This is a genomic window from Acinetobacter guerrae, assembly GCF_009372255.1.
GTDB classification, from domain to species: Bacteria; Pseudomonadota; Gammaproteobacteria; order Pseudomonadales; family Moraxellaceae; genus Acinetobacter; species Acinetobacter guerrae.
This window is the reverse complement of the sequence record NZ_LXGN01000056.1, coordinates 115,343-230,685: the sequence shown is the minus strand read 5'-3', so window position 1 is coordinate 230,685 and position 115,343 is coordinate 115,343. Positions and strand designations below refer to the sequence as shown.

Here is a 115,343-nt window from a genome sequence, read left to right as displayed (position 1 = left end):
CTGAGCAAGATAATCAATTGCTGCTTTATTCGCCTGTTTAGACAATGCCAAAAGCATAATCAAATGTTGTCGAGCTTTATATTTATTAATGAAACCAATATGAGTCACATGTGGATAGTCACTTCCATCGCTCAATCTTTGCGTTGCAATGACTAAATCCGCATAGCGCTGTGCCATAAACTCAATTTCTTTAACCAACTCTATTGGATGAGTCTCATACTTCAAAGTGGCTTTACCTGATTTTGTGATAATCCAATTATAAATATCATCTTCCCGCAAAATACCGTTGTGATAACGCGCCATCATAAAGTAACGTAAGAAACGTAGTGGATTTTCATGTTCTCCACAGCGTAGTAAAGCCTCATTAATATTTTTCCATTTTTCCTTAATGGTACTAAACTGACTTTCGTTGGCTTGTCTAAACAATAGATTTTTAACCAAGTCCATCGCATTTAGGCTTGAACCACGTTGGTTAATGGTTTCAAAAATTTTGAGTGCACTACCAATATCTTCAGATTCAATCAATACCAAATCAATTTTACTCATGAAATAGCGTGCAAATTTGGTTAAGGCAGGTACACCTTTTTGCAGAATATTTTCAAGATAATTATAAATTTGATTATATGCTGCACGCATTTTCTGAATAGAGGCAGTGTTTTCGCCGTCATATTTCTCTTTCAAAATCAGCATATCTAGAAAATTTTTGCTTTCTTCATATTGCAATTCGAGGCGGAGTAGATGCTTTTCCGTATCTAAATCAAAGCTATATAGCAAGTTATTCACGGTACTTAAGTGGTTCTTTTGCAGTTCGGTCAAATCTTGATTTGAGAGTAAATCTCGAATTGCGCACAATGTAAGTGTAATCGTAGTCAGGCGTTGCTGACCATCAATTACATCATACTTATTTTTGTTTTTAACAATGATAATTGAACCAATAAAATAGCTTTCTTGTTGTTCAGCATTTTCATCGTATTCATTATCAATATCTGTTAAAAACTGCTCGACCTGATCATCTGCTTTCCATACGTATTCACGTTGATAGTCAGGTACGAGAAAAAAATAGTCCTTTAATTTTTCAATAGATTTTACTTGTGCATCAATTTTCATATTTACCCCCAAATATCTTTAGCCATACTTAAACTACACGAGTTTTACCTGTTAAAAGCTCTTGCATCATGCCTTGTTTGATATTTTTAAATTTATCGAGTTTCAAATTTAATTTAGCTAATTCAGCATCTAAATCAGCCAGTATATTTGCAATAGCAGATTGCTCTTCAATGTTATGAGGTACATAAAATTTAAAATTCACAAAATCTTTTTGATAGAGATGAACAATTGTTGAACCTGCCGTAATTAACTTCACAAAATCATCAAAATAACTAGAAGTTAATATATAAAAGAGAAACCTTGGCAAGCACTTTGTTAATTTTGGGCGAACTACAAAGACACCACTGTTAAGTGTAGCAGGCAACGGAAGACTTTCAATAAAACCAACTTTTCCAATAGTTCCATCTTTTGTTACTAAAACGTCATGTTCTTGTAATTGAATATTTTTATCCTGTTTATATCTCCATTCAGAAACATAACAGCAACTATTCCAATTAACTAGCCCACCATTAAAATCAGTTCCTGTAACTAAGTAATAATTACCTTCTTTCAAATATTCAGCGGTCGTTAGAGCTTGCCAGCCAATTCTAGCTTTTAATGATGTATCCGAGCCAATACTTAAAGCCATCCAATCCTCAGGAATCTGCCCTAACTCACTGTCTTTATAAGCTTTAGGCGTACCATCTTCACGCAAAGTAAATTCAGGCAACCGTGTTTTACCTGTTAAAAGCTGTTGCATGGTTGCGGTTTTAATGGCTTGTTTTTTCTCAATAAGCTTTTCAAGTTCAGAGATTAAAGCATTTACATCATTTAATACCAAAGCAATTTTAAGTTGCTCTTCAGCCTTTTTAGACATTGGGATCTGTAATTGTCTTACTTGTGAGAAATTTAATCCCTCTCTGTTTCCCCCAGCTTGATAACTATTAATTTGAGTTTGAACAATTTTAGAATTAATTATTTCAACTAAAAGATCTGAATTAGCTGTATCTGGATTACTTCTAATTATACAAACATGTTGATTAACATTGCCTCCACTTATTCGGTAATCCGCTTTAGCACACCGTCCGATTGAGGCTCCTGTTATATTTAATAGTACGTCATCATTTTTTAAATCATTACCATGAAAATTCTCATGAACTTCTTTGGATATATATACTACATCTGATAAATCTAAAATGCCCCAACCTATATTTTGACTTCTTACAAAAGGATAACCACTTTTTTTATATATCTGTGCTCCTCCTTTTGGCGTTTTACCACTACCAACTTTGATAGCAAAATCATTTATAGATAAAACTTCCCAATCATTAGGAATTACACCGACTTCAGTTTTTTTATAGCCTTCAGAAATCTTCTGATTTTCAGTAAAAGTTAAATTGCTTTGAATCATCATTACCACTCCAAACCCATTGCTTTTAAATGCTCCGCCACTCTTAAACTCAGAGCTTCAACATTTTGGGTTATTTGCGGTAATGGTTCTGCATAACGTTCATTTAACTCTTTTACACGGTTTGCCAATTGTTGAGTGACACGCTCAATCTCAGCTTCAATACTGCTATTTAAAGTAGCAAACCATTTGTCTATTACCACTAAATCTTTTACTTCATCTTCAGTTAAAGTCGGGTACTTGGTAAAAACTTTTAGATCCAATGCGTCTTGCAACTCTTTGACTTTTTTCTTTAAAGCCGTTTCTGCTTCAAACAACTTTTGAGCATTTTTCAACAGTTGCTTTTCTTCAGCATCAACCGCAAGCTTTAAACGAGCTTTAACCGTTGCCAAAGTCACTTTGTCTTTATCATTTAACGCTTCAAGCAATAAGCCTTCATCGGCTGTATGCTCTTCAATAAAGCTTTCCAACTCTTGCGTTGCTATATCTAGCTCTGCCTGCTTGGCATCTAAAGTCGCTTGTTCAGAGGCAAAATACTTCGCCACAATTAAATGTGGCGGAATCACTTCAGCTTTATATTTAATTTTCCCAATCACTAAATCGGGCACTTCTTTTAATTTATTGTCCTTTTCAACAGTCAAATTACGAATCAGCTTTGCAGCTGCCCAGCCATCTTGAGTAATGACAGAAACATCGTCCTGTAATACTTCATCCCAATATTCCATAAAGATTTGGTAAATATCATATTTAGACAACAGCCTCAAATCTGCATAACTTTGCAGTAAGTCTTCACTGACACGAAGCATGATGTCTTTTGGCTTTTGATCTTGTTCAATTGCCTTAAAGTCACTACGCTGAAACCACTGCTTAAATGGCATTAAACTTTCAACAGCAAATTTTTTAAATTCAGCATGCTCTAAAATGGTTTTCTTCACTTCATTAGCAGCGACTAAACAACGACCATAACCGTCACGGTCTTTTTCAAATAAGCTGGCACGAACATTCGGCAAAACTTCCCAATAATTTTGTAGTGCATCAATATCACGCTCTGGAATACCGCCTTTTAGATGTGCACTTAAATCATGTAGGTCTTCAGCTTCGCTCGAATCGATATAACGAGGGATATTTAAGTTATATTCATTGGCAACAATGGCATGAATATCGACTTTACGACTGTAGCCGTCTAGTTCTAACTCTTTATTAAATACATCAACAATTTTGTGAATATCTTGATGACGCAAGCGGTTCTTGTTGCCGTCTTTGATAAAGCCTTTACTTGCATCAATTATAAAGATGCTTTGACCATCAATCACTTTATCATCTTCATTAAACTGAATTGGCTTAGCCGTAGCTTTATCAATCACAATAATTGAAGCTGGAATACCTGTACCATAGAACAAGTTAGCAGGTAGGCCAATAATGCCTTTAATGTAACCCTGCTTAATGAGGTTTTCACGAATACGTGCTTCCGCATTACCACGGAATAAAACACCATGTGGCAGAATCACAGCCGCTTTACCCGTGCTTTTTAAACTTTTTAAAATGTGTAGTAAAAAGGCAAAGTCACCATTTTTCTCTGGTGGTACACCCCATACAAAGCGATCAAATTCATCACTGTTTGGTGTTAAACCGTTGGTCCAGTTTTTACTTGAAAATGGAGGGTTAGCAACAGCAAAATCGAAAGTCATAAGCTGACCAGCTTCATCTTTATATTCAGGTGAAGACAGTGTGTTTCCTTGAGTAATTTTTGCACCCTCACCAACATCACCATGTAGAATCATGTTCATACGTGCCAATGCAGACGTCGCATTATCCATCTCTTGACCATAGATGGTTAAGCCTCTTTCAGCTTCATCAGAGGCTTTTAATAACAATGAACCCGAACCACAGGTAGGATCATAAACTGTCGCATTTTTTTGTGTGTCTTTTTTAATACCTACAACTTTAGCCACTACACGAGAAACTTCGGCTGGTGTATAGAACTGTCCTTTCGACTTACCTGACTCCGTGGCAAAGTGACGCATTAAATACTCATAAGCATCACCGAGTAAGTCATCCCCATCAGCACGGTTATCTGATAAGTTTAACCCTTCAAAAATACCGATTAACTTGGTCACTCGGTCGATCATATCTTTGCCTTTGCCTAGCTTGTCTTCATCGTTGAAGTCAGCTACATCAATCACACCACGCAGATTATTGGCTTCGGCAATTTTACGAATAATGATATTGAGTTTATCACCTATTTCTTTGCTTTCTTTCAACGCACTAATTTTTTCAAAAGTTGCATCTTCAGGAATTTCAATAACAGCAAAGTCATCATTACTAAATCGATCTGAAATATACTTTAAAAACAGCATGGTAAGCACATAGTCTTTATATTGACTTGCATCCATACCTCCACGTAATTCATCACAACTTGCCCAAAGAGAAGAATATAGTTCTGTTTTTTTAATCGCCATGCCTAATCAAATATATAAAATTTAATATTGCAAAGAATCATATCTAAACCAGAGCAAAATATCTGATCATTTTTCACCCAGTAAAACAAAAAAATAAGGGAGCAACAGCTCCCCCTTACTATCGACTCTGCATCTTAGCCTCAATCCATTGATGGATTTCCCACGCTGACCAACCAATACGGCTTTCACTCAATCGAATAGGCTTAGGGAAAGATGGATCGTAGTACTTTGAAGTTTCATTGATCATTTCATAAATCTTGGCTCGACTTATGCTGGTGAATGCTATTACTTCCTTGAGATTGATGATTTGATTCATTTGAAAGGTTTGACCTGTGAACGCATTCATGATGTTTTTCTCCTATCAATGATGCGAGCGCATTTCGCTCAAATGATTGGGTAATCTGATAAAATCTTACTGAGTCCGAATTTATCCAGCCTCGTCTAACCCACCACCCTCACACTCTGCTGCAACCCATTCTGAATCTCCTGCACCTGATTTAAGTTATTTTGACGTTGCCTTTGCCGGGGCTTGATCAAATTGGGCTGATTTTGGGCTTCAGCTTTATCAGGCGTACTGCTATTTCCCACATCCGTATTCACACTGCTACCCTCCACAGCCTCCTCCGAATAAAACTCATCAATCACATCAAAGTTGTCCTCACCCTGCATATTTCCTAAATCCATATCAAAGCCTGCAAATCCTTGTGCAAAGCCAACCCGTGCTACATGGTCTAATGCCTCCTGATAAAAGCCTGCGGCCTTGGCCTGTTCATCCATCTTTTGAGCTTGGACGATGGCTTTCTGCAAACTGATATTGTCCCTTAAGGTTAAATCCACGTAGTAAATCGGGGTACGATAACTTTGTGTGGTGCTTTTGCCTCTTAAGATCAGTTGCAGTGGTAAACAGGAGAGTAAATCTCCTGATGCCGCCTGATAGTAACTGAGTCGTGCGGCCAAGGTTCGGATGCTATTAATGCCTGTGGTTCTAAAGATAAAGGTGCCAAACTCATCACTTTCATCCAGATTGACATAGAGTCGACCAAAGGCTTTGCATAAGCCACCTTGTGCCAATGCACAACGCTCGGGCGATGGACAGGGATGTTGTTCAATACCGTTGGGGGTTTGTCGCTGACAGCTTTCACCATTGCCAATACACAGTGGTCGTCCTGTCTGACGGTCAAATAAGGTGTACTCCGCGCGTAGACTCAGTTCAGGATCGTTAAAGATCATTCGTACTGGAATGCTGCGTAGTTTTGGGGTTGGGGATGGGGTATTGGAATTGCTATTGCTAGTGGCATTGGACTGTTGGTTATTGCTGGTTGAAAGTTTAGTTCTCAGTTGTTCATCCAGTGGATGTTTGATCCAACCATCCTTACTTTGAATCTGACTGGTAATAGTGAATTGATCCTCCTTTTCAGGCAGGCGTTTACCATTCTTCTCGACCACTTTACCAATACTGATTCGGCCCAGTATCGGTGGTGTAATCATTAAACCTTTAATCATGTTGGGTACTCCTGAATATATTTATTTACGGGTTTAGCCTTTTATTTGAGACGTTCCCCGTATGGCATAAATCGATGGTGAATAAATAAATTGCTGAAATCGTGGAACGCTTGATTTGTATCGAGACACGCAAAAGCTTCTCCACCTGCCCGCTCTTGATTGAGTGGGCAGTAAGGGGCGGCTTTTGCAGTTTTTTTGGGTGTAGTTGTCGGATTAAAATATGGAAGTTAGTCGCTGTGATCTAACAACGGATATTGATGATTGAGTGACTTAGGCTATTAATCCCCATGTGCATAGATATTGAAACGCCGTGTTCCCACTTTGGTTTGTGGAAACTGTTGCAGCAATTCAGGGTGTTGTTTCAGTAAGGCCTTACTATCTAAGCTGGTCGAGTCTTTGGCACGTTTCCAAGTCACCGAGCCTTCCAAGAAAATGGCACGTTCAGACTCTTTCATCAGCATCTGTAGTTGATGTTTGAGTTCATCAAATTGCTGTTGCTGTACCTCGATCTGTTGTTTGGCTTGTAGCAGTTGTTTAAACATCTGGTTGGCAGAAGGGTTTTCGGTCAGGTCTTCGGTTTGTAAAGGCACATGTTCAGGGTAAAGCAGTTGTAGGGCTTTGGCTGCTGATTCACTGGCATCGACACTGGGTGGTCGATCCTGTTCGACACATTCCCAGAAATGCCGTTCGGCATTGATCAGGTGATTGATCACGCTTTCGTTGCGAATGACTTTATAGATTTTGGTCTGGTGTCCGCAAATCAGTACACAGATATGTGCGGCTTGTTTACCTGTGACTGCCAGTTGGTGTTGTACCTGACACAGCACATATAGGGGTACACCATCACGCCACAGTTTAGCCCCATGTTCGCCGACGCTTTTACACTCCAGCACCTGTACCTCTTTATTGCCCACCACGGCATAATCCAGATTAGCCAGCATAAAGTGTTTATCTTGGTCGGGGTGTTGTAATACGGCATTGACCCGTCGAACTTTGCTATTGGTGTGCAGGCTGTAGAATTCTGCGATTAAGGGTTCCAGTTGTTTGCCCCAATATAAAGGGGCATAGCCTGAGCTTTCATCATCGATATTTTGTTGCATGCGTTCTGTTTTAATCATCCATAGTTCCAACATCGACATATAGGGATTCAGTCCACAGGCGGTAGCTGCATCACTACTGCCAATGCCTTGCTTTCTGACTTCTAGCCATTGTTGGTAATTCATCTGGGTGGTTTTGGCGAGGCGTTTGGCGGTGGAGTTGTTGCGTTTAGACTTCGCTGTTGATTTACGGCTGAGTCGGGTTTTTCGGTTTGGGTTTGTTTCAAGATCAGGCTGGTAAGTCTGTAACGGTGGATGATTGAGTGCATCCTGTATTTGTTGAATCGGATTGATCGAGTTCATCGGTTATTTTCCTTTGAAATTTAAATCGGTTGAATATGGAAATGGCTGAATTTAGGGGGAACGGATTTATTAAATTTGCGGCATAAAAAAAGCCACCTCAGGAGAGGTGGCTATAAACGGGTAAAATCAGGATGTTTTAAAAAGTGAATCAGACGCAAGCGTGAATCATAAAAGTAAAGAAAGGCTAACGAATAACAATGAAGTTGAAATTAATCTGGATAAATTAAAATCAGCTTAAACAGCGATTACGCTATTAGTCGTAACGCTTGTTCCAAGCCACGTTGTTTAATCGCAGCACCCATACCAAACCAAGCTGAATCAAGTCGGTGATCCTGACTCATGGCTCGGCGTTCGTGGTCACAATATTCCGTCACAGCGCAAAGCAAACCATAGGCGGTGTCTTTGGCTGAACTGAGTTCTGCACCCCGTCCCTGCCCATTAAACATTTGCATGACTTTCGTTAAGGCACGTCCATTCGGTTCTGATTTATTCTCAGATTTCGCTGCAACATTTTGGTAGAACTGGATAATGCTGTCTTCCTGTTCCATCACAGTCAGGTTGCTATTGTTAAATACTGCCTCGAAATAAGCTGCGGCTTGGGTCTGACTGACTTTACGTTGACTGAGTTGTTTCATCTGGTACATGTGTTCATCCCAACCCCGTACTGAAATGCCCAGTTGTTGTTTAACTTTCTCCGCATCAAAGCGAGTACTGTGTGGAACTTTCACCACGCCAGTATTGTTCGATGTAGAGTGCTGTGCTTTTAGTGCGATGGCTAAAGTGTTGTTACAGACTACACGGATTGAGGTAAATTGTGCAGTGGTGGCAAGGGTGCCATCACACGCCGTTGCCAATAGAATATAACCATTACTGACATCTTTGCCTTTGAGTGCTGAAGTTTGTCCTGTCCGTGCTAAGGCCCAGAACTTTTTACCACCTTTGAGCACCCCTGCGGTTTCCAGTTCAAAGCCTGAGTGTTCAGTTAAATCACGATAGAATTCCAAGATCGAATGTGGTTGGACTTCCTGAAAGCGCTGACTGACTACCGATAAAGGTGCATGGGTATCAGATCGATATAGGACTCGTTGTTCTTCAAACGGTAGAATAATGTTTTGGCCTTTGTCATTCTTTGCCATATAACTGACATCGGAGGATTCAATCCGCCAGTCCATGCCTGCCTGCTGTGCCCAGACTTCAATCGGTTGATTGGGTGAAAGTTGGTTACCCAATCCATGCCAAGGGGTATCGCCGACATAAGCCATTTGTTCAAGTTGATGTGCCATGGTTTTAAACCTCTGTTTTAGATGAATGCTGTTGCAATAGAAATGTGCAGCATAAAAAAAGGCCTGCTGGGGAAGCAGGCCAAACTTGTGTATGCAGATTAAACTATGAAGTTGAATCTGCAATGGATTCATCTAGATGGTATATATCTGAGATTTTTTTAATTAATTTTTAAATTGAGGAATGGAATTTTCACACGAGGAGTGTCTTTCTTTTGTTTAATAATCAAGAATCTATATTGTTTATCTGCATTTTGCAGTTTTGTTATAAATTGATCTGCATGATTAAGGTCTGTACCCTCAAACAATGCCATGACTGCTGCTAATAGTCCAAAAACACTATAGATGGCTGTAAAGACAACAAAAAGAAAAGGTGTATTCTTAGCTGTTAAGAAATTATAAAACCAAGAGGAGAATACAAGAGGAATGCATATTAAAGAAGCAAAAATAAAATATTGTGCGTTGTAAATAAAAATTTGCTTCTTCAGTGATCGGTTTTTCTTAATTTTCAACTTAAAGCTTTTTGCTGATAATTTCTCAGATGAAGGTAAATATTCAATGAATTTATGCCCATTACGATAATGCTGCAAGATCTCATCAATATTTATCAAATATTGCTCATCCAAGATAATTAAATACTCAACAAGCCTATAGTCCACGACATCCAACCGAACCACTTCTTGTGCCGCCCGATCCAATACAAGCTTCCTGTGATCATTATTCCCATAGAACTCTTTAAAAAATCTTATTGTCGAATCCAGCTTCGCAGTGTAATCCTTATTTTTTAAAGCTAGAATTTCCTCCCTCTTAAAGAAGATACCAACAATAGCAACTGAAGCCGTAATAACGCTAAAAAAATGAGAAAATTCCATAAAATTATTAACTTGTAGTGAAGTAAGTTTCTTCTAGACTATTTTATTAGAAAATTAATGTCTATCTGATAGTAAAAATTAACAGATGATAAATACAATTTATTCAATACGTAGAGTTTTATCCTATAAATTTTACAACAAATTGACTCCCCTCATTGCACAGATTATGATTCTCCTGCTGGCCTACACTGCCAGTCGGTTTTAGCAGACCGTTCATACAGCGCATCAGGCTTCATATTTTCTGAGTATGAAACATGTGCGAAACCTTCTCGTCCCCCTTTGCGGTAGAACGGGAGGGGGACGCGTTCGCGCGTGCTGGTTCTGTATGTCCAGTCTGCTAACCCCTTTTCGTTCTACCACCATTATTTAGCAGTAATTGGTAGAACTTCTTAATACATACAGGAGTAGTCGCCATGACTCATTATTTTCAAATCCATCCATTCCCTGATCTTTATCGGCTTGGCTTTAGGCAATCTTTTTAGCCTAACCCATTCTATTCAGCCGTTTTTAGTCTTTGCTCAACGCTTTGATACTTTTGTATTGAAGGAATGATCTTTGCTGTCTGCCCATTGTAGTGCAAACGCAGTGGTACAAATACGGTGAATTGAATACTAACCAAAGCAACAATAATTAAATATCAGGGGAAATCATGAATATAAAACCGTGTCTTTTCATCATCAGTATTACAACAATAGCTTTGGCTGGATGTTCAAGCCGAGCCGAACGTGAATTTGTCAATGGCTGTAAAACAGGTGGGCTTGAGAGCAGCACCTGTGAATGTATCTATGAAAAGTTGGAAAGCAAATATGGTGAGGATGGTTTAAAGGACAATCTTTACACCCTCGCCCAAACTGAGAACTTTCAACATGACATGATGCAATCCAGCTTCCAGTGTGCAGCAAGGAGGTAGCCATGCGTGCAATAGCAGGAATCATCTGCGTCATCGCAGCCATCTGTTTTCTGGGATTACCCTTCATCGGGGTCATGATTGTTTTATGGATTTTTGTGGTTTTAGCACAGTACGCATTGGGCGGAGATAAATAAAATGAATAGTAATTTAAAAGGTGTGTTAATTGGTGGCTATCTCGTGATTGGCTTCTTCTATGCGATTTACCAACATTTCTGGGGAATGGCCAGCTATAAAGGTTTTGCCTACAACATCGGTCAGGGATTGGGATGGCCTTTTTCCATGTTTCCAACTTTTGGCAAATTTGTAGGAGGCATACTCTTATTGTTGTTTTTAGTCTTCGTCGCCTTAAAACCTAAATCATAAATCTCGATGAAAAATAAAAAGCGGTAGTTTCGGTCAATGATCTCCATGCATCGATCTAATGTTTATTGACCTGAAGCTACTGCGAATATCGCATTTATTCTAATTTTCATATTGACCTCTTGAACTGATCTTTTGAGACATCTGAATCAGTACAACGGGTGTCTAATAGGATCATACTTTATGAATCATAAAATCATGTTGGCTCTGGTGATGAGCTGTTTAGCATTCCAAGGCTGCACAAAAAAAGAAGTACCTGAGAATACATCTGAAGCCGAACAAGTCAACCAAGACCAGTTAAAACTGGATACGATCAAAAAAATGTATGCCATCAATCAGAAGCACCACTTCGAAAATGAAACCCTCTACCATTTCTCGACAGATTATTTTCAATCTCTTCTTGATAAAAAACTTCAGTCAGGCATAGCAGGTTGCGGTTTTGAACATAATTTACTCATGCAAACCCACTATCCTGATTATACCTCTAATCAGTATAGTTTTAGTCTGACGCCTGAAGGACATGTCCTTGCAAATGTCCCCTCAGGTGGACATGTCATTTTTGTACTTGAATGCCAAAGTGATCACTGTGCAATCAATGATGTCATCAGTAATGATCATTCTGTTGCGGAAATAATTAAACAAGATAATTTCGATCGAATAAAACGTTTAGAAGATATGCCACCCTTCACACATCCTCGTAATCAAACTGAAACTTCTACACCACCAGAATCTGAAAATACTCTTCATATTCAAGATGGCGAGGAAATTCAAACAGCCTCAAATTCGAATTAACTCTTATCTTAAGCTAGTCATTGTTCAGGGAGAATCTTTCCCTGAACAAATTAACCCTCAATAAAACAACTGACCACAGCTCTGACATTGAAAGCAACTATTGCTACTCTGAGTTTTCGGCGCATTATCAAATAAACTATTGAATAAACCACCGACTACGACTCCTGCTATACCGCCAATTAAAGGGGATACTGGCAGGCTTTTTGATAATGCTGCACCCATGGTAGCAAACGATGCTGATGCAGTTAGATGCTGCTGTGATCCCTGCGATGTGGTCTGCTGTACTACACGGACAATATGTTCTGAATGACAGTAAGGGCAAGTGATATTCATAATATAAACCTCTGAAATATAAAAGGGCTTAACCATTCAGTCATTCACACAGTGATACTGATTCAGCTAAACCCATTGAAGAGAAGATGATTCTCATCTAGATGTTGTATATTTCAGATTGGTTTTAATTTATGCGTTTCCTTGATGTTACCGATAGCGACGATAACTGCGTTTATAACTCCCTGTGCCAAAGCTACGCATTCTCATGGGCTTAACCCGTAACTGTTGATGCGACTTTTCAGGGTTGACCAGATAACTACAAGCTTGAATGGCATTTTGCACTTCCCTGTCATTATCACGATGGATCATGCCAATTCCTAAGCTATCCATTTTTCTAAATTGGTTTTTATGTTCATGGGTATTACAGTTAAAACCATAGCCATCACCTTCGGTAATCTCTTGCCAGCGTTGAATAGTTTGATCTGCCAAGTAATAGTCTTTCTGCCGTGTTGATCCGTTATAGATCAGTAATAGGTGACAATGAAAGCCTTTTTCCTCCCCCTGCTCTAATGCCCATGCATAGCCCTCTAAATCCCGAAAGCACCTGTCGCCATCTTGAATAAAACCCAATAGCTCACGTACATTATGCTGAAATTGCCATACATTCACTTTATGCTGTTTGTCCTTCAGATAGGCCAAGTCCACGCGAATAAATAAAAGTTTGCTGTAATGGTCAATCAAATTACCTAGATAGTCCTTTAGTCTTGCACGGTTATGGCTTTCTAAACGATGAAACGCTTTAAGTTCTTTTTCCCTATCTGATCTAAAACGATCAAATCCCTGCTGTACCTGTTTAAAGCTTAAAGCCTTAAGCTGGTCGATATCAATTTTACACGCTATGTTATTTTGCAAAATCAGCTCCAGCATCGCTTCGACATAGGCAGAATATTGAAGTTCAAAATCAAAAATGGTATGTAGGTCGAATAGCAAGTCAATCAGTTCATCATGAAACTCACGCCATGCGTATCTTGAGGCGATGGTTCTTTCGACAAACTGTTCAATATTGATTAATACTCTGGAAGGATTAAGGTACTTCTGTTGTGAATTCATGCATTTCTCCTATGGTTGATCAACTCACATAAGAGAAGGCAAATCTGTTTAAAGTTACTTTTAGGCTAAACGGAAAATGAACTGGTTATCGTGGTTTGAGTTGTAATCGGTCTTTGATCAAGTCAGGGTATGTGTACTGATGTTATCTGGCGATGCACTGTAGGCACTATGGTTAGGTCAGAATCTGCCATATCGATTGGCTAAGGTACTATATGTGTTTATGATTAAATGAAATATTGATGATGAAGTATTTGAATTATTGTTATTTGATTACTTACGAGCTTACTGCTGTGGAGTGGTTAATAGCGGGATAGATTAATAATATTAATAACCCACTAAGCCTATACCAGCCCTACCAATATAAGAATAGCTGCTACATGTCAAAACCCATGATCCAGTCATGACAGGTTTTTCGGTTTTGCCCTGAATCATGGCAAATTGAAGTGAGCCAACTGTGATTGACTCACTGCTGAGTGATTTTGGGTGGAAGCGGAAGTTATGACTTTGTAGAACTTTCGGTTTTTTTAGGATCGACAGCATCTGGCTTTTTATCTGACTTTTTACGCCCACCACTCGCTCTGCTTTTAATATCATCAGCATATTCACGCTCATAACTACCAACCATATAAAAATACGGAAGTAGCTTATTATCTACATCTTTCCACCTAGAGCTCCCCCGTTCTAGTAACCAAACTTCTTCATTAGAAATAGCACTTATGATTGGAATTTGACGAATAACAATTTCATAATTTACAAAAGGTTTTATCCCGCCTTCCTGTTTTAACTCCTTCATTGACTCTGCGATGTCTATTAACCGATTCTTTACGTTATAGAAATATGAAAGGTTTACTAAATCAGATTCTGATAATTCGTTGGCATCAAAAAAAATAGTAAAGTCACATTGTAATACCTCTTCATCAAATTCCTTCCAAGCATTTACGTGTTGAAGGAAGCCGGGCAACTTTGTCGCTAGCTTGGCCTTTTTTATTAGACTTGTAAAAAACTCTGAAAACTCCTTATAGCGGAGGGAAATATTATTCTCTTGAAAAATTTCAATTTGGAATCTAAAAACAGCAATATCTTTATGAAGATGTGGCACTAGAGGAGCCTTCATACGCTTGACCCATAATGGTATCCCAGCCATTAACTTTTCTAACTCTTTGAAATCTCTAAACTGCGTACCCATACGATCGATATACCAGTTTCTTGCAATGCCTACATTAGCTTTGTCATATCTACCTTGCATCAAAGAAACATATAATTTCTTGAGTAAATCATTTAGATCACGAAGTGATTCATTCGTTATCTCCCTTCTTAGATTGAAAGCGTAACGCTGTGAAGAAAGTTGATTGTTTTCTAAAAATTCCACAAAAATTTTGACATTTCCTGTTAAATACTCATGATCAAATTTTGAAATAGTATAGCTTTTAGAAAGTAGATAAATGAACTCCTTACCAATAGATGTTGGTTTTCTATTAACATTTATTTCTTCTTCAATAAAAGCAGGCAAAGGTTTTAAGGCCAAAGTTACCATGAATCTTTCAATGCGATTTAAGAACTCAAAATTTATCTCCCAAACTAGGCCAGAAAGAGGAAATTCAGAACTAGAAGGGAAATCTCCATTGGTAGCATCTTCATACAGCTCATTATTCGTGACTTCAACTACATCTAAATAAATATTTGCATAGTCAAAACGGCTATCTAATTTTTTTAAATGATTATCATCGGATACGTAATCGAAGAGAATCTTAGGCCTTTCATTTTTAGTTTTTTTTCGTCCTTGCGGACCTTTGATGCTATAATTAGATGATCGTTCTGATCTATTTTTTAAAATTTTGGTATCAGAAAATAGTTCTGCAATGCTGTCATTGGACAATAATTTTTCCAAGATTAAATTAGCTAATTCCTCATTTTTTTGGCTTTGTTCAAAGTTAAATTGTTGATCTTCTTCCAGCCCTACAGAATTCTCATTTTCAGTTTGGCTTGGCTCACTTGAATTATTATCGCAATTATTCATAATTTCCCCAGTAATTTTCTAACATACACAGTTAAAAACACTATACTTATTCTGGGGTTTTAAGTCATTAATTCCCAATGTTTTTTAGTCTTATTCCTGGGGTTTTTTAGATTTATTCTTCTGTTTTTTTGATGTGGAATAGATTTTTAGTATAAAAATACACATAGAAACTGGACAAATTACAACGCAATTTTTCATTAAAATTCGCTGCAAAAAATTAGCTACCACAATATAAGGTTAGCTATATAGCTAATAAAAAACTGAGCAACAATTATGTCAAGCAGAGTCGGAATAGGTAAAAAAGTACGGGTAGCAAGAAAAACTTTGGGGTGCACACAACAGAACTTATCTGAATTGACAATGATTAATAAAACTACGATTTCCGAAATTGAGAATGGACGTTTTACTGGAGCTTTTTATATTTTTGAACATGTATTGTATGCTGTCGGCTTAATGATCATTTTACATTCATTATTTTTATTAATTAATAAAAAATACATTCCATTTTCTTATTGTTAAGCAGTTAATGTTTGTATCATCGACATATCTTCAACCTCATGTCGACTTTTCGCTGCTTTATCGACATGAAGGGCTTCTCATGTTTACGTTATCGACATATCATGAATGTCATGTCGATTTTTTAGTGTTTTATAAACATGAACTCATGGAAAGCAAATGAACCGTATAATAGTTTGCCTATTTTGCCACCTTCTCAAGACGTGGAGAGCAAATTGGTTTTAAAGGCCTGTATCGAAGCTCGTGCTGCACTTGCTGAATTAAAACAAGCAGGTGAACTCATCCCGAACCAAACCATTCTAATTAATATCATTCCCTTACTTGAAGCAAAAGACAGTTCGGAAATTGAAAATATTGTCACAACAACAGATAAACTTTTTCAACATGCTCAAGGCAATGAAGATCAAGCCGACCATGCAACCAAAGAAGCATTACGTTATCGGGCGGCGTTATATCACGGTGTAAATGCAATTCGGGAACGACCGTTAAGTACAGGCACAGCCATTGAGGTATGCCAGACCATTAAGGGGGTAGATTTGGGTATCCGAACAACTACAGGCACAGCACTTAAAAATAGCTATACAGGTGAAATCATCTATACCCCACCTGTAGGAGAAGATGTCATTCGGAGATTACTGGCGAATTGGGAAACATTTTTGCACTACCATGAAGATATAGATCCATTAGTAAAAATGGCGATTTCACATTATCAATTTGAAGCTATCCATCCATTTATTGATGGTAATGGTCGTACAGGACGTATTTTGAATATTCTTTACTTGATGGACTGTAAGCTGCTCACCCTACCTATTTTGTACCTAAGCCGTTTTATTATCATGAATAAGGCAAAATACTACGCACTGCTTTTGTCCGTGACCACACAAGAAAACTGGCAAGAATGGATCTTATTCATGTTGCAAGCAGTCAAGAATACCAGTGAATGGACAATCGCCAAGATTAAGAGTATTCGAAAATTACAAGAACATGCCATTGAATACATTAAAACCCACGCTGAAAAAGTTTACTCAAGGGAATTGGTTGATGTAATTTTTGAACAACCCTACTGCCGTATTGCCAATCTGGTAGAAAAAGGCATAGCCAAAAGGCAGGCTGCATCCACCTATCTAAAGACACTAGTTAAGTTAGGAGTCCTGCAAGAAATCTCTGTAGGCAAAGAAAAGTTATTTTTACATCATAAGTTATTGCATCTTGTAACCAGTGATGAAAACCAATTTACCCCTTATAGCAATCCATAGATTTAGTTCAAGTTAAGCTATCTGCATTTTTTACCATAGTGCATATTCATGCCTAAATATAAATGATTTTATTTATAGTAAATTAATAAATTCTATTTTATTAGCCATATAGCAAACATTAGATGTTTATAATCAATATTAGCTATATAGCTAATGTTTCATTAATGGGAAAGACCATGGCAAGTAAAACAGAGATAGGTAAAAAAGTACGGGCAGCAAGAAAAACTTTGGGGTACACACAACAGAACTTATCTGAATTGACAATGATTAATAAAACTACGATTTCCGAAATTGAGAATGGACGTTTTACTGGAGCTTTTTATATTTTTGAGCATGTATTGGATGCTGTCGGCTTACAATTTGAAGTTACTGAAAAGAAACATATTCTACCCAACTTGGATGAGACCTAAAGCATGTTCTCTGAGGATGATGAATAAATACTTTTAATTTTACCCGCATACGGAATGTATTCCTATTTGACTACAAAATCTAGGAATACAGTCCCAGTTTTCAGAGATACTTATGGGAAGAAGAGATTTATACAGGGTATTATTCCCTAAACAACGTAAGGCATTGACAACTTTTGGAGAGGATTTATTACTTGCTGCGAAACGCCGTGGACTGACCAAACAATTGATCTGTGATCGTACAGGTTTTGATAATAAAACCGTGAGTAAAGTTTTTACTGGTGATCCTAGTGTGGCTATTGGTACATACATTAAAGTAATGGCGGTGCTTGGTATGGAAGAAAACTTCGCCAAATTGGCAGCTCATGATGAAGTAGGGATTAAATTACAAAATATTAAACTGTTAGGCAGTTCAAAGTGATCTTATACTAGCGTCTATCAACTCATATTTAAGATACTTAGGTGAAAATAGAAACTCATGTATAATTAAGAACAGCAAAGGTGAGCCTCGATGTAAATTTTTCCCTTTGCGATTCAGTTTCCCTACCTCCATACAGTTGGGGGTAAAACTGGGGGTAAAATTAAAAAACATCATAATAAATTATATTTATTTTCAGTATATTAAATTAAAAAGTTGATTCCCTCTCTCCCGCCAAGATGACTACTAACAACATTCCATGTTGTCCTAAAAAGCTTGAATTTAAATGATTCAGGCTTTTTTTGTGTCTAATTAAATCTGACCATATCTCTTGCAAGCTAGATATAGTTGGGGGTATAAAATTAAAATTTCTTGGTGTAATTCACAAATAATCGATCTTCATCAAAGTCGTTGCCATGCTTCACATTATAATCAATACGAATGTACTGTAAGGCTAAACCTTTTAAGTACGGCTGTTGAAAAGCATAATTTAGAATTAAATTTGCTTCACTTTCCTTATTTTGTTCGCCTTTAGACGTTTTAAAATGATCGCCATACACATATTTTATCGTTGCATTCAAGCCTGGAACATAATCTTTAAAATCATAACCATATATAAAGTGATAAGATTTTTCATCTTGTTTAAAAAAACCTGTGGCATTCCAGTTAATAAAATATGTTTCTGGTAAAAAACCATCAGGTAAAGGATAGGCCGACTGCCCCATAATTTGTTGATAGCCTAAACCAAAACTATGGTTTTTTACTTTAACCGTTTCGAGTAAGCCCAGATTTTGAGCATCAATATCGAAAGTATTGCCATCATTTTTTGCATTGAAATATTTAAATTTGGAGCTTAATGCAAAGTCTGATTGCTTCCAACTATGCTCTAAACCAAGATAATGTTTGTTATATAGATCTTCTAAATTACCAAAGTAATATTCGGCTTTAAATGCTGGGGTGAATTGGTAGCGCAGATCAATATAGTTCAAACCATCTGATTCTTTGGTCAACCCATTTGAGGTGAAAGAGAATTTTTTAAAATCTTCTTCATTACGCGGTGAAACTTTTTCTACTCGACCAATTTCAGCATAAAGCTGATCGGTGAGTTGGGACTTTAAATTCGTTCCCCAATAAGATGCCAATAACTGTCGACTTGCATCAACAGCGGTTACAGGTAAATCTAACCAAAGCTCGCCAATACTCAATAGCGTTTTGTCATAGCCTAGCTTTAGAGTTGCACCATATTTTAAAAAGTCCGAAGCTTGCGATTGGCTTTGCTGATCAAACGGCAATACTGTATCTGCCACATGTTTATCAGAGCTTAAACGTACTGCATACTGTACTGATGCGTCTGCGCCAATTGTGATTGGTAAATCTGCAATTTCTAGAGGTGTATCATGCATCTTTGATTTATAGAATAAAGATGCAGCCTGAGACCAACTTCCTGTATCCTTTAGCAATTCATTGTCATAGTCACGATTTATATAGGCATTTTTCAGAGTAAATTTCCATTCATCTGTCATGGGTTGATTAATTTCTGCAGCTTGAAGCACACAGCTACAAGCGCCCAAGATTAAAAAGACAGAAATCGGAAAGCATTGAGATTTAAAAGCAAACATAACACATCTTCCATTTGCAAAGTTCTGTGCCATCCATTGGCACAGAGATAGATTTTTATAAAATTGAAAAGGGTTTTAACTAAAGGTCGTGAGGACTTGTGATCGTGATTTTTTCAGGTGGTTAATCAATAGCAATGAAACTGCCGCACAGAGTGCAGGAATAGCTAAAATACTTAGAATTTGAAAGCTAGATAGATTGAGTGACATTAACCATCCCCCCATGACAGAACCTACAATTGATCCTGAACGACCGACAGCATTGGCCCAACTCACCCCTGTTGCACGACAATGTGTTGGATAAAAGCTTGATGCAAAGGCATTGGCACCAACTTGAGACCCACTAATACCTGCACCCACTCCAAACATTGCAAACATTAATAAAATGGTATTGGTATGCTGGATACCAAACCCTAAGCACACCAGAAAAATCGCCCCAAATACATAAGCTGTACTCAAAATCTTTGTAGGATCCATTTTGTCCATGAGTAGACCTAAAATAATGGCTCCAATGGTTCCACCAATTTGAAAAATTGAGGTCAACCATGATGCATTTGATAAATTAAAACCTTCATTGGTCAACAGGGTTGGCATCCAGCTCGAAATCATATAAATAATCAGTAAGCTCATAAAAAAGGTAAACCAGATTAAAAATGTTCCTAAAGCGAAGCCTTTGCTAAACAAATCTTTTAAACTTGATTTTTCTACCTCATTGATTGTTGGAACCAATGTTGGAATAGTGGTTAAATGAGGTGCAATTCGACGGATAATGTCCTCAATTTTCTGAATACTTTTCTTTTTAAGCACTAAAAATCGAATTGATTCAGGCAATAAAAAATATAAGAAAGGGACTGTTGCTAAGGGCATTACACCGCCTATCAACAAAATTCCATGCCAGCCAATATGTGGCAGTAACTGAGCAGAAATAATCCCGCCTAAAGCAGAACCGACGGTAAAACCACAAAACATGAGTGTTACGAGATTAGAACGTCTAGATGTCGGCGCATATTCAGAGGTTAATGTGATTGCATTGGGTAAGGCTCCACCCAAACCTAAGCCTGTAAGAAACCGCCATACAATTAATGTATGCAAATCAGGTGAAAAAGAAGCAAAAATACTGGTTAAACCAAATACGATCACTGAACCAATTAAGATAGGTTTACGACCGAGTTTGTCGGACAATGGTCCAAAAATTAATGCGCCTGCAATCAGCCCAAATAAACCTGCACCAAATAAAGGAGCGAGGTCGGTTGCCTGCAACGCCCATTCAGCCTTAAGTGCTGGGGCAATAAAACCGACGGCGGCGGTATCAAAACCATCAATCGCAACAATTAAAAAACAGAGCCACATGATGCGTTTTTGTAGCGCTGATAGTGGTATTTCATCAATAAAACTTTGTACGTCTAATGCGTTTTGAGACATGATCGCTCCTTGCACCAATTAATTGGCGTATATGCATTCCTTAGCAATGATGCTCAGCTATATTTATTGTTTAGGCTGAGCACCTTCAAATAAATCAGATCAAATTAATTTATTTCACATTGACCGTGATTCCAGTCAGACTCGCGATTTTCGCTCGCATAACATCTCCTTTGACTACAGCGCCCACCCCTTCTGGTGTTCCTGTAAAAATCAGATCGCCTGCTTTTAGCTCAAATAAACTGGATAAATTGGCAATGGTTTCTGCCACAGACCAAATGAGATGACTTACATCACTATGCTGTTTGGTTTCACCATTTACAGTTAAATGAATATCGGCTTGATTGATTTCACCCGTTTGTGCAATTGGATGAATTGGACCAATTGGAGCAGAAAAGTCAAAAGCCTTACCGATTTCCCACGGACGACCTTTTTCACGCATTCCCATTTGTAAATCACGGCGAGTCATATCTAAACCTACGGCATAGCCATAGATATAATTGACAGCATCTTCGACTGAAACATTTTTAGCATCTTTACCAATTGCTACAACCAGCTCAATTTCATAATGAAAGTTTGACGTTTCAGTCGGATAAGGAATGTCGACAGCATCCTGATTGACAGGAACAATCGATTCCAAATCATTTGGTTTGCAAAAGAAAAAAGGAGGTTCACGATCAGGATCAAAACCCATTTCACGTGCATGTGCTGCATAGTTACGCCCTACGCAATACACACGGCGTACAGGAAATTTATGTTCTGAACCATGAATAAATAGACCTGCTGTGGTCATCGGCTGAAAAATAAATGACATCGTAATATTCCTTTTATAATTAAGTTGCGAATCAGCGTGCATCTGCCTGTTGTTCAGGCGCAGCCTTTTGAAACGCAGATAGCGTCATGCAATGTTGATAAATTTCGTTAATTTGAGGATAAGCCGATAAATCGACATTAAAACGTTGGGCTGAAACCACTTGTGGAATCAAATACGCATCTGCAATGGTGGGCTGATTGCCATAACAGAATTTGTCGCGCTGTTTATCTGCTACCAAAATCTGCTCTAATGCGCTAAATCCATCTTGAATCCATCTGCTACACCATGCATTGATCTGTGCATCATCAAACTGTAAATTTTGACGTAGGTATTCCAACACACGTTTATTGTTTAGAGGATGGATATCACACCCCACCATCGCGGCTATGGCACGAACCTTTTCGCGCCCTATTGCATCTGCGGGCAATAAAGCAGGTTCAGGATACTGCTCTTCTAACCATTCAATGATGGCGGGACTTTGTAGCAGAGTATCAGAGCCTGCTTCTAGTACAGGCACAAAACCTTGCGGATTCAATGTCTTAAAAGATGCTTGATGATGTTCATTTTTGGCCAGTGATACATAGACTGCATCGTAGACCAATCCTTTTAAATTCAATACGATGCGGGTACGGTGTGAAGTACCACTTCGGAAGAAACTGTGCAATTTCATGCGGCATGCCCTTGATTGTTTTTTACCGCATCCAGACAGTTTTTGACATTCCAGCCATATAACCATTCCATTGCATCGTAAAAGCGCTCAGTAGGACGATCACGCCACAAATCATTACGCACCAATCGCTTCACACCTGCGGCATGATAAATTTTGCCCATTTCACGCGAGGACAAAACAATACGTGCCGTACGGGCTACACGTGCCTTTTGATAAATTTCAAATGCTTTCAAAATATCATTATTGTTGATACGTAATGCTTCGCCTAAAGTCACCGCATCTTCCATCGCCATACAAGCACCTTGCGCCATATATTGCGTGGTTGGATGTGCAGCATCACCAAGCAAAGTCACACGACCAAATGTCCATGTGCCAATCGGCTCACGGTCTGCGGTTGCCCAACGTCGCCAGCTTTTTGGTAATTCAATCAGTTGACGTGCTTTCGGGCAAATTTCCTGAAAATACGACAGTACTTCTTCTTTAGAGCCATCGGTTACGCCCCATTGCTCTTGTTCACGACTATGGAACGTTACAACGACGTTATATTCTTTACCACCACGCAATGGATAATGTACAAGATGACAATTTGGCCCTACCCAAATACTGGCCGCATTCCATTTTAAGTCTTCTGGAAATTCGCTCTCAGGCACTACAGCACGATAAACCACATGCCCCGTCACCAGTGCTGGATCGCCAACAAAAGTTTCACGTACAATTGACTTGACGCCATCTGCACCAATCAACGCCTGACCTTGATATTGTTTGCCATGCTGATCAGTAATGGTGACTGTTGAATCATCTTGTTCAACGTTCTGAATCTGACAATTCGTAATAATTTCTAAATTGCCATATTTTTTTGCACCTTCCACCAATGAACCATGTATATCAGCACGATGGATCACCGCATAAGGATTGCCAAAACGTTCACGAAATTTTTCGTCTGTTGGAATTTTACCCACCTGATATTCATCAATTGCATCATGCATGACCATATAGTCGGTATAGACTGCTTTGCCACGAGCAATCTCGCCGATACCCAGTGCATCGAATGCATGGAATGCGTTAGGACCAAGCTGGATTCCTGCCCCAATTTCACCAATTTCTGGGGCTTGTTCAAATACCTGTACCTTAAAGCCCTGTTTTGCCAATGCAAGTGCTGCTGCAAATCCACCAATGCCACCACCAGCAATTAAAATCGGTTGTTGTTGAGTATTTGACATGATTTTATATCCTTATAAAGTATTCTGCTCAGTGACGTTCACGAACTGAATACAGGCCTAATTTCCGTTGTAATGGTGCTTCATCTGCAATAAACAGATAACAGGGTTGATCTGAGGTATTGATTAAATCAATATGCGAAAAACAAGGTGCACACGAGGTATCTGCTTTGCTCAAACTAAACTCTTTTTGGTCCATCTTGATGTGCAACTGACCATCAATTACATGAAAAACCTGAGCCGTTGAACGCGGTTGTAGTTGTACAGTTTCATTTGGTCTGAGCATTAAAGCCGAGTAACCAATAATGTTCTGACAATCTTGTCCTGTTTCTGGGTTTACATAAGCGACCTGTATCGGTGCTTGATGATTTTGATCTTCTGCCAATGCATGCAGAACTTTTTTGGTGTCTTTCCATGCATAACGCATCATTGGGTAAGATGCATTTTCACGGATAAAATGAGTCGTTGGCACAATACCTGCACCATAGAAATGTGCATTACCCGCACTTACCACTTTTTGGAGTTCACCTGGTTGTACATAGGATGCTTCGATGTAATACACCAATGGTAAATCCAAGACATCTAGCCAAATCACAGGTTCATCACCATCATGACCATGTTCATGCCAAAGTCCTGAAGGGGTAAGGATGAGGTCACCATGTTCCATCACACATTTTTGACCTTCGACTGTTGTATAGGCCCCTTCACCCTCTACAATCAGACGAACTGCATTCGGCGTATGACGATGCGATGGAGCCCATTCTTTGGGCAACAAAAGCTGCATGCCAAGATACATCACTGAGCTGGCTTTCATATTTTCAAGACCATGCCCCGGATTGGCGAGAACCAATACGCGACGTTCAGCTTTTTCAATCGGCGTTAATTCACCTGCTTCAAGTAGCAAGGGCTTGATATCTTTAAAATACCATGCAGTTGCCAATGTCTGAGGCATCGGTTTATGTGGTGGTAGTACATTACGTAAACTAGGCCATAAAGGCACAAGATTTGATTCTTCAAGTTGACCAAGATAACGTTTTGGCAAGTCATCCAGTGTTGCTAACTGTTCCATTGCTGATCCTCTTTTTACTGCTCAACAGCACCACAATTTTGTGAGCTATCTGAGTCAATTCTTCCTTGATCATCAATGTAACAATCGAAAATTGTTGAATCCATGCACAAAAAACAATAGTCTGTATTGATATTTTCAATACAAGGATGTTTCATGTGTTTGATTTAGATACCAGACTCTTGCAAATATTCTTTGAAATTTATAAACATAACAGCGTATCTAAAGCAGCTGAACAATTGGATATTGGGCAACCGACCTTAAGTATTGCGTTGAATAAATTACGGGAACATTTTAAGGATCAACTCTTTGTTCGGGTTGAAAATAAAATGCAGCCGACTGAATTATCCAAACAAATTTATCCTTTAGTCGTTGAAATTCTTAATCGACTCAAACTTGTGCAAAGTTACAATATTGAATTTGATCCAAAAACTTCAAATTACCAATTTAGAATCAGTATGACTGATATTAGTCATTTAGTTTTATTGCCCAAGCTGATCAATTATTTACGCGAACATGCACCCAATATTCGTCTGGAAATTGTACCTATTACTGCTGAGACTCCTGTTCTCATGTCGAATGGTGAAATTGATCTGGCAATTGGCTTCTTACCACAGTTAGAAGCTGGTTTCTATCAGCAAACTTTATTTCAGCAGCGCTATGTCTGTATTGCCAGTCAGGATCATCCAAGATTAACGGGAACAGCACTAACGGATGAAGAGTTTCGTCAAGAGTTACATATCGATATTTTTGCAACGGGCGGACACTATGTACTCGAACACGAATTACAAAAACTCGGTGTAAATCGCAATATTTTATTACGTTTACCAAGTTATTTAGGGGTTGGATTGGTGGTGCAAGATACCGATGCAATTGCGACGATTCCGCATTATCTTAGTCAGTTACTTTTAGTCAGAGGCAATTTAAAAATATTGGAGCCACCCTATCCATTTCCTAAATATGCTGTAAAACAGCACTGGCATGCGCGCGTACATAAAATGCCAAATAATCAGTGGCTTAGACAAGTTTGTTTTCAGCTTTTTTCTGAATAATAATACATATCGTTTTTAACAAGATTGAAAATCTATCAGAATTTTAAATAAAATTAGCAATACAATTAGGGTCATAAAGGGAGGACAAAAATAATTTACCTCCCCCTTTTTACTTAGGCACTCAGTAAAGGTGTCGGTTGTAAAATTTCAATCCAGTAATCATCTGGATCTTTAATGAATGCCACATAGTTCATACGACCATCACTCAGTCGTTTCTGAAAATTTACACCAAGCTGTTTAAAACGTTCGCACTCTTTTACAACATCAGGAACCGATACACACAAATGTCCAAAACCACGTGGTTCACTATTACCATTATGATAGTGAAAATCTGGGTCATTTTCAGTGCCATGATTCAGTGTCAGTTCCAACACGCCCGCTTGACTCAAAACCCATTGTTTACGCTCAATATCATTTTCAGGAATCTCGCTCAAGTGACGGCGTACCAGATAAACAATAGTAAATGCAGCTTCATCAAAAACCTGCTCATATACAGGAACAAAACCTAAAACTTTGGCATACCATTGAATCGAATCTTGCAAGTTTTTAACCCGAATCATAGTGTGATTAAACACATAATCTTTGGTTTGGAGATCTTCAGATGTCGGGAGATTAAATTTACTCAATAAATCATGTAATGCCATAAGATGTTGCCTCATCCAGTTTTGGTAGAGAAATAATTGAAGATATTGAAACTTTAACGCATCAACAAACTCAAATCCAATCTGGATCAGAGAATGGTTTCATAAATACACATTTCTTTCGAGAAACCAGTTGCGAAGCTTTTTTATCTATTTACTGTTTAATCTTCCAACAAATACGCTTTTTAGACTTGTTTTTTTTGTTGGCTTAGGTAAAATTCACGCCACGTTGCCGGCATAGCTCAGTTGGTAGAGCAACTGACTTGTAATCAGTAGGTCCACAGTTCGAATCCGTGTGCCGGCACCATTTTTTTATTATTATAAAATGTTCTTTTTTAATTTTTCACTGCACTGATTTGCATATAACGAATGATCCCTTCTTGATTTAAGTAATTGCACAATTTTGCTGTCGCTTGTATTTTTAATTGCGCTAAATCTGCCATTTTATGATTGTCACTTGAAGCAATAAATCTGGCAAAACCACCAAATACCAATTCGGTTAGATCTATACTTTCAATCTTGGTAAACCCATGCTGTTCAAGTTGGTGTCGAGTCATTTGCAGCGAGCCAAGATGATTGAGATCGACGTCAGCAGCCTTGAGAAGATAATAATATTTTTGTTTTTGTAATACAGAAAGTTGCTGCCATTTTTCCGATAGCACCAAATAATGAAAACCCAAACGACCCTGTGCATGTAGAACAGGCTCTACTGCATTTAAAAATAAATTTAAATCGCTGTGATAGGCGGCATCTATACATAAGATGACATCAAAAGCTTCTGGTAAATAAAGCTGATTTAAATCTAAAAATGAACCTTGTTGGATATGATCTAGCTGCGGTAATTGTTGCCGAATCTGCTGGATATGATTCGCTTGTATATCTACAGCACTGATATGTTGCACATGATAATTTTCAATCCAGTGCTGCAAACTGGCTCCCTGTCCACAGCCCACATCTATTAGCTGATCTTTTGCGGTTAACTGAACTGCATTTGCTAATTGATCTGCCAATTGACAACATGCAGTTTTATAATCTGTCGTATTTTCCCAATATCCTAGATTACTCCATGCCAGACTCCGCGTATCCCCCAAACGTGCTGCATTAATTGCGTATTTATGAGGAAGTTTAGCTGTCAAAACATGGAATAATTTCATCGGTTAATAACCAAGTTGAGGCGCGATTTCTACCTCAGGCTTTAATCCAACAAAGGGTAATGGTGCGTTGAAAATTTCAGCAATATGCATGGCAGAAGTTACCGCAGATTCTAAAATTGGTAAACCATCACACGACCATGAACCACAATAAAACACTTTACGATTCGGCATTTTATGGCGTTGCTGCAATTCTTTGTTTAACGCTACTGTTTTTGAATCCACTACAGCACGTGTCAGTTTAACCGTCGAAATAATTTTCTTCGGATCAATTTCTGTGACAGGTCGCCATGTTTGAAACACAGGATTTTTACCAACCAATGTGGGTTCTACAGCATTCATCCAGACTGTAAATTGCTGACGAGTAAATTTTCGATCCATCATATAGCTAAGTACCGACCAATCTTTACGACGTGGCGGCATTACCGAAGTATCGGTATGAATAACAAGATCACCATCTTCAAAACGAAACTGTTGTAAGATCGCGATATCATCTGCAAATTGTTCTGGATTTAAAAATTCTTCAACTTTGGAAGTGGGTGTAGCCACGATCACTCGATCATATAAACCTTGTTCCCCCTGATTATTAACCACCAGCACTTTATCAGCTTGTTCTTGTACTTCGGTAATCGCTGATCCACTACGAATATCAATCCCATCAATCAAACGATCGACGAAAGCAGGCGTTCCACCCTGCATACGTAATAAAGCATCTCCATCGGTCAATTGACGTAGAAATGTCAATAAAGGTTTTGCTGGCCATTCTCCAATCGTTTTAGGATTACAGGTACAAATTGTGTATAGCACAGGCATCACTGCACCATGCCAGAATACTTCCTCTATATCGTTCTGATTAATAAATTCAGCTAAAGTAATATCTTGGTTTTTAGATTTAAAAAACTGATTGATCGCAGTTTTGAGCTGCAACATACCTTTGACCAAACGCCAACCGTATTGCTTAATCCCTTTTCTATTATTAATAATTGGAAAATTTCCAATACGGCTTCGTGTTGTGGTCAACCATGTTTCTGTACGATCTTCAAATAACCAGCTACATGCCATATAGGTACGAACTGGAAACATTTTCATGCCCAGATGTGTGGCCAGACTGAGGGTATTCTTCCATAAATAAGGATTCATAACACGCAGAGGGGCATCAATGACGCCACCTTCAAACTGAATGCTATGGCTATCCATTCCTCGACCTGAAAGGGCTTCAAATATCGTAACCGTATGTCCTGCATCTTTTAAAATTCTTGCGGTAGCAAGACCAGCCATTCCACTACCGATAATTGCGATATCCAAAATTATGATCCATCAGTTGAGAATTTTTTTGATTATGACTGATGATCATGAAAAACGCCGTATTAAAATCTACCAGTTTTTCTTAAAATCCTTTAGAAATAGTATAAAAAATAATCAAACAATAATGCGACTTGCATCACACTTTTAATTAGAACAAATGACTGAAATTATTGCGGTTTTAATACATTTTTAAATAAAAAATTGTGTAAATAAAATAAGATAAATTAACCAAATGGTTAACTAAAATTTTACAATGATTTTTATTTGCGATAAGATAGAGTCACAAAAATGCCAAATAAATCACAAAAAATATTTTCATTAACGTCTAAAAATGATAATAATGAAATTACAGCGAAAAAGCCCTTTATCGTATTTGATAAAGGGCTTTCTTATTAGAAAATATACGGCAAGTTAGTGGTTGAGTTGAGATTCAGAACCAATTTGACCAAATTTTCCATTATTGAAATCATGAATCGCTTCAACAATTTCTTTTTTGCTGTTCATTACAAATGGACCATAACCTTCAATCGGTTCATTTAAAGGCTCTCCAGTCAATATCAAAAATTTGGCATCGCTGTTTGCACTCAATTCAAAATCGACATCTGCTTGATCAAAAATCACAACTGAACGTTCACCCACTTCGTGAGTGCCATTTACCTTCACCTCACCAGCCATGACCACTAGCAATGAATTATGTCCAGCAGGAACACTAAACTTCTGGGTTTGACCCGCAGTCAAGTAACCATCCCAAACATTGACTGGACTAAATGTTGTGGCTGCGCCTTGTGCTGTCTGATATTCACCAGCAACCACGCGGATATAGCTGCCCGTATCATCCAATTTGATCAATGGAATTTGATCTGACTCTATGGCCTGATATTTAGCAGGAGTCATTTTTGAATGTGCAGGTAAGTTGACCCACAACTGCGCCATTTCAAACAAACCGCCGTGCTCTGCAAACTCTGGAGAATGGAATTCTTCATGCAGAATTCCTCCACCTGCGGTCATCCATTGCACATCGCCTGTTTTAATCGTACCACCTCCACCTGCCGAGTCTTTATGTGTGACTTCACCTTTATAGGCAATGGTCACCGTCTCAAAACCACGGTGTGGATGCGAACCTACGCCACGTTGAGAATGGGTTGGTTTAAACTCATAAGGCGCAGCATAGTCCAATAGCAAAAACGGACTGATAGCTTGTCCAAAACGATCATAAGAAAACAGATTATTGACAGGGAAACCATCACCGACCCAGTGCATATGTTTATTTTGATAAATACCTTGAATATTCTTCATTGCCATTACTCATTAAGTAGGGTTAGCATTTGTACAAATTTTACGCCCAACTGAACTGAAGTAATACCCGTAACATAAAACTGAGTGTCCTATATATAAGACAATAATTTAAATGAACGCTCTATTTTTAAAATATTCCAGTTGTTTAAAATATAAATATCCTATTTTTATGATTGTTTATCCCAATAAAATTTCTTAAATGCTCATCATCGCTCATCTAACATGGAAAACTTGTCTAGCCCAATTTTTAAAGCTGGCAAAAGCTCAAGAGAGGAGATAAATCATGAGCAAACCTTACGTACGTTTAGATAAAAATGATGCTGCCGTGTTATTGGTTGATCATCAGACAGGTTTACTTTCTTTGGTTCGGGATATTGATCCAGATAAATTTAAAAATAATGTGTTAGCTGTCGCTGACATTGCAAAATACTTTAATTTACCCACTATTTTAACAACTAGTTTTGAAGATGGGCCAAATGGACCTTTAGTTCCAGAACTAAAAGAAATCTTCCCTGATGCACCGTATATTGCCCGCCCAGGACAAATCAATGCATGGGACAATGAAGATTTTGTGAAAGCAGTGAAAGCCACTGGTAAAAAGCAATTGATTATTGCTGGTGTAGTCACTGAAGTGTGTGTTGCTTTTCCAACACTCGCTGCTTTGGCAGAGGGCTTTGAAGTGTTTGTGATTACCGATGCCTCTGGAACTTTTAATGCATTAACACGCGATGCGGCATGGGATCGTATGTCACAGTCAGGCGCGCAATTAATGACATGGTTTGGTGCAGCAGGTGAATTACATCGCGACTGGCGTAATGATATTGAAGGTTTGGGACAATTATTCTCGAATCATATTCCGGACTATCGTAATTTGATGACCAGTTTTGCACTTGCTCATCAGGACAATAAATAAATCTCGACTCAAATATCATGATAAAAATAAGAGTGAGCCAATCACTCTTATTTCATTTTCATATTTAATAAAAATGATATTACTGCTTTAATCAGGTCTGAAATATGCATTCATTTGATGATTATTATTATTTTTATCTGGTCGTCAAACATGGCGGATTCAGTGCTGCCAGCGAAGCTGAAAATATTACCAAGTCAAAGCTTAGCCGTCGTATTTTAGAGCTTGAAGATAAATTCAAAGTGAATCTTATTCAACGAACTACTCGCCATTTTAAAGTAACGACACTTGGTCAGGAATTTTATGAAGAATGTTGTAAAATTATCGCACAGGTTGAATGTGCCAAAAGTGTCTTATTACAACAGCGTACTGAACCACAGGGTTTAGTCAAAATAAGCTGTCCTACATTAATGATGCAGTTCCAGATTCGTCAATTACTCAAGAATTTTTTAAAAGCCTATCCTCAAGTTGAAATTGAACTGGAATTGACCAGTCGCCATGTCGATGTCCTCCATGATGATATTGATATCGCCATTCGTACCAGTTTTGAACCTGTTCAGGATTCGAGCCTGATTGTACGTGATGTCATTCGTACATCACATTGTCTGGTGGCAGCACCAACTGTCCTAAAAGGTCAAGCTATTGAAAATTACCAACAATTAAATGACTTTCCGTGTATTGGTATTGGTATTCAGAAACAGGAATATCATTGGCAATTATGTCATATTCCGACCAGAGAAGAGGTTATTTTCCCATTTCATCCTCGAATTCGCAGTAATGATATGGCTGGGGTGTATTATGCGGTTTGTGATGGCTTAGGTATTGCTGACTTACCTTATTTAACTGTCGAAAAAGATATTGAACGCGGCACACTGGTGCATATTTTACCAGAATGGCAATCTAATCAGGGAATTGTACAATTGGTCTATGCATCGCGCAAAGGTCAGCGTCTGGTGGTTGAAAAGCTGATTGAGACATTGGTAGGTGGTATCCGCTCACTTGCCAATATGCAAAAGGGCTACTACCTACTCTGATCTCAGATTACATTGTATAGCCACTCAAGATGGGCAAGTTTTATTGGCTGTATAAGCTTCCAGATTAACAATCGCCGACATCCCAATCGCAATTTTTTCCAGACCCTTTTGCTGTGGGTCAAAACTTATTTTTACAGGAAAACGGCGTACAATTTTAGTAAAATTTCCTGTCGCATTATCCGCAGGTAATAACGCTAGCTCTGCGCCACTACTACGTGAAATGCTATCAATCTTTCCGCAGAACGTTTGGTGTGGTATTGCATCCAGACTAAATTCGACCCGATCGCCTGCAGTCAACTTTGATAATTGGGTCTCCTTTAAGTTCGCTTCAATCCAAAGTTGCGTAGCAGGTGCCACTACAATTAAATTTTTTCCTACACTCACAAATTCACCTTCACGCACTTTACGCGATACGACTGTACCTTCACGCGGAGCAACCAGTTTGGTTGCAGATAAATTATTTTGAGTTTGAGCAAGATTCGCTTTAGCAGCAACCAAAGAAGCTTTTAACGATACACTTTGGGCTTTCAATACCTCAATATTTTGCTGTGCTTCTTTAATTTTAATGTTAGATACATTAACACTGGTGGCTTCACTAACCGTATCTTCAACAGCTTTGTCATATTCACTTTTACTCATACCCCCTATGGCCGCGAGCTCTTTAGTTCGTTTTAGATGATTATCAGCACGAAGCTGTGCTGCTTTGGACACCGCGATTTCTGCTCGGGAAATTTCAACCTGATCTTGAGCCAGTTTAATTTTTTCTTCAAGCTCATGTTGACTGGCTTCAATTTCCAATATTTTGGCTTGTGCCTGATCTACCGCAGACTGATAATCCGTTGCATCAATTTCTGCCAAGACTTGACCTGCCTGCACATGTTGATTATCCGAAACATTGACTTTGGTTACATAACCACTGACTTTATTGGCAATATAAGTCAGATCTCCTTTGACATAAGCATTGTCAGAGGACTGCGAATTTTTACTGACACTCCAATAAAAATAAACATAATAAACCGCAGCAAATAGCGCAAACATGACCACTAAAGCAATCACAACACGCAGCCATGGACGAAACGGTCTTTTAGATTGAATAGTTTCTGTGGTCATGAATTTATCTCAGCAAAATTAGTGCACGGCTTTACTGTATGGGAACACCCATACACAAGCAGATGCGATGAATAAGATGAAAAACACCAGTAAAAAAGCATCATTATAGGACAGGGCAAATGCCTGAATCCGTATATGCTGATTCAACTGTGCATAGCTAGCTGCATTTAAGCTGGATGGATCTGTAAAAACAGCACCTAAACTCTGACGAATCGTTTCTAACATCGACAATGTCTGCTCATTTTGTAAATGTACCGCCTCTCCCATCATGGCAGAATGTAGCTTTTCACGTTCATTAATAAAATGATTCAGTACACCAATTCCGCCAACCAGTCCAATCACACGTGCATAGTTAAAACCAATACCGCAAGTTGGGCCTTCAGTAGGAATAATGTCATACAACACCAGATGTAAGGTGGCCAGTGAAAATAATCCTTGTCCCAGACCCGCAACAAAAATAGGCCATAGAAAATCGTGAATTGCCCACTGCGAGGTGGAAAAACTACAATACAGTGAACTAAACGCCAAAATACATAATGCGAGCGACATAATCATTCTCTGGTCAAGACGTGGACTCAGATAATATGCCGTCATGACGCCAATCAGTGTCCCAACAGAAAAAGGCCACAACACTTCGGCAATCTGTTCAATCCGAAAGCCTGAAAGCTGAATCAGAAACTGCGGAATCACCCAGATAATAAACAATGAACCAAAGCGAAAAATCACCTGAAAAATAAGTGCATAGCTAAATGGTTTATAAAACAGGGTAAGCTTAAATAACGCAGCGTCATACCTCATAAAATGTACAATGGCAAAGCCCATAAACAGAAATCCTGCCAGAAAACTAGCCGTGATCCACCATGCTTCAAACCAGAAATGTCGCTCCCCCTCTGACAAAGCCATCACAATTAAGCTTAGCCCCACAGAGATCAGTAAATAACCCACCCAGTCAAACAGCTTAAACGCTTCCAGACGGATAGGATCTTCCTTAAATAAAAAATTGGCCAAAATAACATAAGCCACAATTCCCAAAGCAGGAATAATAAACAGCAAATGCCAATTTTCACTATATAGAAAAAGACTGCCTAACCACGCCGAAACCCCAATTCCAATCGCAGTAGCTAAAGCAAAATAGGTTAAACCACGAGTCCGAATTAAACCTGCGGGGTGGGTAGAAAACAGGATAATAAACATCAAGATTGGCAGCATGCCTGCAAAAAAACCATGCATGACCCGTAAAAACAACATCACTTGAAAATTATGGATAGTCACAATGAGTAACGAACTCAAAATGAAACCCATTCCTGCAATCATCATGGCACGGCGGCGACCAACAGCACCTGACAATAAAAAGGCAATGGGTAATCCTAATATTTGTCCAACATTATATAGCGTGACGACCCAACCCACTTCTTGCGATGTGACTGCAAACGCTCCCGCAATATCTTGCTGCGCAAAAATAATAGACAAAGGGAAAGTACTACTCACTATCGCGCCAAAAGCAGCGATGGTCATCGCCATGACTCGTTGCATTTTTACTGCATCAGGCATGAGGCTTTCCTTTATTTTTTTGATCGTGGCATTTATTTGATGAAACTAATCAATGTCTTATTATGAACACGAACATTGATATTTGATACGAAATATCAATGATTTCTAGACATGACTATCCCTATTTTTAGCAAAAACGAAGCGATAGCTTTAATCTCAAATAATAATACTGGTAATACATCATGTTATGCGTTTTCAGACCGTGATGTAAGAAAGATAACGGAAAAGATCGTTTTATTATTAGGATAATCAGTTTATATCATTATTCTCAAATAAAATTAAAAAGCCCCACTAGCAAACTAGTGAGGCTTAATATCTATCAAGATAAGTTAAAAATTATCTCTCTAGGGTGTACTAGAACGGTAGATCATCATCTAGATCGGTAGGTGCTGGTGCCGCAGGTGCCTTCGGTGCAAAACCACCAGGATTATTATTGCCTGCATTACCATAACCACCACCTTGGTTAAAGCCATTATTATTTTGACCATAACCAGACTGCTGAGGTGCATTGTTATTAAAGCGTGGCTGATTAAAATCATTACCGCCGCCCATTGCTTGATCACCTTGTTGACGAGAATCTAGCATCTGCATTTGCTCACCACGAATTTCAGTGGTGTAACGTTCCTGTCCGTTTTGATCTGTCCATTGGCGAGTACGCAAAGAACCCTCAATATAAACTTTTGAACCTTTACGCAAATATTGCTGTGCAATTTCCCCTAAACGATTATGCAATACAATACGATGCCATTCGGTTTGCTCTTTACGCTCACCCGTATTTTTATCTGTCCAAGATTCACTGGTCGCAATCGAGAACTGGGTCAAAGAGCCCCCATTTGGAAAAGTTTTGGTTTCTGGATCACGTCCTAAAGTACCAACTAAAATTACTTTATTCACACCACGCATTAGCTAATTTCTTCCTATGTATTTCTGTGTTTTACTTTATAAGAGTTATGCTCAAATGGCTACCTCTGAGCCTATCAAGTGCGTTAAATGTTGTCGCGCAGCATCATCAATGATCTGTTTATCAACTTTTATATACGCTACTTTTTGCTCAGCCATCACAACGACTTCTTCAATACCACGAATCGCCAATAGTTTTGAAGTCCATTCATCTGTTTGTTTTAACTCAGGTAAAGGTAATACAATCGAAGATAAATATCGTGGCTGTGCCAGACCAAAACTAATCAGCAGCCAAATCATAGCAATGCCCGCTAAAATACTCCAACCTAACGACGTATTATGTAACATTAAAAGTTGTCCCCCCAATACCCCACCAAAAAATGCCCCTAAAAACTGGCTACTGGCATTAATGCCCATAGCAGTTGCTTTAGATTGAAGCGGTGCGGACTTAGATAACCATGAGGGTAATAGTGCCTCCATGACATTGAAGGCAATAAAAAATAAACCTAGCCCTAATAACAGAATATATTTTGATTCGTAGCCAAAAATTAAAATCAATAAACCCGCAATAATGCCAAAAATTGCAGTCAGAAAAATTCCGCGCATTTTCCGATATTTTTCAGCAATGATAATGCTTGGAAATGCAAAAAACAGACTAATCACTAAAAGCGGTAAGTACACCATGCCATGTTTTGCCAGTGGAATATTGGCAAACTCGATTAACTGCGATGGCACGTAAATAAACATTGCTGTCAGCAATAAATGCAGTGAAAAAACCGAAACATGCAGTCGATTTAAATCGCTCATCTGGATCACTTGTTTAAGCTGTGCCAGATAACCTTGTCGAAAATTACGGTGATGCCGAGTGACTTTCGGTACGAGCAGCAACATAAAAATGGCTGCAATTCCCATAATGGTCGTGACCCAGAACAAACCTGAAATGCCTACCTTACTGGTGAGCCATGGCCCCAAACTAAATGCCACGACAAAGGACAAACCAATACTCATGCCCATGACTGCCATAGCTTTAGTACGCTGTTCTTCACGAGTAACATCGGCCAGAAGTGCCATTACAACTGCTGAAACTGCACCTGCACCTGCAATAGCACGCCCAATAATCACGCCATAAATGGTATGAGACATTGCGGCAATTGCACCACCCAGTGCAAAAAGTACTAGTCCTAAAATAATGAGAGGTTTACGACTAAAACGATCAGCCCAAAGACTAAATGGAATTTGCAAAATTGCCTGACTTAAACCATAAACACCAACAGCCAAGCCAATCAACGCAGGTGTTGCATATTGGTAAGACTGACCTGCAATAGAAAACACGGGGATAATCATGAACAATCCCAACATTCGCAAAGCAAAAATGCTGCTTAATGCAAAAGTTGAGCGACGTTCTATAGCATTCATCATCTTATTACGCTGAATTTAACCTGTACAAATTATAGGGTATTCACATCAAAACTTCGCTACATTCCTTCAATTTCTTGTGAACATAAAACAAAGCAAGGTGTAAAAACACCCTGCTAATTTAGTTCATTAGACTGAATATTTGCTTAACTCGATGGTTGGTGCTTGCGATATTGAATCGATGCAATCACGGCCCAAACAATAAATGCGACCCCAATTAAGCCTGTGACTACTTCTGGGACATGTACACCCGTGCCACTGGCAAGCATAATAAATGCTAAAGCCCCAATCGCGTAATGTGCGCCATGCTCAAGGAAAATATAAGCATCCAGCGTTCCTTTTTCCACCAAATAAATCGTCATGGAACGCACAAAGATCGCACCAATGGCCAAGCCAAGCATAATAATTACGACATCACTGGTAATCGCAAATGCACCGATCACGCCATCAAAACTAAACGAAGCATCTAAAACTTCAAGATATAAAAATCCACCGAAACCAGCTTTTACCACGCCCGTCACTGCACCATTTTCATCATGTTTGACTGCATTGCCTTCTTCATCTACTTCTGGTTCACCGCCTAGTAAGTGACTGAGTACTTGTACCCCAATATAAATCACTAAGCCCCAGATCCCTGCCATTGTGACGACCAGACGTTTTTCATCTGCCACTTGTGCTGACATGATAAGCAAGGCAATAAGTGCAATAAATACCGACATCGCAGGAACACTGGCCAAATGCGAGAGCTTGGATTCTAACCATCTAAACCAATGGGTGTCTTTACCATCATCAAAAAAGAAATTTAGAAAGACCATCAACAAGAACGTACCACCAAAGGCTGCAATTTCAGGATGATGTTCCATCAAACGCTGTGAATAAGTCGCAGGATCGTTCAATGCCATTTGTACTACTTCCAACATCCCCATATCGGCAGTGACCGCCACAATGACGATTGGAAAAATCAGACGCATACCAAATACGGCAACCAAAATACCAATGGTTAAGAATATCATTTTCCAGAAATGATCCCAGTTGCGTAAAACTGAAGCGTTCACCACGGCATTATCAAAAGATAAAGATACTTCCATCACGGCCAAAATCGCAGTAATAGTTAAGGCTTTAAACATCGTAGAAATGCCCGCTTCTGGGCCATGGGTATATCCCCAATATGCAGACAAAGCCAAACAAATCACGGTAAAAAAAATGGAAAAACGGAAATGCTTCATGAACGACCTGAATCAAAAATATTAAAATTAGGATTTCGCTGCATATTATGCGCGTTTTACTAAGGCTTGCAGATGACTTTTATCACTTTTTAGTAAAATCTTAAGGCAAAATTAATAAAGTATCTCTACGACCTAACCAATACAAAATTTTGTTATAGTCTGGGCAGATGATCTTTTACCTTTAGAGCAAAACAAATGAGTTTTACCCAAGAACTTTGGCAAAATAATATTGAGCTTTATCAAAAAACGTTAAACCTCCCTTTTAATCAGGAGCTTGCATCAGGAACATTATCTACCGATGCTTTTTGTCATTATGTGATTCAGGATGCACATTATTTGCTTGCCTATGGTCGTGCTTTGGCTATTGCCGCAGCAAAGGCTTTTGATGCAGATGATGTGATTCAGTTCGCTGAGGCTGCCAAAATTGCAATTATCGTAGAACGCAGTTTACACAATGACTTTATGCAGCATTTTGACATTAGCAAGCAACAATTTGAAAGCACGCCGCTGACACTTGCCTGTCATCACTATATTTCATTTTTAACCGCGACAGCTTGGTCTGAAAGTTATCCAGTGGTTTTAGCCGCGTTGTTACCTTGTTTCTGGATTTATGCGGAAGTCGGTAAAGATATCGTAGAAAAAACGGTTGTGAATAATCCATATCAGGCTTGGATTGACACTTATTCGGGAGAAGAGTTTCACACTGCTGTGCGTAATGTGATTGCCACTGTCGATAAAGTCGCTGCTCGTTGTGATGATGACACCAAAGCCAAAATGCATGCAGCCTATACTATGGGTGCAAAACTAGAATGGTTGTTTTGGGATAGTGCTTATCAGCAACGGCAATGGATGGGGCTAACAGACTAAAATCAATTGAATCGGATTAGTTTTGAATGAATCCGATTCAATGCTCAACTTAAAGTACAGTTTGGGTATTTACTGTATGATGAAAAACATAAGGATCAGAAATTAGTTCATACTGCTCATCATCTGCATAAGTAACCGCAATTTGATAGTCTTCACCCGCAAATGCTTTAACAGATGCAAGATCATCCCAATATGTTGCAAGAAAAAAATGCGCCCATTCTGCCTGAATCACCTGTTTGACAAAAGCACCCTGATTACCTGTTATTTGACGGGCGTGATTTACTCCTGTTTCTTCTAAATGTAATGCAAAACCTTGTGCATGTTTCAACGGTACACAACCATGCCACGTTCTAACAATCATTTTCACTCTTCACTTCAAAATATTTTAACTTTGCCACAATCTTAGTTATAAAAAGACGTCCAGCCGTATAACAAAATCGCCGCAGCCAATACCCAAGCCAATGTTGCGAAACTTAAACACATGCTAATCGATACGCGATCTGCAAGGTAATACACCATCCCCAAATAAATGGCGTATGGAATCAGTGACCATAAACCAAACAGTGCTGTTTTGCGTAATGCTTCAGCGCCTTGCTGTCCAAATACAATAACATGGGCAATCAGTGCAAATGTTGGAAATAAAGGTACTAAACCCGCAATATAAAAAGAACGACTTTTAGACAATAATGAAATGAGTATCACAACTGCTGCACCCAACGTGCATTTAAAAAATAAAGCAAACATGAAAACAATAGCGCTTGAACAATGACACCGAACTTACACCTTTTCTTTACAAAATAGAAGCCTACAACTGATCGTATAAAAGTAATCTCATGCTTTTTAAAAATTCAGCTTGCAATTTCAGATAAATTCAAGCATTCTTATTTGATAATGATTATCATTTATTATAGCTTGAATACTTATATAGCACACGGGTGTGGGAGAACATGATGCTTATAGAAACTCAAGGTAGTGAAGCGATGAACGCAATGATTACCCTGCGTCAATGTTGGTTTACAAATGAAGAAATTTATATCAATAAGGGCTGCTTACATTGTGGTTCAGCAGCGACATATCTAATTTATTTTACTAATCGTAAAATTCAAAAACTGATGCTGGGTTTTATTGCCAAATATAATTGTAATCATCCTCAGCGCATGGATCTTATGGATATAGAGCATTTTGAGCAAGATTATGAACAATTACTGTCACAACTTGAAGCTCAAGTCATCCATTATTCTTTTTCGCAACATAATCAACCGAAACGCATTGCCTTTGAACAAGTCGAGTCTATTTTTGAACGTGATTTTGCAATGGCTTGCTAAAAAACAACAATTACAAAAACTGTCTCCCAATTGACTCCAAAGCACAGCTTAAGTTGTGCTTTTTTTTTATTCGCTTGGTCAAGTTTTCATAAGATTTTTATAATAAGTACACAGCCAGTAATCCGAGCAATGCAGGAACAGCCTGAATATAAATAATCTTTCGGCTCGCCGTTAATCCCCCATAAATGCCAGCAACCAAAACACAGCCTAAGAAGAAAGTTGCGAGAGGCAAAGCATAACTTGCAGGAGCAAACAGTGACCAAATCAGTCCTGCTGCTAGAAAACCATTATAAAGCCCCTGATTTTGTGCCAAGACTTTGGTCAGTTGTGCTTTTTCCAGAGTATTCCCAAATGCCTTGAGTCCATAAGGCTTATCCCACAAAAACATTTCTAGCACCAAGATATAAATGTGCAGCAGTGCAATGAATGCGATTAGAATTTTACCAATCATGGTCGCTATCCTATTTTTTAATCAAGTTCAATTTTAGAACTTAACTATAGCTGAATTTCTCCCCGACTGTATAAAAGTTTTATTGTATTTGGTTTCAGCCGACACAAATTGACGCATAAAATGGTAAATTTCATGCTTGAACATTTTTCATGCGCTATCATATATAAGTTTTTCTCATTCATTTCAGGATCATTTTATGAGCCAAAGTCATATCCGTATTCGAGGTGCACGTACCCATAACTTAAAAAACGTGTCTCTCGATATTCCACGCGATAAGTTTGTGGTGATTACGGGACTCTCAGGCTCAGGTAAATCCTCTTTAGCCTTTGATACCTTATACGCCGAAGGTCAGCGTCGTTATGTAGAGTCACTGTCGGCCTATGCACGTCAGTTTTTATCACAAATGGAAAAGCCTGATGTCGATGCCATTGAAGGGTTAAGTCCTGCAATTGCAATTGAACAAAAATCCACCAGTCACAACCCACGCTCAACGGTGGGAACCATTACCGAAATTTATGACTATTTACGTTTGCTCTATGCCCGTGTCGGTACGCCTTATTGTCCTGAACATGATTTGCCAATGGTCGCGCAAACCGTGTCTGAAATGGTCGATGCAGTTAAAGCATTAGAAGAAGGCACTGCTTTAATGCTGCTTGCGCCAGTGGTACGTGAACGTAAAGGTGAATATTCACAATTGTTTGAACAGTTACAAGGTCAGGGTTTTGTCCGCGCACGTGTCGATGGTGAGATTATTGATATTGATAGCCCGCCAGAACTAGATAAAAAGAAAAAACATACCATTGAAGTGGTCGTAGATCGCTTTAAAGTCCGTGATGATCTGGGGAATCGGATTGCGGAATCCTTTGAAACTGCCTTGCGTTTAGGCGGTGATCTGGCAATTTTATCATGGATGAAATCTGAACAACCTGATCGTGTATTTTCTGCAAAACATTCATGCCCAGAATGTGATCGTGCAGTCGCTGAACTTGAACCGCGTATGTTCTCGTTTAACAATCCATTTGGTGCCTGCCCTGTCTGTGATGGTTTGGGAACACGCAGTCATTTTAGTGCAGAGAAACTAATTCCAAGTCCTGATTTATCTTTAAATCAGGGGGCAATTCGTGGTTGGGATCGTCAACGTCCATATTATTATTCGATGTTGCAAAAAGTGGCTGAACATTTTGCCTACTCACTGGATGAACCGTGGAATAAACTGGATAAAGATACACAAAAGAAATTTTTATATGGCACAGGCAAAGAAAAAATTGATCTGAGTTATATCGATGAACGTGGTCGCCGGCATAATCGTGTGATTCCATTTGAAGGTGTGATTACTCATTTAGAACGTCGTTATCGGGAAACTGAAAGTAATTATGTTCGTGACGACTTGGCACAATATTTATCCAATGCCGCCTGCGATGCTTGTGGTGGTTCACGTCTGAATGAAATTTCACGCCATGTCAAAGTGAAAGATAAAACCATTGCTGACATCACTAGCATGTCGATTGGCGATGCAGAAAGCTATTATCAGGACTTAAATCTTGACGGTGCCAAAGGTGAAATTGCCGATAAAATTTTTAAAGAAATTCGTGAGCGCTTACACTTTTTGGTCAGTGTAGGACTGAATTATTTGAGTTTGGCACGTTCAGCCGAAACACTTTCAGGTGGTGAAGCGCAGCGTATTCGTCTCGCCTCACAAATTGGCGCTGGTTTAATGGGCGTGATGTACGTACTGGATGAACCCTCTATTGGTCTGCATCAACGGGATAATGATCGTTTACTACAAACCCTGATTCGCTTGCGTGATTTAGGCAATACCGTTCTTGTGGTTGAGCATGATGAAGATGCGATTCGTGCTGCCGATCATATTATTGATATTGGCCCAGGCGCTGGTATACATGGTGGCGAAATTATTGCCGAAGGAACCTATGAAGAGTTAGCAAATCATGCTGACTCTCTGACAGGTCAATATTTATCAGGCGCTTTAAAAATTGAAGTTCCAAAGCAACGCTTACAATCACCTACACCTGATCAGAAAATCAAGCTTTCTGGCGCAGCAGGTCATAACCTGAAAAATGTCGATCTGACCATTCCCTTAGGCATCATGACCTGTGTCACAGGGGTTTCAGGTTCAGGTAAATCTACCTTAATTAACCGTACTTTGTTGCCATTAGCCGCAACACAATTGAATGGTGCAACCACACTCACCGCAGAAAAATTTGATTCGATTGATGGGTTGCAACATCTGGATAAAGTCGTGGATATCGATCAGAGTCCAATTGGTCGTACACCGCGCTCGAATCCTGCGACTTATACAGGTTTATTTACCCCAATTCGTGAATTATTTGCGCAAACGCCTGAAGCAAAAGCACGTGGTTATGCCGCAGGACGTTTTTCATTTAATGTCAAAGGCGGTCGCTGTGAAGTATGTGAAGGCGATGGCATGATTAAAGTGGCGATGCACTTTTTACCTGACATGTATGTGCCATGCGATGCCTGTCATGGTAAACGCTATAATCGTGAAACGTTGGAAGTGACCTATAAAGGTAAAAATATTTCTGATGTTTTAGAGATGACAGTCGAAGATGGCGCAGAATTTTTTAATGCCATTCCTGTAATTCACCGCCGTTTGGAAACACTGACTCAAGTGGGCTTAGGTTATATTCGTTTAGGTCAGGCAGCGACCACACTTTCAGGTGGTGAGGCACAACGGGTTAAACTGGCACGTGAGCTAGCCAAGCGTGATACGGGTAAAACTCTCTATGTACTGGATGAACCCACTACAGGGCTGCATTTCCATGATATTGCCAAGCTTCTGGACATTCTGCATGAGCTGCGTAACAAAGGTAATACTATTGTGGTGATTGAGCATAATCTAGACGTGATTAAAACCGCAGACTGGATTATCGACTTAGGCCCAGAAGGGGGTTCTGGCGGCGGTCAAATTATTGCCGAAGGGACGCCTGAACAAGTGGCAGAAGTTGAGATTTCACATACTGGACGTTTTTTGAAGCCGATGTTGAAATAATTTTTCTGGGCTCGTAAGAGCCCATTTTAGCTATCTAATCTAGAAATAAGAAAATTCATATAATTCTTGTAGAACGCATCAGCTTGTGCTTTTTCATTATAAATTTCAGTAATTATATTACGAATTGGTTGGTCTGATGCAGTGTTTTTTTCTCGTTGTAATACTTCTTTCACAATATAACTACTACTCATTGAGTCAAATCGTAAATCTAGTGATATTTCTTCAAATAAAAATTTTCTCCAGTCTTCTTTACTTGCTTTCTTCACTGCCAATTCGTCTTTATTATTCCATCCTTGTCTAACATAAATATTAAAAATTGCATCAATTAAATTAGGGAATTTCTCTACGTCTAATTTATAATTTTCAATAAACTGTTTAAATATGGGTCTTACTTCCCCAAAAATATCATGCAAACGAAAGGTAAATATGTCTTTCTTCATTTCTCCTCTCATCCAATCAATAATCTCTTGCTCTAAAGGAGTGACATCTTTTGCAAATAAACCCAATACTTGTAAAGCAAAACTTAGATTACCTAAATTCTCTAAACCGACAACTCGTTTAGTTTTTTCATAAAACATGTCTGGAAAATTTTTATCGACTTGAAGCCCCCAAAAATCTTTAAAACATCTATGAAAATCTTCCTTAATTTCATTATTTTTTTCTGAAATCAACATAGAGTTTGCTAAATCATTTAATAGAGTAAAATCTAACTCACCTAGTTGATCAAACCATTTTCTAAACTCGATAGCCCACAAATCATCTATTACAAATGAATAGGAAATTTTTTTAAGCTTACTTAAAATTATGTTTTCATTTTTCTCCTGATCAGGAGAATGCTTTTTATTTATTAAATTTTTAGCTGAATTTCTAATATTGAAATCATCCCATGTAACTTCATATTTATTCCCAGAATCCACAATCAAAAAACCTTGTAAAATTCTTACTAAAATTATTTCTTTTGTTGAATCAGCCACATTTTCTGGCAATTTACTCCTAAATTCTCGATATAATTTGATCACTTTTTGAAAAAAACGAAAATTATGGATTTCCAATTCCTCTGCAAATTTAATCATCAATTCAACAAGTGAATCATCTATACCCTGCGTATTTGCACGAATTAAAGGTTCAACAGAGTTAATAATGATTACATCGTCAACTAATTTTTCTTTATAGTTTGCATACTTCTGCTTATTATCACTCTCAGCTTTATCTTCATCTAAAATCAAAATAACCTGACAATTTTTTTCAAGTTTCAAATAGTTTGCTAGTCCCATCACATCTTTAATATCTAATTTATTCGACAACCGCTCGAAATCATCAAAACAAATAATGGCATCTTTAACTTGAGCAAACATCAAACTATCAATGAGTTTAACTGGGGCATTAATTCCTAGCTGCGCAATTCGGGTATCTTTAAAAATCGATGGTAAGCTTTTAATCCATTTTGGAACTTCAATTGATGAATGATAGCTTTCAATACTGCTATAGATGTGAGTCTTTACATCACTTAAAGACTCTAATCCAAATAACGACACATAAGCATATTTACGATTAAAAACATTATCCTTTTTAAAAATTCGTTCCTCACTTAATTGTTTATCTAAGAATTTTTTCCAAAAGAATGTTTTACCCACTCCCCAAGACCCTGTAATGGCTATCGCAGTACCAACTTGCTCATTTTTTATATTGTGTTCTATCAAATCTTTTAGTCTTTTTTCTTTTTCAATAAGGTTCATATTATTCCAAAACACTTTGTAAACAAATAATGATATAAGCAATAATTTAGTAAAATATCAATTAGTTAATATCAAAAAACTTAACCCTCCACCACATTTTTACCTTTGGCTTTAGCCCTCAACAAAGCTTGATCTGCCTTTTGAAACAATGCCAACCAATTATCCGCGCCAACTGCCACACCAATACTGGTAGAGACATAAAGAGGTAATTCAAAATTTTGAATCTCAATCGCTTTCTGACTAAGTCTAAATCTAATTTTTTCGGCAAGATTTAAAGCATGTTCAAACGAAACTTCCTCGACCAACACCAAAAATTCATCGCCACCATAACGAACAATTAAATCGGAGTTGCGTACTGATGCTTTTAGAATTTCAGCCACCAGTTTAATCACTTGATCCCCGACAATATGACCATACTCATCATTTACTCCTTTAAAATTATCAATATCAATAATCATTAGGCATAATTGAGATAAGGTCTTTGGATGCTGTGACAAAATAACTAAATAATCATCTAATGCCAGTCGATTAGAAACGCCTGTTAACGCATCTGTATTGGCAATGTTGCGTAACTGAAATTCAAGTGCATCACGCTGCTGCAACATACGTTGTAGTTTTTTAATTGCACTAAACAATAAAGCAAATTCATTTTTTTTATTTTCATGGCGATCATTCCCATCAGCAACACCATCTGAAAGTTCAAGAATTTGCTCTTTTGCTTGAATTAATGGGTGAATAATTCGTTTTTGCGCATAATGCATCGTAAATAATGCGACTGCAACGGACAAAAAAGACAATAGTAAGGTCAGAATAAACTGTCGTTCAGCTTTTTCCTTACGTCCCTCTGCAACTTTTACACTTATATCCAAAAGATATTTCTGTAAATTGACCACTGGCGTAAATTTATTCACAATACTTTCTGTCAATTGTGTGCCAGTCATCGAATAAGCATCATGACGACGACTTTCATCTAAAAGTTGCGAAACAAACCCCACACCTTGCCCTAGGAACTCATACTTTAACTGTTGATGGAGTTTTTCATATTCTGGAGTTTTCGCATATTGCGGCTGTAAAGTATCTATTAAATTCCAGAGATATAACGCCTGATACTGGGTTTGTAATGAACGTGCCCGATTCATATCGGGAATTGTTTCATTAAAACTGACAGATGCAATAATATTAGATGCAACTCGACCTGCCTGATCTCGTAAATCTGATAATAATAAAATCATAGTGATATAGTCAGAAAGCTGACTATCAACACTATTTCTTTGAACAACAAATGCTCGCAAAATTTCACGATAACTATCCCAAGCTGCAAACATGGCCTGAACAGCATGGTCATATTGAACCGATGTACGTGAAATGTCAGGAAGTAACGCATAATCATCGACCAGATCACGTGCTATTTTTAGATCTCGCATCATGTTTTGCTGTAACCGATCTGCAACCTGATACTGACCAAGCGCTCTCAGCAAAATCACATTTTCACGAATATCTTGATCCACACCTTGTCGATAAAGATCTAAGGCTTGCCGATGCAAAGCTTGATTTGCATAAGGACTCGACATCAATTTATTCGCAAAGGCTCTCTCTCTTGAAATTTGATTCGCGGTATGAACCAATAATTTTAAAGATTGAATCCCGATTAAATCTTGTTTTGCAGCCTGTAATGCCTGATAACTATTGATCATTAGAGGAAAACAAATACACAGTAATGATAAAATAATCATCGACATAAACATAAATAAACGCTGACGAATAGACCTCAGACCTAACTTTGGCATGTTTGGGTACAACTCCCCATTGTGTCTCGATCCATAAATCAACTGTATTATTTTCGATCTAATTGATCATATTAGCTTAAAACCCAACTAATATCTAATATAAGCAAGGTTATGAAAACTAAGTGTTAATTTTTTGATTTTTCAAAAAATTCATATTTGAAAGCTTTATTTGCATATGAGAATGTTTACATCACTTTCAATCTTGTCTTAGATTTAAGTCGATAGATTAAAACCAAACAATTATAGGATAAACCAATTGATAAAATTAAAACAATCAATTTTACAGATTATAAATCTAAATTCATAATTAACACATATTCAACAGTTATTCTTAACTAATAGATTGAGTAACTTCCTCAAGGATGTTTCTCCCAACTAACATCCTTTTCGACCCAACCACTCTCTTATCGGTTGGGTTTTTTTTATCTTATATTTTGACGTGTCGATATCTTATCGATACTGGCTTAAATCCATTAAATAAAAAAAAGCCCAACCTTGGGGAAAGCTGGGCATATAAAACATAAAACTTTTCAATACAATTTCGATGGAGAATCTATAACTAAATCCTAGCGAAATAGTCAAGATTTGATAAAGCTATTATCTAAATAAAATTACTCGGTGTAAAGCGCATTTCTGGAAAATAGTATGTTTTTTTCATGATTTTTACCATTCTTTACATAAGACATCACACTTCTTTATTCTGAATGTTAACTTTCTGACCATTTTATTTTTTTAATTGAACATCCTAATTTTTAATATTCAAAATTTGCGACTAAATTAATTTTTAATCCAACAAATGATACTCAAATCACATATAAATGAATTAACAATAAAACAATAACAGATTTTTTATCGATAATTCTTATTAAATTAATTATTTTTTCCAATTAAAAAGGTGATTATTTTTTATGCTAGATGATAGCTACGATTGCTTTTTTTTCATGATAGCTAGTTGTAAAAAAGGTATTTTTTTCAGGTTGACATATTTTATTTCAAATGAACACTTTTTAATCAACCACTTAAACATGATTAGTGCGTTATGTACGTTCATCTTTTCCATGATTGACTTCATATTTTGTTACAATACAATGACGGCAGCTTAATTTTCTTGTTAATGCTGGAAACTACTATGAAAAAACTCGGTTTAGCCACTGCTTTACTTTTAGCCATGACCGGTGCGCAAGCGTATCAAGTTGAAGTTCAGGGTCAATCTGAATTTGTAGATACAACGGCAAATGATAAAAACTTTACAGGTGACCTTAACGGTACATTCTATTTGAAAGATGTTGATGCGTCTAAAGGTCCTTTAGCTGAAGCCGCATTTTTAAATCAAGCATCTAGCATCTCTCTTGGTTATAGCTATCAGCAATACGATGAGAAAGATGGTATCAACTATCATATTGGTACTTATGGTGCAAAAGGTGAAGCTTATCTTCCAACACCTTATGTTCCTGTTTACACCAGCGTATCGTACAACCACACAGATGCTGATGGTAAAAATGCCATCTCTCGTGATGACCACGGCGATCGTTATGCATTAGAAGTCGGTGCAATGTTGCTTCCTAACTTCTTGATGGCAGTTGGTTATACCAGCGTTGCAGATCAGTTTTCTCTAGATACGTTTGGCATCATGAACAATGGTATCTACTCGGCAGTGAATCAAACTGCGGCGATTCAGGACGACCAAGATGCGATTACTGCACGTGCTAAATACGTGGGTCCAATCGACGGTACAAATATGGCTTTTGGTTTTGAAGTTGCGGGTGCATTTGGTCAGGAAAATCAATACGGTTTAAAATCTGATCTTTACCTAACACCAAAACTTAGTGTTGGTGCAACATTTATCGGTAATGATGGTGAAGCTAACATCAAAGGTGATGATCTAGGTCGCTTTAAACAAGCTTGGGGTGGTCATGTAGATTACTTCATTACTCCAGCAGTTGCTGTAGGTGCATCTTATCTAAAAGCTGATGTAAAAGGTTCTGACCTTGATACTCAAACCATCGGTTTAAATGCAAAAGTTCGTTTCTAATTGATCTGAATTTTGCTAAAAAAAGAGGACTCCATTTGAGTCCTCTTTTTATTTATGTGGTTCTAACAATATTTAAAAAATATAAATGACGTTCATATTGGTCAATAATATCCTGTATCAGATCTTCCTGCGTCCAGTCCATGACATCATAATTCTGTCCGCCTTCACGCAAAAAGACTTCCGCTTGAAAATACTCATCGACCTCGTTCGCATCAGACTGATCTACCATGAAACTTGGCGGTACTGTTTCACGTGAAACCACATTATAGATAAAGTTGATTTCATCATGATGATCGACTTTAAGTACTAGACCATTTTCAGTATCTTCAATCTTTGCGCTCAGATGTCGACGTTTAAATTCTTTCTGGATACTTTCAAATGCTCTCTTAACAGTCGTTTGAATATAATCATCTACCTCGTGCTTACTATGTGGATAATGCATAATTAAACCCAGACGCTGCTGCCAACTTCTTGGATTTTGAATCGCACGTGGCGTAGTCCTTGCCTCCTGAATCGCTTGCATTTTAGTACTATCAATTCTTAAGGCTTTTATTAACCCCCAACAAATCAATAACATGATCACAGTAAAAGGCAATGCACTCATGATGGTTGCAGATTGTAATGCCGTCAAACCTCCTGCCAATAATAAAATAATAGCCAGCGCTGCCATCACCACAATCCAGAACAAACGTTGCCATACAGGTGAATCATCGGATTTAGCAGTTAAATAATCGACCACCAATGCGCCAGAATCAGCCGAAGTCACAAAAAATAAGATCACCAGAATGGTTGCCAATGAACTCATCACACCAGAGAAAGGTAAAGTTGCTAAAAACTCAAACAAAGCAACTGATGAATCGCCTTGAATGGCACTAAGTAACCCAGTATTGCCTTCATGTAATACGCTATACAAGCCCGCATTTCCCATAAAGCCCATCCAGATTAAAGTAAAACCAGTCGGAATAAACAAAACACCAATAATAAATTCACGAATGGTTCGCCCCTTAGAGACACGCGCAATAAACATTCCAACAAAAGGAGACCATGAAATCCACCATGCCCAATACATGATCGTCCATCCTCCAATCCAACCTGTAGGTTGATACGCATAGAGGTTGAAGGTCATGCCAAAAAGATTGGAAATATACTGACCAGCATTTTGAATTGTGGTTTGTAGTAAATAAATGGTCGAACTGGCAAAAAATACAAATAGCAATAAAATCAGTGCTAAGACCAAATTAAGTTCTGCAAGTCGTTTAATACCTTTATCCAGACCAAAACCTACTGACAACCCTGCCATAGCACTTACGGCAATAATCAGAATCACTTGTGAAGTTGCTGATGTTTCCAAACCAAATAAATAGTTCAACCCTGAACCGATTTGAGTCACCCCAAACCCAAGCGTAGTGGCGACACCAAAAATTGTTCCAATGGTTGCAAAAGTATCGACCGCGTCCCCTGCTGGCCCATAAATTTTCTTGCCAATTAATGGATAGAGTGAAGAACGAATTTTTAGAGGAAGATTATGTCGATAGGCAAAGTATGCTAGTGACAATGCCACGATCGCATAAATTCCCCATGCATGTAAGCCCCAATGAAAAAATGTAACTCGCATTGCCTGCTGTGCAGCAAGAATCGTTTCAGGTTCTCCTGTCGGAGGCGTGACGTAATGCATGATTGGTTCTGCTACACCAAAGAACATCAGACCAATGCCCATTCCTGCTGTAAACAGCATGGCAAACCAAGAACTATTACTGTATTCAGGTTGACTATGATCAGGGCCTAATTTAATTTTACCGCTTGACGAACAAGCAATCACAATCAATAAAATTAGAAAAAGAGCAACAGACAAAACATAAAACCAGCTAAACGACACGGTAATCCAGTCTTTAAGCTGCTGAGTCAATAACTCAAATGAATTAGGTGCAATAATGACAATTGCGAGAAAAATCGCAATGATTGCAAGTGTACTAAAAAACACATTTGGATTGATATTACTCATCCAAGATGGCGTTTTGGAAGGCATAGATCCCCCGATTATTTTTTAATAAAGACGTGATCATCACGATCACAACAGAAGGCAACACTCAAAGTGAAAATGTATAAGAGCATGCTTATCTTTAAAGAACAGCAACTTGGCTCTTAGCTTTTATATTCTATGGAGAGTTTTCATAAAAAACGTTGTAGAGCTGTAACAGAGTTTTATTGATCTTTATGTTCTGATTGTTTTGGTATATGTCGGATATACTGAAGTGCTATAAGACGCGAGACAATGACCGCCAGATACATCACGCCGCCAAACATCTGGATAATCGCAATGACTCGGGCTGCTGCGCCAGAAGGTATAATATCTGAAAGGCCTGTCGCAGATTGAAGACTAAAGCTTAAAAACAATAAATCTAGCCAACTTTTTAAACCCGTATGATCAGGTTTAATAAAACTGGTCGGAACAATCAATTGGCAAATGTTATAGAGAAAAGCAAAGCCCCATGCGAGTAAGGTAAATACAGCGCCCGCCGCAAAAAGTTCATCCTTAGTCAGGTAACGGTCTGCAAACATATAACGTAATAAACCATAGGCTGCATAGAAATAAGCCAGACTTTCAAATCCATGTGCCATAATCTGGATAAATGGTTCGCGATAACCCAATAAAATTAAGACAGAAAATAAAAGTGCGCCACTAACAAATAATAATCCCAAAGCACTAAATGCAGGTGACTGACGAATCACTTTTGCAATAATAAGTAATGCCAATACACCTAACACCCAACTAATTGCACGGTAAGATAAATGGCTATCGTTGGTCAAAGATGACAGGATTAAAATAAATAACTGTACCAGTAACAACCATGCCGATGGTAATACGCGAAAGCCTTGCCAGAAATCTTTTAAAGTTTGCATTGACCTGAATATCCAATAGTTTTTGTTGTTTTATTAATAAGATTTTGCTTGAAGATCCATTTATATTCTCTTGACTTACCATATAGAGTACAGAGCATTTATGTAAAAATGTTTCACAGAAAATGATCAAAATATTGCAACTTGTTACAGCCTCATATCACATAATAACCTGAAATAATTCAATAAGGTCATAACGAATGAAACATGCTTCCCTTGTGCTTAGTATTGGTTTGGCACTAATGTTAACGGCATGTGGTAAAACCAATCCAATGCTTGAACAACATCCTGATTATATTGGAAACTGGCAAAGTAGTACTGATACTTTAAAAATCGAAAAGAATGGTCAGGTGACGTATAAACATAATGAACATCAAGATCAGAAAACGCCTGAGAGTGAAGTGAGTTTGACTGAACATTCTGATATTAAAGCCGCCATTACTCAATTTGATGATAATAGCTTTGAAATTGGACAAGGTGAACTGGGTAAAAGCTTCAAAGTTGACCATGCGCCCTATAAAGAAAATGGCCAATGGAAAATGCAAGTTAATGGTCAGGTTTATACCAAGAAATAGTCGATCATAAAGATAAAAGACTGCCCTTTCGGACAGTCTTTTTCAATTTTTAACTTATTTAATCTCAGATATTAATGATCTGAAGCACCAGAGATGCCGACACCTGTCATCGAGCGAACATATTGAGCATCAAATGCTTTACGTTCTGCTTTTGCACGGGCGGAGTTATCTGTAATTGAGAAGAACCAACAGCACAAGAATGACAAAGGCATTGCAAAAATTGCAGGGCCGTTGAATGGGTTAATTGGCGTGTCAGAAATTTTCAGAGTATCGACCCAAACTGCTTTAGACAGGATGATTAACACTACAGCAGTAGTTAAACCGACCACTCCACCAATGACTGCACCGCGTGTCGTTAAACCTTTCCAGAACATTGACAATACGAGGATTGGGAAGTTAGCACAACATGCCACCGAGAAAGCTAGGCCGACCATGAATGCTACATTTTGCTTTTCAAACAAGATGCCCAAAATCATCGCAAAGATAGCAAGTCCCATGGTTGCAATTTTAGACATACGCAATTCAGACTCAGGTGTTGTTTTACCTTTTCTAAAGACGTTTGCATACAAGTCATGTGAAATTGCTGATGCACCAGAAAGAGTTAAACCTGCCACCACTGCAAGAATCGTTGCGAAAGCGACTGCTGAAATAAAGCCCATGAACAAGTCGCCGCCCAATGCATCACTTAAATGCACCGCAGCCATATTGTTACCACCCATTAACTCAAGTTTGCCTGTCATTGCCATTTTGGCAACATCTAGGAACTGTGGGTTGTTTGAAACAAATAGAATCGCGCCAAAACCAATAATGAAGGTAAGTAGATAGAAATAACCAATGAATCCAGTCGCAACTACAACCGATTTACGTGCTTCTTTCGCATCTTTTACAGTAAAGAAACGCATCAAGATATGTGGCAAACCTGCTGTACCAAACATCAATGCCAATCCAAGAGAAATCGCATCGATTGGATTCGCTGCAAGCTTACCTGGACCCATAATTTTGGATGCTTCTTCAAAACTAATACTGCGGACATTGGCATAGACATCAATCGCTTGAGTAAACATATTACTGAAGCTAAAGCCCACTGCTTTCATCACCATAAAGGCCATGAAAGTTGCACCTGAAAGTAACAGTACTGCTTTGATGATCTGTACCCATGTTGTCGCTAACATACCACCGAAAATTACGTAGGCCATCATGAGTAAGCCCACAATCACGACTGCGATATTATAGTTCAAACCGAATAATAGTTTGATTAGCTGTCCAGCACCTACCATTTGTGCAATCAGATAGAATGCTACAACCACTAATGAACTAAACGCTGCCAAAGTACGTACTGGCTTTTCTTCCAGACGGAACGACACAACATCCGACAGGTTATATTTCCCTAAATTACGCAGACGCTCGGCAATTAGAAATAAAACGATTGGCCAACCCACCATAAAACCGAGGGAATAAAGTAAGCCGTCAAAGCCTGAGCTAAATACCATCGCAGAAATGCCGAGGAAGGATGCCGCGGACATATAGTCCCCCGCAATCGCTAGGCCATTCTGAAAACCAGAAATGCCGCCACCCGCAGTATAGAAATCTTTGGTATTTGTGGTTTGTTTGGCCGCCCATTTGGTAATAAACAGGGTCCCGCCTACAAAGATCACAAACATAATAATCGCATGCCAGTTGGTGGCCTGCTGTTGTGCCTGCCCCAAATCAGGGCTAGCCATTGCGATCGTGGATAACATCGCACTCGCTGCAATCGCTGCTTGTGTCTTGAATGAATTCCATTTCATCATTAGTGTAATCCTTTCTCGTGAGTAATGGCTTCAACTTCTTTTAAAGCATCTTCATTGAGCTGATCGAGGGTATTATTGGCAATGTATGAATACACTGCACATAGTACAAAGGACAATACGATAATGCCTAAACCTAAAGGAATTCCCCAAGTTGTCACACCACCGTTAAATGAACTCATTAAAAATTCTTTGTTGTATCCAACGAGTAACATGAATCCGACATAAACAAACAACATAATTCCTGTGAGTGTCCAACTTAATGTCGCTTTCTTGCTAACCATTTTTTTGAATTTTGGATTTTGTAGAATTCGCTCTACCTGAACGTCATCCATAAACTACTCCTTTTACAGCGGCCATCGATGGGCGCTTTTTAATCCTTTTTCTTTACGCTACTAAATTAACAAGCTTGTATCAGGTTCGTAACTTAGACTTTGGTCGCTAAATTTTATACAACATGCAAAGCTTTGTATTGGCTTAAGGTATGATAGTCCAAGCGTTGAACAGTTTAGGTGCTATGAACAGCTGGCTTATTATTGGGGTATTGGCCCTTTATATTTTAGTCTTATTCCTGTGTGCTTTTTTTGGTGAAAAGCATGCCAGTCGTCTAAGTACACGCGGACGAATGCTGCTGTTCAGCTTAACTTTAGGCGTTTACTGTTCGTCGTGGACATTTTATGGCGCAACAGGTGCCGCCGTTCGTGAAGGAATCATCTTCCTACCGATTTACTTAGGGCCGTTATTATTTATTTGGTTTGGTTATGATATCTGGCGACGTTTAGGTCGAGTCCGCCGCCACCATGCGATTTCTTCCATTGCCGATTTTATTGCTGCACGTTATGGCAAAAGTGGCACATTAGCCTCTCTTGTTACCATTCTTGCCGTGATTGCCATTATACCCTATCTGGCCTTACAGCTACGCGCCATTGCCCTCAGTGCTTCAGTGGTACTCGATCAGGGGCCACATTTAAATACCACGACCAACAGCGTATTATTAATGACTGGGGTTCTAGCGATACTTGCCATGATGTTTGGTACGCGCCAGATTGCCAATACAGAACAGCATGGTGGTTTAATGCTAGCTGTTGCATTTGAATCGTTTGTTAAACTTTCTGCACTGATCTGTGTAGCGTTGTTTTTTATCTTTGAAACACCAAACAATATGCTACAAATCAGTCATGATGTAGCAAAAACTTTCCACGAAGTACAATTATTTGGCGTTCCTGAAACTTTCTGGATTCAGACTTTGCTTGCAGGTTTAGCAATCATCTGTCTACCTCGTCAGTTCCATGTGGCAGTGGTAGAGTTGCGTGACGAAAAACATATTCGGGGCGCTCGACGCTGGTTTGCGGTGTATTTGATTTTAACCACGCTCGCTATTATTCCAATCGCCAGTTGGGCATTACACGCCGCACCTCAATTTCTTACTATTCCCGATGTAGCAGTACTGTCCTTACCCCTGAGTTATAATCAGGAATGGCTCACACTGCTGGCTTTTTTGGGTGGTTTTTCTGCTTCTACAGGTATGTTGCTCGTGTCTTCGGTAGCACTCTCGATCATGTTAAGTAATGACTTGATTATGCCTGCCTTATGGCGTTTTAACCTGATTTCGCGCCACGACACCCGTTTACCGCAAATGTTAAAATTTACCCGCCGCATCTGTATTTTGGCAGTGATGCTACTGGGTTTTTTATTTTTCCATTTTTTTAATGATATTGATCAACTTTCTGTTTTTGGTTTATTGGCTTTTAGCGCCGTTGCACAATTTTCTCCCGCTCTGATTGGGGGCTTATATTGGCGTGGGGGCAGTCGACAAGGCGTTTATGCTGGATTGATTGTAGGCTTTTTGATGTGGATGTATACGCTATTACTTCCTACAATTTTAAGAAGCCTACCCGATCAATATCAGAATTTTTCCTACCATTTTTTAACATCAGGTCCTTTTGGAATCAGTTGGTTACGCCCAGAAGCACTCTTGGGTTTTGAATCTTTTGCGCCATTAACACATGGGGTAATTTGGGCACTGGGTTTAAATATTATTTTATATGTCTGGATTTCACGTATTTACCGTCCAAGTGTAGCGGAACAAATTCAGGCTGAAAGTTTCTTTTATTATGAAACCAAACCCTTACCTGCACATCAAACCTCGACAGATATGAATTATCTGCATCACGATGCAGCTCGACTCAGAGTAGGTGATCTGATTACTCTGGCCAAACGTATTACTGGTGATCGACCTACTCAACAGGCTTTTATACAATTTAGCAATCAAAACAACGTATTGCTCAATGAACACAGTTTTGCCAACGGCATGTGGTGGCGATTTACTGAACAATATTTGGCTGGAACTATTGGTGCTGCATCTGCAAGAACTTTGCTAACCACCGCAATGGTCAATAATGGTCTGGCTTTGGGGCAAGTCGCCAATATTCTGGATCAGGCATCTCAATGGCAGCGTTTTAACCAAAACTTGCTCATGACCATGATTGATCATATGACACAAGGTGTGAGCGTAGTCGATGAAAATATGTGTCTGGTCGCATGGAATAATCAATATTTAAAACTGTTTGATTATCCTAAAGATCTGGTTTATGTCGGTTGCCCGATTGCAGATCTGATTCGTTATAACGCCGAGCGTGGCGAATGCGGGCCGGGTTCTGTCGAAGAACATGTACGCAAACGCATTCATTGGATGCAAGTGGGAAGCGCACATGAGTTTGAACGGATTCGTAAAGATGGTCGCGTGATTCAGATGCGCGGCAATCCCATCGAAGGTGGGGGCTTTGTCACTACTTTTGCTGATATTACGGCGTTCCGCGAAAATGAAGCAATGCTTGAAGCACGCGTCATGGATCGGACTCAACAGTTAGCAGATGCTTTAACTGAACAGCAATTGGCACGAGAACAGGCTGACAAAGCCAATATGTCGAAAAGCCGATTTATTGCAGCCGCCAGTCACGATTTGCTACAGCCGATGCATGCAGCCCGCCTATTTAGTACTGTACTTGAACAAAGCGTGCATAGTGAACAAGAACGCCAAACCCTACAACAGCTTGACCGTGCATTGTATGGTGCTGAAAGCATGCTATCTGCCTTACTCGATATTGCTCGATTAGAAGGCGGCTCATTACAACCGAAACGACAGGCTTATCCACTACATGATTTACTAAGTGACCTTTCACTACAGTTTAAATCGATTGCCGCTCAACGTCATATCCTGTTGAAAGTCCATGATGCCCAATTCTGGATAGATACTGATCCTCAATGGATTCGACGTATTATCCAGAACTTTGTGAGTAATGCATTGCGCTATACCGCCTCTGGGCGTGTGGTGGTTGGAGTATTACGTTCTGCCAAAAAAACACAACATATCCGCATCGGTGTTTGGGATACAGGTCCGGGTATTGCAGAAGAGCAGCGTATTAAACTTTTTCAGGAGTTTGAGCGTTGTGGTCATACCTCGCCATGGGGTGAGCAAGGCTTAGGTTTGGGTTTGGCCATTGTTCAACGTATGACTAGCCTCTTAGACTACCCTGTAGACGTGTATTCTGAATTAGGGAAAGGCTCATGTTTCATGATTGAAGTTCCAACCGTTCCCGCACCACAGAAGACAACAACCCTCATACAACAAAATACCGCAATGCTAACAACAGGTTATCGAGTCCTGTGTTTAGATAATGATGAAACCATTCTGGAAGGCATGGCTGCGTTATTGTCGAAATGGGGCTACACCGTATTTAAAGCAACTGAGCCTGAACAAGCCTTAAAAATTATTCAGACTGAGGATATTCAAGTTTGGTTGATCGATCAGCACTTAAATCAGGATCAACGAGGACTCGACTTTATTTTGGCGCACCGTCCCGCATCAGCATCCGTGGCTTTAATTACCGCCGATTCAGACCCCGAATTGCCTCAACGTTTAAAGGAAATGAACATCGTGCTGCTGAAAAAACCGCTAAAACCCGCTGGATTACGCGCATGGTTATCGGGTTTAAAAATCCAACCACATACCTAAATAAACTGCAAACAGATACATTTTTGAGTTTAAGTTTTACATTTAAATATGAAACTTGGCGTTTTATTTTAGCAAGTAGGCGAAAGTGCTCAGAATGAGAGCCTTTTGCCATACGTTCATTGACCAAAGTTTTCAATTTTAAATTCACTATGGCAAAGACTCACCAATTTGTAAGAAAAATAACGAATAGTTCGTTACAATTACATAATCAATTGTTTTTTAATTATAATTTCACATATAATGGCAATATAAAACTTTAGTCTAATACACCTTGCTTTCTGAATACTTCATAAAAAGAAAAGTAAAAAGCCGATTTCATAATCGACGTAGACCGTCGCTCTTTTGGCTCATCGAAACACAATGGAAATTGGCAGAATTATTTTTTAAAGGATAAAAAATCATGAATATTTCAGAGGCTGTTCCTCACGGACAGCACAAATCACTCCAGTTTTATCGTGAATATAGTGCCAATGCCATACTGCCAGACATTGATTGGCAAAGTTTATTTAGTCATAGCAAACTGAACCAGACTCATATACAGGCTCTCGATTCTATTTATCGTAGTGCTATACCATTGGCATTAAATGTTTTTAATGAACTTCACTTTGATGTCTTTGCACCTGCTGCTTATCATCCACATGGCTTGGGTTTATTTGACAAATTAGCACAACAGGAAAATAAGCTGCTTGACATCCTAGAGAGTGAGACATCCTCTCTCGATCACGCTACACGCCATCAAATCTGGAGCATGTTAGTGCGTGGTGGTGCCGTTCTAGTATTTAAGGCGTGGTTAGGTCGCGTTAAAAATAATACGGATGTACTGGATACCACACAATTTGATGAGCTTTCCGATTTACTGTTCATAAAAACGCCACCACAACAGTTAGCACAGCGTTTAAATGTAGAGGCGAGTGCTGATCTGGATCATATCTTTTTGATGTATGGCGATGATGTTTTCCTTGACCGTTTTAACAGTCTAGAAACCGCCGCATTGTTTGTTGATTTAGGCGTCTATGATGCAGCTTTCTTAAGCCTGCGTGATGACCGTGTGGCCGATTACCTTAAACAAAAAGGCTATGTCTCTCAGGAGCAAATTGATGATTTACAATGTGCCCTTAATCCATTGTATTGCGACAACGTGACCTTAAAACAAGATTGCCTTGCCTAAAGTGATCAACGGTCTAAACCAGTTTCAAATGACTGGTTTAGATCGTACTGTATACATCATCCGCACGTATTTTTTTCATCGTCATACTTGTACAGATCCATGTTAGCGTAATGCGCCTATATAATGATGTGGCACTTCTTCTTGTTGAAGTTCAGCCTGTAACTCTGCGCTACTGCTTCTACTCAGTCCAAGAACTTTGGTTTCATTATTCAGATTGTTTTTCAGGCTTTGAGCAGCCGCACCATTTAAAATTTTGTTTAATTTTTCTGCCAGATTTTTAAGTTCACGATCTTCAAGCGATGCAGCTAAATGCATAATTTCCTGCGCATAAGCATCATTTTGCGCCATATACACCGCGTCAACTACACGCCCTGTTTCACGTCTCAGCCGCACATAAAGCTGTGTCGCCAAGGTAAATAATTCATTATTGACTACTGGATCGTCAGTATAAATTGTTTTCATGTCCAAACTCCTGATTGATTTAAACCACAATGCCCTGTGCGATTTTTCACAGGACATCGATATGGCTCGCATTGCCTGTTTTAAGGAATGTGTTCTCCGTGCTGAGCCAGATCCAATCCAAGTTGTTCCTGTTCTTCATTCACTCTAAGTCCTACAATCTTGTCGAGAATGAATAAAATGACAAATGAAATCAGCGCACTATAAATAAAGGTCACGACCGCACCAAGCGCCTGTATCGCGACACTCGCATCGACACCTGACAGTGTTTTTTGAGCAAAAACACCTGTTAAAATTGCTCCAACAATTCCACCAACGCCATGAATTCCAAATACATCGAGAGAATCATCTGCTTTGAGTAATCGTTTTAAGCCCGTTGCTCCCCAGTAGCAGCATACGCCTGCTAATAAGCCAATCATCAGCGCACCACTGACTCCAACAAAGCCCGAGGCTGGAGTAATTGCGACCAACCCTGCGACTGCGCCTGAACAAGCACCCAATAAAGTTACTTTTTGACGCGCTAAATATTCCACTAAACACCATGTTAATGCACCTGCGGCAGTTGCAATCTGCGTCACTAACATCGCCATACCAGCACGACCATCAGCAGCTCCAGCCGAACCCGCATTAAAACCAAACCAGCCAATCCACAGTAAAGATGCGCCAATAAAGGTATACATCAAGTTATTGGGAATAAACGGTTCACGTCCATAGCCACGGCGTTTCCCCAACATATATGCGCAAACCAGACCTGCTGCTCCTGCATTAATATGCACCACCGTACCACCGGCAAAATCAAGTGCACCCATTTGAGCTAACCAGCCGCCCGGTTCCCATACCCAATGTGCTACAGGTACATAAACCAGTAAAATCCAGAACACCATAAACAGTAACATGGCTGAAAAGCGCATTCGTTCAGCAAAAGCCCCTGTGATCAATGCAGGTGTGATGATGGCAAAGGTCAACTGAAACATAATCCAGACACTCTCTGGAATACTTGGCGCAATATGGCTTACCGAAAGTTTTTGTTGTACTAAATTGAAATCGACTCCGTTTAACATCATGCGATCCAACCCACCAATAAACGGTGAATTTGGTGTAAAAGCCAGACTATACCCAATCACGACCCATAAAATGGTGGAAACACATACGATGATTAGACTTTGTAAGGAAGTTGCCAATACGTTCTTTTTACGTACCATTCCCGCATAAAACAAAGCAATTCCGGGTATGGTCATCAATAAAACCAGTGCAGTTGAAGTGAGCATCCATGCTGTATTTCCTGCGCTAATTGTACTCATGTCGGTCATATATGGTGCAGTTTCCGCCCAAACTTGTTGGGTTGATGTAATCATCCCAAGTAGCATAAACACTGCATATTTCAATTGATTATTCTTCACACGCATCCCCTAAGGCCACTGGTGCCTGCCCCTTTTGTAATTGTGATTTAAATGATGACTAGAGTGGATTTAGCAAAAAACGCGCCAACGATTTATATTTATTTCTCTTTTTAATTGAAATAGTTAATTTAATGTCAATAAGTGTGATGGATTTAACATTTTTCCAAAATATAGTTTGGATTCCAATTTTCCTAAACCATGATTCATGCATTTTCACGCGATAAAAAAAGGATCTCACTAGAGATCCTGAATACATAAAATAAATGCTTTTTCACATGCTTTATTTTCTTTTTTCTTCAATATTTAAGGCATTAATCGCAAGAACTGCCTGAGTACGATTTTGTACGCCTAACTTTCTGAAGATAGCAGTAACATGGGCTTTAATGGTTGCTTCTGAAACATCCAATTCATAGGCAATTTGCTTATTTAATAGACCTTCAGCAACCATCATCAAAACGCGGAACTGCTGTGGCGTCAGCGATTGAATGCGTTCTGCCAATTCAGTTTCATCCGCCGCTCGCGGATCAAAGCTGACATTATTGGATAAATTTGGCGGCAACCAAATTTCACCTTCAAGTACCTGACGAATCGCTTCACCAATATGGCTTGGATGCGCTGACTTTGGAATATAACCCATCGCGCCATGTGCAATCGCGCGCTGAATAATAGATGCTTCTTCATGCGCAGACACGACAATGATCGGGATAGCTGGATATTGCGCCCGCACATGTACCAATGCCGAAAAGCCTGAGGCACCTGGCAAATTTAAATCAAGCAATACCAGATCAGGCTCTGCACCGCTCTCTAGACGCTCATAAAACTCATTGACGGCGGCAGTCTCATGAATCTGCGCTTGCGGAAAACTATACCGCACAGCTTGAATGAGAGCATGACGAAATAATGGATGATCATCAACGATTAATATATTCATAAGCGAAAAGAGAAATCTTTGGCAGGGTCAGTTTTATTCTAACCATACTCTGGCTATTAAGGATATGCCATATTACCCAATTTTTCGCCTAAATGTCGTATTGGCAGGTAATTTTGGTCAATTTTTTCCAATTTTAAGATCAAGAAAAAGTTCAGCAATTTTTTATATAATCACGTTTCGCAATGAGGCAAATATATGATTTTAAATTATATCCATGATATTCAGATAGTTATGTAAAAAAAAATTAATGTGAGTAAATGATTGAGGATATATCTTAAAAAAAGATAAATTTTGATCATTTCCTTATTTTACCTAGACAGCTCAATAGGAATTAATAAAGACAGTTTTATTGATGTTATCGAGTTTATTTATGTCTAGTTCTCATGGTTCATTCAGTCCTTTAAATATTGTTGCAGTTTCTGGTGGTTTAAATACCCCTTCAAAAACAGAAGCACTGGTTCAGGAAATTTTAAATGAACTGGGTGAAGCAACTCCAATCAATGTACATTTTATTAAATTTAGTGAAATTGGACATTTGTTAGGGGGCGCAATTTATCGCAATCAGCTTCCGCAACGTGTACAGGATGACTTAGCCAAAGTAGAAGCAGCAGATGCGCTCATCGTTGGTACTCCTGTTTATCGCGCTTCATTTACTGGTTTATTTAAGCATTTTTTTGATTTTGTTGAACAAACAGCCTTAGTCGATGTACCTGTGCTTTTGGCAGCATCGGGCGGTAGTGATCGTCATGCTTTAGTGTTAGAACACCAGTTACGTCCATTATTTAGTTTTTTTCAAGCACAGACTTTACCAATTGGCGTATATGCCACAGATCGTGATTTTACGCCTGAGTACACCATTAAAAGTGAATTACTAAGAGAACGAATTACCTTAGCAGTTGCCCGTGCCTTACCTATTTTGGAATGGGCGCCTGCCAAAGGTCAGCGTGCTGAAGTGATCAAAGCCAAAACTGAACAGGCCAATCAAAATCTGGGCATTAACAAACAAATTGAACAGGATGAAGTACTTCCTTCTGCAGCAGTCCCAAGTCTGGATGCAGCGGAATCTCGTTTGCACCATAAAACCAGCAAAACCTTAAAAAGCAATGTCGCCTAACCATGAACTAAACATAATAAATTTAAGATGATCCAGAGGGTTATACCATGACACAACTTTCATCTCAGCCGATTAAATTTGCCTACTGGGTTCCAAATGTCAGTGGTGGACTCGTCGTGAGTAACATTGAACAACGTACTGACTGGAGCTACGACTATAATGTCAAACTGGCACAAGCAGCTGAAGCCAATGGCTTTGAATATGCACTCACCCAGATTCGTTTCACCGCAGGATATGGCGCAGAAAATCAGCATGAGTCCGTGAGTTTTAGTCATGCTTTATTGGCAAAGACTGAAAAGATCAAAGTTATTGCGGCTATTTTACCCGGCCCATGGAAACCTGTGCTGGCGGCGAAACAACTGGCAACCATTGATTATTTAACTAATGGGCGAATTGCTATTAATGTGGTCAGTGGCTGGTTTAAAGGCGAGTTTGATGCGATTGGTGAAGAATGGCCTGAGCATGATGAACGCTATGTACGTTCCGAAGAATTTATTCGAAGTATAAAAGGTATATGGACGACGGATCACTTTAGCTTCGATGGGAAATATTATCAGTTTAAAGACTACAATTTAAAGCCAAAGCCGATTCAGAAACCATATATTGAAGTGTTTCAGGGTGGAAGTTCACGTGCTGCACGAGATATGGCATCGCGTGTTTCCGACTGGTATTTCACCAACGGCAACACTGTTGAGGAAATCCAAAAACAGGTGGATGATATTCGTGCAAAGGCTAAAGCAAATAATCATCAGGTTAAAATTGGAGTCAATGCCTTTATTATCGCCCGCGATACTGAACAAGAAGCTCAGGCAGTTTTACAGGAAATTATTGATCAAGCCAACATTGAAGCAGTCAATGCCTTTGATGATGCAACTCGTCAGGCAGGTGCAGCCAGTCCTGAGGGTGAAGGCAACTGGGCAAAATCAACTTTTGAAGATCTGGTGCAATATAACGATGGCTTTAAAACGAATTTGATTGGGACGCCTCAACAAATTGCCGAGCGTATCGTGGCACTCAGAAATGTTGGGGTAGATTTGATTCTTTCAGGCTTTTTGCATTTTATTGAAGAAGTGGAATATTTTGGTGAAAAGGTTTTACCTTTAGTTCGTGAGTTAGAGTTACAACAACAGGTGCAAACCACTGCGAAGTCGGCTTGAGTCGAATAAGCTTGAATAAAAACAATAAGAAGTATGCTGTAGCATAATAATAATCACTCGACCTCAAGACTCGGCTTGAGGTCTTTTGTTTTAATGATTTCAAAGTTCTATACGTTTCACAACGGTTTCAACTGAATAACGACAGTCAATTGAAATTTGATCAATAAAATGATGCAGTTCATGCGGTGCAAAATGTGCGACCAGCATATAGCACGCGCCACCCATGACCTTATATGCAGCATCAATTTGTTCAAACTTCGTTAGTATCTGCTCTATTTCTGAAAATGTCGGTTCATTTAAAAATAATTGAATAAACTGTTGGTGTGAATGGGCAATATCAAGGGTATAACGCTGAATCACGCCTTGTTCGATCAATTGATTAATCCGTGCACCGACAGCCTGACCTGTGCGATGAACACGCTCACCAATCTGCTTATGACTCAAGCGCGAATCCTGTTTGAGTAAAGCCAGAATTTTTAAATCAATTGGGTCAAATCTATCCATTTTTTTCACTATGAAAAACAAATCACCAGTTTTATTTCAGTAAAGCATAGCCAATCTATACGATCAAACTTAAGCTGTAATGAATACAAGAAATATGGGAAAAGCACATGAAAAAAGCATTACTGGTAATTGATGTGCAGAATGATTATTTTGAAGGCGGTGCAATGCCACTAGCTCTTCCAGAGTTAGCACTTGCTCATATTAACCAACTCGAAGCACTTTTTTTGGCAGAGAATTTACCCATCATTTATGTCCAGCATATTAACACGCCCGAAGCACTATTTTTTCGCCCTGAGACACATGGAGTCGCCTTACATCCACAATTACAGGTTCGAGATGATTCTATTGTGATTGAGAAAACATTACCAAATAGTTTTTTAAAAACTTCTCTTGGGTATACGCTTCAACACCTTCATATCGAACAACTGGTGATTACAGGCATGATGACACATATGTGTATTGATTCTACTACACGGGCAGCAGCAGAATGTGGCTATCAACCTATTTTAATTGCAGATGCCACCGCAACCCGAGATTTAAAATTTTGTGATCAAATAACTTGCGCTGCTGATGTGCAAATTGCTTTTTTAGCTGCACTTGCTACATTTGCAAAAGTTAAAAATACTCATGAATTTATTCAAGTTTGATTTTTAGTATCTTTAAAAACTTTTGCCGGAAGTTCATAAAAAATATCACTATATCTAACTCGCCCTTTAGGATATTTCTTCTGTGAACCAGCTAAAAATTCATCATATACTGCTTTAGGGATTGTAATTTTCTTATATTCTCTAAATTTAGCATGTGGCTTGTTTGTATTATCTATGCGGCTTAGACAGTTGCCATACTTTTAATATGTCTAACTTCCTAAGCCTCTTTTTTAATTAGTTAATAAAAAAAATTTTCTGATTTTTTATAATTTTATCATATTTCGAAGAATTATATAAATTTAAGCAGTTCATCATGATAGAAGTAGAACCTGTCGATTTATAAATTCTATTATATTTTAATAATCCTTGATCTATGAAATTTTTAATATTTTTATAAGCATTTTCATCATATGAACCATTTTGGAAATATCCCCCCATTGCTAATGATGCTTCATCTATTAATCCTTGATTATTTGATTTTGTAAGACAATAAGTAAATCCAAAATTCTTCAAATTAATTTCGTGATCATTCATTCCTGATGCTGATAAATTTTGAGCATGTACAGAACTTATGAAAAAAAAAGTTAGAAATGTGAATAAAATTTTAATCATTTTAGATTCCAAAAAAGTATTTCTGTTGTAATAACATTAGGTTGAAGGTTTTATAATCTTTTTAAGTCATTTTTTAAACTATGGCTAATATGGAGTAAGAAAAAATTAGAAAAATTAAAGGTAAATTTGAAACTAAACATAAAAAATTTCAAATGTGGAGTAATAAAAATTCCGAATTCTGATCATAATTTTTTAGAAAATTTATGGCAGTTTCTAAGAAGATTGTATTATTTTTTGGTTTTTTCATAAAGAAAAAAAAAGCATTCAGATTGCTTGATTGAAAAAAATGAGTACAATATTTCTATTTGAAGCTGCAGTATTTGACGAAATTTTGAGTTAAGTTAAGTTCTTTCTCTGAAAAAACATCTATCTCTGATTGCTGCTCCGCACAAGGCATTATGTTAATTTTAGAATAACTAAATCTCAATCGATTAAAAAAAATTAAATATCTTTTGCCAGAATGATAGTTTTATTGTTTCACATCTATTGGAATTAAAATCTCTAATAAAAATTTTTCTATTCTCATATGAAACACAAAACTTTTTACCAAAAATAAAACGACCAGCTTCTAGTACGACTAAATATGGTTCATTTTCAATCAAATTTTGTGTAGGTTTTAATGTACTCAACTGAATGCATTGATCTTTTTTTGGATAATTTTTACTGAAATCTTCAGAATATGAACCTATTGTAATCATATTGTTAGGTTTAAAAAGATGTATATAATATTTTCCGTTTAAGTCTGTATTATCAATATATAAACAAAGTTGATTGTCTTTAACTTGAATATTGACCTCTCCGCTAGAATACTGTCTACTAACAGCAGTCGCATAGCTCACTGCAAATATAAAAAGAAAAATAGCTACTACAATTTTTTTAGGATTAATCAAACCAGTAATTCTCCTGTCCATGTTGTTTACTTATTAATTCTTTATTACTTGGATTTACTATAAATTCAGATAGTACTCTTGCTAGATCTGTCTTATTTCTAATATTCGATGCATGCAAATTAACGGCATCATGTCCTTTCGAGTACCTATAAATGGTATCGAAATAGTGAGAAATAATCTCAGCTTGTTGTTCCATATTGTATTCATTAAATTTTTTGTTTTTATCTACTAGATCGTAATCATATGCAAGTGCACGTGAAGTATAACCACCATTAATATCTGTATTTATTCCTGCTACCGCATTCGAATATCCCAGTTGATATTGCCAAACATGAGTCATTTCATGGATATACCACAATTTTAATGTCGCTTCGACACTATCTAAACCGAAATCTTTAGTATTGTTATAAGATTGATTCGGTAAATGAATTTTACCAAAAGGAGTCATTGCACTATTACTTAAATTCGGCAATCCCAACAATCCTCCACGTATAATTTTAACTTTACTGTAATCAATTGAATTTTTGAATACTTCTTTTGCCATATTTATTTCATTTATGGTTAGTGATCTTTGAGAATTAACTTTTATTTTTTTAATCTCATAATCACTGCCTTGCTTAGGTGTTAATTTACTTTTATCGCTTACAACAATAGTCATTATGTTCGCCCTCAGAAAGTATATTTATTTCAATTTCATCTGGATTTTCACTTGTGATAGCTTCTGTGTATCCATTACCATCCGTATGTCCTTTTTTCATTACAATACCTGTCATAGATATTTCATAACATACATTAATTAATGGTTTTCCTGTTTCTTCATCAACGATTAAGAATTTTTGTCCATATTGCTTTTTAGTTTGTTCAACAAAATTATTCATTGTATTACTATTCTGACTATGAGAATAATAACTACCACTATCTCCGACCACATGACTCTGCTGAGGCTGAATGGTTGCACCACAGGTTAATTTATCTCCAGCATAAGCAACAGACTTTCCATCTATGATGATATGATCATGACTTTTAATGACTGTAGACCAACATTTACATTTAGGGCAAAAGTGACCATCTCCAGCTCGAACAAACAGATTTCCTTGCTGTGAACTTCTCATTTGCGTAGAGGGAACAATCCCACCGTGATTTGTTGGCGCATTATGAATTGCAAAACCTTTAGCCATGATTAACCCCTTTAGTAGCTAAAAATCCTTCTGGTAATTTTTCACCCTTAAAAATATGAATCGCAACCGTATGGTTAGGACTGTCGATAATTTCATCGCCATTGTCTAGGTGGCTACCGACTAATGCAGCAGCAATCCCGTCAACCATACAGACCCTCCCTGCACCTAAAATAATCTTGGCAATTGTGCCATCGGTATAAATCACATCATCTCCAACTCGAGCAATTGATAGACTACCAATTTTCCCTTCTGTCACACTGGATTTAACACCACCCTGTTTAGTTTTAGATCCATTGACAGCGAGGTAATATGTTGTTTAGGGCAGTGTTGAAAATATCGATGTTCGGCCTTTAAGGTTTGTTCAATATCATCTGGCGACATTTGTTTTAATTGTTCAAATGTTAATCTGTTTAGAAAAATTGGACTGATCATTTTTATATCGGTTTATATTTTTAGATATAAAAATTATAGATCGTTTACTTTTTTGATTTCTTGTCAGTTAGAACCTAAAGTCAGGGCTTTAGAAGCTAAGCGAAATAAGAAAATTTATCGAATACCTGCCCCATCTCAATGTTAAATTTTCATTGAGCAAAGAAATAAATATGCATGATTTTAAAACACCAAAAAATTTATTTACTTTTAAGAATAAAAACTCGGCTCAGGTACTTTCCCCGTCAACACCCATTCACCAACTTCCTGATATTTATAATCAATTGGGTCGTGTAAGGTTTGAGTACGCACATTGCGCCAGAACCGATCCAGATTGAGTTGAGCAGTTGTTGCACGTGCGCCCATCACCTGAAAAATATTCTGAGTAATAAAAAGACTTGTTTGCGTTGCTGCTATTTTTGCTGTGGCAATCGCGACAGATACTTCGCCACGTTGCTGTGAGGTTAATTGTTCCCCTTTCTGCCATGCTTGCTGTAAAGACTTGACTGCTTTTTCTGTCAACAAACGAACACTTTCAAGCTGAACATAAAATTCGGCAAAATGCTTTTGAATATAGGGATCTTGGATTGCGGTTTCAACAGTCGCTTTAAACCATGCTTTTTGCTGCTGAACGGACTGTTTCGCCGTTTCGAAAGCACCTTCTGCTACACCTAAGAACAAATGCACAAAGATTAACTGGGCAATCAACGGCCTTAAACTGGCATAAGGTGTACTTAAAGGGCCGGGATTTAACAATAATTCATCTTTAAAAATTTTGACCTGCTCAAAATGAGTCGTACCACTATCGGTTTGGCGTTGCCCCATATTGTTCCAGTCGCCTAGAAAACAAATACCTGCGCGTTGACTTGGAGTGACACCGATGAATAACTTATCGTTCAAATAACCTGAACAGAGCAAAAAGTCAGAGTCCATTGAACCAGAACAAAAGCTTTTATCTCCGTGAAACAAATATTCATCTTCATTTAATGCTTCAACTTGTACACGTCGATCTAATGGATTGAGTGCATTCCCCCAAAATAATTGTTGTTGCGTTGTTTGCTCAAACCATTTGGCATATTGTTCAGGTTGGGAAAATAATTGCACTGTTGCAATGAGCAAATGATGAAATCCATAAACATGTGCCAGCGAACTATCAGCCCGTGCAATGATTTGAATGGTTTTAAAAATGGTTGTCCAGTCTGCTCCAATGCCTCCATATTGTTTAGGGACAGATAAACTCAATAAACCACTTTGGCGAATTAAATCGCGTTCTGTTTTCGGATTACCGCCTTGTTTATCACGAACCGCTGCCGTTTTTGCAAATTCAGATGCCAATCTTTCGGCAATTCCAATCGGATCGATGTTCAATGAGAAATCAGCGGTTGTCATGCTTTTTTATCCTTGCTTTATTTTTTAAATCAAATCGATAGCCTAACAAAATTAAGCCTGCTGCTTTATCACAATCTTTAAAATACTCAGCTCTAAAATAAAAATACCGTCTTGGAGACGGTATTTTTATCTCACTGTTTTAACGATCTGGATAAACAGTTGCAATCAATTGCTCAACCACTACAGGTTCTGCCAGTGTTGAAGTATCTCCTAAGCTGTCCAGTTCATTTGCCGCAATTTTTCGTAAAATGCGTCGCATGATTTTCCCTGAACGCGTTTTTGGCAAAGCAGGCGCCCAGTGCAAAGCATCAGGTGTTGCAATTGGCCCAAGCTGTTTGCGTACCCATTGTACTAATTCTGCTCGTAGTTCTTCAGACTCAGGGACACCTGCCTGTAGCGTTACAAAAGTACAGATACCTTGACCTTTAATTTCATGCGGCATTCCCACTACTGCAGCTTCTGCAACATGTTCATGAGCCACTAGCGCACTTTCAATTTCAGCAGTCCCCAAACGATGCCCAGAGACATTTAAAACATCATCCACACGCCCTGTGATCCAGTAATAACCATCTTTGTCACGTCGCGCACCATCGCCAGTAAAATAGCGACCTGCAAATGTTGAAAAATAGGCTTCAATAAAGCGTTTAGGATCACCCCAAATTGTTCGCATTTGACCCGGCCATGAATCCTTAATCACCAAATTCCCTTCAGCTTCGCCTTCTAGTTCGTTACCTTCTCCATCCACTAGCGCAGGCTGCACACCAAAGTAAGGTCGAGTTGCAGAGCCAGGTTTCAACGCAGTAGCACCAGGAAGCGGGGCAATCAAAATCCCACCTGTTTCCGTTTGCCACCATGTGTCTACCACAGGGCAACGGCCTTCACCGACCACACTGTAATACCATGACCATGCCTCAGGGTTAATCGGCTCACCCACTGTACCTAACAGTCTTAAACTGCTGCGGTCACTTTCACGTACAAACGCATCGCCTTCACGCATCATGGAACGGATTGCGGTAGGTGCCGTATATAAAATGGTGACATTATGTTTATCGACAATATGACCTATACGCGCCCATGTTGGGTATTGCGGAACGCCTTCAAACATTAAGGTCGTCGTTCCGTTAGACAAAGGTCCATAAAGCAGATAACTATGCCCTGTGATCCAACCCACATCGGCTGTACACCAATAAATATCATCTTGTTTTAAATCAAAGACTTCTCTAAAGGTCGAATTCACATAAACCAGATAGCCACCTGTTGTATGCAGTACGCCTTTGGGTTTTCCAGTTGAGCCAGAAGTATAAAGAATAAATAATGGATCTTCCGCGTTCATCGGTTCAGGGGGGCAAATCTCATCGACTTCTGTAATGACTTCGTGATACCAAAGATCACGCCCTTGTTCAAAGTGGATTGGATTACCTGTTCGATGTACCACGATGACATGCTCTACGCTATGGGTTCCATCCAGTTTTAGTGCTTCATCGACACTTTCCTTAAGCGGCAGTTGTTTCCCACCACGCATACCCGCATCTGCAGTAATCACCAGTTTAGCTTGACTGTCTTCAATTCGACTTGCCAGAGAATCTGGTGAGAAACCTCCAAACACGACACAATGCACCGCACCAATACGTGCACATGCCAACATGGAGATTGCCGCTTCGGACACCATTGGCATATATAACACCACACGATCGCCTTTAGAAACGCCATATTTTTTTAATACATTGGCAAAGCGACAAACTTCTTCATGCAATTCTTTAAACGAAATAATTTTGTGGCGAGAAGGATGGTCACCTTCCCAAATAATGGCAGGTTTATGTGGATGTTCTTTGAGATGTCGATCCAGACAGTTTGCACTCACATTGATCTGACCATCAGCAAACCATTCGATCTTAAAATTTTCTGCCTCGAAACTGGTATTTTTAACCTGAGTAAATGGTTTCATCCAGTCCAGTCGTTTCGCTTCGGCTGCCCAAAACTCTTCAGGTTGCTCGATCGATTTCTGATAGCGCTCAAAATAATCTGTTTCAAGCGTCCGCGCTGTTTTTTTAAATTCTTCGGGTACTGGATAGATTTCATTCATGCTGTTCCCTTCCTTGATATTTGATATCTCATCTCGAGATCTTGTCACTTGGTCATTTACTTATTGATTTTTCTTTACCTTTAAGCAGTATGAACATAGCTTAAAAGCGCACACAATAATGCTTTGGTCTTAGTCCAACATAGCCTAATTTTTTATTTCAGACATTATCTTTTCTAACAAAATTATTGATTTTTTGTGTACTTAGCTATACTTTTTTTAATGAAGATTTCAAAATATGATCTCATTTATTTTTAAAAAATGTAACATTTCATCCTGATATAAACATTCCAAAAAACGAGGGAAACATGACACAGCCATCTTCCAATTCTCCTTTCTTTGCCAGAAATAGTATTGAAATAAAAGATAATCCTTTATCTCCCAATGGCCGTTTTAATCGTCTGAGTTATTTGGGATGGTATGGTTTTTTAAATATCGTGACCGTTATTGCTTATCTGGCTTTAGGCGTATTTGTTGGCGTGTTTAGTCTCAATACCTTTTCCATTAATGATCGGGTTATGGATTTATTTAGTGGTGCTATGGGCATAGGGGTGCTGATTTTATGGGTAGTTGTAGCGTATTTTCATATTGTTTTTTTAATTCGCCGTTTGCATGATCTCAATCGTAGTGGATGGTTGTGCTTATTGCTTCTGATTCCAATCGTACAGTTTCTGTTTATGCTTTACGTGATTTTTGCCTCTGGAACAAAGGGCTTAAATGATTATGGTGCGCCTCGCAGTTCTGCCGTATGGGAAAAGATTTTGGCTTGGCTCATGATCATTGTTATGATTTTAAGTCTATTTTCTTTTGCCAGCTTGATTTCATTTATGTCAAGTTCAGGCGAACTGCAAAGTCCTACACAGATCGTACAAAAAGGCACAAGCTATTTCTAAACAGAGTTAGATCGCAGTTGAGGGATATAGGTGATCGTACTACACTATCGCCTTGTTTTTGAAAGCTGATATTTTGGAAATCAATGTGGCAGAAGATAATAAACTGAGCGATGTCGCAACAGACACCGCTCAACTCATTCAACAAGCAGGTGAGAAAACCACAAAATCAGTGATCCAGCACACTGAAAAATACCACGATGCTTATACCACTATTGATAAAATCGTGGATGGATTTTGGGAACGTGTGCCTTATCTCTGTATTGCACTTGCTGTATTTCTTATTTTTTGGCTGCTCACTAAATTATTTAAATTTTTCATTGCCAAAACACTCACCAATCGTAGTTATACCCGACAAAATCTGGTCTTGGTACTTAATCGGGTTGGTAGTGTTCTGATCTTGTTTTTTGGCTTTCTAATCGCATTGGTTATTGCGATTCCAGGCTTTACCCCAAGTCAATTGGTCAGCGCACTCGGGATTGGCTCAGTTGCCATTGGCTTTGCTTTTAAAGATATTTTCCAGAACTTATTATCGGGTGTCCTGATTTTATTGGGCGAACCCTTTCGCATTGGTGATGATATTATTGTCAATGGGATGGAAGGAACCGTTGAAGATATTCAAATCCGCGCGACTTTTTTACGCTCACCCGATGGCCGTCGTTTAGTCATTCCCAATGCAACAGTTTATACCAGCGCAATTACGGTCAATACCGCTTATCAACGTCGTCGCTGTGAGTTTGTGGTGGGTATTGGTTATGAAGATGATGAACAAAAAGCCAAAGAGATTATTTTAAATATTTTAAATAATAATCGTAATGTTTTGAGTCAACCTGCGTTTAGTGTCAATGTCACAGCATTGGCTGATTTTTCGGTGAATTTAACCGTACGTTGGTGGATTGATACCACTGAAACCAATATCGCAGCATCGGTGAGTGAAGTTCAGGCAGAAGTCAAACAAGCCTTTAATGCGCAAAGCATTAATATTCCTTATCCAATTCAAGAGCTGAAAGTTCATCAGAATACTCCCGAACTTACCAACACTCAGTCTGCTCCTGATTCAAGCAAACAAACGCCCCAGTAAATAAGACACTGCGGTTTCAGTTCTTAAAATACGGTTGCCCAGATGATAAACCTGACAACCGTTTTTTTTCATCAAATCCACTTCATAGGGAATAAATCCCCCTTCTGGCCCAATAATAACTGTACAGGCATGACCAATGGCCTGTGGCATGGATTTTTCTGCATAAGGATGTGCTAGATAAGCAGGCTTATCTATATCGATCATCTGAGGTAAAACATCTTCAACAAAAGGCTTAAAACGTTGGTATAACTGAATTTCTGGCGCATATACATCGCCTGCCTGTTCCAGTCCTAAAGTCACATAATGATCGAGTTGTTGTAAGAAAGGCGTTTGCCAATAGCTCTTATCCACACGATAACTGTGGATAAGTATCAACTTGTCCACACCCAGTGTGACACTGTCCATGACTAAACGACGTAACACTTTGGGTCGAGGCAAAGCGACAATTAAAGTCACAGGAAGCTTTGCAGGAACAAACTCTTTTTGAATAGGCTCAACCCAGATTTTATCGTGATCAATTTTTTTAATTTCAACCAGATAACGCGCTAAATTTCGAATACCAACTTTTAAATGCTCACCGACTTTTAGTTTTAGATGCTGAATAATATGTTGATATTGTCTAGGTTGCTGAATGATCCATAATGCGTCCTGACAATCGTCAGGTTCCAGTAACACAATATTCATTCATCTGCCGCCTGCTGATCCAAATACTGATCAATCACGGATATATGGCGTTGTAATGAACCCTGATTACGCGCTAAAAATTGCTGTGCCTGAGTTGCCATATGTTTTGCAGCTACTTGGTCATATAAATAATGTCGAAATGCCACGGCTGCACTTATGGCATCAGAAACAATATCAATCGCCTGTTCAGCTGTACATTGATCCACAATATTTTGAAAATTAAAATAACGTGGGCCAATCACGGTTGGGACATCCAGCGCCATTGGCTCCAAAATATTATGACCGCCCCCTGGCTCATTGAGCGAACCACCGACAAAACAGACCTGACTTAAGGCATACCACAGCCATAATTCTCCCATACTGTCTGCCAAATAAACTTGGCTATCAGGCTGAATGGACTGCCCTAAACTACGTCGTTGGGTATTTAAATTTAATTTCTGACAGAGCTGAAAGACTTCATCAAAACGCTCAGGATGACGAGGTACAATGATGCACATCAAGGCAGGATTATTTTTTAAATCTTCCAGTAAAGCTTCCAGTAATAATTGTTCTTCTGGTGCATGAGTACTGGCAAGTGTAATGATTTGCCGTTCTTGCAACCGCCATTGTTGTTTGAGTTGCTCGGCTTGCTCAAGAAAATGTCTTGGTGCTGAAATATCAAACTTAATATTGCCAACAACTTCAGTTTTTTCAGCTTTCAATCCCAGTTCAATATAACGTTGTTGCGTAGATAAATCTTGTGCGAGTAAACAGTCCATTTTACTCAGCATTGCTTTAGTTAAACCTGCGACTTTGGCATAACCTTTAGCCGATTTTTCAGATAGTCGGGCATTAAGCAGCATAATCGCAATCTGATGCTGCTTGGCTTGATCGATCAAATTTGGCCATAGCTCTGTTTCGACCAACGCTAAGAATCGTGGCTGATATTTTGCAAAAAACTGTTGGAGTAAATCAATTTGATCGACTGGTAAATACACCGCCTGAAATAAATCCAGATACGGCTGTTTCAAAAATAGGGACTTAGCGCGTGCCTGTCCTGTTTTGGTGGTATTGGTGACTAAAACGGGATAGCCCAATTTTAAATAATGTTCAATCAATGGCTGTGCGGCATTGGTTTCACCCACTGAAACTGCATGAAACCATAAGGCATGACGATTTTTAACAGGCTGAAATGGCCCAAAACGCTCCAGACATTCCTGTTGATAGAGTGCATCTGTTTCAGCGCGCTGTTTGATCTTCCAGCGATAAAAAGGCTTGATACACGCCAATAAAAAGTTATACCAAAATGGAGTCGCCAAATAATTTGATCTCAATTCATTTTACAGGGCTTGAATATAACAGAGCGGCACACTTTTGTTAAAGTGCACCGCTCTAAAGAAAATAGACTGTTTAAGCTTCGAGTGTATTCTCTGCTAACACTGGATAATCCGTATATCCCAATGCACCTTTAGCATAAATCGTTTCTGGATTTAACTCATTCAATGGCGCACCCGTTTCCAGACGAGTCAACAAGTCAGGATTGGCAATATAGGCTTTACCAAAAGAAACGGCATCTGCTTCATTTTTAGCCAAAATATTTTTAGCAGATTTAGGGCTTAGATTTTCATTGGCAATCCACGCACCTGTAAATTGCTGACGCAATTGTGGACTAATACTGTCTTCAGCTTGATATTCACGCGAGAAAACAAAGGCAATATGACGCTGACTCAGTTGTTGCATGACATAACCAAAGGTTTCAAGTGGATTGGCATCCCCCATGTCATGCGAATCTGCTCTTGGAGCAATATGAACGCCAACTCGGCCCGCCCCCCAGACTTCAATAAAGGCATCGACCACTTGTAATAATAAACGTGCACGATTTTCAAGACTATCGCCATACTCGTCATCACGTTGATTGGTAGTACTTTGCAAGAATTGGTCAATCAGATAACCATTGGCAGCATGTAACTCCACCCCATCAAAACCAGCAACCTTAGCTAATTCTGCTGCATGTTTATATTGCTCAACAATCTCTTGAATTTCTTCAAGCGATAAAGCGCGTGGCGTCACAAAAGGACGCTTCGGACGCAATAAACTCACGTGTCCAGCAGGTTGAATCGCACTTGGTGCAACAGGTGTATCACCATCTAGCAATTCTGGGTCAGAAATACGCCCAACATGCCAAAGCTGAACCACAATTTTTGAGCCTTGTGCATGTACGGCTTGAATAATTGGCTGCCATGCTTGAGCCTGTTCTTCAGACCAAAGTCCTGGCGTTTCTGCATAACCCACTGCTTTAGAAGAAATTACAGTCGCTTCGGTTAAAATGAGGCCTGCATTTGCGCGTTGTGCATAATATTCCTGCATCAATTGATTTGGAGTACGGCTTTCGCCACTACGTGCGCGGGTTAAAGGAGCCAACACCAAACGATTTTTAACTTCAAAATCGCCAATTTTCAGTGGAGAATTTAATTCAGCCATAATTGCCTCGGCTCACGCTGTGCATTACAGCGCTTGTTTTAAATGATCGAGATATTGCTGAATCAATGCTTCATTACGCGAAAAATAAGACCATTGGCCATATTTTTCGACCTTAATTAAACCTGCTTGCTGTAACACAGACAGATGATTTGACATGGTGGATTGGGAAACATTGCCTAAACGTTCAATGTGACCCGCACAGACACCACGCTCAAAATTGCCACATTCGTCTGCCGATAAATATTGGGCAGGTTGCTTCAACCATTGCAAAATTTGACGGCGCGTCGGGTTGGCTAAGGCTTTAAAAATTGCATCTACATCCATAAACGTTGCTCATGGGTTAAATGACAAAGCATTGTTCAGCATCTAAGATCATTATATTGAAAAATTACGATATTAATATTCATTTTTTTAAATATTAATATCTATTTTAATAGATATAACAGTGTTAGATGTAACTTAAGCTTTGTCAATTGGCTTTTAACTTACAGACCCTGTTTTAAGCTGGCTTCAATAAATTTATCCAGATCACCATCCAACACAGCGCCAGTATTGGAGTTTTCAACGCCTGTTCTCAAATCTTTAATACGCGAATCATCAAGAACATAAGAACGAATCTGGCTGCCCCAACCAATGTCAGATTTGGAGTCTTCAAGTGCCTGAGCTGCCTCATTACGCTTGCTCATTTCCAACTCGTACAATTTGGCACGTAATTGTTTCCACGCATGATCGCGGTTGGCGTGTTGCGAACGCTGGTTTTGACAGGCAACCACAATACCCGTTGGAATATGAGTCAAACGCACCGCAGAATCAGTTTTGTTAATGTGCTGACCACCCGCACCTGAAGCACGGTAAGTATCGGTACGCACATCTGATGGATTAATCTCGATCTCGATATTGTCATCAATTTCAGGCGATACAAACACTGCACTAAATGAAGTATGACGACGGTTACCACTATCAAATGGTGATTTACGTACTAAACGATGCACACCCGATTCAGTGCGCATCCAACCATAAGCATATTCACCTTCAACACGAATAGTCGCAGACTTAATTCCAGCGACATCGCCATCAGATTCTTCCATTAACTCAGCTTTAAAACCGTGACGTTCAATCCAACGCATATACATACGTAACAGCATTGATGCCCAGTCTTGTGCTTCTGTACCGCCAGAACCCGCCTGAATCTCGACATAACATGGATTAGGATCCATCGGATTACTAAACATACGACGGAATTCTAGCTTTGCAAGTTCTTGTTCAGCTACACCAAGTTCACTTTCAACATCCACCAATAAGCTTTCATCATCAGCTTCAACGGCGAGATCCAACATTGCTTTGGCATCTTCTAACTGATCAGCCAGACCATCCAGAACACCAATGACATTCTCAAGTTCACCTTTCTCTTTAGCCATGGCTTGAGCACGGCTCTGATCATTCCAGATCGCAGGATCTTCTAACTCACGCAGGACTTCTTCTAAACGTTCTTTTTTCAGATCGTAGTCAAAGATACCCCCGTAGCGTTTGACTACGATCAGTTAAATCTTTTATTTGGTTTAGATAAGGATTAATTTCCACGCGATTATGCTCACATCAAAAATAAATAGCGCATTATTTTAGCATAAAGTGCTTTTTGAAGGGATGGTGTGAAGACTATCGATATTCAATAGCAGGGTTGTATTGTGTCAAAACTATCGATCACAAACCTCAAAATGTCTGAAATAATTTTCAACAAGGCTCAATTAATGGGATCTTTTTTAGTTCAAGATGTCTTCATCATGATGTGCATATCGAGATATTTGCTCACAAAAGTGCCCTTTTAGTGCGCAAACTATTACATTAGTCACAAAACCCTGTATCTTTTAATAAAACAAAACATTATTAAATTTTCATATATTACAAATAGTTAAATAAAATAATTTACAGTGCAATTACATTATTACAATACAGTTACCAAGCCAAGATTGACGCACCATCTTTTTCCACTAGACTGAAGTTGTAACAAAAGATTTAATTTTAAAAACTTTGGAGGGGAGATTTTTCCATGAAAAAATTAGCAATTGCATCTGCTTTACTATCCACATTGGCTTTTGTCGGGACTGGTACTGCACATGCTTATCAAGCAGAAGTAGGTGGTTCATATCAATATAATGATTGGGATGATTACGACGCTACTCACCAATTTGGTATTGATGGAACTTATTATTTTAACCCTGTACAAACTCGCAATGCACCACTTGCCGAAGCAGCGTTCCTTGATCGTGCAAGCAATGTGAGTGCACAAGTGAAATACGCAGACAATGATGGCGTAAAAGATACTAACTATGGTGTTGGTGCTGAATACTATGTGCCAAATAGTGACTTTTATGTAAGTGGTCGTATTGGTCGCGAAGAGTTCGAAGTTGACAATAGCCCAATTGATAATAAAACGACCCTTTACGGCGCTGAAATCGGTTACTTACCAACACCAGGTTTGTTACTTGCTTTAGGTGTAACAGGTTATGACCAGAAAGATGGCGATGACGGTGCTGACCCAACTATTCGTGCCAAATATGTGACTCAAGTGGGTCAACATGACGTTAATCTTGAAGCATATGGTGCATTTGGTGATCTAGACGAATATCGAGTTCGTGGTGATTACTATATCGACAAAACTTTCAGTGTTGGTGCAGATTATTACAACAACGATTTAACTGATCGCGATGAATGGGGTATCAATGCCAAAAAATTCCTAAATCAACAAGTCAGCGTTGAAGGTCGTATTGGTTTTGGTGATGACTACAATAGTTATGGTGTTCGTGCTGCTTACCGCTTCTAATTCGAAACCCAAACATAAAAAATCGCTCAAGTTGAGCGATTTTTTATTGCTCTAAATAAATAATCCGCAGTTGCAAACTGACTGAGCCATTAAACTGATTGCGTTCCAATTCGTAGACCAGACGTATACGTTCCTTCATGGGATCAAATTTGAATTTATCTTTTGCATTAAATGCAATAGCATCAACCGTTGCGCCATCATCAAGAGTAAGTTTGAGCTTCAGATGACTATCTTTAAGCCAGCGATAATCAAGTACTCCAAACTCCCCCTCAAACTGAGGTAAAGGAAATTTATGTCCCCAAGGACCAAGCTGCTCGATCTGAGTCAGCATATCCAAATGAAAAGCATCGTTGGGTAAACGACCATCTGTCCATAGCGTCGCCTGAAACAGTTCCTGATCCATCTCGGCAAGCAAATCCGTGAAATGCTGTTTAAAAGCCTGAAAATGGTCTTTATGCAAAGTTAAACCCGCCGCCGCTGCATGACCACCAAAATGACTAATTAATTCTGGATGGCGTTCCGCTACGCGTTCAATTGCATCACGAATATGAATCCCATCTATAGAGCGTGCCGACCCTTTAATATGCTGCCCATCTTCATCTGGCGCAAATACAATACTGGGACGATGAAATTGTTCTTTTAAACGGCCCGCAACAATCCCGATCACACCCTGATGCCAGCTTTGCTCAAATAAGATCAATGCAGGAGGAATGTGCTCTGTCTCCAGTTGAAGTTGCTCCAGAGAATCGAGTGCCTGTTGCTTCATACTGGTTTCGACTTGACGTCGCTCAACATTCAGTTGATTCAGTTGTACTGCAATCTCATAAGCTTTGGCATAATCATCAGCCAATAAACATTCAATGCCAATATTCATACTGTCCATACGTCCAGCAGCATTGATTCTTGGGCCTAGAACAAAGCCTAAATCCTGTGCTTTTAAACTCGCAGCATCACGTTTGGCAATTTCCAGCAAAGCCAATATGCCCAACCGACAGTGTTGTTGCTGAATACGTTTTAAACCTGCATCGACTAAAATTCGGTTGTTATAATCTAGACTAGCCACATCTGCATACGTTCCCAACGCGACCAAATCTAGATATTGGCTTATTTTAGAACTGCTTTTATTCAGCTTGCTGCGGTAGGTCGCCAGATTTGCCAATAAATAAAAAGCAACTCCAACACCCGCCAGTGCCTTACTTGGAAATTCACATCCAAGCTGATTGGGATTGACCACTGCTTCTGCCTGTGGCGTTTCTTTGGTGGTCAAATGATGATCGGTAATAATGACCTGCATGCCTAAGGCATGACAACGCTCAACACCTGCATGACTGGAAATCCCATTGTCTACCGTAATCAATAAATCTGGCTGAAAATTTTGATGTGCCAAGTCTGCAATGGCAGGCGTTAATCCGTAACCATATTTAAAGCGGTCTGGCACCAAATAATCTACCTGTGCGCCCATATCACGAAGCACCAGTATCATTAAAGCTGTACTGGTTGCTCCATCTGCATCATAGTCACCGACAATCACGATCTTTTGCTGCTGATCAATCGCCTGATCGATCAGTTGAATCGCTTTATCCAGATCTTTTAGTTGGGGAGCAAGTAAATGTTTGAGTTTTAAATCAAGTTCATCACTTGAATTGACCCCACGACGTGCCAAAATTTCAGCAATAAAGTGTGGCACACCCTGAAACTTTTCAGGATGTGTCAATAAAGGGCGTTGTTTAATTTGAAATTGGGTCATTTAAGGCATTAAACGCTGTAACTTCCATGTACCATCCACTTTCGCATAACTAAGTCGGTCATGTAAACGATTTGGTCGTCCTTGCCAGAATTCATAATAATCTGGCTGAACTCGATAACCACCCCAAAACTCAGGCTTAGGTAACTCTGCTTTGTCTCCAACCCGATCATGGAGTTGGTTAAAACGTTGTACCAACACCTCACGACTTTCAATTACACCGCTTTGTGGCGTACTAATGTGTGCCGCAATCTGGCTATCACGTGGACGTTTATGATAATAATCAATCGCTTCCAGTTCAGGGATTTTATTGACCCGACCACTGACACGAATTTGACGCTCCAGATCATGCCAATAAAACAATAATTCGACATAAGGGTTTTCAGCTAAATCTTGCCCTTTTTGACTGTCATAGTTGGTATAAAAATCATAGCCAGCTTCTGTTGCACCACGTAATAATAATGTCCGAACATGTGGGCGACCTTGAACATTACAGGTTGCAACAGACATGGCATAAGGTTCATGAACCTTAGCTTCTAGTGCATAATTAAACCACTGTAAAAATTGCTCATGAGGATTTGGACTGACTTGATTTTCATACAGTTCGCCTTTTTCATAACTGAGACGTAATTCACTCAGGTCTTTTATCAGGTCACTCATATGATTTTCCTTATGCAGCGGTAGCGTGAAAACGAACCGCTTCAGCCAACTGATTGGCAAGCGCTGTCACTTCTTCCTGTTGATCACCTTCAACCATGACACGAATGACAGGTTCTGTCCCTGACTTACGAATCAACAAACGACCACGCCCTTTCAGTTGCGCTTCAGCTTTTTCAAACTCTGTAACTAAAGCAGGCACAGCGTAAGGATCAATCATCTGCTCAAGACGAACATTGACCAATACCTGTGGGAACAGTTTAAAATCAGCAGCCAACTCATGTAGTGCTTTTTCTTGCTCTACCATGACTGTCAAAACCTGTAGCGCTGCAATAATTGCATCGCCTGTGGTGCTTTTATCCAACGTTAAAATATGACCTGAAGGTTCACCACCAATCACCCAGTTATTTTCTTCAAGTGCTTGTAGTACATAACGGTCACCCACTTTGGCACGGACAAATGGTACTTGTGCTTTTTCTAGCGCCAGTTCAAGTGCCATATTACTCATGACTGTTCCCACAATGCCCGCAGGCTTGTTTTTGGCCTGAGTCGCCAAAATATATAAAATATGATCGCCATCTACCAGATGACCAAATTGATCCACCATAATCACGCGATCTGCATCGCCATCAAAGGCAATGCCTAGATCGGCTTGATGCTCTACCACGGCTTTTTGTAAGCTTTCAGGATGAGTTGATCCGCAATGCTCATTGATATTCAAGCCACTTGGCTCATTATATAAAGCAATAACTTTTGCACCCAATTCACGAAATACAGCTGGCCCAACGTTATAAGCTGCACCATTGGCACAATCCACCACAATTTTTAAATTACGCAAATCAAAATGATATGGGAAAGTTGATTTACAAAATTCGATATAACGTCCATTGGCATCTTTAACCCGAACGCTTTTGCCGAGATTTGCAGTATCTTCTATTTGGATGTCCTGTTTTAATTCTTCATTAATCAGTTCTTGTAAATGATCTGGCAATTTTTTTCCTTCACTAGAAAAAAATTTAATACCATTATCAAAATACGGATTATGCGAAGCAGAAATCACAATCCCTGCATGTGCATGTAATGCACGAGTTAAATGAGCAATAGCAGGCGTTGGTAATGGTCCTAATAAATGTACATAAACACCAGCCGCATTCAGACCTGCTTGTAAAGCTGCTTCCAGAATATAACCCGAGAGTCGTGTATCTTTCCCTAACACAACGATTGGCTTGGCTTTCGGATTAGTACGCTTGAGGACTTTACCCGCAGCAAATCCTAATTTTAGTGCAAATTCAGGGGTAATTGGCATTTCTCCAAATTTTCCACGAATGCCATCTGTTCCAAAATAACTCATGTTCTACTCACTTATTATGGACTGCTCGATCACAGCCTTTCTCTCATTGTGTTTACTTTACACCAAAACAAAAATGCCGTCAGTGAACTGACGGCATTTTCATGTGTGGGTATGGTGAAATTTAACCCACCCGATAATTTGGTGCTTCTTTAGTAATGGTCACATCATGTACATGTGATTCCTGCATACCCGCAGAAGTGATTTTCACAAACTTGGTGTGTTGACGCATATCTTCAATATTTGCAGAACCTGTATAGCCCATCGATGAACGTAAACCACCCATCATTTGATGCACTATCGCACTCATTGGGCCTTTGTAAGGAACACGACCTTCGATGCCTTCTGGTACCAATTTCTCAACACCCGCTTTGGCATCCTGAAAATAACGGTCAGATGAACCTGTCGCGCCAGACATTGCGCCTAGTGAACCCATACCTCGATACGCTTTATAGTAACGCCCCTGGAAAAATTCAACTTCGCCCGGTGCTTCTTCCGTACCTGCCATAAGTGAACCGACCATAATTGTACTCGCACCTGCAGCAATGGCTTTCGCCAAGTCACCTGAGTAACGAATACCACCATCAGCGATCAATGGAATTTGTTCTTTCAGTGCAGAAGCTACATTATCAATGGCTGAAATCTGTGGAACACCGATACCCGCAACGATACGAGTCGTACAGATTGAACCCGGTCCAATCCCGACCTTCACCGCATCTGCACCTGCATCTAATAACGCCAATGCAGCATCGCCTGTTGCAATATTGCCACCAATGACCTGTACCTGTGGGTAGTTTTGTTTAACCCAACGTACACGTTCAATCACACCAGCAGAATGACCATGTGCAGTATCCACAACGATCACATCGGCACCTGCTTCAACTAACGCTTCTACACGTGCTGGAGTTTCAGCACCTGTACCCACCGCAGCACCAACACGCAGACGACCTAGTTCATCTTTGCATGCATTTGGATAAAGCTCGGCTTTACGGAAGTCAGTTACAGTAATCAAGCCCTTCAATGCATGGCTGTCATCTACGACTAACACTTTTTCAATACGGTGTTTTTGTAGTAGAGCTTGAATATTTTCTTTAGATTCGCCCTCTTTCACCGTCACTAAACGGTCTTGTGGGGTCATGATATTGCTAACAGGCTGATTTAGATTCGTTTCAAAACGTGTATCACGCCCTGTGACAATCCCAACCACTTTGCCATCTTTGACCACAGGTACACCACTAATATTATTGGCCTGTGTAATGGCAATCAGTTCACCTACTGTCGTTTCAGGTGTCACTGTAATCGGGTCTTTCACCATACCTGCTTCAAATTTTTTGACGCGGCGCACTTCAGCTGCTTGTGCGGCAATATCCATATTTTTATGCAAAATACCAATACCACCGTTTTGAGCCATGGCAATGGCCATACGTGACTCAGTCACAGTATCCATAGCAGCCGAAACAAGAGGAATATTAAGTTGAATACCGCGGGTCAAACGTGTCTTTAAGGAGACATCTTTTGGAAGAACTGTAGAGTAGGCAGGGAGTAATAAGACATCATCGAAGGTCAACGCTTCTTGAACGATGGTCAGCATAACAATCTCACTGGTAGTTTCCGTGCGCTATTATAAACAAATTTGCCATTAATTTTCATTTTTATTGTGGGAATTTTTACTGCATAGCTGACTTTAGCTGAATAACAGGCTAAATAAGTCCAGCCTGCTTCATCTCATTTTTAAAATAAGCGTAATAAATCGGCGCTGCTACCAAACCACCTAAACCAAAAATCGCCTGTAGAACCAACATCGCGATCAAGAGTTCCCAAGCTTTGGCATTGATTCTTTGTCCAACGATATCGGCATTTAAAAAATATTCTAGTTTATGAATCAGTACCAGATAAACCAGCGCAATGCCCGCAGTGGTAAAGGAAACACTTACTGCGGATAGTACCACGAGCGTATTGGACATTAAATTACCCACCACAGGTAATAAACCAAGCACGAAGGTTAAAATCACAAGCGTTTTACCAAAAGGAAGATGCATACCCAGTAATGGTAAGGCAATAAAAATGAATAGCCCTGATAGAATCGTATTGATCAGCGAAATTTTCACCTGTGCAAAAACGACATTTTTAAATGCTTGATAAAGTACATGTAAACGTTGTAAACAAGCCCGACGAAAGCTAGGCGTATTTTCATCTTCCTGAGGGGGATTTAAGGAAATTAATGCACCTAAAATCATCCCAATAATCATGGTGACAAAAGCATGTAGAACATCTGTCCCTGCGTGTTGTAAAGTTCCCGCGTGATCTTTCGACCATCTCAGCAAATAGTCTTTCATTTCATCAATACTTTCGGGAAATATTCCCAGAAAATACCCGCCAAGTTCCTGCTGAAACTTATGCAGCAATGCATCGATATTGGTACTGACTGCTGACAGGCCGCCACCTTTTAGATCATGAACCACATAAGCACTTAAACTGACCACCAAAAAAAGAAGCGCACTAATCAGTATGACACTAAATAATGCAACTACCGCAAGACGGCTGTATCTACGGTTGAAAAAGCCTTCAATATAAGGACTTAAGTTAGTAACCAAAGCGTAAATCAATAAACCAGATAACAAACCAACCAATAAATGTAGAGGAATAATTAAAAGCAACGCTAAAGGAATGACGATATAACTGGCAATCACGCTTTGCCGTTCATTCAAGAGTTGCATTTTCGTGTCCTTTATTCGAATCAGAATAAAAATAGCAATAAGAGATTTAACCTTACTGCTATTTTTAAATAGAGTCACTACCAAAATCTGTTATGTATTGAACATTTGATTGGATTAGGAAATTTAGTTGCGCATAAAGTTATTTGTCATTGTCAAATTACGATGTGGTTTTTCATTTCACTAAAAATCAAGACAAACATAAAAAAAGCACCTGTGAACAGATGCTTAAAATATGTATAAAACAGAATTAAAAGAAGTAATGTTGAACCAGAGTTGAAATACCAACGATCAAGAAAATTGCAGCACCAATTTTATGAATCAAGGAAATTGGCAAGCGATCTGCCATTTTATTACCAATAAATACAGCAGGCGCATTGGCAATCATCATACCAATTGTGGTTCCAAGCATAACCCAGAATACGCTATCGTAACGCGCCGCAAGAGCGACGGTTGCAATTTGAGTTTTATCTCCAATTTCCGCGAGAAAAAATAAGATAAAGGTTGCACCAAACACACCAAAACGTTGCCATTTATTAATACTATCGGTTTCATCATCCAGTTTATCTGGAATTAACATCCAGAGCGCCATTCCAATAAATCCGATCGCCAATACCCAAACCATTACATTTGGATTCAGTACAGTAGTAAGCCATTGACCTAACACCGCAGATAAACCGTGGTTAATGGTGGTTGCTAATAAAATAGCAATAAGAATAGGAACAGGTTTGCGGAACCGGGCAGCGAGTAAAAGCGCAAGGAGCTGGGTTTTGTCGCCCATTTCAGCAAGGGCAACAACAGAAGTCGAAATCAGGAATTCTTGCATATCTGTTCTCTGGCTAGCATATATACCTATGACCTATCGCCCCTGCTAGCCAAAAGTGCAGAACGATAAATCAAAGGTCTTGCCAACTAAAGAACGTGTAAACGTTCAAGCTATGATGACCATGTTCGGTGGAACAATTATGTTGATCATCACCCAATTACTTTGCGTAACTGGAGGCTACTCCCCAATGAAGTAGTTCTATCATAGCAAATACCTCACGGGGATCATATTATTTTTACAATTTTTTAGGATTTTTCTTGCGATCATTTAAACATCTTAAACTCAATACTTATTTATTGAAGACCTTTTATAGAAAAATACTTTTTTAGATTCATAGGCTAATAATTGAATCCGATCACAATTTACTTATTTGCCATTCTCATGAGAAATAAATGGCGCAGGATTGGGACTAGGATGATCAGGGTCTTTTTCATTTAAGTTTTGTTCCAATTGCTTTACATCAAGTTCTTCGACTGCTTCACGTATTGCCTGATTACCTTCACTGTTTTCATGCGTCGTAATATGCTTTTCCTTGGTTTTTTCTGCTGGCTCTGTTTGCTCCTCACGAAACTCTTCATCTAATTCATCACTATCAGTCAAGCCTTCAAGTTGCTCAGAAGAAAATCGATTATTTTCTAATATATCAACATCCAGTGGATTGGCATGGGAATCTTGAACTTTTGATAGGTTTTGTGTATTCAATTGAGTCAATTTTGGATCATCTGAATTACTCATGATTTTGCTCCTTCATTTTTAAATTCTTGTGTTTGCTTTAGCTATCATACCTGTAGCCTGTGTAATATTTGGGTGAATCCTGTATCAAAGATGAATAAGAAATGTTTATTTAATGATCGCATGTAAAGAAAAAGCAAAATAAAAAACCCCGCCATGGCGGGGTTTCTTTAATAAGAAGGTTAGATTAATAACGTACGAATATCTTTGAGCAACTTAGTGAGCTTATTGGTAAAACGCGCAGCATCAGCACCATTAATAACACGATGATCATAAGACAATGATAATGGCAACATTAAACGCGGATCGAAGTCTTTACCATTCCAAACTGGCTGCATCGTCGCAGGAGAAATACCCAGAATCGCAACTTGTGGCCAGTTCACCAATGGTGTAAATGCCGTTCCACCAATTGAACCTAAACTGGTAATGGTGAAGTTAGCGCCTTGTAAGTCTTTCGGAGATAATTTCTTATCACGTGCTTTTTGACTCAACTCACCGAGTTCAATTGCAATCTGTTTAATCGATTTCTGATCTGGATTACGTAATACAGGTACAGTTAAACCATCTGGTGTTGCTACTGCAATACCCATATGAATTTCATTACGCAATAATACCGATTTTTGATCATCAGCCAAATGTCCTGCAAAATATGGCTCTTCTTTGAGCAAGTGCGCAACTGCTTTCGCAATAAAGGCTAAAATCGTCAGGCTAACGCCTTGCTTTTTAAAGCCATCTTTCAATTCACCACGCCATGCTTCCAACTCGGTGATATCTGCCAAGTCGAACTGGGTCACTTGTGGAATAAAATTATTGAGTGACAACTGTGGTACAGACACTTGTTGCAGACGAGTCATGGTTTTGACTTCACCACCACCAAATGCACTAAAGTCAGGCAATGCAGGTAAACCCGATGCAACTGCTGCTACAGTAGCTGACGCAGTTGGCGCAGGGGCTGTCATGCGTTGCTTAACATGGGCATAGATGTCTTCTTTCATCAAACGACCATGCTCACCCGAAGCTTTGACCTGCGCCAAAATCACGCCGAGTTCACGTGCAAGCTTACGCACAGCAGGACCTGCATAGACTTTGGCATTATCTGCTTCTTGTTCCTGACTCAATTTATTGACTGAGTCTGCTACAGGAGCCTTTGACTGTTCAGCAGGTTTTGCAGCACTTTGCGTTTTTACTGACGCAGTTTGAGCAGCAGGTTGAGATTTGGCTTTAGGTGCTGCTTTTGCTTCACCCTCAATGGTTGCCAATGCAATACCTTGTTTAACCTCTTGACCAACACTGACATGAATCGCTTTTACTACGCCAGCAATATTGCTTGGTACTTCGACTGAAGCTTTGTCAGATTCAACTACACATAAGCTTTGTTGTGCTTCTACACGATCACCCACTTGTACCAAAATTTCAGATACTGTGGCTTTATCGACGCCCAAATCAGGTACGCTAATTTCCTGTTCACCTGAGCTGACTGTTTCCTGTGTATCAGTTTCATCTTCAACGGCTGTAGTAGCCGTCTCAACAGGTTGCGCTGCGGTATTTTCATTTGCAGGAGTTGCTTGTTCACTTCCACCTTGAGTTTTAACTTTTAGCAGAAGTACACCCTCTTTAACAATGTCGCCTTCTTTCACTGCAACACTTTCGATTATTCCAGAAACAGGGCTTGGCACTTCAACTGAAGCTTTGTCCGATTCAAGAAGAATCAAACTATCATTTTCAGAAATTTCATCGCCCACTTTAACCAACAGTTCAGCAACTGTTGCTTTTTCTACACCAATGTCTGGAACCTGTACTTCGATAACACTAGTTGCACCAGATGAGAATGATGTGCTTGGTTGAGTTACTGGTTTCGCTTCTGGTTCAGAGGAAGCAGGTTTCGCCGCTTCTTCTTCTGACTTAACAGGCGCCTTATCTTCAGTTTGAGCGTCACTTCCGCTTTCCAACTCAATTAAAGCAGTTCCTTCGGTTACTTCATCGCCCTGATGAACCAAAATACTTTTGACCACGCCAGAAACTGTGCTTGGAACTTCAACTGAAGCTTTGTCCGATTCAAGAAGAATAAGACTATCATTTTCAGAAATTTGATCGCCAACCTTTACTAAAATTTCAGCAACCGTTGCCTTATCTACGCCAATATCAGGTGTTTTCACTTGCATCGCTTAGTTCCCCTCACCTGATTGAGTTTCATGATATTCCGCTACAGGTTGTACTTCTGGATGCGCCTGTGGTGCCCAAGCAACTGGACGATCGGTATCCAGTTCAAAACTAGAAATTGCATCTTTAACCAAACGGTTTTCGACTTCACCTTCATCTGCCAGTTTTTTCAGCGTTGCGACCACAATATGTGCAGCATCGACACCAAAGTAACTACGCAAATTACCACGTGTATCTGAACGACCATAACCATCTGTGCCCAAAGTTACATATGGACGATTGTCTGGTAAATACGCTCGAATCTGTTCACTGTAAGCACGCATATGATCCGTTGCAGACACCACAATACCATCTGTACCACGTAACTGTTGTGATACCCAAGATTCTTTGGTGTCCTCTGCCAATGGATGCAAGCGATTGTATTCGTCACAACCCATGCCATCACGCGCTAATTCGTTAAAGCTCGTGACACTCCAGATATTCGAGTGAATTTGATACTCTTCACGCAAGATTTTTGCAGCTTTGATGACTTCACGTAAGATCACACCAGAACCTAATAACTGAACTGTTGCCTGATCGTCTTTTTCAAATAGATACATACCACGTTTAATGCCTTCTTCTGCATCTTTTGGCATTTCAGGATGTTCGTAGTTTTCATTCATGACTGTTAAGTAATAGAACACACGCTCCTGATTCACATACATGCGTTTTAAACCATCATGTACCACAACAGCCAACTCATAACCAAAGCAAGGATCATAAGCTATACAGTTCGGAATCGTACTCGCCAGAATATGTGAATGACCATCCTGATGCTGTAAACCTTCGCCGTTCAAAGTTGTACGACCAGCTGTTGCACCAAGCAAGAAGCCTTGAGCCTGCGCATCACCTGCTGCCCAAGCAATATCACCAATACGCTGGAAACCAAACATGGAGTAATACATATACATTGGAATCATTGGCAAGTTATTGGTTGAATAACTTGTGCCCAACGCTGCCCATGCACTCATGGCACCCGCTTCGTTAATCCCTTCCTGCAACATATGGCCATCTTTCGCTTCACGATAATTCATGAGCTGCTCATTGTCTTCAGGAGTATATTTTTGACCATGCGCAGCATAAATGCCTAACTGGCGGAACATACCTTCCAAACCAAAAGTACGCGCCTCATCAGGTACAATTGGAACGACACGATCCTTAATGGCTTTTTCTTTAAGTAAAGCCGCAATCAATCGCACCATGACCATCGTGGTAGATTGCTCTTTACCATTGCTACCACTTAGAACGCTGTCAAACACTGAAATTTCAGGAATATCTAATGCCGTACTATCTTTACGACGTGCAGGTAGATAACCACCCAATGCTTCACGACGCGCTTTCATATATTTCAATTCTGGCGAATTTTCTGCCGGGCGATAGAGCGGTAATTCTTCAAGCTGCTCGTTGGTAAATGGCAGATTGAAACGATCACGTACATACTTGAGTGAATCAACATGCATTTTTTTGATCTGATGGGTTTTATTAACCGCTTCAATTTCATCAGACAAACCATAACCTTTTACGGTTTTTGCCAAAATCACTGTAGGTTGACCTGTACTCTTCATCGCTTCGGTATAGGCTGCGAAAACTTTATACGGATCGTGACCACCACGATTTAGATTATCAATATCTTCATCGCTAAGGTTTTTCACCAATTCTTCAGCTTCAGGATACTTACCAAAGAAATGCGCTCGTGTATAAGCGCCACCTTTTACTTGGTAACGTTGATAATCACCATCAACGGCTTCTTCCATCACTGCTTTTAATGCGCCTGATTTATCATTGGCCAACAAAGGATCCCAATGACGTCCCCAAACAACTTTAATCACACGCCAGCCCGCGCCACGGAATAATGACTCAAGTTCTTGAATAATTTTACCATTACCACGCACAGGGCCATCTAGACGCTGTAAATTACAGTTCACCACCCAGATTAAGTTATCTAACTTTTCACGGCCTGCAAGTGAGATTGCACCTGTACTTTCAGGCTCATCCATTTCACCATCACCGAGATACGCCCAAACTTTACGGTTTTCTTCTTTAATCAAGCCACGGTTCATCAAATACTTTTGAATATGTGCCTGATAAATCGACATGATCGGACCAAGCCCCATCGACACCGTAGGAAATTGCCAATAATCTGGCATCAAATATGGATGTGGATAGCTAGATAAACCATTGCCATTGACTTCGCGACGGAAATTATTAAGTTGATCTTCGGTCAAACGACCTTCAAGAAATGAACGCGCATAAATACCAGGTGCACAATGACCTTGGTAATAAATCATATCACCGCCAAAATTATCGCTATTGGCGCGGAAAAAATGGTTAAAGCCTACATCATATAATGTTGCTGAAGATGCGAAACTGGCCAAGTGACCACCCAAATCGTCACCAGTTTTATTGGCGCGCAATACCATTGCCAGTGCATTCCAGCGAATGAGCGCACGAATACGACGCTCCATATCCTGATCGCCTGGCATGGCTGGTTGTTCTTCTACTGAAATTGTATTTAAGTAAGGGGTATTTAGGCGCTGAATAGGAACATGCTTCGCAATTGCACGCTGATAAAGCTTTTCGAGCAAAAAAGCAGCACGTTCTGTACCCATATGCTGCAAAACCGAATCAAATGCATCTTGCCATTCTTGGGTTTCTTGTGCGTCGGAATCACCATAAAACGCCATAACTCACCTTTTCCTTAGTCTACGGTTAGTCCATATTTTTATCATATTTGGAGTGACACAAGTTAGCCACCTCAGTGAATACAGATTGACAGCATTATTTAGATAATAAATAGTTAGTGACTTTTCCTTACCTAAAATAACAAAAAATCGCCAATTTAGGCGATTTTTTATACACAGTATTTTAAATTTAATGCTAGCTTAAATACTAAGGCAGCGATTCAGTAAATGCGTAATTATGGGAGTAAAGCCAAATAGCTTGATGGATTTTTACGCTCTCCATCACGCACAACTTCAAAATGTAAATGCGGGCCTGTACAACGTCCAGTACAGCCGACATTAGCAATATGCTCGCCTGCCTGAACTTGATCGCCAGCTCGCACCATGATACGCGACGCATGGGCATAACGAGTGAGGTAACCATTACCATGATTTACTTCAACATATTGACCATAACCAGTTCCCCAACCTGCTTTAGTGACGATGCCTGGGCCTGTCGCATAAATTGGTGTTCCACTTGGCGCAGCTAAATCGATACCAGAATGTCCACGTGTTGTGCCTAAAAGTGTACGCATGCCATATTCTGATGAAATTCGTGTCATATCAGGTAAAGGATGCTTAATTAGCCACGAAGAATAAGGGTTATTATTTGAACCTGAAGCCGAAAATTTAGCAGTATTACTGGTTTTGCCATATTTCTTTTCAAGAGATTCGTTATTTAATTCAACTGTTTTTTCGCGCAGGGTCACCGATACTTTGGCTGATGCAGGTAGGTCAAGATCATCAGGATGGGTATAAGTGCCTTGAGAGAGTGTACGAGACAATGCTTCCAGTCGATCTGGCGCATCTTGGCTATTCAGTGTTTGATAATCTGCGAATGCAACTGAAGCTGCCGAAGCTGCCAGTGAGAAAGCAAGTAGTATACGTCGCGAATGCATAAAAAAACCTCTTGAACTGTTCTTAAAAAGTTTCTTGCGTGATCTCGTCCTTGATATCTATTGAAATGAGTGTTTAAGATAACAGTGGCTTGATGAGGAAAACCTAACACCAATGACTGATCCTAAAAACGTGTTCCAACAAACAAGAAAACACATAAAAACAGGAAACTTAACGTTTCTTACAACGCAAGTCGCGCAATGGCAAAGACTTACGAAAATTATTCAGCCCCTACTGCCGCAACCCGAAAAATGGCAGGTGGTCTGTTATCAATATGGCGTTCTAACGATTACCGGTGAAAATCAAGCCATGATTAGTCAGCTCGGATACCTTCAAACACAATACATATCTAAACTTGCTCAACTTGAAGGACTACAGGATCTACAAAAAATTCAGGTTAGATTAAGAAATACGTCTCAAAATAATCATCAACATCATGTAACCGCTGTCACTTCTTTACCACCAGAAACCCAAGAAATGTTACGAAGTGCTGCTGGATTAGTGAACGACCCTAAGCTTAGCCAAGCTTTGCTGCGTTTGGCAAGCAATAAAAAGTAACAAGCATTTCAAAATATAAATTTTAAGACTGAGTATTTTGTGACACATTTAACACAATACAAAGTTACAGTATAACGTAATCTTAGCAAGACAATGACTTAGCTCACACTTACGTAAGGAATTGGACACTCATCTTCGTTATTAAATGTTACAATTTCATAATTACTTGGATCACTTTGAACATTGCGTAACAATTGGTTATTGAGCGCATGTCCAGATTTATAACCATCAAATTTAGCAATAACTTGATGTCCCATTAAATATAAATCACCAACTGCATCTAAAATTTTATGACGCACGAATTCATCAGAAAAACGCAAACCCTCTTCATTCACCACACCTGTATCATCAACACCTATGGCATTATCCAGACTGGCTCCAAGTGCTAAATTATTCGCTTTAAGATAATCCAGATCCTTCATAAAACCGAAGGTACGAGCTTCACTGACTTCATAAACAAACGTTTCAGTAGAAAAGTCGATCGTGGCAGACTGATATTCTTTAGCGAAGGCAGGATGATCAAAATCAATGGTAAAGTTGAGTTGAAAACCTTCATGTGGACTAAACTTTGCCCGTTTATCATCAATTAATGCTTCAACAGGTTTTAAAATTTTAATGAATTTTTTTGAAGCATTCTGTTCTACGAGTTCACCTTGCATCAGTAAAAAAATGAAAGGTCCAGCACTACCATCCATAATTGGAACTTCAGAAGCAGATACCTCAATAATTAAATTATCAATGCCCAAACCTGCAATCGCACTCATGACATGTTCAATCGTGCCCACCTTAATATCATCCTGAACCAGATTGGAACACATAAATGCTTCCTGAATGAGTAAAGCATTGGCCTGAATGTCTACAGGTGGATGTAAATCAATCCGACGAAATACGATTCCCCCATCAATAACATGCGGCAGAAAATTGATCATCACTTTTTGACCACTATGGAGACCAATTCCACTGGCTTTCACCACACGTTTGAGGGTACGTTGTTTCAACATGCTACTCTAACTTCAATTTAAAACCGCTATACGTTAGCACATTTAGCTATTGATAAAAAATAAAAAAGGCAGTGTAAATACACTACCTCTTTATAAATATTTGATTTTCTTATTTGCGTTGCTGATTTTTCAAATAATCCTGAATGCTCATTGGCGATGAACGCGGTGCAGCACCTGCATTTGTTGCAGCTGGCGCCTCTGTATTTTGACGCTTATTGATCGCTGGAACATCATCTTCGTCTGTTGGATGCGAACTTGGTACTTGGACGTGTCCCACACCTGAACGTTTTCTCGGCTGTTGTTCTGCATCAGATGCATTACGAGTTAAACCAGTGGCAATGACAGTGACACGTAATTCATCACGCGCATCTGGATCAAATACAGTACCGTAGAAAATTTCACCTTCGTCCAGATCAACAATTTGATTGACGACATCAGTAATAATTTCGGTTTCACGCAAGGTGATGTCATCGCCGCCTGTAATATTAATCAACACGCCTTTGGCATTAATAATATTCACATTATCGAGCAACGGACTACGGATTGCCTGTTCTGCTGCCTGACGTGCACGGTCTTCACCACGACCAAGACCCGCACCCATCATGGCGTAACCACGAGTACTCATTGCTGTTTTCAAGTCAGCAAAGTCAAGGTTGATGTGACCACGATTTACGACAAGATCAAAGATACTTCGCACAGCGTTTAGTAAAACATCATCTGCTTTTTTGTAGGCGTCTTTCATTGAAATATCGCCATACACACTAAGCAAACGCTGGTTCGGAATAATGATGAGTGAGTCAACATGAGACTCTAGTGCATCAATGCCTTTTTCAGCAGAACGTTGACGACGACGACCTTCAAAGTTAAATGGTGTTGTTACCACCCCGACCGTCAAAATACCCATTTCTTTGGCAACTTCAGCAACCACTGGTGCAGCACCTGTACCTGTGCCACCCCCCATTCCCGCAGTCACAAACACCATGTCTGTTCCTTCGAGATGCTGACGGATCACTTCACGGCTTTCTTCAGCAGCGATTTGACCGACTTCAGGATTAGCTCCAGCACCCAAACCACGTGTACTTTGTTCACCCAACTGGATTTTGAATGGCGCATTCATGCTATCTAGTGCTTGTTTGTCCGTATTGGCACAAACAAATTTCACACCTTTAATATCGGACTGCACCATATGCTGTACGGCATTACCACCACCACCACCGACACCAAATACAGTGAAACGGGCTTGACCGTTACTATCGGTTAGTTCATCTTCTATAAATTCAAATGAGGCCATGACCTTTAGGTTTCCTAATTTCAATATGTGGCAGTCACTTCAGCCCGTATACTGCCTTAATACTTCAAAAAACAATAGATTTTAGAATGCTGTGCAATACTTACCTTGTCAAGTATGACGATTTTCTATTACAACTTCCAAACAATATTCCCAATAAACACATACATCTTAAAAAATAGCTTTTAACTTGCTATTCAAAGTATTCCAGCCATTGACTACACGGTCAACAAATGTGCGGTCATTGACTTCATCTGCTTCTTCAACTGCATCTTGCAATTCACTTTGGCTAAAAAGCAAAAGCCCCGCTGCTGTTGCATACATTGAGCGCCGCAAAGCAGCCTGATGCTGATCATCAGCATACACCTGTAAAGGTGGATTACCCAAGTGTGCAGAAACACCAAGCATACGACGTGCCAGACTGACCATTCCTTCAATCTGACATGCATCTCCAGTTAATACTACACCATGATAAAGCCCATTAAGCGCACCTGTACGTTCAAGCTCTTCACGAATCTGAGTAAAAATCTCTTCATACCGTGCAATAATGATTTCAGCAAGCTCTATGCGACTAATGGTCTGTGGCCCATCGATCGCTTGTACCTGAATCATGTGATCAGGCTTAACTACGCTCAAATCGACACAACCATGTAAAATCTTAATACGTTCTGCTTCTTCTGTCGTCGTTTGTAACACGGCAGCGATATCACGTGTGACATTTTCTCCACCGCGCTGTAATGTGCGTGCCAAAGCCAAACGACCATCTAGATAGACCGCGATATTGGTGGTTCCTGCTCCAATATCCAGTAAGCAAACGCCATATTCTTTTTCGTCTTTGAGTAAACTGGCTTCCGCAGTTGCCAGACTAGATACCACCATTTTTTCGACACCAATATTGGCACCTTTCATGGCACGATCCAGATTTTGCATGGTGCTAATCGGCATCATCATGAGTTGATAATGCCCTGTCATACTATGTGCGGACATATTAATTGGGTTTTGTACCCATTCTGGTTCATCATCCAGCTCAAAACCAAGCGGCACAGCACTCGCCAGATAATAATCTGGTGTCACATGGCTAGCTTTTGCCAGCTCTAATGCACGAACGACTTCATTGGTGCTAATCGTATGGTCAGATTTGGCAATTGGGGTACGACCAGAGGCATAAAAACTTTGTAATTCTGTACTTGGAATCGATACCCATGCAGTATGTACACGACATTCCGCCATATTTTCTGCTTCGGCAACGGCATTTTTAATTGCAGCAATCACTTTATCAAGGCTAACAATTTTTCCTTTATTCATACCACGGTTAGGCGCGTTTGCCATCCCGATGACCTGAATATTATCCGGTGCGTGAACTCTACCAATTAAAACTGAAACTTTATGTGTCCCAATATCAATCGCAACAATCGAGGGAACAGCTTCACTCATTACTCACTACCACTTGTTCGTTGTTTAGTATTGGCAAAAATGCCTGTTATTTTAAAACCATATATTATGGCTTTGTGGTTATTCCACCTGCAACATTTGTGTCATCATTGGTTACAACAAACTGACCATTTACAATTTTAGGTGGTAATGCATTCTTCCATTGTAGTGATAATCCATTTCGGTAACGCAAATCAATGGCAGAGATTTTCGACCACTCAGGTTTTAGGTCAGTTTGTGCAAGATGGCTCAGACGTTGCAACTTGCTCATGGTTTGATCCTGATCCACAATTACTCGTAAACCGGAATCAAACTGCATAAACCATGTCATCCGTTCAGTTAAATACAGTTCTTTTAATCTGAGATTAACTGGATGAAATAACTGGTTAATTTCGTTATAACGACGCATCATGGCTTTGGATTGACTAAGTGGACCATGCAACATAGGTAAATTGGCATGGTTCTGGGGATCTGCTTCGCTAAAAACATCTCCTCCGTCACTTAATAATCGTCCAGTACCCCAACGTGCAATCGCGTGACGCGGCAATACACGAACTCGAATACTGTTTGGCCAAGAACGCGACACGACAACACGATCTACCCATGAGATTTCAAGCGCTTTATCGCGGACTTGCTCAAGATCCGACGTAAAGTAATTATCTTTAACAATAGGCTGAATGTGTTGAATGAGTTGTTGTTGTTCTGTTGTCGAGTGAGTACCGACGACACTTAATTCAGCAATTCGCGCATCGGTAATGACTTTATACAAGCCAAAAATGCCTAAACCGAGCACCACAAATGCGACCAGCAACAATAACCACCCACCAGCATTGACTAACTTTTGCTTAGGCGAAGGCGGTTTTTCGTGGATGGAAGTAATGGCCGCACGACGACGACGCATGGATGCTGGAAGTTGAGCCATAAGTTAGTGAGCCGTACCTTGAAGCGTTTGTTCTAAAATCGCAACACATAACTCGTCAAACCCAATTCCAACCGCTTTGGCAGCTTTAGGAACCAATGAGTGACTGGTCATACCAGGAACAGTATTAATTTCTAATAACCAGAAATTACCTTGTTCATCTTGCATGGCATCGACACGCCCCCAACCATTTGCACCAACAGCTTGAAAGGCGCGTAGGGTTAATTGTTGCAGTTGCTTTTCATCTGACTCGCTAAGGCCTGATGGAATACCATATTGCACATCATTGCGTTGGTATTTTGCATCATAATCGTAAAATGCCACATCTTTTGGGGGTTCCAAACGGATGACAGGCAATGCCTCACCATTTAACACCACAATGGTATATTCAAGACCCGTAATCCATTTTTCAGCCATCACAATCGCATCATGTTCAGTGGCTTTGGCAATCGCCTGTGCAAAGTCTTCTTTTTTCTCGACCTTGCTCATACCAATACTTGACCCTTCGTGGACTGGCTTGATAATTACGGGTAATCCCAAGCTTTCTACAATCTCATCAATATTAGAATCTTTATTGATAATGCGATAAGGCGCAGTTGGCAAATCAGTGCCTTGCCAAATTTGCTTGGTTTTGATTTTATCCATGCCAATGGCTGAACCTTGTACACCAGTACCTGTATAAGGAACATTCAACCATTCTAGTGTTCCTTGAATCTGACCATCTTCACCGCCACGACCATGTAGCACAATAAAAGCGCGGTCATAATTGACAAGTTCAGTCACACTACGATTTTTAGGGTCAAATGCTTCTGCTTGTACACCTGAACGTAACAAGGCTTCAAGTACTGCGTTCCCACTATCTAAAGAAACCTCACGTTCAGCCGATTTCCCACCGAACAACACGGCAACTTTGCCGAATTTTGAAGCATTTGACACGTTTATATCCTTAAACTTTTAAAAACAAAAATAATCTGAAATAACTCGACCGTCTTATTTTAGATACAGATGCTGTTGAGCAAGCTCAACTGAAATTGCTCCCACGTTACCTGCACCCTGTGTTAATAACAAGTCATTCGGTTGTAACACTTTTTGTATCACGTTTTGCAGGTTGCCTTCTACTGGATCAACCAAAATCGGTTCAACTTCACCGCGTAAACGAATACTTCGTGCCAGTGAGCGGCTATCCGCTCCCACAATTGGTTTTTCGCCCGCAGGATAAACTTCGAGCAAAAGCAGTTGATCAACTTGCGATAACACATCAACAAAATCATCAAAACAATCACGAGTACGGCTAAAGCGATGCGGCTGAAACATCATCACTAAACGACGATCAGGATGGCTTTGACGTGCCGCTTTAATGGTCGCTTCCACTTCTTTAGGATGATGTCCATAATCATCCACCAATTTGACATTTCCATCACCCAGCTCAAATTCACCCTGAACCTGAAAACGGCGACCAACGCCGCTAAAACCTTCCAATGCGCGACTAATCGCTGCATCTGACACACCTTCATCGGTTGCTACACCAATTGCTGCAAGCGCGTTTAAAACATTATGCAACCCTGGTTGGTTAATGGTTAAACGTAATGGTTCGCGGTCTTTGCGTAGTACTGTGAAATGAGAACGCATTCCATCCTGTTCGACATCGACTGCACGAATATCATTGTCTTCATCAAAACCGTAGGTCAATACTGGACGGCCAATACGCGGCAAAATTTCTTGAATATTGACATCATCGCCGCACACCACAGCCAAACCATAAAATGGTAGTTTGTGCAAAAATTGCACAAACGTATCTTTTAATGTATCGAAACTACCGCCATATGTGTCCATATGATCGGCATCGATATTGGTAACAATTGCTGCCATTGGCTCTAGATATAAAAATGAAGCATCTGACTCATCTGCTTCAGCAACGATAAAACGGCTTGCACCTAAAGCTGCATTTACACCTGTACGATTCAACAAACCGCCAATTACATAAGTTGGGTCAAGATTTTCTTCAGCAAGCATCGTTGTTAGCAAACTGGTGGTTGTGGTTTTACCATGCGTACCAGCAACTGCGATACCATGACGATAACGCATTAGCTCACCCAACATTTCAGCACGACGTACCACGGGTGTACGGCTCTCTATGGCCGCTTTCACTTCTGGATTCTCAGGATCAATCGCAGTAGAAACCACCAAGACATTGGCATTTTGAATATTGTCAGCAGTATGTCCGATATAAACCTTAATACCTTTTTCTTCTAATTGAGCAGTGGTATTTGAAGCCTTGATATCAGAACCTGAAACTTTATAACCCTGATTTTTAAGTACCTCTGCAATACCACACATACCCGCTCCACCGATTCCCACAAAATGAATGTGTTTAATACGGCGCATTTCTGGGACTTTAATCAGTTTTTTGGCTTGATCAGCAGGCGTTGATGGAGACATAGCGGACTCGAATTTATAAAGCTTGAATAAGATCAGCGACTGTTTGAGTCGCCTGAGGTTGAGCGTGTTGACGTGCCTTGACTGCCATTTCAGACAACAATTGACGATTCATCAATCCACTCAAAAGAGTATGTAAATATTCAGGTGTCATAGCCGTTTGCTGGCAAATTTTCGCTGCACCAATATCTGCTAAAAACTTGGCATTGGCAGTTTGATGATCATCCACAGCAATCGGTAGTGGTACAAAAACCGCAGCTACACCTGCGGTTGCCACCTCAGTCACGGTCAATGCACCTGCACGGCAAATAATTAAATCTGCTTCGCTATATGCCTTTGCCATATCTTCAATAAACGGCATAACTTGTGCATTGATATGCGCTGGCGCATCAGCATAATGCGCGGTAGTTTCATCAACCTGTTTTTGACCGCACTGATGAAACACATTCAGCGGCATATCTAATTTTTTCAGCGCATCGGGTAAACGCTCATTCAACGCTTGCGCACCAAGCGAGCCACCCACAATCAGAATATTTAAAGGCTGATTATCTTGCGCTCGGGTGTCATATCGCCATTTTGGGTTAAGAATTTCAGTAATCTCTTTGCGAACAGGATTTCCCGTTGTCACCACTTTTTCACTGGCAGTAAAAGTATTTGGAAATGCTTCACAGACTTTGCTGGCTATACGAGAAAGCTGTGAGTTGGTAAAACCAGCCACTGCATTTTGCTCATGAATTAAAATTGGAATTCCCAAAACACGTGCAGCCAAACCACCTGGCCCTGCTACATAGCCGCCAAAGCCTGCAACAGCATCAATTTTAAGTTGCTTCATATAACGCATCGCACTGAGCGTTGCTTTTAAAATTTTAAATGGAGCTAATAACTTGCGTACAGCACCATTACCCCGCACGCCTTGGATATCAATTTGATAAAGCGGAATATTTTGATCTTTGAGTAACCGATTTTCCATACCCGCAGGTGTTGCTAGCCAAGAGACCTGACAGCCTTGTTGTTGTAGCGCTTTGGCAACAGCCAATGCAGGAAATACATGACCGCCCGTACCGGCCGCCATCATCATGACATGTTTAGATTTGTGCTGTGGTGAATCGGTCACGGTGTAATTCTTCAACTCAAAAGAAAATGGGGAAATCGCATCTATTATTTTAGCTGTTCATTTTAATCCTAAAGCAAGCAGAACGGAAAGCAAATTTCACGTGTTTGCAACATAAAGCCGAGCTTTTTTTTTGCCTTGTTTTCGGTTTAAGGATGTGGCAAATGAGAATGGATGTAAATTGATTGGTTTTTTAGAATATAAAGATGATATTCGATAGCATATTTATCAAATATCATCTTGATTTTGGGGGATTAACGACCTGCTTCTAGCACATCAAATAAAGTATCAGCAATCGATGTTCCAAACTGTGCATCAATCTCACGGATACAGGTTGGACTGGTGACATTAATTTCAGTGACATAATTGCCAATCACATCTAAACCCACAAACACCAAACCTTTTTCGCGTAAAAATGACCCAACCTGAGCTGCAATTTTTTTGTCATTTTCAGTGAGTGGACGTGCTTCGCCCAAACCACCTGCCGCCAGATTGCCCCGTACTTCACCATTTTGCGGAATACGTGCCAGACAATATGGAATCGGTTCACCATTGACCATCAAAATACGTTTATCACCCTCGACGATTTCTGGAATATAACGCTGTGCCATGATTGGGCGTGTTGCCATTTCGGTCAACATTTCCAATGTCGAACCAATATTCACGCCATCTTGATATAAACGGAAAATGCCCATGCCGCCCATACCATCAAGTGGTTTTACAATCACATCGCCATGTTCTTTAAGAAATTCTCGAATCAGGCTTTGTTGTGATGTCACCAAAGTAGGCACTTGTAACTCTGGAAACTGCGTAGCAAACAGCTTTTCGTTACAGTCGCGCAAGGATTGTGGTTTATTGATAATCCAAGCGCCTTCACGTTCTGCTTGTTCTAAAATATAAGTGGTGTAAACAAAGTTCATGTCAAATGGCGGATCTTTTCGCATTAGTACCACATCATAGTCAGCAAGCGATTCTTTTTGTTTTTCGCCCAACTCATAATAATGGTTGTAATCTTCAAAGACTTTGAGCGGTGCAATCAGACCAAAGGCCTTGCCCTGATCGATATATAAATCGTGTTGTAATGCATAGCCCAATTCATGTCCGCGACGGCTTGCTGCCCATAACATTGCCATGGTCGAATCTTTTTTAAGATTCACGGTTTCAATTGGGTCCATCACGACAAGTACACGCATCACCAGCTCACTCTTTATTTTCAATTGGCTTGATTATAAACGAGCTTTGAGCGTGGCGTTTAGTATTTGAGTGAATAAGCGAGGCGTATTACTGTCGTTAGATGACATAAAAAGTTTCTCGTTATGTAATAAGCCATTATCGAATTTCATTTGGATGAGGAACACCATTGGATTGCTGATCTTGCTTGTGGGCATGGTCAGCATGTGCGCCATGACCCACCTTGGCAAAATCGCCCTTGGGTGTTGACTGAACAAGGGCGTAAAGAAAAGTTAGGGATGGTATTGGAGTGTGAGGGAGAGTGATTCGCATAAGAGGTTTTATGTTAAATAGTTTCGAATATTCCTAATAGGACAAAACCCAAAATATTCGGTTTGAGAACGTGTCAATGTGGTGTGTGAATCATAATCTCAGCCTATGTAGGAAAGCATCATTACTTACTTCGTGGATAACCAATGTTCGACTCCGTAAGCCCTAAGGGTTTGCTCGACGGCTGTGGGGAACTTGAGAGAGTGAGGCTTTTAAGAAATAATATAAAATACAAAAATAAGATTCTTAAAGTTAGTTTTTATGCTATTATCCCAATAAATTATATTTTAAAGTTAACAATTGGTATTCTATGTTAGTTAATTTTTCGTTTTCGAATTTTTCGAGTTTTAAAAATGTTCAAACTTTTTCTTTGCTAGCATCTGAAAAATATAGTGAACATCCAGAAAATATAATTGATCATAAATTTTTGAAGAGCTCTTTAATTTATGGTGCTAATGCCAGTGGTAAAACAAATTTTGTTGATGCTTTCTATGTTTTTAGAGATATAGTTTTAGATTCAACCAGTTCAGAAGATAAAAAGTCTCAAATTAGTCAGACAAAGCCTTTTTTATTAGACGAAGAAAGCAATGATGAACCAACACAATTTGAAATTACATTTGAGGAAAATTCTTTAACTTACAGGTATGGATTATCATTTAATAAACATGAAATTCTTGAAGAGTGGTTGTATACAAAAAAATTAAAAGAGACAGAAGTTTTTTTTAGAGAAAAACAAAAAATTGTTTATAAGAAAACAAGATTCACAGAGTTGGATGGATTGATTGAAGATAGCTCTTTAAATATTGCTTCAACGATTCCAGCTATTAGTGTTGCAGCTCTTTCCTCAAAAAAGGTTTGTAGAACAATCATTAATTATATTAAAAAAATTAAAATCATTTCGGGTATTGATGAAACTGGTTTTAAATCAGTTACATATGATCTTTTTAAGCAAGATGAAGAATTTAGGGAATGGGCATTAAACATTTTAAAAAATTTCAATATTCATAATTTGATTATTGATGAGGTTGATAGTGATCAAACAAATAGTAGAATTAAAATTCGTAAATTAAAGGTTGAGGTAGTTAAGAAAACAGCTGATGGTTTTAAGGACTTTCCTATCTCTTTTGAGTCAGAAGGTACAAGAAAAGTTTTATATTTGCTAGGACCATTATATGACTCAATAAAATCAAATTATTTACTAATTATTGATGAATTAGACTCAAAATTTCATACCTTATTAACAAAAGAAGTTTTAAAAATTTTCCATAAGTTTAGTACAGAAAAGTGCCAGCTGATCGCAGTTGTTCAGGATTCTTGTTTAATGGATACATCGTTCATAAGACCTGATCAAATTTGGTTTGTAGATAAAGATTTGGCTACAGGAAAAAGTGAAATTTATTCCTTAGTTGAATATAAAATTAAGAAGAAAGAGAGCTATAGTGCTGATTATTTAAATGGATTGTATGGTGCGATTCCTTTATTTTCCTCGTATAAAGATATTGATAATTTGATGATTAAGGGAACTGATTAAAATGGCTGCAAAAAGGCAATCAAAAGCTCCATTAGGGTCATTAAGTCGGAATGAAAATACCAAAGATCTTCAAGGAAATAATGCAGATTCAAAAGATCTAATTTATGTAAGTTTTCAACTTTTTTTTGATCAAGATACTGATTATTGTCAGTCCCTAAGTAATTGGGAAAGTGAAGGGCTTCTCTCACAAATGAATATTGCTTTGATTCAATTGTGCAAGGAAACAACTGCGAATCCACAAAGGATTAAAAAGTATGGATCCTATCCTGAAAAATCAAGAACTGGTTTTCCAGAATGTCCTAGCAACTTATCAAAATCAGCAAATTGGTCATCTTTAAGGCTGTCTGGTAAAGTTAGAGTTATTGGTATTATGGATCGTAATATTTTTTATGTAGTTTACTTAGATAAGAGCCATTTGTTTTATTTATCTCCCAAGAAACATACATGACTCTGACAATATATTAGATTTCCTAAAATTAACATAATACACCTTATGCGAAATGCTTGAAGTTTCCCTTTAGCATCAATATTTTAATCAAAGACTTTTTAGAATTTAGCGCAATGGAAGGGCTTTTTTCGTGATTTTTGATGTTCCACGTTCTCTTTTTTAATTATTATTTCCAATCATCGATTAGCCAAACAAAAAAGGAAGCCCTCGCTTCCTTCCCGATCATCTAAAACTTAGATGCCATACTTCACACGATAGTCTTCCATTTTCGCCAAAGCCTCTTTCTCACCTTTAGCATCTAAAAAGTCCATCAAATCTTTCATGGTAATCAAAGCATGTACAGGAATTTCCAATTCTTTTTGCACTTCTTGAATCGCAGAAAGCTCTCCTTGACCACGCTCCTGACGATCTAGCGCCACCAATACGCCTGCAATCGTCGCACCTGCATTTTTCAAAATCGTGACTACTTCACGAATCGCAGTACCCGCGGTAATTACATCATCAATGATCCAGACTTTTTGACCCGCCACAGCAGCACCAACCAAGACTCCGCCTTCACCATGGTCTTTAGCTTCCTTACGGTTAAATCCCCAAGGAACACTTTTGCCATGCACTTGAGACAATGCCACAGCCGTTGCCGCAACAAATGGAATCCCTTTATAAGCAGGACCAAAAATCACATCGACATTTTGACATTGTACAAGTTTATCGGCATAGCCTTGAGCTAATAGCGACAATGCTTCACCATCGTTTAACAAACCTGCGTTAAAAAAATACGGACTGACACGTCCTGATTTTAGGGTAAACTCACCAAATTTAAGCACACCGCGTGATAACGCGAGTTCAATAAAGGCTTGCGGGTTAAAAGACGACGGCGTTGTCATAGGTGCTCCAGATTCATCAATTGAGGTCAAACTTGCGCATGATACCAAAGGATCGCTATCCAAGTGATGTAAAAATTCTACGTGTGGTTTCAATTAACGTAAATGGCTTGCGTTCATCTGTCACCAAAGGACTGCTCGAATGGCTTGAAAAGTCTGAGGCAGATGTGGTGTGTATGCAAGAAAGCCGTATTACCCATGCACAGTGGACAGATAAATTTAAACCAGAAGGTTGGTACACGCATCTTTTTCCTGCCGAACGTGCGGGTTATGCAGGTACGGCAATTTATAGCCGTGTTCCATTTAAATCCATTCAGGATGGACTGGGTTTTGAACTCGCAGATTCACAAGGGCGTTTTATTGCTGCTGAATTTGATTTAGGACTAGATCAATCGGCCTATATTTGTTCTTTATATTTGCCCTCGGGTTCTTCGGGCGATGAAGCTCAGGCACGTAAAGATGTATTTTTAGAACAGTACGCCAATATTTTAAAGCAATGGCGTGCGGAAAATAAATCGATCATTGTTTGTGGAGATTACAATATCGTGCATAAACGCATTGATATTAAAAACTGGTCAGGTAATCAAAAATCATCGGGCTGTTTACCACATGAACGTGCGTGGCTAGATCATATCTATGATGATTTGGGTTATGTCGATACTTTCCGTGAAGTCCGTCAAGAAGCTGAACTTTATTCTTGGTGGTCAAACCGTGGGCAAGCCCGCGCCAAAAATGTAGGTTGGCGTATTGATTATCATGCTTGCTCACCAGACTGGAAAGACCGCACTGTCAATGCTTGGGTCTATAAAGAAGAATGGTTTAGCGACCATGCACCTGTGATTATTGACTATAAAATCGGTTAAAAATAAGTACACATGTTCACTCAATTAATGGTTTTTACCTACAATTGTTGTGGACATTGTATATTTTTCTTACAGCCGTTTAAGCGCATTATAGCTGCACGGCACAGGGACATGTCAGGATGACAAAAGGATAGGACGCCGTAGGAAGGAAATACATAACCTAGTTTGGTTATTCAAGGATGTGACAATGGACGTTGGACTGAGACCCGCATGATCAGGATGATTAAATGCGGGTTTTCTCTTTTTTGCATCCAATGCTTTATTTATATTTTTTCTTAATTCTTTGATGATCATCATAGCTAAAACATATGTCAATATGATGACATTGGTTCTATTTTACAAGTCTTTGGGTTTTAACATTTTCTGATATTGTTATCTTCAATATTGACCAGCCTCATCACAGACTAGAGCTTTGTAATTTTTTTGGGTAGGCTATTACGCATTGTCAATGATATAGCTCAAGAATATGTTAAAGATTTATGGAATCAAAAATTGTAATTCAATGAAGAAAGCCTTTGATGCATTAAAGCAAAAAGGGCTTAACTACGAGTTTCATGATTATAAAAAGCAAGGCATTGATGCTGAAACAATCCAAGTTTGGCTAGAAAAAATAGGTGCGGATATTATTTTAAATAAGAAAGGAACCACTTGGCGCAAGTTATCTTCAGATGAGCAACAATTTGCGCTCAGCAGTGAAACTCATTTGATCGAAACTTTAGTTGAACATCCAAGCTTGATTAAACGCCCTGTTTTGCAAACCTCAACTGGCTATCTTGTCGGTTTTGATGAAACAGCGTATCAACAGCTCTCTGCATCTTGAAAGTAAAAAAATAGCCGAATCATCGATTCGGCTATTTGATGATACGCAAACACATCGATTAGTTCGCACGAATCCAAGTCTGATTACGACCTAGTGCTGAAATCCCGATATAGCCACGAATATTCAGCTTTTTACCGCCATCAGCCAATTCGCCTTTAAGCTTATAAGTTTTACCAGTTTTAGGATCAAGAATTGATCCACCATCATAACTTGTACCGCCTGTATTTTTCAGGCCATTAACAATGGTCACACCTTTGAGTGACTTATTCTTGTAAGGTCCTTCACACTTGGTACAAGAATTTTCTTCACCTGGTGTTAATACTGTTTGAATCGCTGCTGACAAAGTGCCATTTTTTTGCTCTGTGAATTTCACAATTGCTTTCGGTTGCTTGGTCTGATCATCAATCGTTTTCCAAACCGTACCATTCAATGGATCAGCAGCATTTGCCAAAACTGTCGCACTAAGTAATCCAATTGCCAATGCAAATTTTTTCATTTTTGTTTAGTATCCCTAAGTCTTTGTTGACCTCTTTAGTATTCTAAACTCACAACAATATTGCAATTTTTGTCTGTGACTAATTAGTGTAGCCTTGTAACTTGTTTAGCTGAATTTGCACAATTTCAAAAAATATCCCCAAACTATGAAAAAATGATGAAGATGAATGCCATGTGGAAACAATATATAACGGAAACTATTTTAAAAACAGCGATCCGAACACCGAGCCAGTTTAGTTTACCGCCAGCGACAATTAGAACCGCACTGGATCAATTGTGCCGTGTTTTTCCAGTGAATAAAGAAGTTCAGATTCGTCCCATTCGCTTGGCAGGGATCAAGGCAGAGGAGATTAAACCTCAATCTTCTTCAACCCAACTCATTTTTCATATTCATGGCGGAGCATTTTTTTTAGGCAGTCTAAACACGCACCGCGCTTTCATGACAGATATTGCAGCGCGTACTCAAATGCAGGTCATGCATGTAGATTATCCGTTAGCACCTGAAAGTGGTTTTCCTGATGCTTTAGATGCGCTTTACGATATTTATCAGCTTTTACTGGATCAGGGCATACAAGCCAAAGATATTATTCTTTCAGGGGATTCGTGTGGGGCAAATCTGGCTTTAGCGCTGTGTTTACGTCTTAAAGAAAATCAGGATGACTTACCAAGTGGACTGATTTTATTATCGCCTTTTCTGGATCTCACCTTGAGCAGCGAATCGTTACGCTTTAATCGCAAACACGATGCATTACTTTCCATAGAAGCCTTAGAGGCAGGTATAGATTATTATATAGGCGATCGTATCGCCAAAGATAATCCGCAGGTTTCGCCTTTATTTGATGATTTATCTGGTTTACCTCCAACATTGGTTCAGGTCGGTTCCAAAGAGATTTTATTAGATGACGCCAAACGCTTTCGCGATCAAGCAAAACAAGCTGGCGTGCATGTAGAATTTAAGCTCTACACAGGCATGTGGCATAATTTTCAGATGTTTAATGCTTGGTTTGATCAAGCAAAGCAAGCGTTGGCCGATATTGCTAAATTTGCTCAACAACTAGATAAAGACTAAAATTTTTTGAAACAGAGTTTTTCAAAATTACATTTAATTTCGAAACAGTCCAAACCCCTATTTCCCTATTTCATTACATGAAAAATCTCATGAGTGAAATAGGTAGATCTCCTATAAAAATTGGCAAGACTGTTTTTGATTTGATCAAAAAATGAATGAATAAAAGAATATTAACGTCAACAAAATCACATTTTTTTCGGATAAAGCCTGATTTTCATACAACTTTAAAACTGTTATCTTAGGCTAGGCAAATAAAAATCAATCTATCATCTTAAACATCACAACAATTAAAATTTTAATGAACAGATTACGGTCTTGCATTTTTGTCAAATAATGCACTGCCGAAGGTATTGCAAATGAAAAAAAGGTTATTGAAAACGGTATTTGAAGATAATATCGTCATGAATTGGTCAACCATGCAAAAATGTACACTCATTTTATTTTTGGCATGTGGCATCCACATCACATGGATCGTATGGAAGCTTTTTATTTTCCTCAAACCCGAACTATGGCCTCTTATTAACCTGCCGTTGCTAAAAGTTACTTTCTGGATCGATATTATTGGTTTTTGTTTACTGGCAATCCTGATTTATCCCACAATTTATTATCGTGCTAACAAATGGGCTGAGTCTGTAGTCCCTTGGCTCAGTATTGGTTTATTTACCTTAACGCTGTGTTTTAGTAGTTATTTGATCGGCACTGTAAGCCCTGCCACTATGGTGGGCTATGTCAGTATCGTCGGTGTCGGTCTGATCCTGTTTCAGCGCCGCATGATTTATATCGCCATGATACCTGCTAGCATCATGCTCTTAGGCTGTACCTATTTAAGTACATTACACATTATTCCTTATGCCCCGATGTTTAACATTTATAAAACTGGAGGAAATACTTTTACCCACCCCTTTTGGGTATATAGCATGTTGTTTTTCAGCGTACCGATATTTTTAACCTGTTTGTTGTTATTTGAAATTTTGCTGACCCAATGGCGAAATCGTGAAGAATATATTCAACGCCTGAGCCAAATTGATCCTTTGACCAATGTACTCAATCGTCGCAGTATTAACCTTTGTCTACAACATTTGCATGAGCAGAATCATGATACGCAATGCTGTTATGCCATTGTTTTGTTAGATCTTGATCACTTTAAACAGATTAATGATCGGTATGGGCATCATATCGGAGATGAAGTCTTAATTGGCGTTGCAAATTGTCTATCCGATCATCTACGTCGTCAGGACTACATTGGCCGCTTTGGGGGTGAGGAGTTTATTTTACTCCTGCCTAATACACCTCTGGCACAAGTGCGAAGCATTGCCGAGCGTTGCCGACTTGCCATCCAAAAACTTAGTATTTTAGTCAATGAACATACTGAAATTCACATTAGTGCCAGTTTCGGCATTGCAATGTCAAACTATAACGGCAATCCACAAGAAATTCTGAATCAGGCCGATCAGGCTTTATACGCAGTTAAAGCAATGGGGCGTAATCAAGTTCAATGTTTTTTTGACTTGCCGCAACCTGTCGGCTAAACATCACGATCTGAGAAATTGCTCTCGGTGCTGTCGATACGGTTCCTGATGTTGTACAAATTGTTTTTCTGCCTGTGCCTGTGTTATCCATTGTATGACTGCTGGATTGGTCAATATGTTTTGCATATATTGCTGACTTTGCTCAGAAATAGGTAAACCATAACTCACAAAACGCATCACAACAGGCGCATAAAAAGCATCGGCGATACTAAAATCGCCACATAAAAATCCATGTATTTCTGGTCGTTCAGCCCAGATATGTTCAATACGCGCAACATCTGCACGTAATCCAGCCAAATCATTCCAGAGTTTGCTGCCAATAAATCGCAGATCGGCTTCAATATTCATGCCGCAGTATTGTCTTAAGGTGCTAAAACCGCTGTGCATTTCTGCGCAGATACTTCGCGCACGGGCACGTTGGGTTTTATCAATAGGCCACAAATGTTTTTCAGGAAATTTTTCGGCTAGATATTCACAAATCGCCAATGAATCCCACACCACAATATCTTGATCAATCAGTGTAGGCACTTTCCCTGACGGACTAATCACTGACATGAGCTGCTTAAACTGGCCATCAGCGGAAAAATCATCAAATGCCACCAGATGCTCTTGCATAGGCAAATCAAAATGTTTCATTACGAGCCATGGGCGCATTGACCACGATGAATAGTTTTTACTGCCGATATAGAGTTCCATCAAGCATTACTCCCTGAAATTTTTTAAAGACTGTAAATGATCGAGCAACTCTGTTTTGGTGAATGCACCCGTCAAGCGTAAATGGCGTAATTCTTGTTGCTTTGAATCTAAAAATACATAAGTTGGCGGCCCTAAAATCTGCCATTGATTCAGTAGAACCTGATGAGAGTGGTCATACTGACTTAAATCCAGCTTGATCAGATAGAAGGGTTCTAAGGCCTTCTGGACTTCTATATCCTTAAGCACACGATGTTCAATCGGCTGACAAGCGACACACCAGTCTGCATAAACATCAATAATAACCATACGATCTTTCGGAACTTGCTCCAACAATTGTTGAAATTCAGAAGCCGTATGAGCCACGTTCCAATGATTGCCACCTTGCTGCTGATCAAGCTGATTACGCTGAATATGTTGATACTGATCAAAAACCACGAGTGGAATCACCACAATGAGCAACAACACATATAACCATCGCAAACGATCGTGGTATTTAACAAGACGATAGCAAGCATATCCAATAAAACTGAGTCCTAATGCCAGACTCAATACCTGAAGTATTAAAGGTGAAACCAACGGACGGATGAAATATAAACTTAAACCCAACATGATAAAGGCAAAAATGACCTTAATCTGATGCATCCATTGCCCTGCTTTGGGTAAAACTTTTGCCCCTAAAATGGTTGCAAGCAGTAAGGGAATACCCATACCAAAGCCCAGACAGAACAATAACAAAGCCCCTTGCCACTGATCTTGCGTCTGTGAAATAAAAAGTAAAGTTCCTGCAAGTGGTGCCGTCATACACGGCCCGACGAGTAGTGCAGAAACCATCCCCATCACAGCAGCACCCAATAAAGTGCCTCCACGCTGAACAGATTGAACCCGATCCAGATGATTCATCAAAGTCTGAGGCAGCTTGATCTCAAACAAACCAAATAAATTGAGGGCAAACACAACAAATAACAGGCTAAATGCTACCAATGTCGCGGGTTGCTGTAACCAACGCTGAAAATTCAAGCCCGCCGATGAGGCGATTAAACCTAGTACGGCATACACCAACGCCATACTACACACAAAAGTTAATGCCACCATCCATGCACGTAAACCTTTGCTATCTCTCACAATCAATGAAGTTAAAATAGGTAGCATGGGCAATGAGCACGGTGTAAAAGCCAACAACATTCCCAAGCCTAAAAATAACAGGACACCATAGCCCAATGAATGTTGCTCAAGCTTACTGCTCCAGAATTGATCCTGAGCCACTTGAGTATCAGTACTGAATGGTGAGACTTTAGTATCGGCAGATTTCTCAGGTGAATTTGTATCCGAACGATATTCAGGAGTTATGTTATTTGCTGCACTGTTCTGAGATGCCTGAGCAACATCCAAAAAGGTTTTCTTGGTTTGACTCGTATTTTGTATATTGACCAAGCCATCAAGATCAGTCTGGAACTCAATGGTCTGCGGAGGATAACAAATTCGGTCTTTGGCACAACCCTGCCATGTCACCTGATAAGTTTGTGAGGGTTGAGTATGGATTTTGAACTGAACGTTTTGATAATAAACCTGACTTTGACCAAAGTTATCATCATATTGCTGTACTGCTTTAGGCAAATCCAGTGGTAGACCATGACCTGCCTGTTTGACTTCAAATTTATGCTGATATAGATAATAGTTCGGCTGAATCGACCAATTGAGAACAGCATTTTTTTGGTCAAGTGATTCAACAGAAAAGGAGAACGCATCTTCAGGACTTAACAATGCCTCATTTTTGGCATAGAGCTGTGTCGCAAAACAACAAAGTGACAGGATCAAAAAATAAAAAATGCCACTGCGACTTTGAAAATGCGTCATTATTCCCTCAATTACTTAGAACAGGTAAGAAAAACCAAAACCACCATTGTAGTTCTTATCGTTTCCATTTAAACCCACACCAACACTGGCATCTAATTGTGCGCGGTCATTAATGGCATAAATCACCCCAGTTCCCAAACCATATTCATAGTCTTGGCTTTCTGCTTTACGATATACAAACTCAGAATAACCTGACCATTTTCCGCTCAGCTTATAGCCA

Annotated in this window: 106 protein-coding genes, 1 tRNA gene and 1 riboswitch (2 of these 108 running past the window's edge); of the genes, 33 read left to right on the top strand and 74 right to left on the bottom strand. The window is 39.3% G+C overall.

Going from position 1 to position 115,343, the window contains the following annotated elements; genetic code table 11:
- From A7A69_RS14450 to A7A69_RS16700, 8 genes are all read right to left on the bottom strand, one after another.
- A protein-coding gene (locus A7A69_RS14450) for a DUF262 domain-containing protein (RefSeq protein ID WP_152878281.1) crosses the window boundary here: on the bottom strand, positions 1–1,107 show its 5' portion. It extends 738 nt beyond the left edge of the window; only the first 1,107 of its 1,845 coding nucleotides appear in the window; it begins with the start codon at positions 1,105–1,107; its stop codon lies beyond the left edge, outside the window.
- A gap of 28 nt (positions 1,108–1,135) precedes the next feature.
- Positions 1,136–2,500: a restriction endonuclease subunit S gene (locus A7A69_RS14445; RefSeq protein WP_206669017.1), complete on the bottom strand. Its 1,365-nt coding sequence runs from the start codon at positions 2,498–2,500 to the stop codon at positions 1,136–1,138.
- Entirely contained in the window at positions 2,500–4,953 is a 2,454-nt protein-coding gene (locus tag A7A69_RS14440; RefSeq protein ID WP_152878279.1) for a type I restriction-modification system subunit M, read from the bottom strand. Before A7A69_RS14440 ends, A7A69_RS14445 begins: the two co-directional genes overlap by 1 nt.
- A gap of 118 nt (positions 4,954–5,071) precedes the next feature.
- Positions 5,072–5,299, bottom strand: a complete 228-nt coding sequence (locus tag A7A69_RS14435) for a helix-turn-helix transcriptional regulator (protein ID WP_152878277.1) — start codon at positions 5,297–5,299, stop codon at positions 5,072–5,074.
- 95 nt (positions 5,300–5,394) lie between these two features.
- The gene (locus tag A7A69_RS14430) at positions 5,395–6,456 is read right to left on the bottom strand and encodes a recombination directionality factor (protein ID WP_152878275.1); all 1,062 of its coding nucleotides are present in this window, start codon (positions 6,454–6,456) and stop codon (positions 5,395–5,397) included.
- 278 nt (positions 6,457–6,734) lie between these two features.
- A complete protein-coding gene (locus A7A69_RS14425; RefSeq protein ID WP_187349242.1) occupies positions 6,735–7,847 on the bottom strand; it encodes a lambda-exonuclease family protein in 1,113 nt (370 codons plus the stop codon).
- Positions 7,848–8,101: 254 nt separating this feature from the next.
- Complete coding sequence (locus tag A7A69_RS14420; RefSeq protein ID WP_152878271.1) at positions 8,102–9,139, bottom strand: DUF932 domain-containing protein; 1,038 nt, start codon at positions 9,137–9,139, stop codon at positions 8,102–8,104.
- Between the two features lie 158 nt (positions 9,140–9,297).
- Complete coding sequence (locus A7A69_RS16700) at positions 9,298–10,008, bottom strand: hypothetical protein (RefSeq protein WP_187349236.1); 711 nt, start codon at positions 10,006–10,008, stop codon at positions 9,298–9,300.
- A 649-nt stretch (positions 10,009–10,657) separates the two neighbouring features.
- Between A7A69_RS16700 and A7A69_RS14410 the strand changes: the two genes are divergently transcribed.
- The 4 genes from A7A69_RS14410 (at position 10,658) to A7A69_RS14400 (ending at position 12,070) form a co-directional block, all read left to right on the top strand.
- The gene (locus tag A7A69_RS14410; RefSeq protein WP_151831500.1) at positions 10,658–10,918 is read left to right on the top strand and encodes a hypothetical protein; all 261 of its coding nucleotides are present in this window, start codon (positions 10,658–10,660) and stop codon (positions 10,916–10,918) included.
- A 2-nt stretch (positions 10,919–10,920) separates the two neighbouring features.
- Positions 10,921–11,052 carry a hypothetical protein gene (locus A7A69_RS16980; protein ID WP_262382084.1) on the top strand — a complete coding sequence of 44 codons (132 nt, stop codon included), beginning with the start codon at positions 10,921–10,923 and terminating at the stop codon, positions 11,050–11,052.
- Position 11,053: 1 nt separating this feature from the next.
- On the top strand, positions 11,054–11,281 hold the full coding sequence (locus A7A69_RS14405; protein ID WP_130803728.1) for a hypothetical protein: 228 nt from the start codon (positions 11,054–11,056) through the stop codon (positions 11,279–11,281).
- A gap of 180 nt (positions 11,282–11,461) precedes the next feature.
- On the top strand, positions 11,462–12,070 hold the full coding sequence (locus A7A69_RS14400; RefSeq protein ID WP_152878269.1) for a hypothetical protein: 609 nt from the start codon (positions 11,462–11,464) through the stop codon (positions 12,068–12,070).
- A 57-nt stretch (positions 12,071–12,127) separates the two neighbouring features.
- Here the strand turns inward: A7A69_RS14400 and A7A69_RS14395 are convergent, their stop codons facing one another.
- From A7A69_RS14395 to A7A69_RS14385, 3 genes are all read right to left on the bottom strand, one after another.
- Positions 12,128–12,403, bottom strand: a complete 276-nt coding sequence (locus tag A7A69_RS14395; protein ID WP_152878267.1) for a hypothetical protein — start codon at positions 12,401–12,403, stop codon at positions 12,128–12,130.
- Between the two features lie 147 nt (positions 12,404–12,550).
- Entirely contained in the window at positions 12,551–13,453 is a 903-nt protein-coding gene (locus A7A69_RS14390; RefSeq protein WP_152878265.1) for a YagK/YfjJ domain-containing protein, read from the bottom strand.
- Positions 13,454–13,949: 496 nt separating this feature from the next.
- Positions 13,950–15,470 (bottom strand): hypothetical protein, encoded by a 1,521-nt coding sequence (locus A7A69_RS14385; protein WP_152878263.1) that lies wholly within the window; start codon positions 15,468–15,470, stop codon positions 13,950–13,952.
- Between the two features lie 273 nt (positions 15,471–15,743).
- Between A7A69_RS14385 and A7A69_RS14380 the strand changes: the two genes are divergently transcribed.
- From A7A69_RS14380 to A7A69_RS14365, 4 genes are all read left to right on the top strand, one after another.
- A complete protein-coding gene (locus A7A69_RS14380) occupies positions 15,744–15,989 on the top strand; it encodes a helix-turn-helix domain-containing protein (protein ID WP_152878261.1) in 246 nt (81 codons plus the stop codon).
- Between the two features lie 137 nt (positions 15,990–16,126).
- The gene (gene fic / locus A7A69_RS14375; protein ID WP_152878259.1) at positions 16,127–17,242 is read left to right on the top strand and encodes a protein adenylyltransferase Fic; all 1,116 of its coding nucleotides are present in this window, start codon (positions 16,127–16,129) and stop codon (positions 17,240–17,242) included.
- 176 nt (positions 17,243–17,418) lie between these two features.
- Entirely contained in the window at positions 17,419–17,652 is a 234-nt protein-coding gene (locus A7A69_RS14370) for a helix-turn-helix domain-containing protein (RefSeq protein ID WP_152878257.1), read from the top strand.
- Positions 17,653–17,764: 112 nt separating this feature from the next.
- The gene (locus A7A69_RS14365; RefSeq protein ID WP_152878255.1) at positions 17,765–18,070 is read left to right on the top strand and encodes a transcriptional regulator; all 306 of its coding nucleotides are present in this window, start codon (positions 17,765–17,767) and stop codon (positions 18,068–18,070) included.
- A gap of 359 nt (positions 18,071–18,429) precedes the next feature.
- On the opposite strand, the gene A7A69_RS14360 is transcribed toward A7A69_RS14365, so the two are convergent.
- From A7A69_RS14360 to A7A69_RS14335, 6 genes are all read right to left on the bottom strand, one after another.
- On the bottom strand, positions 18,430–19,686 hold the full coding sequence (locus A7A69_RS14360) for an OprD family outer membrane porin (RefSeq protein ID WP_152878253.1): 1,257 nt from the start codon (positions 19,684–19,686) through the stop codon (positions 18,430–18,432).
- A gap of 75 nt (positions 19,687–19,761) precedes the next feature.
- Positions 19,762–21,105 carry an MFS transporter gene (locus A7A69_RS14355; protein WP_152878251.1) on the bottom strand — a complete coding sequence of 448 codons (1,344 nt, stop codon included), beginning with the start codon at positions 21,103–21,105 and terminating at the stop codon, positions 19,762–19,764.
- 109 nt (positions 21,106–21,214) lie between these two features.
- Complete coding sequence (locus tag A7A69_RS14350) at positions 21,215–21,916, bottom strand: fumarylacetoacetate hydrolase family protein (RefSeq protein WP_120370103.1); 702 nt, start codon at positions 21,914–21,916, stop codon at positions 21,215–21,217.
- A 31-nt stretch (positions 21,917–21,947) separates the two neighbouring features.
- Positions 21,948–22,586, bottom strand: a complete 639-nt coding sequence (gene maiA / locus A7A69_RS14345; RefSeq protein WP_152878249.1) for a maleylacetoacetate isomerase — start codon at positions 22,584–22,586, stop codon at positions 21,948–21,950.
- Positions 22,583–23,806, bottom strand: coding sequence for a 3-hydroxybenzoate 6-monooxygenase (locus A7A69_RS14340; protein WP_152878247.1), 1,224 nt, complete (start codon positions 23,804–23,806; stop codon positions 22,583–22,585). The genes maiA and A7A69_RS14340 overlap by 4 nt, the downstream gene beginning before the upstream one ends.
- A gap of 28 nt (positions 23,807–23,834) precedes the next feature.
- Complete coding sequence (locus tag A7A69_RS14335) at positions 23,835–24,872, bottom strand: cupin domain-containing protein (RefSeq protein ID WP_120370100.1); 1,038 nt, start codon at positions 24,870–24,872, stop codon at positions 23,835–23,837.
- Between the two features lie 155 nt (positions 24,873–25,027).
- Between A7A69_RS14335 and A7A69_RS14330 the strand changes: the two genes are divergently transcribed.
- Positions 25,028–25,921 carry a LysR substrate-binding domain-containing protein gene (locus A7A69_RS14330; protein ID WP_187349235.1) on the top strand — a complete coding sequence of 298 codons (894 nt, stop codon included), beginning with the start codon at positions 25,028–25,030 and terminating at the stop codon, positions 25,919–25,921.
- 113 nt (positions 25,922–26,034) lie between these two features.
- Here A7A69_RS14330 and gloA read toward each other — a convergent pair whose 3' ends face one another.
- The gene (gloA, locus tag A7A69_RS14325; protein WP_152878243.1) at positions 26,035–26,565 is read right to left on the bottom strand and encodes a lactoylglutathione lyase; all 531 of its coding nucleotides are present in this window, start codon (positions 26,563–26,565) and stop codon (positions 26,035–26,037) included.
- A 228-nt stretch (positions 26,566–26,793) separates the two neighbouring features.
- On the opposite strand from gloA, the gene A7A69_RS14320 reads away from it, so the two are divergent.
- Positions 26,794–26,869: transfer RNA gene (locus tag A7A69_RS14320), tRNA-Thr, on the top strand.
- A 28-nt stretch (positions 26,870–26,897) separates the two neighbouring features.
- On the opposite strand, the gene A7A69_RS14315 is transcribed toward A7A69_RS14320, so the two are convergent.
- The 3 genes from A7A69_RS14315 to A7A69_RS14305 form a co-directional block, all read right to left on the bottom strand.
- The gene (locus tag A7A69_RS14315; protein ID WP_152878241.1) at positions 26,898–27,716 is read right to left on the bottom strand and encodes an SAM-dependent methyltransferase; all 819 of its coding nucleotides are present in this window, start codon (positions 27,714–27,716) and stop codon (positions 26,898–26,900) included.
- A 3-nt stretch (positions 27,717–27,719) separates the two neighbouring features.
- Positions 27,720–29,018 (bottom strand): FAD-dependent oxidoreductase, encoded by a 1,299-nt coding sequence (locus A7A69_RS14310; RefSeq protein ID WP_120370096.1) that lies wholly within the window; start codon positions 29,016–29,018, stop codon positions 27,720–27,722.
- A gap of 411 nt (positions 29,019–29,429) precedes the next feature.
- Complete coding sequence (locus A7A69_RS14305; RefSeq protein WP_120370095.1) at positions 29,430–30,314, bottom strand: pirin family protein; 885 nt, start codon at positions 30,312–30,314, stop codon at positions 29,430–29,432.
- Between the two features lie 283 nt (positions 30,315–30,597).
- Here A7A69_RS14305 and ycaC point away from each other — a divergent pair, with 283 nt between their 5' ends.
- Positions 30,598–31,227: an isochorismate family cysteine hydrolase YcaC gene (ycaC, locus tag A7A69_RS14300; protein ID WP_152878239.1), complete on the top strand. Its 630-nt coding sequence runs from the start codon at positions 30,598–30,600 to the stop codon at positions 31,225–31,227.
- Positions 31,228–31,331: 104 nt separating this feature from the next.
- Positions 31,332–32,258, top strand: coding sequence for a LysR substrate-binding domain-containing protein (locus tag A7A69_RS14295; RefSeq protein WP_120370093.1), 927 nt, complete (start codon positions 31,332–31,334; stop codon positions 32,256–32,258).
- 24 nt (positions 32,259–32,282) lie between these two features.
- On the opposite strand, the gene A7A69_RS14290 is transcribed toward A7A69_RS14295, so the two are convergent.
- The 5 genes from A7A69_RS14290 to A7A69_RS14270 form a co-directional block, all read right to left on the bottom strand.
- Positions 32,283–33,368 carry an HlyD family secretion protein gene (locus tag A7A69_RS14290; RefSeq protein ID WP_152878237.1) on the bottom strand — a complete coding sequence of 362 codons (1,086 nt, stop codon included), beginning with the start codon at positions 33,366–33,368 and terminating at the stop codon, positions 32,283–32,285.
- Positions 33,369–33,386: 18 nt separating this feature from the next.
- A complete protein-coding gene (locus A7A69_RS14285; protein WP_152878235.1) occupies positions 33,387–34,919 on the bottom strand; it encodes an MFS transporter in 1,533 nt (510 codons plus the stop codon).
- Between the two features lie 354 nt (positions 34,920–35,273).
- Complete coding sequence (gene ssb, locus A7A69_RS14280) at positions 35,274–35,822, bottom strand: single-stranded DNA-binding protein (RefSeq protein WP_120370090.1); 549 nt, start codon at positions 35,820–35,822, stop codon at positions 35,274–35,276.
- Positions 35,823–35,873: 51 nt separating this feature from the next.
- Positions 35,874–37,238 carry an MFS transporter gene (locus A7A69_RS14275; RefSeq protein WP_120370089.1) on the bottom strand — a complete coding sequence of 455 codons (1,365 nt, stop codon included), beginning with the start codon at positions 37,236–37,238 and terminating at the stop codon, positions 35,874–35,876.
- Between the two features lie 143 nt (positions 37,239–37,381).
- Positions 37,382–38,461, bottom strand: coding sequence for a DUF475 domain-containing protein (locus A7A69_RS14270; RefSeq protein WP_120370088.1), 1,080 nt, complete (start codon positions 38,459–38,461; stop codon positions 37,382–37,384).
- Positions 38,462–38,656: 195 nt separating this feature from the next.
- Between A7A69_RS14270 and tenA the strand changes: the two genes are divergently transcribed.
- Positions 38,657–39,328: a thiaminase II gene (gene tenA, locus A7A69_RS14265; protein WP_152878233.1), complete on the top strand. Its 672-nt coding sequence runs from the start codon at positions 38,657–38,659 to the stop codon at positions 39,326–39,328.
- Positions 39,329–39,377: 49 nt separating this feature from the next.
- On the opposite strand, the gene A7A69_RS14260 is transcribed toward tenA, so the two are convergent.
- Together A7A69_RS14260 and A7A69_RS14255 are read right to left on the bottom strand one after the other, a co-directional pair.
- Positions 39,378–39,689 (bottom strand): hypothetical protein, encoded by a 312-nt coding sequence (locus A7A69_RS14260; protein WP_119686845.1) that lies wholly within the window; start codon positions 39,687–39,689, stop codon positions 39,378–39,380.
- Positions 39,690–39,730: 41 nt separating this feature from the next.
- Complete coding sequence (locus tag A7A69_RS14255) at positions 39,731–40,072, bottom strand: GlpM family protein (RefSeq protein WP_120370085.1); 342 nt, start codon at positions 40,070–40,072, stop codon at positions 39,731–39,733.
- A 206-nt stretch (positions 40,073–40,278) separates the two neighbouring features.
- On the opposite strand from A7A69_RS14255, the gene A7A69_RS14250 reads away from it, so the two are divergent.
- Entirely contained in the window at positions 40,279–40,653 is a 375-nt protein-coding gene (locus A7A69_RS14250) for a hypothetical protein (RefSeq protein WP_152878231.1), read from the top strand.
- Between the two features lie 97 nt (positions 40,654–40,750).
- Here the strand turns inward: A7A69_RS14250 and A7A69_RS14245 are convergent, their stop codons facing one another.
- Entirely contained in the window at positions 40,751–41,104 is a 354-nt protein-coding gene (locus tag A7A69_RS14245; protein ID WP_151979907.1) for a DUF1304 domain-containing protein, read from the bottom strand.
- Between the two features lie 196 nt (positions 41,105–41,300).
- Here A7A69_RS14245 and uvrA point away from each other — a divergent pair, with 196 nt between their 5' ends.
- Positions 41,301–44,132 (top strand): excinuclease ABC subunit UvrA, encoded by a 2,832-nt coding sequence (uvrA, locus tag A7A69_RS14240; protein ID WP_152878229.1) that lies wholly within the window; start codon positions 41,301–41,303, stop codon positions 44,130–44,132.
- 26 nt (positions 44,133–44,158) lie between these two features.
- Here the strand turns inward: uvrA and A7A69_RS14235 are convergent, their stop codons facing one another.
- Both A7A69_RS14235 and A7A69_RS14230 read right to left on the bottom strand, forming a co-directional pair.
- On the bottom strand, positions 44,159–45,868 hold the full coding sequence (locus A7A69_RS14235; protein WP_152878227.1) for a KAP family P-loop domain protein: 1,710 nt from the start codon (positions 45,866–45,868) through the stop codon (positions 44,159–44,161).
- Positions 45,869–45,948: 80 nt separating this feature from the next.
- Positions 45,949–47,655 (bottom strand): GGDEF domain-containing protein, encoded by a 1,707-nt coding sequence (locus tag A7A69_RS14230; protein WP_152878225.1) that lies wholly within the window; start codon positions 47,653–47,655, stop codon positions 45,949–45,951.
- Between the two features lie 1,129 nt (positions 47,656–48,784).
- On the opposite strand from A7A69_RS14230, the gene omp33-36 reads away from it, so the two are divergent.
- Positions 48,785–49,687: a porin Omp33-36 gene (omp33-36, locus tag A7A69_RS14225; protein WP_120369811.1), complete on the top strand. Its 903-nt coding sequence runs from the start codon at positions 48,785–48,787 to the stop codon at positions 49,685–49,687.
- A 52-nt stretch (positions 49,688–49,739) separates the two neighbouring features.
- On the opposite strand, the gene A7A69_RS14220 is transcribed toward omp33-36, so the two are convergent.
- Together A7A69_RS14220 and A7A69_RS14215 are read right to left on the bottom strand one after the other, a co-directional pair.
- A complete protein-coding gene (locus A7A69_RS14220) occupies positions 49,740–51,713 on the bottom strand; it encodes a BCCT family transporter (RefSeq protein WP_152878223.1) in 1,974 nt (657 codons plus the stop codon).
- A 176-nt stretch (positions 51,714–51,889) separates the two neighbouring features.
- The gene (locus A7A69_RS14215; RefSeq protein WP_120369813.1) at positions 51,890–52,588 is read right to left on the bottom strand and encodes an ion channel; all 699 of its coding nucleotides are present in this window, start codon (positions 52,586–52,588) and stop codon (positions 51,890–51,892) included.
- 197 nt (positions 52,589–52,785) lie between these two features.
- On the opposite strand from A7A69_RS14215, the gene A7A69_RS14210 reads away from it, so the two are divergent.
- Positions 52,786–53,160 carry a hypothetical protein gene (locus A7A69_RS14210; RefSeq protein ID WP_120369814.1) on the top strand — a complete coding sequence of 125 codons (375 nt, stop codon included), beginning with the start codon at positions 52,786–52,788 and terminating at the stop codon, positions 53,158–53,160.
- Positions 53,161–53,231: 71 nt separating this feature from the next.
- On the opposite strand, the gene A7A69_RS14205 is transcribed toward A7A69_RS14210, so the two are convergent.
- The gene (locus A7A69_RS14205; RefSeq protein ID WP_120369945.1) at positions 53,232–54,947 is read right to left on the bottom strand and encodes a cation acetate symporter; all 1,716 of its coding nucleotides are present in this window, start codon (positions 54,945–54,947) and stop codon (positions 53,232–53,234) included.
- A gap of 2 nt (positions 54,948–54,949) precedes the next feature.
- Positions 54,950–55,282 (bottom strand): DUF485 domain-containing protein, encoded by a 333-nt coding sequence (locus A7A69_RS14200; protein WP_120369815.1) that lies wholly within the window; start codon positions 55,280–55,282, stop codon positions 54,950–54,952.
- Positions 55,283–55,464: 182 nt separating this feature from the next.
- Here A7A69_RS14200 and A7A69_RS14195 point away from each other — a divergent pair, with 182 nt between their 5' ends.
- Positions 55,465–58,962 carry a sensor histidine kinase gene (locus A7A69_RS14195; RefSeq protein ID WP_152878221.1) on the top strand — a complete coding sequence of 1,166 codons (3,498 nt, stop codon included), beginning with the start codon at positions 55,465–55,467 and terminating at the stop codon, positions 58,960–58,962.
- Between the two features lie 400 nt (positions 58,963–59,362).
- The gene (locus tag A7A69_RS14190; RefSeq protein WP_152878219.1) at positions 59,363–60,130 is read left to right on the top strand and encodes a hypothetical protein; all 768 of its coding nucleotides are present in this window, start codon (positions 59,363–59,365) and stop codon (positions 60,128–60,130) included.
- A gap of 102 nt (positions 60,131–60,232) precedes the next feature.
- Here the strand turns inward: A7A69_RS14190 and A7A69_RS14185 are convergent, their stop codons facing one another.
- From A7A69_RS14185 to A7A69_RS14175, 3 genes are all read right to left on the bottom strand, one after another.
- Positions 60,233–60,592, bottom strand: a complete 360-nt coding sequence (locus A7A69_RS14185; RefSeq protein ID WP_120369817.1) for a hypothetical protein — start codon at positions 60,590–60,592, stop codon at positions 60,233–60,235.
- A gap of 80 nt (positions 60,593–60,672) precedes the next feature.
- Positions 60,673–61,989, bottom strand: a complete 1,317-nt coding sequence (locus A7A69_RS14180) for an ammonium transporter (RefSeq protein WP_151979891.1) — start codon at positions 61,987–61,989, stop codon at positions 60,673–60,675.
- 280 nt (positions 61,990–62,269) lie between these two features.
- Entirely contained in the window at positions 62,270–62,920 is a 651-nt protein-coding gene (locus A7A69_RS14175) for a response regulator (RefSeq protein WP_120369818.1), read from the bottom strand.
- A gap of 370 nt (positions 62,921–63,290) precedes the next feature.
- On the opposite strand from A7A69_RS14175, the gene msuE reads away from it, so the two are divergent.
- Positions 63,291–64,034, top strand: coding sequence for an FMN reductase (msuE, locus tag A7A69_RS14170; RefSeq protein WP_120369948.1), 744 nt, complete (start codon positions 63,291–63,293; stop codon positions 64,032–64,034).
- Positions 64,035–64,081: 47 nt separating this feature from the next.
- The gene (gene sfnG, locus A7A69_RS14165; RefSeq protein WP_152878215.1) at positions 64,082–65,191 is read left to right on the top strand and encodes a dimethylsulfone monooxygenase SfnG; all 1,110 of its coding nucleotides are present in this window, start codon (positions 64,082–64,084) and stop codon (positions 65,189–65,191) included.
- 99 nt (positions 65,192–65,290) lie between these two features.
- Here the strand turns inward: sfnG and A7A69_RS14160 are convergent, their stop codons facing one another.
- Positions 65,291–65,695: an Lrp/AsnC family transcriptional regulator gene (locus A7A69_RS14160; protein WP_152878213.1), complete on the bottom strand. Its 405-nt coding sequence runs from the start codon at positions 65,693–65,695 to the stop codon at positions 65,291–65,293.
- 107 nt (positions 65,696–65,802) lie between these two features.
- Here A7A69_RS14160 and A7A69_RS14155 point away from each other — a divergent pair, with 107 nt between their 5' ends.
- Entirely contained in the window at positions 65,803–66,342 is a 540-nt protein-coding gene (locus A7A69_RS14155; RefSeq protein WP_152878211.1) for a cysteine hydrolase family protein, read from the top strand.
- Positions 66,343–66,576: 234 nt separating this feature from the next.
- Here A7A69_RS14155 and A7A69_RS14150 read toward each other — a convergent pair whose 3' ends face one another.
- The 7 genes from A7A69_RS14150 to acs all read right to left on the bottom strand — a co-directional run bounded on the left by A7A69_RS14150 (position 66,577) and on the right by acs (position 72,923).
- A complete protein-coding gene (locus tag A7A69_RS14150) occupies positions 66,577–66,954 on the bottom strand; it encodes a hypothetical protein (RefSeq protein WP_152878209.1) in 378 nt (125 codons plus the stop codon).
- A 431-nt stretch (positions 66,955–67,385) separates the two neighbouring features.
- Positions 67,386–67,844 carry an NF045616 family extracytoplasmic (lipo)protein gene (locus A7A69_RS14145; RefSeq protein ID WP_152878207.1) on the bottom strand — a complete coding sequence of 153 codons (459 nt, stop codon included), beginning with the start codon at positions 67,842–67,844 and terminating at the stop codon, positions 67,386–67,388.
- A complete protein-coding gene (locus A7A69_RS14140; protein ID WP_152878205.1) occupies positions 67,837–68,502 on the bottom strand; it encodes a zinc protease in 666 nt (221 codons plus the stop codon). Before A7A69_RS14140 ends, A7A69_RS14145 begins: the two co-directional genes overlap by 8 nt.
- A complete protein-coding gene (locus tag A7A69_RS14135; protein ID WP_152878203.1) occupies positions 68,480–69,022 on the bottom strand; it encodes a PAAR domain-containing protein in 543 nt (180 codons plus the stop codon). The genes A7A69_RS14140 and A7A69_RS14135 overlap by 23 nt, the downstream gene beginning before the upstream one ends.
- Positions 69,015–69,278, bottom strand: a complete 264-nt coding sequence (locus A7A69_RS17055; RefSeq protein WP_421721596.1) for a PAAR domain-containing protein — start codon at positions 69,276–69,278, stop codon at positions 69,015–69,017. Before A7A69_RS17055 ends, A7A69_RS14135 begins: the two co-directional genes overlap by 8 nt.
- Positions 69,279–69,661: 383 nt before the next feature.
- A complete protein-coding gene (locus tag A7A69_RS14125) occupies positions 69,662–70,840 on the bottom strand; it encodes an acyl-CoA dehydrogenase family protein (RefSeq protein ID WP_152878201.1) in 1,179 nt (392 codons plus the stop codon).
- 139 nt (positions 70,841–70,979) lie between these two features.
- The gene (gene acs / locus A7A69_RS14120) at positions 70,980–72,923 is read right to left on the bottom strand and encodes an acetate--CoA ligase (RefSeq protein ID WP_152878199.1); all 1,944 of its coding nucleotides are present in this window, start codon (positions 72,921–72,923) and stop codon (positions 70,980–70,982) included.
- 305 nt (positions 72,924–73,228) lie between these two features.
- Here acs and A7A69_RS14115 point away from each other — a divergent pair, with 305 nt between their 5' ends.
- On the top strand, positions 73,229–73,813 hold the full coding sequence (locus A7A69_RS14115) for a DUF805 domain-containing protein (RefSeq protein WP_152878197.1): 585 nt from the start codon (positions 73,229–73,231) through the stop codon (positions 73,811–73,813).
- 85 nt (positions 73,814–73,898) lie between these two features.
- Positions 73,899–74,891: a mechanosensitive ion channel family protein gene (locus A7A69_RS14110; RefSeq protein WP_120369949.1), complete on the top strand. Its 993-nt coding sequence runs from the start codon at positions 73,899–73,901 to the stop codon at positions 74,889–74,891.
- Here A7A69_RS14110 and A7A69_RS14105 read toward each other — a convergent pair.
- The 5 genes from A7A69_RS14105 to prfB all read right to left on the bottom strand — a co-directional run bounded on the left by A7A69_RS14105 (position 74,868) and on the right by prfB (position 79,616).
- Positions 74,868–75,575: a 16S rRNA (uracil(1498)-N(3))-methyltransferase gene (locus tag A7A69_RS14105; protein ID WP_152878195.1), complete on the bottom strand. Its 708-nt coding sequence runs from the start codon at positions 75,573–75,575 to the stop codon at positions 74,868–74,870. The two genes, A7A69_RS14110 and A7A69_RS14105, sit on opposite strands and share 24 nt — an antisense overlap.
- Complete coding sequence (locus tag A7A69_RS14100; RefSeq protein WP_152878193.1) at positions 75,572–76,873, bottom strand: 3-deoxy-D-manno-octulosonic acid transferase; 1,302 nt, start codon at positions 76,871–76,873, stop codon at positions 75,572–75,574. Before A7A69_RS14100 ends, A7A69_RS14105 begins: the two co-directional genes overlap by 4 nt.
- A 91-nt stretch (positions 76,874–76,964) precedes the next feature.
- Positions 76,965–78,035: an alkene reductase gene (locus tag A7A69_RS14095; protein ID WP_152878191.1), complete on the bottom strand. Its 1,071-nt coding sequence runs from the start codon at positions 78,033–78,035 to the stop codon at positions 76,965–76,967.
- 24 nt (positions 78,036–78,059) lie between these two features.
- Positions 78,060–78,359 (bottom strand): ArsR/SmtB family transcription factor, encoded by a 300-nt coding sequence (locus tag A7A69_RS14090; protein WP_120369827.1) that lies wholly within the window; start codon positions 78,357–78,359, stop codon positions 78,060–78,062.
- A 161-nt stretch (positions 78,360–78,520) separates the two neighbouring features.
- Positions 78,521–79,616 (bottom strand): peptide chain release factor 2 gene (gene prfB / locus A7A69_RS14085; RefSeq protein WP_120369828.1). Its coding sequence is split into 2 segments (ribosomal slippage): positions 78,521–79,543 and positions 79,545–79,616, totalling 1,095 coding nucleotides; the frame shifts between segments, so codons are not numbered across the junction.
- A 466-nt stretch (positions 79,617–80,082) separates the two neighbouring features.
- Between prfB and A7A69_RS14080 the strand changes: the two genes are divergently transcribed.
- On the top strand, positions 80,083–80,856 hold the full coding sequence (locus tag A7A69_RS14080) for a putative porin (protein WP_120369829.1): 774 nt from the start codon (positions 80,083–80,085) through the stop codon (positions 80,854–80,856).
- A gap of 43 nt (positions 80,857–80,899) precedes the next feature.
- Here A7A69_RS14080 and recJ read toward each other — a convergent pair whose 3' ends face one another.
- The 10 genes from recJ to A7A69_RS14030 all read right to left on the bottom strand — a co-directional run bounded on the left by recJ (position 80,900) and on the right by A7A69_RS14030 (position 94,695).
- The gene (recJ, locus tag A7A69_RS14075) at positions 80,900–82,603 is read right to left on the bottom strand and encodes a single-stranded-DNA-specific exonuclease RecJ (RefSeq protein WP_152878187.1); all 1,704 of its coding nucleotides are present in this window, start codon (positions 82,601–82,603) and stop codon (positions 80,900–80,902) included.
- Positions 82,604–83,260: a pyridoxamine 5'-phosphate oxidase gene (gene pdxH, locus A7A69_RS14070; protein ID WP_151979871.1), complete on the bottom strand. Its 657-nt coding sequence runs from the start codon at positions 83,258–83,260 to the stop codon at positions 82,604–82,606.
- Positions 83,261–83,270: 10 nt separating this feature from the next.
- Positions 83,271–84,608 (bottom strand): phosphoglucosamine mutase, encoded by a 1,338-nt coding sequence (gene glmM / locus A7A69_RS14065; RefSeq protein WP_152878185.1) that lies wholly within the window; start codon positions 84,606–84,608, stop codon positions 83,271–83,273.
- A gap of 121 nt (positions 84,609–84,729) precedes the next feature.
- Positions 84,730–86,196, bottom strand: coding sequence for an IMP dehydrogenase (guaB, locus tag A7A69_RS14060; RefSeq protein WP_120369833.1), 1,467 nt, complete (start codon positions 86,194–86,196; stop codon positions 84,730–84,732).
- A 109-nt stretch (positions 86,197–86,305) separates the two neighbouring features.
- The gene (locus A7A69_RS14055) at positions 86,306–87,322 is read right to left on the bottom strand and encodes an AI-2E family transporter (protein ID WP_120369834.1); all 1,017 of its coding nucleotides are present in this window, start codon (positions 87,320–87,322) and stop codon (positions 86,306–86,308) included.
- A 247-nt stretch (positions 87,323–87,569) separates the two neighbouring features.
- A complete protein-coding gene (locus A7A69_RS14050; protein ID WP_120369835.1) occupies positions 87,570–88,145 on the bottom strand; it encodes a TMEM165/GDT1 family protein in 576 nt (191 codons plus the stop codon).
- A 75-nt stretch (positions 88,146–88,220) separates the two neighbouring features.
- Positions 88,221–88,343, bottom strand: a riboswitch (yybP-ykoY riboswitch).
- Between the two features lie 168 nt (positions 88,344–88,511).
- Entirely contained in the window at positions 88,512–88,880 is a 369-nt protein-coding gene (locus tag A7A69_RS14045) for a hypothetical protein (RefSeq protein ID WP_152878183.1), read from the bottom strand.
- 179 nt (positions 88,881–89,059) lie between these two features.
- Positions 89,060–91,039: a 2-oxo acid dehydrogenase subunit E2 gene (locus A7A69_RS14040; protein ID WP_152878182.1), complete on the bottom strand. Its 1,980-nt coding sequence runs from the start codon at positions 91,037–91,039 to the stop codon at positions 89,060–89,062.
- Positions 91,040–91,042: 3 nt separating this feature from the next.
- Positions 91,043–93,760, bottom strand: a complete 2,718-nt coding sequence (aceE, locus tag A7A69_RS14035) for a pyruvate dehydrogenase (acetyl-transferring), homodimeric type (RefSeq protein WP_152878180.1) — start codon at positions 93,758–93,760, stop codon at positions 91,043–91,045.
- Positions 93,761–93,993: 233 nt separating this feature from the next.
- The gene (locus A7A69_RS14030; RefSeq protein WP_120369839.1) at positions 93,994–94,695 is read right to left on the bottom strand and encodes a M23 family metallopeptidase; all 702 of its coding nucleotides are present in this window, start codon (positions 94,693–94,695) and stop codon (positions 93,994–93,996) included.
- A 112-nt stretch (positions 94,696–94,807) separates the two neighbouring features.
- On the opposite strand from A7A69_RS14030, the gene A7A69_RS14025 reads away from it, so the two are divergent.
- Positions 94,808–95,251, top strand: a complete 444-nt coding sequence (locus A7A69_RS14025) for a DciA family protein (protein ID WP_120369840.1) — start codon at positions 94,808–94,810, stop codon at positions 95,249–95,251.
- Positions 95,252–95,349: 98 nt separating this feature from the next.
- On the opposite strand, the gene lpxC is transcribed toward A7A69_RS14025, so the two are convergent.
- From lpxC to gshB, 8 genes are all read right to left on the bottom strand, one after another.
- Positions 95,350–96,252 carry a UDP-3-O-acyl-N-acetylglucosamine deacetylase gene (gene lpxC / locus A7A69_RS14020; RefSeq protein WP_120369841.1) on the bottom strand — a complete coding sequence of 301 codons (903 nt, stop codon included), beginning with the start codon at positions 96,250–96,252 and terminating at the stop codon, positions 95,350–95,352.
- Between the two features lie 109 nt (positions 96,253–96,361).
- On the bottom strand, positions 96,362–97,543 hold the full coding sequence (gene ftsZ, locus A7A69_RS14015; RefSeq protein WP_120369842.1) for a cell division protein FtsZ: 1,182 nt from the start codon (positions 97,541–97,543) through the stop codon (positions 96,362–96,364).
- A gap of 168 nt (positions 97,544–97,711) precedes the next feature.
- Entirely contained in the window at positions 97,712–98,974 is a 1,263-nt protein-coding gene (gene ftsA, locus A7A69_RS14010) for a cell division protein FtsA (protein ID WP_120369843.1), read from the bottom strand.
- A gap of 64 nt (positions 98,975–99,038) precedes the next feature.
- A complete protein-coding gene (locus A7A69_RS14005; RefSeq protein WP_152878178.1) occupies positions 99,039–99,893 on the bottom strand; it encodes a cell division protein FtsQ/DivIB in 855 nt (284 codons plus the stop codon).
- A gap of 3 nt (positions 99,894–99,896) precedes the next feature.
- A complete protein-coding gene (locus A7A69_RS14000; RefSeq protein WP_120369845.1) occupies positions 99,897–100,826 on the bottom strand; it encodes a D-alanine--D-alanine ligase in 930 nt (309 codons plus the stop codon).
- A gap of 54 nt (positions 100,827–100,880) precedes the next feature.
- Complete coding sequence (gene murC / locus A7A69_RS13995; protein ID WP_120369846.1) at positions 100,881–102,329, bottom strand: UDP-N-acetylmuramate--L-alanine ligase; 1,449 nt, start codon at positions 102,327–102,329, stop codon at positions 100,881–100,883.
- A gap of 13 nt (positions 102,330–102,342) precedes the next feature.
- Positions 102,343–103,440: an undecaprenyldiphospho-muramoylpentapeptide beta-N-acetylglucosaminyltransferase gene (murG, locus tag A7A69_RS13990; protein ID WP_187349234.1), complete on the bottom strand. Its 1,098-nt coding sequence runs from the start codon at positions 103,438–103,440 to the stop codon at positions 102,343–102,345.
- Positions 103,441–103,691: 251 nt separating this feature from the next.
- Entirely contained in the window at positions 103,692–104,630 is a 939-nt protein-coding gene (gene gshB / locus A7A69_RS13985; RefSeq protein WP_152878176.1) for a glutathione synthase, read from the bottom strand.
- Between the two features lie 135 nt (positions 104,631–104,765).
- On the opposite strand from gshB, the gene A7A69_RS13980 reads away from it, so the two are divergent.
- The 3 genes from A7A69_RS13980 (at position 104,766) to A7A69_RS13970 (ending at position 106,916) form a co-directional block, all read left to right on the top strand.
- The gene (locus A7A69_RS13980) at positions 104,766–104,933 is read left to right on the top strand and encodes a DUF3565 domain-containing protein (protein ID WP_338325138.1); all 168 of its coding nucleotides are present in this window, start codon (positions 104,766–104,768) and stop codon (positions 104,931–104,933) included.
- Positions 104,934–105,247: 314 nt separating this feature from the next.
- Positions 105,248–106,468, top strand: coding sequence for an AAA family ATPase (locus A7A69_RS13975; protein WP_152878174.1), 1,221 nt, complete (start codon positions 105,248–105,250; stop codon positions 106,466–106,468).
- Position 106,469: 1 nt separating this feature from the next.
- Entirely contained in the window at positions 106,470–106,916 is a 447-nt protein-coding gene (locus tag A7A69_RS13970; protein ID WP_152878172.1) for a hypothetical protein, read from the top strand.
- A 233-nt stretch (positions 106,917–107,149) separates the two neighbouring features.
- On the opposite strand, the gene pyrE is transcribed toward A7A69_RS13970, so the two are convergent.
- The gene (gene pyrE, locus A7A69_RS13965) at positions 107,150–107,800 is read right to left on the bottom strand and encodes an orotate phosphoribosyltransferase (RefSeq protein ID WP_152878170.1); all 651 of its coding nucleotides are present in this window, start codon (positions 107,798–107,800) and stop codon (positions 107,150–107,152) included.
- Positions 107,801–107,838: 38 nt separating this feature from the next.
- Between pyrE and A7A69_RS13960 the strand changes: the two genes are divergently transcribed.
- Both A7A69_RS13960 and A7A69_RS13955 read left to right on the top strand, forming a co-directional pair.
- Positions 107,839–108,660, top strand: coding sequence for an exodeoxyribonuclease III (locus tag A7A69_RS13960; RefSeq protein ID WP_151979991.1), 822 nt, complete (start codon positions 107,839–107,841; stop codon positions 108,658–108,660).
- Positions 108,661–109,126: 466 nt separating this feature from the next.
- Positions 109,127–109,480, top strand: coding sequence for an arsenate reductase (locus A7A69_RS13955; protein ID WP_151979851.1), 354 nt, complete (start codon positions 109,127–109,129; stop codon positions 109,478–109,480).
- Between the two features lie 58 nt (positions 109,481–109,538).
- Here A7A69_RS13955 and A7A69_RS13950 read toward each other — a convergent pair whose 3' ends face one another.
- Positions 109,539–109,976 carry a DUF2147 domain-containing protein gene (locus A7A69_RS13950; protein WP_120369853.1) on the bottom strand — a complete coding sequence of 146 codons (438 nt, stop codon included), beginning with the start codon at positions 109,974–109,976 and terminating at the stop codon, positions 109,539–109,541.
- A gap of 156 nt (positions 109,977–110,132) precedes the next feature.
- Between A7A69_RS13950 and A7A69_RS13945 the strand changes: the two genes are divergently transcribed.
- Both A7A69_RS13945 and A7A69_RS13940 read left to right on the top strand, forming a co-directional pair.
- Positions 110,133–111,044, top strand: coding sequence for an alpha/beta hydrolase (locus A7A69_RS13945; protein ID WP_152878168.1), 912 nt, complete (start codon positions 110,133–110,135; stop codon positions 111,042–111,044).
- A gap of 356 nt (positions 111,045–111,400) precedes the next feature.
- On the top strand, positions 111,401–112,573 hold the full coding sequence (locus A7A69_RS13940) for a GGDEF domain-containing protein (RefSeq protein WP_152878166.1): 1,173 nt from the start codon (positions 111,401–111,403) through the stop codon (positions 112,571–112,573).
- A 3-nt stretch (positions 112,574–112,576) separates the two neighbouring features.
- Here A7A69_RS13940 and A7A69_RS13935 read toward each other — a convergent pair whose 3' ends face one another.
- The 3 genes in view from A7A69_RS13935 to A7A69_RS13925 are tightly spaced (at most 15 nt apart) and all read right to left on the bottom strand, a layout consistent with a single transcriptional unit that may run on beyond the window.
- Positions 112,577–113,269, bottom strand: coding sequence for a glutathione S-transferase family protein (locus A7A69_RS13935; protein WP_151979845.1), 693 nt, complete (start codon positions 113,267–113,269; stop codon positions 112,577–112,579).
- Positions 113,270–113,275: 6 nt separating this feature from the next.
- Positions 113,276–115,123 carry a protein-disulfide reductase DsbD gene (gene dsbD, locus A7A69_RS13930; protein WP_152878164.1) on the bottom strand — a complete coding sequence of 616 codons (1,848 nt, stop codon included), beginning with the start codon at positions 115,121–115,123 and terminating at the stop codon, positions 113,276–113,278.
- Between the two features lie 15 nt (positions 115,124–115,138).
- Positions 115,139–115,343: the 3' end of a transporter gene (locus tag A7A69_RS13925; protein WP_151979841.1), read on the bottom strand. Its footprint extends 563 nt past the window's final position; the window shows 205 of its 768 coding nt (coding positions 564–768); its start codon lies beyond the right edge, outside the window; it ends in the stop codon at positions 115,139–115,141.

Bases quoted from the DNA above. Each gene is read 5' to 3' on its own strand.
- A7A69_RS14230 (WP_152878225.1), bottom strand. From the start codon at position 47,655: ATGCCAAAGTTAGGTCTGAGGTCTATTCGTCAGCGTTTATTTATGTTT.
- A7A69_RS14205 (WP_120369945.1), bottom strand. From the start codon at position 54,947: ATGAAATGGAATTCATTCAAGACACAAGCAGCGATTGCAGCGAGTGCG.
- A7A69_RS14210 (WP_120369814.1), top strand. From the start codon at position 52,786: ATGAAACATGCTTCCCTTGTGCTTAGTATTGGTTTGGCACTAATGTTA.
- ftsA (WP_120369843.1), bottom strand. From the start codon at position 98,974: ATGAGTGAAGCTGTTCCCTCGATTGTTGCGATTGATATTGGGACACAT.
- A7A69_RS14350 (WP_120370103.1), bottom strand. From the start codon at position 21,916: ATGTCATTTATTTTTCAGCCGATGACCACAGCAGGTCTATTTATTCAT.
- A7A69_RS14025 (WP_120369840.1), top strand. From the start codon at position 94,808: ATGACTGATCCTAAAAACGTGTTCCAACAAACAAGAAAACACATAAAA.
- A7A69_RS16980 (WP_262382084.1), top strand. From the start codon at position 10,921: ATGCGTGCAATAGCAGGAATCATCTGCGTCATCGCAGCCATCTGTTTT.
- A7A69_RS14365 (WP_152878255.1), top strand. From the start codon at position 17,765: ATGGGAAGAAGAGATTTATACAGGGTATTATTCCCTAAACAACGTAAG.
- A7A69_RS14385 (WP_152878263.1), bottom strand. From the start codon at position 15,470: ATGAATAATTGCGATAATAATTCAAGTGAGCCAAGCCAAACTGAAAAT.
- A7A69_RS14335 (WP_120370100.1), bottom strand. From the start codon at position 24,872: ATGGAACAGTTAGCAACACTGGATGACTTGCCAAAACGTTATCTTGGT.
- sfnG (WP_152878215.1), top strand. From the start codon at position 64,082: ATGACACAACTTTCATCTCAGCCGATTAAATTTGCCTACTGGGTTCCA.
- A7A69_RS14395 (WP_152878267.1), bottom strand. From the start codon at position 12,403: ATGAATATCACTTGCCCTTACTGTCATTCAGAACATATTGTCCGTGTA.
- A7A69_RS14215 (WP_120369813.1), bottom strand. From the start codon at position 52,588: ATGCAAACTTTAAAAGATTTCTGGCAAGGCTTTCGCGTATTACCATCG.
- gshB (WP_152878176.1), bottom strand. From the start codon at position 104,630: ATGCGTGTACTTGTCGTGATGGACCCAATTGAAACCGTGAATCTTAAA.
- A7A69_RS14420 (WP_152878271.1), bottom strand. From the start codon at position 9,139: ATGGCACATCAACTTGAACAAATGGCTTATGTCGGCGATACCCCTTGG.
- A7A69_RS14140 (WP_152878205.1), bottom strand. From the start codon at position 68,502: ATGACTATTGTTGTAAGCGATAAAAGTAAATTAACACCTAAGCAAGGC.
- fic (WP_152878259.1), top strand. From the start codon at position 16,127: ATGAACTCATGGAAAGCAAATGAACCGTATAATAGTTTGCCTATTTTG.
- A7A69_RS14055 (WP_120369834.1), bottom strand. From the start codon at position 87,322: ATGCAACTCTTGAATGAACGGCAAAGCGTGATTGCCAGTTATATCGTC.
- lpxC (WP_120369841.1), bottom strand. From the start codon at position 96,252: ATGTTGAAACAACGTACCCTCAAACGTGTGGTGAAAGCCAGTGGAATT.
- A7A69_RS14005 (WP_152878178.1), bottom strand. From the start codon at position 99,893: ATGGCTCAACTTCCAGCATCCATGCGTCGTCGTCGTGCGGCCATTACT.
- A7A69_RS14295 (WP_120370093.1), top strand. From the start codon at position 31,332: ATGCATTCATTTGATGATTATTATTATTTTTATCTGGTCGTCAAACAT.
- dsbD (WP_152878164.1), bottom strand. From the start codon at position 115,123: ATGACGCATTTTCAAAGTCGCAGTGGCATTTTTTATTTTTTGATCCTG.
- ycaC (WP_152878239.1), top strand. From the start codon at position 30,598: ATGAGCAAACCTTACGTACGTTTAGATAAAAATGATGCTGCCGTGTTA.
- pdxH (WP_151979871.1), bottom strand. From the start codon at position 83,260: ATGAGTGACCTGATAAAAGACCTGAGTGAATTACGTCTCAGTTATGAA.
- A7A69_RS14440 (WP_152878279.1), bottom strand. From the start codon at position 4,953: ATGGCGATTAAAAAAACAGAACTATATTCTTCTCTTTGGGCAAGTTGT.
- A7A69_RS14370 (WP_152878257.1), top strand. From the start codon at position 17,419: ATGGCAAGTAAAACAGAGATAGGTAAAAAAGTACGGGCAGCAAGAAAA.
- A7A69_RS14275 (WP_120370089.1), bottom strand. From the start codon at position 37,238: ATGATGAATGCTATAGAACGTCGCTCAACTTTTGCATTAAGCAGCATT.
- A7A69_RS14380 (WP_152878261.1), top strand. From the start codon at position 15,744: ATGTCAAGCAGAGTCGGAATAGGTAAAAAAGTACGGGTAGCAAGAAAA.
- A7A69_RS14080 (WP_120369829.1), top strand. From the start codon at position 80,083: ATGAAAAAATTAGCAATTGCATCTGCTTTACTATCCACATTGGCTTTT.
- A7A69_RS13970 (WP_152878172.1), top strand. From the start codon at position 106,470: ATGGCTGCAAAAAGGCAATCAAAAGCTCCATTAGGGTCATTAAGTCGG.
- uvrA (WP_152878229.1), top strand. From the start codon at position 41,301: ATGAGCCAAAGTCATATCCGTATTCGAGGTGCACGTACCCATAACTTA.
- guaB (WP_120369833.1), bottom strand. From the start codon at position 86,196: ATGCTGACCATCGTTCAAGAAGCGTTGACCTTCGATGATGTCTTATTA.
- A7A69_RS14270 (WP_120370088.1), bottom strand. From the start codon at position 38,461: ATGAAGCATTTCCGTTTTTCCATTTTTTTTACCGTGATTTGTTTGGCT.
- A7A69_RS14360 (WP_152878253.1), bottom strand. From the start codon at position 19,686: ATGTTTGCTTTTAAATCTCAATGCTTTCCGATTTCTGTCTTTTTAATC.
- A7A69_RS13975 (WP_152878174.1), top strand. From the start codon at position 105,248: ATGTTAGTTAATTTTTCGTTTTCGAATTTTTCGAGTTTTAAAAATGTT.
- A7A69_RS14355 (WP_152878251.1), bottom strand. From the start codon at position 21,105: ATGTCTCAAAACGCATTAGACGTACAAAGTTTTATTGATGAAATACCA.
- msuE (WP_120369948.1), top strand. From the start codon at position 63,291: ATGTCTAGTTCTCATGGTTCATTCAGTCCTTTAAATATTGTTGCAGTT.
- A7A69_RS14105 (WP_152878195.1), bottom strand. From the start codon at position 75,575: ATGAATATTGTGTTACTGGAACCTGACGATTGTCAGGACGCATTATGG.
- A7A69_RS14250 (WP_152878231.1), top strand. From the start codon at position 40,279: ATGCTTATAGAAACTCAAGGTAGTGAAGCGATGAACGCAATGATTACC.
- ssb (WP_120370090.1), bottom strand. From the start codon at position 35,822: ATGCGTGGTGTGAATAAAGTAATTTTAGTTGGTACTTTAGGACGTGAT.
- A7A69_RS14285 (WP_152878235.1), bottom strand. From the start codon at position 34,919: ATGCCTGATGCAGTAAAAATGCAACGAGTCATGGCGATGACCATCGCT.
- omp33-36 (WP_120369811.1), top strand. From the start codon at position 48,785: ATGAAAAAACTCGGTTTAGCCACTGCTTTACTTTTAGCCATGACCGGT.
- A7A69_RS13935 (WP_151979845.1), bottom strand. From the start codon at position 113,269: ATGGAACTCTATATCGGCAGTAAAAACTATTCATCGTGGTCAATGCGC.
- A7A69_RS14115 (WP_152878197.1), top strand. From the start codon at position 73,229: ATGACACAGCCATCTTCCAATTCTCCTTTCTTTGCCAGAAATAGTATT.
- A7A69_RS14315 (WP_152878241.1), bottom strand. From the start codon at position 27,716: ATGAAATTATTCCATGTTTTGACAGCTAAACTTCCTCATAAATACGCA.
- A7A69_RS14430 (WP_152878275.1), bottom strand. From the start codon at position 6,456: ATGATTAAAGGTTTAATGATTACACCACCGATACTGGGCCGAATCAGT.
- A7A69_RS14175 (WP_120369818.1), bottom strand. From the start codon at position 62,920: ATGAATATATTAATCGTTGATGATCATCCATTATTTCGTCATGCTCTC.
- A7A69_RS14040 (WP_152878182.1), bottom strand. From the start codon at position 91,039: ATGCAAGTGAAAACACCTGATATTGGCGTAGATAAGGCAACGGTTGCT.
- A7A69_RS14045 (WP_152878183.1), bottom strand. From the start codon at position 88,880: ATGAGTAATTCAGATGATCCAAAATTGACTCAATTGAATACACAAAAC.
- A7A69_RS14150 (WP_152878209.1), bottom strand. From the start codon at position 66,954: ATGATTAAAATTTTATTCACATTTCTAACTTTTTTTTTCATAAGTTCT.
- gloA (WP_152878243.1), bottom strand. From the start codon at position 26,565: ATGGCATTACATGATTTATTGAGTAAATTTAATCTCCCGACATCTGAA.
- A7A69_RS13955 (WP_151979851.1), top strand. From the start codon at position 109,127: ATGTTAAAGATTTATGGAATCAAAAATTGTAATTCAATGAAGAAAGCC.
- A7A69_RS14235 (WP_152878227.1), bottom strand. From the start codon at position 45,868: ATGAACCTTATTGAAAAAGAAAAAAGACTAAAAGATTTGATAGAACAC.
- aceE (WP_152878180.1), bottom strand. From the start codon at position 93,760: ATGGCGTTTTATGGTGATTCCGACGCACAAGAAACCCAAGAATGGCAA.
- tenA (WP_152878233.1), top strand. From the start codon at position 38,657: ATGAGTTTTACCCAAGAACTTTGGCAAAATAATATTGAGCTTTATCAA.
- A7A69_RS14030 (WP_120369839.1), bottom strand. From the start codon at position 94,695: ATGCATTCGCGACGTATACTACTTGCTTTCTCACTGGCAGCTTCGGCA.
- pyrE (WP_152878170.1), bottom strand. From the start codon at position 107,800: ATGACAACGCCGTCGTCTTTTAACCCGCAAGCCTTTATTGAACTCGCG.
- maiA (WP_152878249.1), bottom strand. From the start codon at position 22,586: ATGAAATTGCACAGTTTCTTCCGAAGTGGTACTTCACACCGTACCCGC.
- A7A69_RS14445 (WP_206669017.1), bottom strand. From the start codon at position 2,500: ATGATGATTCAAAGCAATTTAACTTTTACTGAAAATCAGAAGATTTCT.
- acs (WP_152878199.1), bottom strand. From the start codon at position 72,923: ATGAATGAAATCTATCCAGTACCCGAAGAATTTAAAAAAACAGCGCGG.
- A7A69_RS14290 (WP_152878237.1), bottom strand. From the start codon at position 33,368: ATGACCACAGAAACTATTCAATCTAAAAGACCGTTTCGTCCATGGCTG.
- A7A69_RS14260 (WP_119686845.1), bottom strand. From the start codon at position 39,689: ATGATTGTTAGAACGTGGCATGGTTGTGTACCGTTGAAACATGCACAA.
- A7A69_RS14255 (WP_120370085.1), bottom strand. From the start codon at position 40,072: ATGTTTGCTTTATTTTTTAAATGCACGTTGGGTGCAGCAGTTGTGATA.
- A7A69_RS14185 (WP_120369817.1), bottom strand. From the start codon at position 60,592: ATGAAAACAATTTATACTGACGATCCAGTAGTCAATAATGAATTATTT.
- A7A69_RS14400 (WP_152878269.1), top strand. From the start codon at position 11,462: ATGAATCATAAAATCATGTTGGCTCTGGTGATGAGCTGTTTAGCATTC.
- glmM (WP_152878185.1), bottom strand. From the start codon at position 84,608: ATGAGTTATTTTGGAACAGATGGCATTCGTGGAAAATTTGGAGAAATG.
- A7A69_RS14435 (WP_152878277.1), bottom strand. From the start codon at position 5,299: ATGAATGCGTTCACAGGTCAAACCTTTCAAATGAATCAAATCATCAAT.
- A7A69_RS14095 (WP_152878191.1), bottom strand. From the start codon at position 78,035: ATGGCTGAATTAAATTCTCCACTGAAAATTGGCGATTTTGAAGTTAAA.
- A7A69_RS14390 (WP_152878265.1), bottom strand. From the start codon at position 13,453: ATGAATTCACAACAGAAGTACCTTAATCCTTCCAGAGTATTAATCAAT.
- A7A69_RS14200 (WP_120369815.1), bottom strand. From the start codon at position 55,282: ATGGATGACGTTCAGGTAGAGCGAATTCTACAAAATCCAAAATTCAAA.
- A7A69_RS14160 (WP_152878213.1), bottom strand. From the start codon at position 65,695: ATGGATAGATTTGACCCAATTGATTTAAAAATTCTGGCTTTACTCAAA.
- recJ (WP_152878187.1), bottom strand. From the start codon at position 82,603: ATGACCCAATTTCAAATTAAACAACGCCCTTTATTGACACATCCTGAA.
- A7A69_RS14190 (WP_152878219.1), top strand. From the start codon at position 59,363: ATGAATATTTCAGAGGCTGTTCCTCACGGACAGCACAAATCACTCCAG.
- A7A69_RS13945 (WP_152878168.1), top strand. From the start codon at position 110,133: ATGAAGATGAATGCCATGTGGAAACAATATATAACGGAAACTATTTTA.
- A7A69_RS14155 (WP_152878211.1), top strand. From the start codon at position 65,803: ATGAAAAAAGCATTACTGGTAATTGATGTGCAGAATGATTATTTTGAA.
- A7A69_RS14195 (WP_152878221.1), top strand. From the start codon at position 55,465: ATGAACAGCTGGCTTATTATTGGGGTATTGGCCCTTTATATTTTAGTC.
- A7A69_RS13950 (WP_120369853.1), bottom strand. From the start codon at position 109,976: ATGAAAAAATTTGCATTGGCAATTGGATTACTTAGTGCGACAGTTTTG.
- A7A69_RS13960 (WP_151979991.1), top strand. From the start codon at position 107,839: ATGATACCAAAGGATCGCTATCCAAGTGATGTAAAAATTCTACGTGTG.
- A7A69_RS14135 (WP_152878203.1), bottom strand. From the start codon at position 69,022: ATGGCTAAAGGTTTTGCAATTCATAATGCGCCAACAAATCACGGTGGG.
- A7A69_RS16700 (WP_187349236.1), bottom strand. From the start codon at position 10,008: ATGGAATTTTCTCATTTTTTTAGCGTTATTACGGCTTCAGTTGCTATT.
- A7A69_RS14090 (WP_120369827.1), bottom strand. From the start codon at position 78,359: ATGGATGTAGATGCAATTTTTAAAGCCTTAGCCAACCCGACGCGCCGT.
- A7A69_RS14410 (WP_151831500.1), top strand. From the start codon at position 10,658: ATGAATATAAAACCGTGTCTTTTCATCATCAGTATTACAACAATAGCT.
- murC (WP_120369846.1), bottom strand. From the start codon at position 102,329: ATGTCTCCATCAACGCCTGCTGATCAAGCCAAAAAACTGATTAAAGTC.
- A7A69_RS14405 (WP_130803728.1), top strand. From the start codon at position 11,054: ATGAATAGTAATTTAAAAGGTGTGTTAATTGGTGGCTATCTCGTGATT.
- A7A69_RS14340 (WP_152878247.1), bottom strand. From the start codon at position 23,806: ATGTCAAATACTCAACAACAACCGATTTTAATTGCTGGTGGTGGCATT.
- A7A69_RS14050 (WP_120369835.1), bottom strand. From the start codon at position 88,145: ATGCAAGAATTCCTGATTTCGACTTCTGTTGTTGCCCTTGCTGAAATG.
- A7A69_RS13940 (WP_152878166.1), top strand. From the start codon at position 111,401: ATGAAAAAAAGGTTATTGAAAACGGTATTTGAAGATAATATCGTCATG.
- ftsZ (WP_120369842.1), bottom strand. From the start codon at position 97,543: ATGGCCTCATTTGAATTTATAGAAGATGAACTAACCGATAGTAACGGT.
- A7A69_RS14245 (WP_151979907.1), bottom strand. From the start codon at position 41,104: ATGATTGGTAAAATTCTAATCGCATTCATTGCACTGCTGCACATTTAT.
- A7A69_RS14305 (WP_120370095.1), bottom strand. From the start codon at position 30,314: ATGAAGAATATTCAAGGTATTTATCAAAATAAACATATGCACTGGGTC.
- A7A69_RS14125 (WP_152878201.1), bottom strand. From the start codon at position 70,840: ATGACAACCGCTGATTTCTCATTGAACATCGATCCGATTGGAATTGCC.
- A7A69_RS14220 (WP_152878223.1), bottom strand. From the start codon at position 51,713: ATGCCTTCCAAAACGCCATCTTGGATGAGTAATATCAATCCAAATGTG.